The sequence below is a fragment of the Thalassoglobus sp. genome (assembly GCF_048270125.1).
Classification (GTDB): domain Bacteria; phylum Planctomycetota; class Planctomycetia; order Planctomycetales; family Planctomycetaceae; genus Thalassoglobus.
This window is the reverse complement of the sequence record NZ_JBLWTN010000002.1, coordinates 57672-173014: the sequence shown is the minus strand read 5'-3', so window position 1 is coordinate 173014 and position 115343 is coordinate 57672. Positions and strand designations below refer to the sequence as shown.

At 50.6% G+C, this 115343-nt stretch carries 91 protein-coding genes and 1 tRNA gene (1 of these 92 only partly in view); 34 read left to right on the top strand and 58 right to left on the bottom strand.

Annotation, left to right across the window (positions count from 1 at the left end; translation table 11 throughout):
- Positions 1-635, top strand: the 3' portion of a protein-coding gene (locus ACN0YR_RS03020; protein WP_417847719.1) for a DUF1559 domain-containing protein. Its footprint begins 451 nt before the window's first position; 635 of the gene's 1086 nt are visible here — the last part of the coding sequence; its start codon lies off the left edge, out of view; the stop codon is at positions 633-635.
- A gap of 188 nt (positions 636-823) precedes the next feature.
- Positions 824-1312 carry a hypothetical protein gene (locus ACN0YR_RS03015; RefSeq protein ID WP_417847718.1) on the top strand — a complete coding sequence of 163 codons (489 nt, stop codon included), beginning with the start codon at positions 824-826 and terminating at the stop codon, positions 1310-1312.
- A 61-nt stretch (positions 1313-1373) separates the two neighbouring features.
- Here ACN0YR_RS03015 and ACN0YR_RS03010 read toward each other — a convergent pair whose 3' ends face one another.
- Both ACN0YR_RS03010 and ACN0YR_RS03005 read right to left on the bottom strand, forming a co-directional pair.
- Entirely contained in the window at positions 1374-2927 is a 1554-nt protein-coding gene (locus ACN0YR_RS03010; protein ID WP_417847717.1) for a sulfatase-like hydrolase/transferase, read from the bottom strand.
- Between the two features lie 408 nt (positions 2928-3335).
- Positions 3336-4004, bottom strand: a complete 669-nt coding sequence (locus ACN0YR_RS03005; RefSeq protein ID WP_417847716.1) for a hypothetical protein — start codon at positions 4002-4004, stop codon at positions 3336-3338.
- Positions 4005-4468: 464 nt separating this feature from the next.
- On the opposite strand from ACN0YR_RS03005, the gene ACN0YR_RS03000 reads away from it, so the two are divergent.
- Positions 4469-6058, top strand: coding sequence for an arylsulfatase (locus tag ACN0YR_RS03000; RefSeq protein ID WP_417847715.1), 1590 nt, complete (start codon positions 4469-4471; stop codon positions 6056-6058).
- 270 nt (positions 6059-6328) lie between these two features.
- Here ACN0YR_RS03000 and ACN0YR_RS02995 read toward each other — a convergent pair whose 3' ends face one another.
- The 8 genes from ACN0YR_RS02995 to ACN0YR_RS02960 all read right to left on the bottom strand — a co-directional run bounded on the left by ACN0YR_RS02995 (position 6329) and on the right by ACN0YR_RS02960 (position 15583).
- A complete protein-coding gene (locus ACN0YR_RS02995; protein ID WP_417847714.1) occupies positions 6329-7279 on the bottom strand; it encodes a glucosamine-6-phosphate isomerase in 951 nt (316 codons plus the stop codon).
- A gap of 87 nt (positions 7280-7366) precedes the next feature.
- A complete protein-coding gene (locus ACN0YR_RS02990) occupies positions 7367-8113 on the bottom strand; it encodes an arginyltransferase (protein WP_417847713.1) in 747 nt (248 codons plus the stop codon).
- A gap of 130 nt (positions 8114-8243) precedes the next feature.
- Positions 8244-9716: an aminomethyl-transferring glycine dehydrogenase subunit GcvPB gene (gene gcvPB, locus ACN0YR_RS02985; RefSeq protein ID WP_417847712.1), complete on the bottom strand. Its 1473-nt coding sequence runs from the start codon at positions 9714-9716 to the stop codon at positions 8244-8246.
- 72 nt (positions 9717-9788) lie between these two features.
- On the bottom strand, positions 9789-11126 hold the full coding sequence (gene gcvPA, locus ACN0YR_RS02980; protein ID WP_417847711.1) for an aminomethyl-transferring glycine dehydrogenase subunit GcvPA: 1338 nt from the start codon (positions 11124-11126) through the stop codon (positions 9789-9791).
- 616 nt (positions 11127-11742) lie between these two features.
- On the bottom strand, positions 11743-12123 hold the full coding sequence (gene gcvH / locus ACN0YR_RS02975; RefSeq protein ID WP_417847710.1) for a glycine cleavage system protein GcvH: 381 nt from the start codon (positions 12121-12123) through the stop codon (positions 11743-11745).
- Between the two features lie 180 nt (positions 12124-12303).
- Positions 12304-12798: a ribose 5-phosphate isomerase B gene (gene rpiB, locus ACN0YR_RS02970; RefSeq protein ID WP_417847709.1), complete on the bottom strand. Its 495-nt coding sequence runs from the start codon at positions 12796-12798 to the stop codon at positions 12304-12306.
- A gap of 11 nt (positions 12799-12809) precedes the next feature.
- Positions 12810-13904 carry a hypothetical protein gene (locus tag ACN0YR_RS02965; RefSeq protein WP_417847708.1) on the bottom strand — a complete coding sequence of 365 codons (1095 nt, stop codon included), beginning with the start codon at positions 13902-13904 and terminating at the stop codon, positions 12810-12812.
- A gap of 632 nt (positions 13905-14536) precedes the next feature.
- On the bottom strand, positions 14537-15583 hold the full coding sequence (locus ACN0YR_RS02960) for a linear amide C-N hydrolase (RefSeq protein WP_417847707.1): 1047 nt from the start codon (positions 15581-15583) through the stop codon (positions 14537-14539).
- A 678-nt stretch (positions 15584-16261) separates the two neighbouring features.
- Between ACN0YR_RS02960 and ACN0YR_RS02955 the strand changes: the two genes are divergently transcribed.
- From ACN0YR_RS02955 to ACN0YR_RS02945, 3 genes are all read left to right on the top strand, one after another.
- Positions 16262-17605: a DUF1501 domain-containing protein gene (locus ACN0YR_RS02955; RefSeq protein WP_417847706.1), complete on the top strand. Its 1344-nt coding sequence runs from the start codon at positions 16262-16264 to the stop codon at positions 17603-17605.
- Positions 17602-17820: a hypothetical protein gene (locus ACN0YR_RS02950; RefSeq protein WP_417847705.1), complete on the top strand. Its 219-nt coding sequence runs from the start codon at positions 17602-17604 to the stop codon at positions 17818-17820. Before ACN0YR_RS02955 ends, ACN0YR_RS02950 begins: the two co-directional genes overlap by 4 nt.
- Positions 17821-18007: 187 nt before the next feature.
- Complete coding sequence (locus tag ACN0YR_RS02945; protein WP_417847704.1) at positions 18008-19195, top strand: exo-alpha-sialidase; 1188 nt, start codon at positions 18008-18010, stop codon at positions 19193-19195.
- Positions 19196-19345: 150 nt separating this feature from the next.
- Here the strand turns inward: ACN0YR_RS02945 and yidC are convergent, their stop codons facing one another.
- From yidC to priA, 3 genes are all read right to left on the bottom strand, one after another.
- Positions 19346-21433 carry a membrane protein insertase YidC gene (yidC, locus tag ACN0YR_RS02940; protein ID WP_417847703.1) on the bottom strand — a complete coding sequence of 696 codons (2088 nt, stop codon included), beginning with the start codon at positions 21431-21433 and terminating at the stop codon, positions 19346-19348.
- 490 nt (positions 21434-21923) lie between these two features.
- Entirely contained in the window at positions 21924-22673 is a 750-nt protein-coding gene (locus ACN0YR_RS02935; RefSeq protein ID WP_145202631.1) for a metallophosphoesterase family protein, read from the bottom strand.
- A gap of 130 nt (positions 22674-22803) precedes the next feature.
- The gene (gene priA, locus ACN0YR_RS02930) at positions 22804-25089 is read right to left on the bottom strand and encodes a replication restart helicase PriA (protein ID WP_417847702.1); all 2286 of its coding nucleotides are present in this window, start codon (positions 25087-25089) and stop codon (positions 22804-22806) included.
- A 226-nt stretch (positions 25090-25315) separates the two neighbouring features.
- Between priA and ACN0YR_RS02925 the strand changes: the two genes are divergently transcribed.
- The 3 genes from ACN0YR_RS02925 (at position 25316) to ACN0YR_RS02915 (ending at position 28954) form a co-directional block, all read left to right on the top strand.
- The gene (locus tag ACN0YR_RS02925; protein WP_417847701.1) at positions 25316-26935 is read left to right on the top strand and encodes a hypothetical protein; all 1620 of its coding nucleotides are present in this window, start codon (positions 25316-25318) and stop codon (positions 26933-26935) included.
- A 330-nt stretch (positions 26936-27265) separates the two neighbouring features.
- Positions 27266-28504: an aminotransferase class I/II-fold pyridoxal phosphate-dependent enzyme gene (locus ACN0YR_RS02920; RefSeq protein WP_417847700.1), complete on the top strand. Its 1239-nt coding sequence runs from the start codon at positions 27266-27268 to the stop codon at positions 28502-28504.
- Positions 28505-28564: 60 nt separating this feature from the next.
- Positions 28565-28954 carry a DUF5658 family protein gene (locus ACN0YR_RS02915; RefSeq protein WP_417847699.1) on the top strand — a complete coding sequence of 130 codons (390 nt, stop codon included), beginning with the start codon at positions 28565-28567 and terminating at the stop codon, positions 28952-28954.
- A gap of 168 nt (positions 28955-29122) precedes the next feature.
- Here the strand turns inward: ACN0YR_RS02915 and ACN0YR_RS02910 are convergent, their stop codons facing one another.
- On the bottom strand, positions 29123-30190 hold the full coding sequence (locus ACN0YR_RS02910; RefSeq protein ID WP_417847698.1) for an Ldh family oxidoreductase: 1068 nt from the start codon (positions 30188-30190) through the stop codon (positions 29123-29125).
- A gap of 168 nt (positions 30191-30358) precedes the next feature.
- Between ACN0YR_RS02910 and ACN0YR_RS02905 the strand changes: the two genes are divergently transcribed.
- Positions 30359-31756: a sulfatase gene (locus ACN0YR_RS02905; RefSeq protein ID WP_417847697.1), complete on the top strand. Its 1398-nt coding sequence runs from the start codon at positions 30359-30361 to the stop codon at positions 31754-31756.
- 30 nt (positions 31757-31786) lie between these two features.
- On the opposite strand, the gene ACN0YR_RS02900 is transcribed toward ACN0YR_RS02905, so the two are convergent.
- Both ACN0YR_RS02900 and ACN0YR_RS02895 read right to left on the bottom strand, forming a co-directional pair.
- Positions 31787-33544, bottom strand: a complete 1758-nt coding sequence (locus tag ACN0YR_RS02900; RefSeq protein ID WP_417847696.1) for a serine/threonine-protein kinase — start codon at positions 33542-33544, stop codon at positions 31787-31789.
- The gene (locus tag ACN0YR_RS02895; RefSeq protein WP_417847695.1) at positions 33519-34115 is read right to left on the bottom strand and encodes an RNA polymerase sigma factor; all 597 of its coding nucleotides are present in this window, start codon (positions 34113-34115) and stop codon (positions 33519-33521) included. Before ACN0YR_RS02895 ends, ACN0YR_RS02900 begins: the two co-directional genes overlap by 26 nt.
- Before the next feature lie 1060 nt (positions 34116-35175).
- On the opposite strand from ACN0YR_RS02895, the gene ACN0YR_RS02890 reads away from it, so the two are divergent.
- The gene (locus tag ACN0YR_RS02890; protein ID WP_417847694.1) at positions 35176-36459 is read left to right on the top strand and encodes a PQQ-binding-like beta-propeller repeat protein; all 1284 of its coding nucleotides are present in this window, start codon (positions 35176-35178) and stop codon (positions 36457-36459) included.
- A gap of 429 nt (positions 36460-36888) precedes the next feature.
- On the opposite strand, the gene ACN0YR_RS02885 is transcribed toward ACN0YR_RS02890, so the two are convergent.
- Positions 36889-39297 (bottom strand): hypothetical protein, encoded by a 2409-nt coding sequence (locus ACN0YR_RS02885; RefSeq protein ID WP_417847693.1) that lies wholly within the window; start codon positions 39295-39297, stop codon positions 36889-36891.
- A gap of 341 nt (positions 39298-39638) precedes the next feature.
- On the opposite strand from ACN0YR_RS02885, the gene sppA reads away from it, so the two are divergent.
- The 5 genes from sppA to ACN0YR_RS02860 all read left to right on the top strand — a co-directional run bounded on the left by sppA (position 39639) and on the right by ACN0YR_RS02860 (position 45440).
- Positions 39639-40670: a signal peptide peptidase SppA gene (gene sppA, locus ACN0YR_RS02880; protein ID WP_417847692.1), complete on the top strand. Its 1032-nt coding sequence runs from the start codon at positions 39639-39641 to the stop codon at positions 40668-40670.
- Positions 40671-40978: 308 nt separating this feature from the next.
- The gene (gene truB, locus ACN0YR_RS02875) at positions 40979-41890 is read left to right on the top strand and encodes a tRNA pseudouridine(55) synthase TruB (RefSeq protein ID WP_417847691.1); all 912 of its coding nucleotides are present in this window, start codon (positions 40979-40981) and stop codon (positions 41888-41890) included.
- 36 nt (positions 41891-41926) lie between these two features.
- The gene (gene dprA / locus ACN0YR_RS02870; protein ID WP_417847690.1) at positions 41927-43048 is read left to right on the top strand and encodes a DNA-processing protein DprA; all 1122 of its coding nucleotides are present in this window, start codon (positions 41927-41929) and stop codon (positions 43046-43048) included.
- Between the two features lie 296 nt (positions 43049-43344).
- Positions 43345-45165, top strand: a complete 1821-nt coding sequence (locus ACN0YR_RS02865) for a PQQ-binding-like beta-propeller repeat protein (protein WP_417847689.1) — start codon at positions 43345-43347, stop codon at positions 45163-45165.
- Between the two features lie 68 nt (positions 45166-45233).
- Positions 45234-45440 carry a LapA family protein gene (locus tag ACN0YR_RS02860; protein ID WP_417847688.1) on the top strand — a complete coding sequence of 69 codons (207 nt, stop codon included), beginning with the start codon at positions 45234-45236 and terminating at the stop codon, positions 45438-45440.
- Positions 45441-45850: 410 nt separating this feature from the next.
- On the opposite strand, the gene ACN0YR_RS02855 is transcribed toward ACN0YR_RS02860, so the two are convergent.
- The 6 genes from ACN0YR_RS02855 to ACN0YR_RS02830 all read right to left on the bottom strand — a co-directional run bounded on the left by ACN0YR_RS02855 (position 45851) and on the right by ACN0YR_RS02830 (position 49967).
- The gene (locus ACN0YR_RS02855) at positions 45851-46552 is read right to left on the bottom strand and encodes a bL17 family ribosomal protein (protein ID WP_417847687.1); all 702 of its coding nucleotides are present in this window, start codon (positions 46550-46552) and stop codon (positions 45851-45853) included.
- 126 nt (positions 46553-46678) lie between these two features.
- Entirely contained in the window at positions 46679-47689 is a 1011-nt protein-coding gene (locus tag ACN0YR_RS02850; RefSeq protein ID WP_145202684.1) for a DNA-directed RNA polymerase subunit alpha, read from the bottom strand.
- A gap of 98 nt (positions 47690-47787) precedes the next feature.
- On the bottom strand, positions 47788-48171 hold the full coding sequence (gene rpsK, locus ACN0YR_RS02845) for a 30S ribosomal protein S11 (RefSeq protein WP_145202687.1): 384 nt from the start codon (positions 48169-48171) through the stop codon (positions 47788-47790).
- 151 nt (positions 48172-48322) lie between these two features.
- Positions 48323-48709 (bottom strand): 30S ribosomal protein S13, encoded by a 387-nt coding sequence (gene rpsM / locus ACN0YR_RS02840; RefSeq protein ID WP_417847686.1) that lies wholly within the window; start codon positions 48707-48709, stop codon positions 48323-48325.
- Positions 48710-48873: 164 nt separating this feature from the next.
- On the bottom strand, positions 48874-48990 hold the full coding sequence (rpmJ, locus tag ACN0YR_RS02835; RefSeq protein WP_145202693.1) for a 50S ribosomal protein L36: 117 nt from the start codon (positions 48988-48990) through the stop codon (positions 48874-48876).
- Positions 48991-49508: 518 nt separating this feature from the next.
- Entirely contained in the window at positions 49509-49967 is a 459-nt protein-coding gene (locus ACN0YR_RS02830; RefSeq protein ID WP_417847685.1) for a response regulator, read from the bottom strand.
- A gap of 262 nt (positions 49968-50229) precedes the next feature.
- On the opposite strand from ACN0YR_RS02830, the gene ACN0YR_RS02825 reads away from it, so the two are divergent.
- From ACN0YR_RS02825 to ACN0YR_RS02810, 4 genes are all read left to right on the top strand, one after another.
- Positions 50230-51438 carry a hypothetical protein gene (locus ACN0YR_RS02825; RefSeq protein ID WP_417847684.1) on the top strand — a complete coding sequence of 403 codons (1209 nt, stop codon included), beginning with the start codon at positions 50230-50232 and terminating at the stop codon, positions 51436-51438.
- A 461-nt stretch (positions 51439-51899) separates the two neighbouring features.
- Entirely contained in the window at positions 51900-52565 is a 666-nt protein-coding gene (locus ACN0YR_RS02820; protein WP_417847683.1) for an RraA family protein, read from the top strand.
- 68 nt (positions 52566-52633) lie between these two features.
- Positions 52634-53713 (top strand): lactonase family protein, encoded by a 1080-nt coding sequence (locus ACN0YR_RS02815; RefSeq protein ID WP_417847682.1) that lies wholly within the window; start codon positions 52634-52636, stop codon positions 53711-53713.
- An 84-nt stretch (positions 53714-53797) separates the two neighbouring features.
- A complete protein-coding gene (locus tag ACN0YR_RS02810) occupies positions 53798-54580 on the top strand; it encodes an SDR family NAD(P)-dependent oxidoreductase (protein ID WP_417847681.1) in 783 nt (260 codons plus the stop codon).
- A gap of 247 nt (positions 54581-54827) precedes the next feature.
- On the opposite strand, the gene ACN0YR_RS02805 is transcribed toward ACN0YR_RS02810, so the two are convergent.
- Positions 54828-55922 carry a formylglycine-generating enzyme family protein gene (locus ACN0YR_RS02805; protein ID WP_417847680.1) on the bottom strand — a complete coding sequence of 365 codons (1095 nt, stop codon included), beginning with the start codon at positions 55920-55922 and terminating at the stop codon, positions 54828-54830.
- Between the two features lie 47 nt (positions 55923-55969).
- Here ACN0YR_RS02805 and ACN0YR_RS02800 point away from each other — a divergent pair, with 47 nt between their 5' ends.
- Positions 55970-57034, top strand: coding sequence for an FAD:protein FMN transferase (locus tag ACN0YR_RS02800; protein ID WP_417847679.1), 1065 nt, complete (start codon positions 55970-55972; stop codon positions 57032-57034).
- Positions 57035-57154: 120 nt separating this feature from the next.
- Here ACN0YR_RS02800 and ACN0YR_RS02795 read toward each other — a convergent pair whose 3' ends face one another.
- Positions 57155-58591 (bottom strand): tetratricopeptide repeat protein, encoded by a 1437-nt coding sequence (locus ACN0YR_RS02795; protein WP_417847678.1) that lies wholly within the window; start codon positions 58589-58591, stop codon positions 57155-57157.
- A gap of 256 nt (positions 58592-58847) precedes the next feature.
- On the opposite strand from ACN0YR_RS02795, the gene ACN0YR_RS02790 reads away from it, so the two are divergent.
- Complete coding sequence (locus tag ACN0YR_RS02790; protein WP_417847677.1) at positions 58848-59693, top strand: amidohydrolase family protein; 846 nt, start codon at positions 58848-58850, stop codon at positions 59691-59693.
- A gap of 127 nt (positions 59694-59820) precedes the next feature.
- On the top strand, positions 59821-61257 hold the full coding sequence (locus tag ACN0YR_RS02785; protein ID WP_417847676.1) for a type I 3-dehydroquinate dehydratase: 1437 nt from the start codon (positions 59821-59823) through the stop codon (positions 61255-61257).
- Between the two features lie 51 nt (positions 61258-61308).
- Here ACN0YR_RS02785 and ACN0YR_RS02780 read toward each other — a convergent pair whose 3' ends face one another.
- Together ACN0YR_RS02780 and ACN0YR_RS02775 are read right to left on the bottom strand one after the other, a co-directional pair.
- On the bottom strand, positions 61309-61884 hold the full coding sequence (locus ACN0YR_RS02780; protein ID WP_417847675.1) for a peroxiredoxin family protein: 576 nt from the start codon (positions 61882-61884) through the stop codon (positions 61309-61311).
- 728 nt (positions 61885-62612) lie between these two features.
- On the bottom strand, positions 62613-62750 hold the full coding sequence (locus tag ACN0YR_RS02775; RefSeq protein ID WP_417847674.1) for a hypothetical protein: 138 nt from the start codon (positions 62748-62750) through the stop codon (positions 62613-62615).
- Positions 62751-62979: 229 nt separating this feature from the next.
- On the opposite strand from ACN0YR_RS02775, the gene ACN0YR_RS02770 reads away from it, so the two are divergent.
- Positions 62980-64086, top strand: coding sequence for a DUF1559 domain-containing protein (locus tag ACN0YR_RS02770; RefSeq protein ID WP_417847673.1), 1107 nt, complete (start codon positions 62980-62982; stop codon positions 64084-64086).
- Positions 64087-64298: 212 nt separating this feature from the next.
- Positions 64299-65318 (top strand): hypothetical protein, encoded by a 1020-nt coding sequence (locus ACN0YR_RS02765; protein ID WP_417847672.1) that lies wholly within the window; start codon positions 64299-64301, stop codon positions 65316-65318.
- Between the two features lie 492 nt (positions 65319-65810).
- Here the strand turns inward: ACN0YR_RS02765 and ACN0YR_RS02760 are convergent, their stop codons facing one another.
- The 4 genes from ACN0YR_RS02760 to ACN0YR_RS02745 form a co-directional block, all read right to left on the bottom strand.
- On the bottom strand, positions 65811-66719 hold the full coding sequence (locus ACN0YR_RS02760; RefSeq protein WP_417847671.1) for a menaquinone biosynthesis family protein: 909 nt from the start codon (positions 66717-66719) through the stop codon (positions 65811-65813).
- Positions 66720-66878: 159 nt separating this feature from the next.
- Positions 66879-67685: an enoyl-ACP reductase FabI gene (locus ACN0YR_RS02755; RefSeq protein ID WP_417847670.1), complete on the bottom strand. Its 807-nt coding sequence runs from the start codon at positions 67683-67685 to the stop codon at positions 66879-66881.
- A gap of 55 nt (positions 67686-67740) precedes the next feature.
- A complete protein-coding gene (gene proB, locus ACN0YR_RS02750; protein WP_417847669.1) occupies positions 67741-68874 on the bottom strand; it encodes a glutamate 5-kinase in 1134 nt (377 codons plus the stop codon).
- Between the two features lie 251 nt (positions 68875-69125).
- Positions 69126-69653: a hypothetical protein gene (locus ACN0YR_RS02745; RefSeq protein ID WP_417847668.1), complete on the bottom strand. Its 528-nt coding sequence runs from the start codon at positions 69651-69653 to the stop codon at positions 69126-69128.
- A gap of 224 nt (positions 69654-69877) precedes the next feature.
- Between ACN0YR_RS02745 and ACN0YR_RS02740 the strand changes: the two genes are divergently transcribed.
- Positions 69878-70342 (top strand): hypothetical protein, encoded by a 465-nt coding sequence (locus tag ACN0YR_RS02740; protein ID WP_417847667.1) that lies wholly within the window; start codon positions 69878-69880, stop codon positions 70340-70342.
- A gap of 188 nt (positions 70343-70530) precedes the next feature.
- Here the strand turns inward: ACN0YR_RS02740 and ACN0YR_RS02735 are convergent, their stop codons facing one another.
- The 3 genes from ACN0YR_RS02735 to ACN0YR_RS02725 all read right to left on the bottom strand — a co-directional run bounded on the left by ACN0YR_RS02735 (position 70531) and on the right by ACN0YR_RS02725 (position 71549).
- Positions 70531-70731 (bottom strand): carbon storage regulator, encoded by a 201-nt coding sequence (locus ACN0YR_RS02735; protein WP_145202746.1) that lies wholly within the window; start codon positions 70729-70731, stop codon positions 70531-70533.
- 200 nt (positions 70732-70931) lie between these two features.
- On the bottom strand, positions 70932-71192 hold the full coding sequence (locus ACN0YR_RS02730; protein ID WP_417847666.1) for a hypothetical protein: 261 nt from the start codon (positions 71190-71192) through the stop codon (positions 70932-70934).
- A 284-nt stretch (positions 71193-71476) separates the two neighbouring features.
- Positions 71477-71549, bottom strand: a tRNA-Glu gene (locus tag ACN0YR_RS02725).
- Between the two features lie 123 nt (positions 71550-71672).
- On the opposite strand from ACN0YR_RS02725, the gene ACN0YR_RS02720 reads away from it, so the two are divergent.
- Together ACN0YR_RS02720 and ACN0YR_RS02715 are read left to right on the top strand one after the other, a co-directional pair.
- The gene (locus ACN0YR_RS02720; protein ID WP_417847665.1) at positions 71673-73301 is read left to right on the top strand and encodes a serine/threonine-protein kinase; all 1629 of its coding nucleotides are present in this window, start codon (positions 71673-71675) and stop codon (positions 73299-73301) included.
- A 264-nt stretch (positions 73302-73565) separates the two neighbouring features.
- A complete protein-coding gene (locus tag ACN0YR_RS02715) occupies positions 73566-75383 on the top strand; it encodes a hypothetical protein (RefSeq protein ID WP_417847664.1) in 1818 nt (605 codons plus the stop codon).
- A 222-nt stretch (positions 75384-75605) separates the two neighbouring features.
- Here ACN0YR_RS02715 and ACN0YR_RS02710 read toward each other — a convergent pair whose 3' ends face one another.
- From ACN0YR_RS02710 to ACN0YR_RS02690, 5 genes are all read right to left on the bottom strand, one after another.
- The gene (locus tag ACN0YR_RS02710) at positions 75606-76985 is read right to left on the bottom strand and encodes a carbon-nitrogen hydrolase family protein (RefSeq protein ID WP_417847663.1); all 1380 of its coding nucleotides are present in this window, start codon (positions 76983-76985) and stop codon (positions 75606-75608) included.
- Between the two features lie 184 nt (positions 76986-77169).
- Positions 77170-77793, bottom strand: a complete 624-nt coding sequence (locus tag ACN0YR_RS02705; protein WP_417847662.1) for a hypothetical protein — start codon at positions 77791-77793, stop codon at positions 77170-77172.
- Between the two features lie 44 nt (positions 77794-77837).
- Positions 77838-79271: a hypothetical protein gene (locus ACN0YR_RS02700; RefSeq protein WP_417847661.1), complete on the bottom strand. Its 1434-nt coding sequence runs from the start codon at positions 79269-79271 to the stop codon at positions 77838-77840.
- A 63-nt stretch (positions 79272-79334) separates the two neighbouring features.
- Complete coding sequence (locus tag ACN0YR_RS02695) at positions 79335-79994, bottom strand: acyltransferase (RefSeq protein WP_417847660.1); 660 nt, start codon at positions 79992-79994, stop codon at positions 79335-79337.
- Positions 79994-81496, bottom strand: a complete 1503-nt coding sequence (locus ACN0YR_RS02690; protein WP_417847659.1) for a hypothetical protein — start codon at positions 81494-81496, stop codon at positions 79994-79996. The genes ACN0YR_RS02695 and ACN0YR_RS02690 overlap by 1 nt, the downstream gene beginning before the upstream one ends.
- 291 nt (positions 81497-81787) lie before the next feature.
- Here ACN0YR_RS02690 and ACN0YR_RS02685 point away from each other — a divergent pair, with 291 nt between their 5' ends.
- Positions 81788-82582 (top strand): IclR family transcriptional regulator, encoded by a 795-nt coding sequence (locus ACN0YR_RS02685; protein WP_417847658.1) that lies wholly within the window; start codon positions 81788-81790, stop codon positions 82580-82582.
- A 25-nt stretch (positions 82583-82607) separates the two neighbouring features.
- Complete coding sequence (locus ACN0YR_RS02680; RefSeq protein ID WP_417847657.1) at positions 82608-84275, top strand: hypothetical protein; 1668 nt, start codon at positions 82608-82610, stop codon at positions 84273-84275.
- A 257-nt stretch (positions 84276-84532) separates the two neighbouring features.
- Here ACN0YR_RS02680 and ACN0YR_RS02675 read toward each other — a convergent pair whose 3' ends face one another.
- From ACN0YR_RS02675 to ACN0YR_RS02655, 5 genes are all read right to left on the bottom strand, one after another.
- The gene (locus ACN0YR_RS02675; protein ID WP_417847656.1) at positions 84533-85108 is read right to left on the bottom strand and encodes a c-type heme family protein; all 576 of its coding nucleotides are present in this window, start codon (positions 85106-85108) and stop codon (positions 84533-84535) included.
- A 606-nt stretch (positions 85109-85714) separates the two neighbouring features.
- Positions 85715-85894, bottom strand: a complete 180-nt coding sequence (locus ACN0YR_RS02670; protein WP_417847655.1) for a hypothetical protein — start codon at positions 85892-85894, stop codon at positions 85715-85717.
- Positions 85895-86521: 627 nt separating this feature from the next.
- Positions 86522-87007 (bottom strand): hypothetical protein, encoded by a 486-nt coding sequence (locus tag ACN0YR_RS02665; protein WP_417847654.1) that lies wholly within the window; start codon positions 87005-87007, stop codon positions 86522-86524.
- A gap of 79 nt (positions 87008-87086) precedes the next feature.
- Positions 87087-88052 (bottom strand): DUF1559 domain-containing protein, encoded by a 966-nt coding sequence (locus ACN0YR_RS02660; RefSeq protein WP_417847653.1) that lies wholly within the window; start codon positions 88050-88052, stop codon positions 87087-87089.
- Positions 88053-88334: 282 nt separating this feature from the next.
- Positions 88335-89000: a 3-keto-disaccharide hydrolase gene (locus ACN0YR_RS02655; protein WP_417847652.1), complete on the bottom strand. Its 666-nt coding sequence runs from the start codon at positions 88998-89000 to the stop codon at positions 88335-88337.
- Positions 89001-89286: 286 nt separating this feature from the next.
- Between ACN0YR_RS02655 and ACN0YR_RS02650 the strand changes: the two genes are divergently transcribed.
- On the top strand, positions 89287-90954 hold the full coding sequence (locus ACN0YR_RS02650) for a cyanophycinase (protein WP_417847651.1): 1668 nt from the start codon (positions 89287-89289) through the stop codon (positions 90952-90954).
- A 24-nt stretch (positions 90955-90978) separates the two neighbouring features.
- Here the strand turns inward: ACN0YR_RS02650 and ACN0YR_RS02645 are convergent, their stop codons facing one another.
- From ACN0YR_RS02645 to ACN0YR_RS02625, 5 genes are all read right to left on the bottom strand, one after another.
- Positions 90979-92397, bottom strand: coding sequence for a sulfatase (locus ACN0YR_RS02645; protein WP_417847650.1), 1419 nt, complete (start codon positions 92395-92397; stop codon positions 90979-90981).
- Between the two features lie 263 nt (positions 92398-92660).
- Positions 92661-93617, bottom strand: coding sequence for a glycerophosphodiester phosphodiesterase (gene glpQ, locus ACN0YR_RS02640; RefSeq protein ID WP_417847649.1), 957 nt, complete (start codon positions 93615-93617; stop codon positions 92661-92663).
- Between the two features lie 141 nt (positions 93618-93758).
- On the bottom strand, positions 93759-94115 hold the full coding sequence (locus ACN0YR_RS02635) for a PEGA domain-containing protein (protein WP_231739689.1): 357 nt from the start codon (positions 94113-94115) through the stop codon (positions 93759-93761).
- Between the two features lie 251 nt (positions 94116-94366).
- Complete coding sequence (locus ACN0YR_RS02630; protein WP_417847648.1) at positions 94367-96151, bottom strand: FMN-binding protein; 1785 nt, start codon at positions 96149-96151, stop codon at positions 94367-94369.
- 200 nt (positions 96152-96351) lie between these two features.
- Entirely contained in the window at positions 96352-97638 is a 1287-nt protein-coding gene (locus ACN0YR_RS02625) for a HEAT repeat domain-containing protein (RefSeq protein WP_417847647.1), read from the bottom strand.
- A gap of 466 nt (positions 97639-98104) precedes the next feature.
- Here ACN0YR_RS02625 and ACN0YR_RS02620 point away from each other — a divergent pair, with 466 nt between their 5' ends.
- Positions 98105-98614 carry a hypothetical protein gene (locus tag ACN0YR_RS02620; protein WP_417847646.1) on the top strand — a complete coding sequence of 170 codons (510 nt, stop codon included), beginning with the start codon at positions 98105-98107 and terminating at the stop codon, positions 98612-98614.
- Between the two features lie 126 nt (positions 98615-98740).
- Here ACN0YR_RS02620 and rpoN read toward each other — a convergent pair whose 3' ends face one another.
- The 5 genes from rpoN to ACN0YR_RS02595 all read right to left on the bottom strand — a co-directional run bounded on the left by rpoN (position 98741) and on the right by ACN0YR_RS02595 (position 103745).
- Entirely contained in the window at positions 98741-100186 is a 1446-nt protein-coding gene (gene rpoN, locus ACN0YR_RS02615) for an RNA polymerase factor sigma-54 (protein ID WP_417848005.1), read from the bottom strand.
- 128 nt (positions 100187-100314) lie between these two features.
- Positions 100315-100941, bottom strand: coding sequence for a recombination mediator RecR (gene recR, locus ACN0YR_RS02610; RefSeq protein WP_417847645.1), 627 nt, complete (start codon positions 100939-100941; stop codon positions 100315-100317).
- A 117-nt stretch (positions 100942-101058) separates the two neighbouring features.
- A complete protein-coding gene (locus ACN0YR_RS02605; protein ID WP_417847644.1) occupies positions 101059-101421 on the bottom strand; it encodes a YbaB/EbfC family nucleoid-associated protein in 363 nt (120 codons plus the stop codon).
- Between the two features lie 6 nt (positions 101422-101427).
- Positions 101428-103194 carry a DNA polymerase III subunit gamma/tau gene (gene dnaX / locus ACN0YR_RS02600; protein WP_417847643.1) on the bottom strand — a complete coding sequence of 589 codons (1767 nt, stop codon included), beginning with the start codon at positions 103192-103194 and terminating at the stop codon, positions 101428-101430.
- Between the two features lie 89 nt (positions 103195-103283).
- Positions 103284-103745, bottom strand: a complete 462-nt coding sequence (locus tag ACN0YR_RS02595) for a RidA family protein (protein ID WP_145202827.1) — start codon at positions 103743-103745, stop codon at positions 103284-103286.
- Between the two features lie 325 nt (positions 103746-104070).
- Here ACN0YR_RS02595 and ACN0YR_RS02590 point away from each other — a divergent pair, with 325 nt between their 5' ends.
- Together ACN0YR_RS02590 and ACN0YR_RS02585 are read left to right on the top strand one after the other, a co-directional pair.
- Positions 104071-105231, top strand: a complete 1161-nt coding sequence (locus tag ACN0YR_RS02590; protein ID WP_417847642.1) for an ATP-grasp domain-containing protein — start codon at positions 104071-104073, stop codon at positions 105229-105231.
- A gap of 144 nt (positions 105232-105375) precedes the next feature.
- Positions 105376-106647 (top strand): Gfo/Idh/MocA family protein, encoded by a 1272-nt coding sequence (locus ACN0YR_RS02585; RefSeq protein ID WP_417847641.1) that lies wholly within the window; start codon positions 105376-105378, stop codon positions 106645-106647.
- A gap of 333 nt (positions 106648-106980) precedes the next feature.
- Here the strand turns inward: ACN0YR_RS02585 and ACN0YR_RS02580 are convergent, their stop codons facing one another.
- The 4 genes from ACN0YR_RS02580 to rpoC all read right to left on the bottom strand — a co-directional run bounded on the left by ACN0YR_RS02580 (position 106981) and on the right by rpoC (position 115305).
- Positions 106981-108393, bottom strand: coding sequence for a hypothetical protein (locus ACN0YR_RS02580; RefSeq protein WP_417847640.1), 1413 nt, complete (start codon positions 108391-108393; stop codon positions 106981-106983).
- 156 nt (positions 108394-108549) lie between these two features.
- Positions 108550-109428, bottom strand: coding sequence for a methylenetetrahydrofolate reductase [NAD(P)H] (gene metF, locus ACN0YR_RS02575; RefSeq protein ID WP_417847639.1), 879 nt, complete (start codon positions 109426-109428; stop codon positions 108550-108552).
- A 51-nt stretch (positions 109429-109479) separates the two neighbouring features.
- Complete coding sequence (gene mqnC, locus ACN0YR_RS02570) at positions 109480-110637, bottom strand: cyclic dehypoxanthinyl futalosine synthase (protein ID WP_417847638.1); 1158 nt, start codon at positions 110635-110637, stop codon at positions 109480-109482.
- Positions 110638-110958: 321 nt separating this feature from the next.
- A complete protein-coding gene (rpoC, locus tag ACN0YR_RS02565) occupies positions 110959-115305 on the bottom strand; it encodes a DNA-directed RNA polymerase subunit beta' (RefSeq protein WP_417847637.1) in 4347 nt (1448 codons plus the stop codon).
- Positions 115306-115343: the final 38 nt, after the last annotated feature.

Genomic DNA, 115343 nt, shown 5'->3' with positions numbered 1-115343 from the left:
CATCACGCGGAACCTCAAGTTACGCTTTCTCAATGGGTGATTATGTTGGGGCAGCGAACCGCGACGCGACGAACGTCAACGGCCTCTTTGCGTTCCGCACAACTTACGGAATGCAACATATTACTGACGGAACAAGCAACACCGTCGCCCTGAGCGAACGTGTTCAGGCGAGTTTCGGAATCAACGGAAATCCGAACCCGACAATTAAAGAAGGAATCTTAACCAACGTGGCAGCCATTAGCTCAAACCCTGGAGCCTGTTTAGCTGCCGCTGCCGCAGTTTCAAATGGAGACCGCTACCAGTCAGGTGCAGGCGTGAAAGGACGATTCAGCCATGCCTGGCAAGACGGTCAGCCAGAAAACGTCGCATTCACAACAATCATCGCACCAAATGGTCCATCTTGCATCGACAACGCAGACCCCAACGCTGACGGACCTATCAACCTGATGACCGCAAGTAGCCACCACACCGGAGGCGTTCAGGTTCTGATGGCTGACGGAGCGGTTCGTTTCATCAGCGACAGCATCGACACAGGAAATCTTGGAGTTTCAACAACACTTGGAGCTCCAAGCCCGTACGGTGTGTGGGGAGCTCTCGGAACGAAAAGTGGCGGCGAAGTCGTTGGAGAATTCTAGAATATTTTCGTGCTTCTTGTGTCCGTGAAGAGTGCTTTTCATCTTATGAATCACTCTCCACGGGCAGAAGACTCACACAAGCGTTAGATCATATTAAGACTTTTCAGCGTCACGTCTTGTCGTCTGCACTGAGGTTGTCACAGTCGCTTCTTTGTACCAAATCGCTGCTTTCGGCAGGAACTTGAAAAATGAAATCGATACTCACCATCATCCTCAGCTTTGCGATCGTTCCTCTTGTCGCAGGGTGTGGTTCGAAAAGCAAATCTAACCAAGTAGAAGTCTTCCCCGTTTCTGGGCAACTTACCTGGAAGGGGGAACCAGTTGCTGGCGCTGATCTTGTCTTCTTTAATGCGGATTCAGAAAAGAGTGCCTTCGGTCGAACAGACGATCAGGGGAGATATCAGTTGACCACCTTCAGTGCAAATGATGGCGCAGTCGCAGGTCAGCAAGTTATCACTGTGACTAAAACAAAAGCTACTGCAGAACCGGTTGCCGTAGCAGAGACCGACTCTACTGATTACGTTCCCCCAGGCCTCATTCACCCGGGTCGAAACCAGAGAGTTGCAAAACCGAAACCGATCTTGCCTGAAAAATTCAGCTCACAAAGTACCTCGACACTCACCGCAGTTGTCGAAGAAAACAATAAAAACGTGATCGACCTGACTCTGGACGATTAGAGCAGATTCAAATTCGGTGGACTCCTTGGACTGACTCAATTCAAGATGAGGTTTAAACAAGTCAGTCTGCTTGAAGATAGTGTTTGAACCACGCCGACTCCTGGTCGTTCACTTCGTGGCGAGGAAGGCCGGGCGGGCGGAGTTCTTCGGACCACTTCTTCAATTGTGTGGCAAGATCTGCGGCAACATCAGGGTGCTCTTTTAGAACGTTTTTCCGTTCGTGTTCTTGGGAATCCAGGTCAAAGAGATACTCCTCACTTTGCCCTGCTTTCAGGTACTTCCATTTTCCTGACCGAACAGCTGACTGATTCCAAAACCTCCAAAATAAAGACTGATGTGGAGGTGTCTTCTTCTCCCCTGTCAGGTAAGGAAGTAAATCGACCCCATCCAGAGAGTTGTCGATAGCTTGCCCGGCAGCTGCGATGGCAGTCGCTGCGATATCGAGAGTGGAAACTGGCTGTTCATAAACCGTGTCGGCGGGGAGAACATTCTTCCATTGCAGAATGAACGGAACACGAATTCCTCCTTCGGAGAGCATTCCCTTTTCACCAATCCAGGGAGTGTTCAGAGAACCATCCCAGATCGGTCCACCGCGTCCAATCGGGTCATCCTCCATATTCAATTTGAGAGGAGCGCCGTTGTCGCTGGTAAAAACGATGAGTGTATTCTCTTCGATTTCATGTTTGCGCAACGCTGAGAGAATCTGACCGACGCCATCATCGATCGCTGACAGCATTGCTAATCCGTAGCGTCGCCGTTCTTTCATTTCCCCCGGAAATCGCTTGAGATATTCAGGAGTTGCCTGAAGCGGAACATGCGGACCAAAGTAACAGAGGTACAGAAAGAATGGCTGATCAGCATTGCGATCAATAAAATTTGTCGCAGCCGTCGTTTGCAAATCGATACGGTAACCGCGATCACTTCTCCATTTTCCCGTCGAGAGTAATTCGTTTTTTCCGGGATCAAAATTCGCAAAATACTGCTGCACTTCGCCAGCATAGTATTCATCGAAGCCTTGCGCGTGAGGAAAATACTCGACAGTTTTTCCAAGCGGGATATTCACCCGACCGTTTGTATTCAATCTTAAATTCGGAAGATTTTTTTTGGCCCATCGCACAGAAACGGCATTGGGCGAAAGATGCCATTTCCCCACCATCCCTGTTCGATATCCCGCAGCCTTCAGTCTCTCCGCCAAAGTCACTTCCTCCAGTGGAAGTGGACATCGCGAAATTTCATCGAGGCCGAATCGCTGTTGATAGCGACCGGTGATCACAGCTGCCCGAGAAGGACTACACTGCGGAGCGGTGACATATCCGGCAGTCATGCGAACGCCATTCGCAGCGAGCGAATCGACATGAGGAGTCCTGACATCAGACACTTCATTCTGACAGGACAGATCAGCATATCCGTGATCATCTGTCAGGATCAGAACGATGTTTGGACGGGCGGATGACTCAGCATGAAGAACCGTTCCCAAAACGGGTTGTGCAAAGATGACTGCAAGAATGGAAACTGCGAGAGAAGTGAATTCGTGTCGCAAGTGACAGGAGACAGTCCTGCGGCATCTGAGCCCTCCTGAGCCAACAGACAGCATCCTGGCAAAGAACTTGAACATGTTGAATCTCCTTCTTTGGACAGAGGACGCTTCGATCATTGCCCCAAAGCGTTCGTCACGATCTCGTGGCACCGTGTCTTATAGAGCATCTTTCGAATTGGTTTGCAGGTTCTGCCTCGTGGCGAACAGTATTTTTACTAGAGAAGTGCGTTCTTCACGGGCATACGGTAGAGCAAACTGCTCTAGAATCATGCAGTTTGACTGACCGAGATAAATAAATACAAGGGATCGCGGGAATCAACAGTTTGATTGATCTTTTGACAGCAGGAAATCGAGACTCGCGTGACCAAGTCACTTCAGCCTTGGCTGGTCAACGTAACCTTCTTCAGATTTTTCTGGAAAGCGAAGGCCATCTGGAGTCGTTGCTCTCATGCTTGTCAAAGTTTCGATGAGCGAAACCAGCATCACTCAGGCAGCGTCTTTCCTCGATTCATCAGGAAGCCCCATCGTTGAGCGTAAGTCCAGGAAGAGTTGATCGAGGCAATTTCGGCTCTTCCCCCAATCGAACCATTGTCCGGGAATGTTCGTCAGGGCAGTGACACGCGTTGGACCTTGTTGCCGCGTGATCGTGATTCGGATTTCCCCCTTGAGTGCCAGAATTGACGACGGAAGCTCTGCGATCAACGTGCAGGCATCCTCTGCCTGTTCGACGGTTTCAAACGTCTGACCATGCTTGGCCAGCGAGCATAGAGCGCGGGCAATCACTACTCCCACCGGAGCGGAGATCTGTCCTGCACGCTCCTTTCCTGTGCGGACTCCACGAGCTGCGTAAAACGGCTGAACAAGTGTCGCAAGCTTTGCCAGCGGAACAGGTGACGAAACGATGCTGTCATAGATCGATAGACATTCCTCACCGCTCAGTCCCTTCGACGCCCGCCTGGCATGCCCGGCAATGACCGACCGGACTGCCTCCACCTGAATAATTTTCTCGCACTGAACTTCATTTCGCCAATCGACATGCGGAGCCACCGGAGCGACAGCCTTCCCGGTCTCTCCCGATTCCACACCATGCAATCGGTTTCCACAATTGAAGCAAAACTTCCCACTCGCTTCGACGCCACATTCCGAACAGAACATCCATGTCCCCTTGCTGAACGACCGCTTTTCTCAAATAACCCGTTCTCATTGATCATGTCTGAGTTAATACATTCTGAAAAATGTCGCCATTTCTGTCGACGGCAAATTTTTGCGACCCAACTTGCGATCTGTTGAATATCCTGAAAGGACCAGCTCTCCGTCCAGACGGCAGCTGGAACTCAAAGGTAAAAAACTTTCGCGTTTCTTATGTCCTCGGGGAGTGTGATGCATATGGAAAATTGGACATCACATATACTTGAACCAGTAGATGCAGTCAAAATCGGCCCTCGTTGAAACGGTTTTCAGAGAATGACATCGCCAGTTCCGCAGGTCCACACAGGGTCTCGAAGAACCCGCTCTGGTTGGGCAGAATCTCGAATCTTATACTGCCTTTCAGTGAGACGAGTTTGAATGAACAGAATCAGGTTTCAGAACCTGCTCTAAAATGAAATGGCGAAAACCTCATGAACAAAAACCTCTTGGTTGTCTTGTTTTTGCTTGCTATTCCGCTCCCATTATTTGGGGCCGAAACTACAGCGGGACGCCAGCCTAATATCATTCTTGTCATGGCAGATGACCTCGGCTGGTCGGATATCGGTTGTTACGGAGGCGAAATTGAGACGCCACACATTGACTCACTCGCCCGAGAAGGCTTGCGATTCACGCAGTTCTATAACAATGCAATTTGCGGACCGACCCGCGCTTCGTTGCTCACAGGATTGTACTCCCAGCAAGTTGGCCATCGTGGTGACCGCTGGAATGAACCAAAAGACTTTAACAAGTGCGTCACTCTCGGCGAGGTGCTTCAGCAAGCCGGATACAACACCGCGATGGTCGGAAAATGGCAGGGGCGAGATTCCGCTTTGGATCGCGGATTTGATCATTTTTTTGGGCCAATGTGTCAGGCCAAGATCAGTTACTTTCACGAAGTGAAAGGCAATCCCTATTTCATGGACCGTGAACGGGTCGAGTTGCCGGATGATTTCTATCTAACTGATGCTCTCAATGACCATGCCTTACGTTTCCTGAAATCGAACGTCAACAAAAAGAAACCGTTCTTCTTGTATGTTGCACACATTGCTCCACACTGGCCGCTTCATGCACGAGAAGCAGACGTAGTACGCTATCGGGAAACGTATCGAGAGCAGGGATGGGATGAGATTCGACGGCGGCGTTTTGAAAGCCAGCGACAGTCTGGGCTGATTCCGACCGAATGGAAACTTGCAGCACGTTCGCCAGGAGTTCGAGACTGGGAGACTGACAAGTTCAAAAACTGGCAAGCTGAGAGGATGGCAGTCTATGCTGCACAAGTCGCAGCAATTGATCGTGGTCTGGGTCAACTTCTTAAGACTCTTGAGGAGGCGGGCGAAGTCGATAACACGCTCGTCATGTTTCTTTCCGATAACGGTGCTGCTCCGGATGGCGGGCTGTCTCCGGGAAAAAGCGGCTTTGGATTTAGTCCGAGTGGCAACAACACCACTTGGAGAAAAGATGGTCAGCCGATTCGACCAGGGAGCGGTCCCGAGAATCTTCCCGGACCTCACGACACATTTGCCGCTTACGGACCCGCCTGGGCCAATGCGAGCAATACCCCGTTTCGTGGAACGAAAATGGAAGGGTACGAAGGGGGAATTCGAACACCACTGGTCGTTCGTTGGCCTGCAGTGATCCGCAAGGGTGATCAAATCACCAGACAACCTGGGCATGCCATTGACTTCATGGCAACTTTTGTGGATGTCGCGAATGCCGAATACCCGACCGAATTCAATGGTCGACGACCGTTACCAGTGGAGGGCAAAAGCCTGTTACCGATCTTTCAAAACAAACAGCGAGAAGAACATAAACAGCTTTGCTGGATGGTGCCTCAGCATCACGCAATTCGTGTTGGTAACTGGAAAGCTGTGAGAGCTCACAAAGGTGGAACGTGGCAACTCTTCAACCTTGAGGCTGACGGGACTGAAACCAATGACCTTGCCAGCCAAGAACCAGCACGTCTGGAGCAACTCACACGCCAATTTGAAGCATGGCAAAAACGCGTTGGAACAGTCGAGTGAATTCTCTCTCCCGTTGCCACGCAGAGAATGTTTTTTATTTTCACTACCCCATTGAGCCCTGGGGGGAGGTCAATGACCACTCAAGATGCAGCGATTTATCGCACGCCAACTGTGAAGATGCTCTACCCCGCACGCTCATGACCCTGAAACGATCTTTGAGGGACCTATCAAAATTGTTGCTCGTATTCGCAAATGCGAACACGAGCAACGTGTGATTGATCAACCTTGGATCAGTCCACTCAAGTTGTGAACTTCAGTCTGAATCGAGTGTTAATTGCATTCGGCAAGTAGCGGACCTGCGAGTTCTTCCAGGAAGAAGAGACGGCCTGATTGCGTCGGCATGTAAGTTGATGGAATCCAGGAAGTCGGTTCGTGTCGCAATGTCATCCACAAGCTAAGTCCTTGCCACATCATCCCGCGTGAAAGAACTCCGTCCGCTCCTCCAATAATGTGATCGGCCTGAAGAAAGAGCCCCGGTCCAACGGTGTTCGCGTAAGCAGGCACATGTGTGGTCCGACTCTTGAAACTCGTGATCGCATTTTGCTCAATGGTGAGCGGATGCAGTTTCGCAGCGATGCGGTGTGTGGCCTTTTTCCAATCAGCTTCTGATTCATACTCGGCAGCGAAATGTGGTTCCCAGAAAGCAATATGACAGACTCGACCAATCCCGAAAGCCACTGCCAGTTCACCGCCACCATCTTTGATCGCAGCAATCTTTTCTGCGTATGTCGGCAAGTTGTCCTTCGTTGCGAAGTTACGTTGGTTTTCAGGAACCGTAAGGTCGCCTAATGGGCCGTAGAAGGCCTGCTCCATAGCGTATTGAAACGCACCTGTATTATCACTCGGAAGTGTATTTCCTTCAGAGTCACTCCACTCATCCATGTTGAAGCCATGGACATGCTTGCAATCGACACCCCATTCATTGAGGAAGTAGACCGCCCAGCGATACATCCCCATCGGTCCGACTGGAAGGATGAAAGCGAGTTGCTTGCCTTCCTCGCCGGTCCGACGAATCGTCTTCGCGATTTCGTGCCCCATCAGAGTGTCGAAATCTGCGACCGACTGGCACGGAATCGGCTCGAAATCAGGATGCCACCACGATTGCCGATCAGTGATTGTCGATGGATCATCATCGACACAAGCATCGATTTTGGCGAGATCCCAACCCGCAGGATAAAAGTTTTCCATCAAGGAACCGCTCAACGTCGACAGCAAATCCATGGTCTCTCCAAACTCTTTCAAAGTCACATACACAAACAAGAATTGTCAGGAAGTGACAGTATCCTCCAACTGCAACGAGACGGCAACTCAATCCGCATACGGTTTCCAGATTGGACGCTTCTCGTCAGCTGGATACCCAACTAACGTCTCCGATGGGTAAAAGCGATTTTTGTATTCCATCGATGGGCACTCATCGATCCAGTATCCCAGGTACAAGTGCTTTAAACCTAATCGCTGAGCAAATTCGATCTCGCAAACCATCGAGAAAGTTCCCGGGCTGAGCGATCGCCAGTCGGGGTCATGATAAAAATACGCACTGGAAATCGAATGCGGCAGCAAATCGATCAGACCAACACCGACAAGCAATTCACCATCGAAATATCGAAGCTCATGCAAGCTTGGAAAATCCCCCGAGAGAAACCCTTCTGCATAATTCTGCGGAGAGGATTGCTGCAACTTCCAGCCACGCCGGTCGGTCATGTCGACATGCCAACGGTTGTACAAGTCGAGATGCTGCTGAGTGAGCCCCGGTTCATGTAGCGAAACTGTGATGTGCTCGTTTCGGCGTTTCGCTCTTCGCTGGCTCTTCGTCGGCTGGAAATTCTCAACATCGACCCGAATCGGAACGCACTGAGAACAATTTTCGCAAGCTGGCCGAAAGAGGTGACTGCCGAAACGCCGCCAGCCACGTTCTAAAAGGAACTCGACCTCGCTCGGCTTAAGAGAGTGAAAGAGTCGATACTCGAGCGATGCAGTTTCGGACGGGATGTAAGAACATGGACGGGGAGACTCCGTGATTCTCAAAGCTTCTTCAGGGAGTTTCTGTCGTTCCATGATCTCATCAATATTGAACCCGTTGCCCTGAAGGATTTTCGAAAATCGGTTTCGCGATCTGCCTGATGGCGGAAAACATTTTCACTGGTAAAACGCGTCCTTCACGGGCACGGCAAGCATTGAAAATGCTCTAATCCTTCACGCATGCCTGCCAGTTCAAGAGCGGATTCCTGGCAGCGGAAACTTCATCGGGCCGCCGAATGATTGTACTGTGCGGTGCATCATGAAGGAAACTTGCATCCTCTTTCACGATCGTCTGAATCGCTTCTACGAAGGCGTCCAGAGTTTCTTTGGACTCCGTTTCCGTAGGTTCAATCATCATTGCTTCTGCAACAACGAGCGGGAAGTAAACAGTCGGAGCGTGGAATCCGAAATCGAGTAGACGCTTGGCGATATCCATCGCGGTAATCCCTTGTGCATCCTTGAGCTGCCGTGCCGATGCGACAAATTCATGCATACAGAATTCTCCACGTGGGACTGGAAGAATATCGCTGAGACGGGCTTTTAGGTAGTTGGCATTCAACACAGCGTGTTCTGAAACATCCCGCAAGCCTTGAGCGCCGAGAGTGCGTAAGTAGAAATATCCACGAAGGAGAATCCCAACATTCCCAAAGAACGAACGCATCCGGCCGATGCTTCTCGAAGGTGTCGTTAACTGATAAACATCGGTCCCATCCTCTTGTGATTTTGTCACAACCGGTCCCGGAAGAAAATCTGCCAGAAAATCGCGAACCGCAATCGGACCTGCTCCCGGACCTCCAGCACCGTGTGGTCCAGTGAAGGTTTTATGAACGTTGTAGTGCATCATGTCTCCGCCGAAATCGCCCGGGCGGGTGATGCCAAGAATGGCGTTCATATTTGCCCCATCGATGTAAACAAGACCGCCGACATCGTGCAGAATGCTGGAGATCTTCGCGATATCTTTTTCGAAAAGCCCAAGCGTATTGGGATTCGTAATCATGAAGACAGCTGTCTGCTCATCGACATGCTTCAACAGATCATCAGGGTCAACCAGTCCGCTCTCAGAGGGCTCGAGTTGGACACAATCGAAACCTGCTAACGCAGCACTGGCCGGATTGGTTCCGTGTGCACTACTTGGAAAGACGACCTTCGTTCGATTTTCGCCTTTGCTCTTAAAATAGGCCGAAGCAACATGCAACGCTGCGAGTTCCCCTTGGGCTCCAGCTGCCGGTTGCAAGGAAACTGCTGGCAGGCCGGCGATCTCACCGAGCATCTCCTGCAACTCATAAAGCAGGTGCAGCATCCCCTGCGAATCTTCCGGACGTGCATAAGGATGCAAATCCCCGAGCCCATGAGTTCGCGAGAGTCGCTCGTGTCGCTTGGGATTGTACTTCATCGTACAACTGCCGAGCGGGTAGAAATGCGTGTCAACGCACATGTTCATTGTCGAGAGATTCACAAAGTGTCGAACCACATCACCCTCAGCAAGTTCAGGCAGCGGAGCAGTTTTGTCTGCCAGTGATTTCGCTGGCAAAAGCGAGCTGAGTTCCTGCTCGGGAACATCACAGGCGGGCAGCATTGCGGCACGACGTCCCGGAAAGGAAAGTTCGAAAAGCGGTCGAGTTGAAATTGTGTTACGCATAAAAAAACCTGACGTCTCGCAACGTCTACTCTAATTATTGATTGAGAAAAGTCTGCGTTTCAGGACGTGTTATCACGCAAGAGCCGCGACAAGTGCGTCGATCTCTTCTTTTGTTCTTGATTCCGTCACCGCGACCAGCACACCATCTTGAACAGATTGTGGAGCTTGCGGGAATTGGCTCAATTCCGGTCCCAAATCAAATCCTGCCGCAGCCGCCCGCTTCAGGAACTTCTCAGCTCCCCCTTTCACGCGAAGAGTGAATTCTTTGAAGAAGGGGGTATCGAACATCAGATCGACGCCGTCAATCTTTGTGAGTTGGTCCGCTGCGTAGTGGGCTTTCTGACAGCAAAGCTCAGCTGCTTCACGCATTCCTTCCGGTCCCATCAGAGAGAGATAGAAAGTCGCACGGAGTGCTAACAGCCCCTGGTTTGTGCAAATGTTACTCGTCGCTTTGTCTCTGCGAATATGCTGTTCCCGAGTCTGTAATCCGAGAACATAGCATTGTTTGCCATTTCGGTCAGTCGTCATTGAAATCAACCGACCAGGCATTTTTCGGACATAGTCATTGCGACAAGCAAGAATCCCGAGATACGGTCCACCGTATTGCAAAGGGACTCCGAGTGACTGCCCTTCCGCGACAGCGACATCGGCACCGTAATCCGCGGGACGCTTCATCAGCCCTAGACTGATTGGATCAAACGAGACAACCGAAAGTGCACCATGCTCTTTGGCAATTTTGCAAAGCTCTTCACCATCCTCGACACATCCAAAAAAGTTTGGTTGCTGAAAGATCAGACATGCCGTCTGATCGTCAATCAACTCTTTCGCTTTGGCGAGGTCAGTCGTTCCATTGACCATTGGAATCGTGACCACTTCGGTCTCCAGATTCCGCACATAGGTTTCGAGAACGTGCCGGTACTCTGGATGAACTCCTTCAGAGATGAGAACTTTCCCATGCCGACGTGTGACGCGCATCGCCATGAAGGCAGCTTCACTGACTGCGGTTCCACCTTCGTACAGGCTGGCATTGGAGACGTCGAATCCGGTCAAGGCACAGATTAGTGACTGGTACTCAAAGAACGCCTGCAGTGTCCCCTGGCTCGCCTCAGCCTGGTACGGTGTGTAAGCAGTGTAGTATTCCCCACGGCTGGCGAGTTCGTCGATCACTGATGGGATGTAGTGATCGTACGCTCCTCCGCCGAGAAAACAAACGCGATCAACGTTGTTTTTGGCAGCCAGCTTCCCGACGTGCTGTTCGAGAGCCAGTTCCGTCATAGGAGCTGGAAGATCAAGTGGACGATCCAGCTGCAGTTCTTTCGGAACTTGTGTCAGAAGTTGCTCAATTGATTCGACACCTATCACATCTAGCATTTGCTGCTGTTGTTCTGGTGTATTGTAAAGATACGCCACGCTGAAGCTCCTGGAGTTTCGTCTTGATGAGTCCAGTTCAATCAAGATGAAATCGCTGGACTCAGCTCATCAACCGTGAGTGACCAACGTTGTTAACGACTGCAACATCCCTGGCAGCCTTTGAAATTGAGAATCAGCCCGGAAACCGATGCATCGATTGTTTCCCTCGGAGTCAGAAAGCCAATCCCGATGTTCAGGATCAATGCTCATCCGATCGCTGGTCTTCAACAGAGAATCGTATCGGGCTGGGATTCGATTACGAGTCCGTTTGAACAAATTGAGAATGTTTCTCAAACTGGGAAATCGCCCCACTTGGAATCACACGGATGCTTTCTATCGAGCAGCCACCCGCTACATAAAATCCAGAACACAAGCTTGTGAGTTGGGTTATCAAACGGAGTCGATTTTCATCTCAGTATGGAAGAGCCACAAAACTCAATCATTCTTCGAAATCGTACTCGCGATTGACTTCGTGGAGAGTCACCCTTCAATGGAATCAACTTTTGTGGAACCTGTGCAGTGAACACGAGTCAATCAGTACTGGCCAATTGATCAAAAATTGACGAAACCAGTTGCTCGCGGGCTGAACTGCGGGCAAACAATATCGGAAGTTGCCCTAATGGCTTTCACAACTTGCCTGATAGGCAGCATGATCCATTAACGCGTCTAACTCACTCGGATCGGACGCTTTGATCTTCACGATCCAACCGGCTTGGAACGGGTCATCTGAAAGTGGTCCGAGATCGGCTTCGAGTGAATCGTTGACTTCGACAATTTCACCACTCACAGGAGCGTAAAGATCACTGACAGCTTTCACGCTTTCGATCTCACCCATTTCCTCTCCGGCAGCGACGGTTTTTCCGACTGACGGAAGTTCAATGTGAACAACATCTGTCAATTCCTTGACGGCGAAGTCACTAATTCCAATGGTAGCAACGTCACCATCCAGGGCGACCCACTCATGCGTCTTTGCAAATTTCATGGAAGAGACATCCATGCGGTTTCTCCTGGGGATTTTTGAGCGACCTGTCAGCCGCAATCACTTGAACGGAAGTTGAGTCCAAGCTGTCTCGTCAAGAGGCGAGGGATCGGAGGCAAGCGGACAAATTTGCCTGACGCATCACACTCGGGTACAGCCTGAAGTTCGTTAAATTTTCTTGAATCTTGAAGCTGAACCTTAAGTCACGTCGCAGCTGGTCTTGCCTGTTTCAGTGGGGGTTTCACTGCAACAATATTTGTGTTCGATGTCCGAAATCTTGTCGATGCGACGCTGATGACGTCCCCCTTCGAATTCGGTCTTCAACCACAAATCGACAATTCGTCCGAGAAGCCGATCACCGAGCATGTCTGCGGAGAGGCACATGATGTTTGCATCGTTATGACGGCGCGAGTATTCCGCTGTCACATCGTCATGACAGGAGACAGCTCGCACTTTGGGGAATTTGTTGGCAGTAATGCACATCCCCATGCCGGTTCCACAGATCAGAATTCCACGATCCACTTCACCAGTCCCGACAGCTTCGGCAACCTTCCCTGCATAATCTGGATAGTCGACACTCGTGTCGTCGCCAGGGCCGAAATCGACACTTTCGTATCCCAGCTCGTCTAACTGAGCAAGAATCTGTCCTTTGACTCTGACGCCACGATGATCGCTTGCGATGGCAACTTTCATATGAGGGTTCCTTATGTTGACGACTGCTGGTCAAGTAGCAATCTTAAATAGCCTTCAATCTCATTTCGGCAAATCTCGTACTCCTCGACCCCAGCCCCGATCGGATCGGAAACATCTTTTCCGGAGTCCGAGAGGAGCCGTGTTTTCCCGGCGAGTTCCGGAAACGCATTCAAAATTGCATCACGGTGATTCTGAGTCATTGTGATAATGTGATCACTATGGAACAGTAATTCTTCAGTGACTGGTCGACTTTCATGAGAAGACATGTCGATGCCTTGCTCTTTCAAAAGGGCAACCGCTTCTGGACTCGCTGGCGATCCCGGATAGGCTGCAAGCCCCGCCGAGACGACAGTGTACCCTCTGTCCAAGAGTTCATCATCCGCACATTGCATTTGCTGTGCAAGCATGTTTCGAAAAAGTGCTTCCGCCATCGGGCTGCGACAGGTGTTGCCTGTACACACGAAAACGTACACTTCGCCTGTCAAACGAGAAAAACTCAGTTTTGTCACAGCGCCTGCTCGCTCTAGTTGGTAATTTTGCCCATCGACATCAACGACTGTTAATCCTTCCTCGTAAACTTCTTCGTTCGAGGAAAAAATCAGGTCAACCCAGCCCACATCCAAACGATCTACATCTGACTGTGGAATGACCAACCCCAAGGCTGGTGTCGAAAGTCGTTTTAATAGCGTATTTGAAAAATTTAATCTGGGAATAGCAAAAACTCGCCCGGAGGCATTCAATGCCCATTCCCGAGCGACACCACTCCAGTCCGCTGAAAACCCTTCGGGCTCTCCTCCACCGACTCGCAAAGCAACCGGCCCCGGCCAACATCGTCGAGAGAGCTTATAAACAAGTGTCGATAAGTTGTCAGCGTAATCATCAATCACGCTGCGATGTGCCAGCGCAACAACCGGAATCGCCTCGGTCGCAGCTTTGGCGATTTCGGCGAGTCGACTGGCGGCACCAAGCTGATTCGGTAAAGCCAGAACCAGCATCCCGACTTCAACCGGAACCGCAACGACCTTTCCAGCCTCAAGTTGCGACACAGCGACACGAAGAGCGTCGGTCTCGTCGTTGATCTCATCGAGGTTGATAGTCTGGGTCATGCGGGATAGATACTAATAAGCTCTAACAAAATCTGATTTCATGATCATCACCTCTGTGAATCACAATCTTGGTGAATCGCAGCGACAACTGGAAAGTGACAACTGAAACTGTAGCGTTTTAATAAGATGCCTCTCAGCGGAAGAACTCCGCAAATGCGTATCGTATCCCGAACGATACCTAGGATCAACTGGCGAACTTTCTTTGATCAATCAAAGAGCATTGTTGCCAGTACAGACATCAAATCGCTCAGCCGCTCATTTGCCCAAAGCGGGTCGAGACTCTCAGAAATCAGCCACGCATCAATGTGCCTGACCGTTCAACCACTAGAGCATCTTTCGGATTGGTTTGGAGGTTCTGCCTCGTGGCGAACAGCATTTTTACTAGAGAAATGCGTTCTTCACGGGCAAACGGTAGAGCAAATTGCTCTAAAAACAAAACTTCCAATCAACCCTGCTCTTCGCATCGGGTCGATTGGAAGCCCCTATTCCACGCAATCGTTATAACATGAAATCAAAGTAACATTTGCAGGAGTCCTCCGCCTCCGACACGTTCCGCGCCACAGGCGAAACTCGTCGATTCAGATTCGTCGCTGAATTCAGATTCGTCACTGAAATGTTTGGGAAGTTGCCGATTACTCTGGAGCAAGGAAATCGAACATCGGAGTCGGGACGAATTCGCCTGACACCTCTCCCGCAAGGTCGTAATTTTCGATCAGCGTGAGCTTGCGAACTGGCTGACCTGAGTCGAAGTTCACCTTCTTCGTGTCTACCCAGAACACCTGAGGACTGAAGACCGAATCGTAGTAAAGCACACCTTTGCTTAAATCGGTGACGGTTCGCCAGATCGTGGTCGAGACGTTCGGACGTTCCGGATCAGCGATTCCGAACGGGGCCGACACATTGCGCATAACACTCATCATGGCTGCGATGGCTTCTCGCTCAGATGTCGGCTTCGGTAGATGTTTCACATAATAGGCCCCGCGAACAAAACGGTCAGCAGGTTCATGCGTCCCCGGCAATCGCTTTTCACCCCCGAACCCACGGTATTGCTTCAGATTCTCGAGCTGTTTATCAAACGATGGCTGGTTCGTCATGACAGTATAACTGCGGTCGTGATAAAACTTGATTTTCCCATTGATACATTCGATCACCGCAGAGTCGCCACTGGAATCGTTCAATGCGATGTGCACAGTAACCGCCTTCCCGCTGGAAGGTTCGACAGCCATCTGCAATTGATAGGGATGCTCTTTGTAGGAATTAACTGCCTCTTCAACAGTCGCAAACTGGTCGAGGTAATACTGCACCCACATCGACATGCACAAACCCGGAAGAGATTCGTCGCGAGGTCCGACCGAAGTTTCCGGCAAGTACAACAGGTGACCAGCCAGCCCTTTCTCGTTAATTCCATCAGCAGTCCCAACATCGTAGCAAGAGACGATGACACTCCCGTACTTGCTGGTCCAGCGTAACGGGTTTGTCTCTGCCAGACCGTTTCGCTCCATTCCACGTGGAAGAATCCACATGTTGCTCCTGATATCCTCAAACCAGTCCATGTTCCGGCCGACAACTACCGATTGTCCGCTGTCATTCCATAGAACGCGGGAACAGGATTGTACGGGTGTCGCAATCAGCAAACCGCCTACAAGGGCTGTCATCGCGAAGAAGAAGTAACGACTCATAAATAACTCTCAATTCTCATTTTACGGCGACGTCCACAGTCACCCGCAACAAGCGGGACCCCAATCGCCAAATCTATTTTTCGTGAACCGCAACCGCGTTGGACTGTCCGTCCCAGCCGGTTACAAAGTCTTGATCAACAACGACCCTATCTCTCCAAACAGTGGGAGGCATTGCGTAATTCAGCTGCTCGTCGCCTCTACGCGAAACATTTTCAGAGCCCTCGCGTGATCGTTGAAATCATTGCAACCCGTCCAATCTTCGCCAAAACAGATCACAGAAACTCAGAATCGAGAATCGTTGATCCAAGAGGAACTCAGCGTCAGAAATTGACATTCCCCTTCGCATTCAACTATTCTGATGTATACTTCCAAATGATGACGATACTAGTATCTGTACATCCGATTTGATTTGACAAATGCTCGACACTCAGTAATCAGGCCAAGCCCCTGTGTGAGCTGACTGTTGCGACATCTCATTTCGGATCTGACGAGACACTCAAGCTTTTTCAAAAAGAGTACGCATTCTGTTTCGTGGAACTGAGATTTTCAGATGTCGAGCGATCTCCGCGGAGACAGGCAGCTAGAAAGTGTTTGAGAACGTGACCACCTGATTTTCCCCACACACATTGACCACCCCGCCAACATCTGATGGTCTTTTGACTTTTCCTGGAGTCTCTCATGCTCACTCTCCTTGGTAAACGTACTCCAATGTGCGATCGCTTGGATCGTCGCTCGTTTTTACGAATCGGTGGGCTGGCCATGGGCGGGCTGACTCTTCCGCAATTACTGCGAGCTGAACAGGCGGCGGGAGTGAACGGGAACGGAAAGGGAGTGATCATGATCTTCCTGCCCGGTGGACCTCCTCACCAGGATATGTGGGACATCAAATCAGACGCTCCCGCTGAAATTCGGGGAGAATTCAATCCAATCCAAACCAAAGTTCCCGGCATTGAAATCTGCGAACAGTTTCCGCAACTCGCTTCAATGGCGGACAAGCTGACGTTCATTCGTACAATGGTCGGAGCTGGTGGAGCACACTATGCCTTCCAATGTTTGACCGGTCAGCATGACCGAAATCAACCGCCCGGTGGCTGGCCCGCACTCGGTTCGGTTCTTTCTAAAGTCTATGGTCCAAAAGACTCAGCTGTGCCAGCGTACGTTGGGCTTTCACCGAAAACACGACACGCCCCCTGGGGAGACAACGGGCAGCCCGGATACCTTGGCGTCGCTCATGCTCCTTTTACTCCCAACGGAGATGGGGCCTCGGATCTGGTCCTGAATGGAATTTCCAGCGACCGTTTAGCAAGTCGAAAACAGGTCTTGAAAGCGTTTGATCGATTCCGAACTCAAATTGATGCATCGGGAATGATGGAAGGACAGGACTCTTTCAATCAACAGGCATTTGGGATTTTAACATCAAGCAAGCTTGCCGATGCTCTTGACCTGGAAAATGAGTCGCAGCAAATTCGTGATCGATATGGATATGGTGAAGACAAACTTCAATCGGACGGCAGTACACGGCTACTGACGAACTTTCTGAAAGCACGTCGGTTGATCGAAGCAGGTGTCCGCTGTGTTTCCCTTTCATTCAGTCGTTGGGACTGGCACGGAGGAAATTTCAATCGTGGTCGTCAGGACATGCCGATGCTCGACCAAGCTGTCAGCGCACTTATCGAAGACATGGAAAACCGAGGGATGCTCGACGATGTAACAGTTGTCGTCTGGGGAGAATTCGGACGAACTCCGAAGATCAACGCCAACGCCGGTCGCGATCACTGGCCACGTGTCTCATGTGCACTGCTTGCTGGTGGCGGAATGAAACATGGCCAGGTGATTGGAAAAACTAATCGTCTGGGTGAAGAAGCAATCGAACGCCCCGTCCACTTCCAGGAAGTTTTTGCGACACTTTACAAGTCCGTCGGTATCAACGTTGATCATGTCACTCTCGACGATCTTCAGGGCCGCCCACGATTCCTTGTCGACCAGAATCTGGCTCAACCGATCCCAGAACTATTTGGATGACACCCAAAAGCCTCACATTCAGCAGGCAACCATCGACGATCTGTTGCACGAAGACCAGTCTCCCCTGTAACGGTCAGTCCGGGACAATGGTCCCGGACTACGATGAGTTGAGCCCTCTGCTGTTTACAGACCCTCAGCGATGCAATCGCTTGAGTCCTCTTGACAATCATGGACGCGGGCTGCCTCGTGGACATGTGCGAGTTTCACACACATAAAGCACTCTCCACAAACACATAAAACACGAATGCGTTCGAGCGCAGTTTGCTTTATCGTGTCTCCGTGTCGAACCTGTTTCACCAATGCAGTTACGATTCGCCACGAGGCTGAACCTGAACACCGATTCAACAAACTGCTCTAAAAGACAATCTCAAGAATCGCAGACCACTTGAAGACATCGCAATTATGAACAGAATGAACCGACTCTTAAGAACGGGGCTACTACTTTTCGTTTCACTCGATATCCACTCAAGTCTGTTCGCGCAGTCAGACGAGATTCCAGACCGCCCGCTCCAGCTTTGGGATGCCTCACAAAAAATCCCCAAGACGGTTGAGATCAAGTCACTACCGCATGTGAAGTTTCATGTCATCAAAGAACATGAACCAACAGTGGATGGTGGATATGGCTTTCTGCATGGCGTTGCTCTCTGCTGGCACAAAGGGAAATTGTACGCCTCATGGGGACACAACAAAGGGATTGAAAATACCGCCAGCGAAGAGGCACGCGGACGTGTCAGTCAGGATGGCGGGAAGACTTGGGGCGAGACCTTCACTATCGATTCTGGCAGCGACGAAAATCTGGCTGTCAGCCATGGCGTCTTTCATTCAGACGGCGAAAAGCTGTGGGCGTTCATGGGAGCGTTTTACGGAAACCGCCAAGATGTTCATACGCGCGCATATGTACTGGATGAACAAAATGGAGTTTGGAAATTTCGAGGGCGCGTGATTGGTGATGGGTTCTGGCCGATGGAAGAACCAATACTGATGAGCAATGGCAACTGGATCATCGGCGGGCTGAAAGTTGGCGCAGGAAACCCGGCCGCTGTCGCCATCAGTCACGGCGACGACTTCACCAGATGGGATGTTGTGGTCATCTCGAAGCCGAAGTCGATCAAGATGTGGGGCGAGTCAACAACTCTTGTACGCGACAACCATATTCTGAATCTATCGCGCTGGGGTGGGCAGGCATTCGCACTGCTCGCGAAGAGCGAAGACTTCGGACAATCGTGGACGCCATCACACCCGACGAACCTCCCAATGGCTGGTTCGAAGCCATACGCCGGAACATTAAGCACCGGTGAGAGTTATCTGATCTGCACGACGACTTCCGACTCTGGTCACCGTCGCTCTCCTTTGACGATAGCATTGAGTGAGGCGGGAGCCGATTCGTTCAGCCGAATCTACACAATTCGCGATGCTGTTTTCCCCGGTGGTCCAGGGGAGTCACATCCAAAAGCGAAGCTCTCTTATCCTTATGCCATCGAACACAACGGATCATTGTATGTCGGCTATTCGAACAACGGAGGCCGATCAGGAATGAACATCAACAGCGCCGAAATGGCAATCATCCCGATTTCTGAACTTCGCAAGTAAAGCGCATCCTCAATCATCACCGGTGGTGAATTCAAGTCACTTACAGGTCTTCAGAGCGTCCCATTTAATCCTCGGTGAGACTCACTGGGGATTTAAACGACTGCCAAAGATGCAGCATTCTGCGTGCAGACTGATCGCGAATACTGCCCTCTACCGTTTTTTGTTTTTCTTGCTTTGCTTGGAGTACTTGCGGTCGCTGGACGAACTCTTTGACGCATTTTGTTGAGCCTGGTCGGCTGCTTCTCGGAGGCGTTCAATAAAACCGGGAGGCTTCTTCGGCTTCGGCGGTTCATCCTTCGCTTTGACTGCGGTTGTCGGTTCTTCGACCTCAACAACGCTTCCATCTGCGTTGACATTTTTCTTCAGGAGTGTCCGTTCGCAAATTCCCCACAAGCTGGAGGAGATGAAGTACAAACACAATCCAGCTGGCACACGATAAAACATGAAGCCAATGAAGATCATCATGTAGTTCATCATCTTGTATGTCATCGCCTGCTCATCCGATGTCGGAGGAGGCGTGAACATTTTTTGCTGAGCCACAAACAGAATCACTGTCAAAATTGGCAACAGATTGAATGTTGTGAAACCAACCCAGGGAATCGCAAACCCGAAATCAAACAGTGCATCCGGGGCAGCAAGATTGTCGACCCACAGGAATTTGGCCAGACGTAAATCAATCGCCTGATAAAGTGACGTATACAGCCCATAGAAAATGGGAAGCTGCAACAAAGCAGGCAGGCAACCGACCATCGGGTGGTAGTTGTATTTCTTCTGAAACGCACGATACGCCTTGGCGAATTCTTCGGGTTTGTCTTTATGCTTTTCCTGAATCTCTTTGAGCTTCGGTGCGAGAACCTTCATCTTCTCCGATTCAATCGCCTGCTTCTTCGAGATTGGGAACATCATTCCCCGTACAACGACAGTCAACAGGATGATCGCGAACGCATACGGCAAGCCGACCCAGTTGTGGAAGAAGTCCAAAACCGCCAGCATCGCTTTGGCGATCACTCCAAACCACCCCAGTCGCACAACATCGCCCGCATGAATCGGTTCGAGAAGCTGCTTTCTCTTGGGACCGAAATAAGTCTGGAACGAGTGAACAACTTCTGAATCTTTTTTGAGTGTCTGCTTTGTGGACTCAAGAAGAATTGAGAGATTACTTCGTTCCGGCTTCTCATCTTCCATCACAACTTGCGGAACGACCGATTCAAAAAGTTTCTCGGCAGGGGCATCTTCAGATCGATTTGGCAAAATCAGGGCAGTGAAGAACTGCACGTCGAGACCGGCATACTTGATCGGCTCTCGCCAGGAGACAACAGGTTTCCCACCATCCTTGGCCTTCTTCGTCTGTTTCACCAGATCGGCAGCAGTGAGGTGAATGGAAGTCGTCTTATCTGGGTAACGGGCATCTTCAATTGTCGCAACGTCGATTTCCCGATACGAACGTGTATTGTCCGCATTCTCCAGTTCCAAACCAACCGGCCCTTGCAACGTGTAAACCGTTTCGACCGTGTTCTCTGAGTGATTGACAATCTTAATGTCCATCTCCAGCAGATAGCCGGTCGGAGATTTATCACGTTTTTCCAGATCCGCTTGTTGAATGCGGTACGTCTTAAAGACTTCCAGGTCCTTTTTGGGAGCGAGATAGCTGAATGTGACAGAGTCCGCATCCTGCTGGCTGATCTTCCAATCAACTTCGGCGAGCGATGTCCCAAAATCTTTCAGCTGGCCATCGATTTGGGGGAGTTGCATTTCAAAAGTTTTGGGGACACGTCGATCACCTTTGACTGGAATCGGATTCCCGACCACTTTGAACTGCTGTTTGCGGTTGAGCGTTGTGTATCGCGGGTCGGTCAGTTCGACCCAATCGATAGCAGCTCCCTGAGTATTCAACTGTGCTTTGAGAAGATACTTGCCTGCAAACCCCGATTCTCCGAGCACGATCTGCTGAGCGGGAAACGTTTGCAGTTCAACCTTTGGCTCTTCTTCGGGGGCATCCCCTGCAGGAGCCGGCTTCACAGCATTCGGATCGGCGGACGCAGAGTTCGCTGCCTCCGGATTTTCGCCCTTCTTAGAGTTGAGCAGTGCCTCTTCATTGAAGTCCCCCTTTTCACCAGCCACAGGTTTGGGCTTTGGCTTTGGAAAGACTTCAGGAAAAAGTCCGGGAGCAATTTGCATCCAGAAAATAAAGAAGACCATCGTCAACAAGACGAAGAACATGTATCGACGCTGATCCATGGGTGACGTAGACGGTCTATATTTCAGACCGTTCCTTTCACAATCGAGTCTATCGCAGAACAAACTGTTCGCTGAGGCAGCTTCGAAATTAGTAATTCTTCAAGCCAACCGCGAAAATTCAGTTTGTATGGTGTCATAGGTATACAGCGATCCGGAAACGAGGGATCACTCAGAAACGGACATTATGAGGAACTCCGGCGAATTCACCAGCAGGTTCGCTGCAATTCCCGGTTTTTGAAGAGGTCAACCGTCCTGAAACCTGCACAGATGATCAAGTCGTGCTGATCCGTTTTGTTTCTCAGCTGCAGCATCATGTCGATCTGCCAATTGAATCAAGCAGTTTGCCACGAGGCAGAACCTGCAAACCGATTCGAAAGATGCTCTGAAAACCTTAAAATGACCACTCAAAGGCTGAGAAAGTCACATATTTCAAGTATTCCGATAGAGAAAGAATAGAGAGAAACTGTCGAGAAAATCACCCCAGAGAGTCCTATCGACCATCGCGAAGTCGATGTCCGAGGAAGTCATCAAGATCCGGGATGGGATAAATTTTGGCTGCTGTTTTCTCGAAATCGTAAGGAACACGCTTAAATGTGAGGGTTTTCTTCTCTTGATCCAAGATGACATAAGAAGAACGATTGTCGCTGTCTCTCGGCTGTCCGACCGATCCCACATTGACGAGAACCTTCGTATCTCCCAGCTCGATCTGAAAATCGACCTCGTCCGGAGAGAGAAAATTGTAGTCCTCAGTAAAGACACCCGGAATGTGGGTGTGTCCCTGAAAACAGTAGTTATCGACGAGTCCGAAGATCCGTTCCATTTTCCGCTGATTGTAGACATCTTCCGGGAAGACGTACTCATTCAGAGGGTTGCGGGCGGAACCGTGGACAAACAGATATTCGCCCTCCCGCTTCATTCGAGGGAGTTCACCAAGAAATTCCCAGCGTGCTTCATTGCCTGCCGGGTCACCCGCTTCCAGCTGTGAGCGTGTCCAGAAGATGGCACGTTCAGCCCCGGCATTGAACCCTTCAGGATCGAAGAGTGCAGCCTGATCGTGATTTCCCAGAATTGTGACCTGACAATTCTTCGTCACCAGATCGATACATTCACGAGGATTGGGGCCATATCCAATAATATCACCTAGACAGTAAATCTCGGAGATCTCCTGCCCGCGGATATCCTCTAGAACGGCTTCCAGTGCTTCCAGGTTGCCGTGAATGTCGCTGATGATGGCACGCAACCGAATTTCTCACTTGATGTTACGAGAAAAAAACTAGTGAATGCAGGTGTTGCAGAACAGTCCCGCAGTTTACGAGAGAGTGCGTTTGCAGGTCAACCGTTGACTATTCTTGCTTACTATTGCCTGTGTGTCAGCGTAAATCGACTGGATCGACGTCAATTGTCAGCTCAACATCTGTTGCAATCTTCAAATACGGAACAATCTCTCTCCAGAGATCCTGAATTGTTTGAATTTGATCGCTGGTCATTTGGAAATGATAACGAAAATATTTTCGCAATCGTGTAATAGGTGCCGGAGCAGGACCGAGGACTCGCACGGGAAGCTTCTTTTCAGAAATGTGTGAACGAATGAATTTCACGATTCTCTTGGCTTCCTCCGCCACGACCTCCTCATCAAGTGAGCGGAGAATGACACGGGCCATACTCCGATACGGAGGAGCCATCACCATCTTGCGTTGTTTCAGTTCATAGCTCGCGAACTTGTAGTAGTCGTGATGAGCTGCAAACTGAATGACCGGCTCATCCGGATTCATTGTTTGAACGAGAACTCTCCCCTCCTTTTCACCACGGCCTGTTCTTCCAGCCACCTGAGCGATGAGCTGAAAGGTTCGCTCAGCTGCCCGCAAATCGGGTTGATGCAACAGCGAGTCCGCATCGATCACGCCGACTAAGGTCACATTCGGAAAATCCAAACCCTTTGCAATCATTTGTGTTCCGAGAAGGATGTCGACTTCTCCCTCGCGAAAGGCCGTCAGTGCTTCATCGTGGCTTCCGGGCTTCCGCATCGAATCGCTGTCCATGCGGACAAGACGCATCCCCGGAAACTTGCTCTTAACTTCGTCTTCAAGTCGTTGCGTTCCAGCACCGAGGAATCTCATCCCCGGCTGACCACAGTTTGGACATCGCTCAGGTGGTGGGATTTCATATTCGCAACTGTGACACAGCAAACGTCCCCGGTCTTTGTGCCAAGTGAGAGTCACATCACAATCGGGGCAACGGATTCCAGTACACTTTGGACACCAGAGAACCGGTGAGAATCCACGCAGGTTCAAGAAAAGAATGACCTGCCCTCCACTGTTCAACGCCTGTTGCATCGCATTCGTCAGCGCTCGGCCGAGTGAATGTCGCCGCTGAATCAGAGGATCATGACGGACATCGACAATGGTAACCGGCGGCAGAGGTCGCTGTTCGACGCGATCTTTCATGACGATTAATTTGTCATGCCCCTCAATCGTGCGCACGAGCGATTCCAGAGTCGGTGTCGCAGTCCCCAAAATCAGTGGAATCCCCTCACGCCGCGCTCGCTCGCGGGCCACTTCACGAGCATGGTATCTGGGTGTCGAATGTTGCTTGAAAGTCGATTCGTGCTCTTCATCAATAATGATCAGCCCCAGGTGCGGGGTCGGTGCAAAGATCGCACTTCGCGCCCCAACGATCACCTGAACTTCGCCTTGTGCAATTTGTTGCCAGTGCCAGTGTCGATCGGCATCACTGAGATGGCTGTGCAAGACCGCCACGTTGTCGAAACGTGCACGAAAGCGACGAATCGTTTGTGGTGTCAGACTGATTTCCGGGACGAGAACAATTGCCTGTTGACCGTAGCTGACGATCTCGCGAATCGCCTGAATGTAAACTTCGGTCTTCCCGCTCCCGGTCACACCATGCAGCAAGATCGTCTCATATTCGGAAGCTCGGATCGTCTTGAGAATGGCATCGAGCGCGGACTGCTGTTCGCCGTTAAGCTTGAGGTCCTCCTGATGCTCAACATGCATCTCGGTGATGTTATTGACATTCATCCGACGGCGTTCTGGGACGATCAGTCTCTTTTTTCGAAGCGAATCAATCGGAGAGGTGCCGCACTCTGCAGCTTCGGCAAGAGCATCGACTCGCAGGGCCTCTTCGGATTCTGCCAAAATCTGCATCACAGCGTGTTGCTTCTTCGGTAACTTCAACGATTCAAGATCGGTGAGATCAGGAGCAATGCGATAGAAGACGACTTCTCTTGTCCCTGCTTGCCTTTTGACACCGGCTGGGACCACGCTCTCAAGAACTTGCCCCCAACTGCTCAAGTAGCGATCTGCAATCCATTGGGTGAGATCGAGCATCTGCTGAGACAGAAGCGGTTGACGATCCAGAACTTCCGTGATCGACTTCAGCCGCTTACTCGTCGAGATCTCACTCGTCAGCCCCACGCAATATCCCAGCGTCGGAGTATTCCCTCGACCAAAAGGGACTTTCACCCGTTGTCCGGGCTCGATCATTTCTCGCAGCGGCTCAGGAACCAGATAGTGATACACAGTATCTAAAGGACGGTTGAAGACAACTTGAGCAGCCAACAGGTCCGCGCCCGCAGCCAATTCCCACGGAGCTGGCTCGGGTTCTAATTGAAACAGTCCTTTTTGATGCTTTGGGCTCATGAATCCGAACGAAAAAACAACACTCTAGGAGCTTTAGAAAGAATGGAAAAGCAGGATTCTTGTGTATCCTGGACTGACATTCGGCAATTTTTTCCACTTTGAAAATCACCGGACCAACCCGAATTGTTTGATCTTGTTGCAGTCTAGCAGATGACATAGCGTCAGCGAGACGTGTCGAAATTGAAAGTTCCCTTCTTCCCCCCAAATCTTAGGCAAGGATGCCAAGATGACCTGGCAATTTGCCAAACTGGTCAGCATATTTGCGCTCGTTATTCTGACGGGCTGCGCATCCATTTCGTCTCCACCGAAGCTGAAATTCACCTCGCCATTCAAAAAGCTGCAACGCGATGTGTCTCGTGAGACAAAGAAAGATACTGAAGCTCTCGACCGCAAAGAGCAATCAGCTCCAAAGCGACAACCTCTGATAGCACGCCAGTCCAAGAACGATGACATTCGTCAGCATGACGCCGCGACAGAGCGATTGATTGAAACAGAACTTCGTGATGCATCACCTGCAGAACGGGAAGAATGGATTCAGTATCTGGCAACGGTCGATGCAGCCAAGGTCTCACAGTTACTCCGAGCCAGACGCGCCGACCTGGGTGCTGAAAGACTTGCTCAAGCAGCCAGTCGCAGTGAGCAAAACAGTTCTGACCAGTCCCCTGCTGATAAAAAAGTTGAAATTCGGGATATCAAAAGAGTCGGTCATACGTTGCAGCCCGCACTTCCTTCACGCGAGACTACCGAGGCCCCAGAGACTGGCCAACTCACTCAAGCTGACCATTCCAAAGAGAGCCAAGGTTTGACAGTCCGGGAAGATTCGAAAACAGAGGCTGATGAACCAACGACTCGCAAATGGTCAGGCCAGTTGAAATCGCTCACTGAATGGGAGAAAAACCCACTCAACTTTAGTCGAGACGAACACTCCGATTCCCCAGAGTCCAAACGAGACCGTCGATCAAAGCCTCTTCCACAAATCATCTCGATCCCTTTCCGTAACGGCGGGGAGACCGAGAAAGAATCAGAGGAACAGACCTCACGAGCGAAAACGGTCCTCTTCGAAAAAGATCCAAAGGTCACAGCAACCGCACCAACCGATTCGCTACGAATTGCACCCGGTGCAAAGCTGTGGGAAGAAGAACTTCATAAGCTCGTTTCACTGATGGAAGCAGAGGCCTCCGCGTCAGGTTCAGCCGGGTCAGGCTCACTGACTCGAAACGAACTTCGTCAGCAGGTCGCTCTGCGGATGCTTTACCTCGTCAACGATCAGAAGCAACTTGCCATGCAGCCCATTCCCGGACTGCAACCGGCGGACCAGGAGTTCTGGACTTCCATCTTCTGGGGACTTTCAAACTATCTGAACGAGGAGGGAATCAACCCCTCTCAACGCTCAACAATGACAATTGAACAACTTCGTTCGGCCACTCATTACCTGCAAATTTCAGCGAAACTTCAATTGCGAAACGTCAGCTTCTGCTCTCGTATCAACGGGTTCGGGAATTTTGAACCGATTGACGCCACACAACTGACACCTGGGGAACCGGTCCTCATTTACTGCGATGTCCGAAACTTTCAAAGCGAGTCCTCTGACCAAAACGATTTCATCACCAAACTTCGCTCATCGGTTGAAATTTATCAGGGAGACCTGAACGGCCAACTGGTCGACCGCAGTAGCTTCCCAGCTACCGAAGATCGCTGCCAGAGCATCCGCACAGACTACTACAACAGCTATCGGATTGATCTGCCTGCTCATCTGAGTTCCGGACAACATGTCCTGAAATTAACCGTCTACGATGAGTTCAGCGGGAAATCTGCCACAGAGACCATCAGTTTCACCGTCCGTTAACACGACCGAAATACCAGTTTGAACTCTCAGAGTCGAAGTCGAAACTGAGAAACTTTCAGCAGATCACCCACTTTCTCAAGAACTCAATCTCGCCCTTGTTTGTCCGAACGGGTAGAATCACCCTACGCGGGTCCATGCGGTCCGATCAGCCTGTCAAAAGCACTGGGAATGCGATGAGAAACGTTCTCAGTATTTGAAAGGCCAAGTTCGAGCTTACGGATCAGTTCTGAAAACGCCGACAATATTGCTGAAATCACAATCGCATGTTCACATGCAAGTGTTCAGATATTGTTAGAGTTCGTTAACCCCATCAGCACCAGACTCACAGCTATGCGAAGCGAATCCGAAGTTCCGATTCCTGACAATCCTTATTCCATCCCTGTTGCTGATCGCCTCAAGCGACTGCCACCCTATTTGTTCGGGAAGATCAATAAGGTCAAATACGAAAAGCGGGTCGCGGGTATTGATGTCATTGACCTGGGCATGGGGAATCCGACCGATCCTCCAGATCCGCTGATTCAGGAGAAGATGACGCAGGCGTTGCAAGACCCGAAGAATCACCGCTATTCCGTTTCAAACGGAATCGGAAATCTCCGTGCTGAAGTCTCTAAACGGTACTGGAAGCGGTACGGCGTCCGACTGAATCCTGATGACGAAGTGATTGCCTGCATCGGTTCCAAAGAAGGTTATTCTCACATGTGCCTGGGGTTAATGGGTCCTGGTGACACAGCCATTGTCCCCTCGCCCACATTCCCGATTCACATGTATTCGGTCATGCTTGCAGCTGGCAACGTCATCGCACTCGATGTCCGCGAGCCAGAAAAGTTTCTGCAAAATGTCGCCTACACATGCGACCACCTTTACCCGAAGCCAAAGGTGGTCGTTGTCAACTTCCCGCATAACCCCTCTTCAACAGTTATCGAAGCGGACTTCTATGTTGAGTTGGTCAAGCTGGCAAAAAAATATGACTTCATGGTGATCAGCGATTTTGCCTACGCCGACATTTGCTTCGACGGATATGTTGCCCCCAGCTTCCTTGCGACACCTGGAGCGATTGATGTCGGTGTCGAACTGACTTCAATGAGCAAAAGCTACAGCATGGCCGGTTGGCGGATCGGTTTCTGTGCTGGCAATAAAGAGATGGTCCGCGCACTCGCAACGATCAAAGGGTACTACGACTACGGAATTTTCCAGGCGATCCAAATCGCTGCTATTGTCGCCATGCGTCACTGCGATGCTTCAATTGAGACCTTGGCACAGAAATACCAAAATCGACGAGACACTTTGTGTGATGGTCTGGAGCGACTCGGTTGGGAAATCGAACGCCCGAAGGCTGGAATGTTCGTCTGGGCAAAAATCCCCGATCAATACGCCGCCATGGGTTCAATCGACTTCTCGATGAAACTTCTCGAAGAAGGTGGTGTCGCCGTCAGTCCGGGTCGTGGCTTTGGCGAAGATGGCGAAGGCTACCTTCGGTTGGCCATTGTGGAAAACACTCAGCGACTCCGACAAGCGGTTCGCGAGATCGGCAAGTGCGCCCCCGTTGCCACTGCAGAAGCATCGCATTAACTTGAAAAAGCGGTTTCACAGCAAGCTTCAAACTTGCTGTGAAACAGTGACTACGACTCAATGACAAATCAGTCTGAAGAAGATCGCAAACAAGCCTCACCCGGAAACCTGAAGCGTTTACTGCTCAGACAGTTGCCACTTGAAGCAGAAACGTCGATGTTCATCTTGGTGAACATGATCGACTTCTTTATGACGTACTGGCTCTTACAGGCAGACCTTGTTCGGGAGTCGAACCCGATCGCCAATTACTTTCTGGCGCATTGGGGCCCCATCAAGGGAATGCTCTACTTCAAGCTCGGTTTAGTCGTTGTCGTTTGTCTCATCGTTCAAGTCGTCGCATTAAAAGACTTGAAAAAAGCTGCCTGGGTACTGAACTTCGGAACCGTCGTTGTTTCCGGTGTCGTGATCTACAGTTTAATCCTCTATCTCCGAGCATCCGGAATCGTTTAGAGCATCTTTCGAATTGGTTTGCAGGTTCTGCCTCGTGGCGAACAGCATTTTTAATAGAGAAATGCGTTCTTCACGGGTACACGGTAGAGCAAACTGCTCTAGACCAGTCTTAATACAAGGTCAAGCAGCCCTGCCTCGTGGAGATGTGTGGTTCGTCTCATGGTTGTTTTACCATTCGACAACAACGCCCAACTGCTCTGCGCGGGCTCGAATTTCGTCGATTGTTGATCGATGAAACGGGATCCCATTTTGAGAATAATTCTGGAAGCACTGCTGGCTTCGATCCCCAGGAATGCGCACTGGCTCTCCAGGATATTCTGAAGGGAGTTCCCGAATTTCATCGAGCCCCGCGTTGAGTTGCTTCTGGAATCGTTCTGGATCTTGAAAGCTGGAGATATCAAAGACGATGAAAAAGTGTTGAGAGTCTTCCGCCGAGTCAGAGCGAGTTTTCTTGATCGGCATTCGACCGACCGACAGTGGACCAGCCAGGATGGAGCAAAGGAGCGACAGACCATAGCCTAATTCTTTACCGCCAGACTGGAGCACTTTGGCAGCTTCAAAGGTTGTCGCCTCTTCTCCCTGCTCATCGAATGCAATCCCTGCAGGGATCGGAAGCCCGTACTGTTCAAGCAATCGCAACTTTCCCCAAGACGATGCTCCGCAAGCTGAATCAAAAATCACCGGAGCACCATTTTGAATGGGGACTCCATATGAAAATGCCGCATTCCCGACCGCTCCAGATTTTGTCCCTGGAGCTGCGACCGTCGCACCGCCTGTGCTACTCATGCAAATTGCGATCAGCCCTTGCTCAACTGCAAGTCGTACATAAACCGAAGCCGCCCCCAAAGTTTGACTGTTACTCAGTGCGGCAACACCCACTCCGGAAGATTTTGCTTTTGCCGAAGCAGACTCGATCGCCTTCGTGGCAGCCACATGTCCAATGGACCGACTTCCGTCCATCATCGTCATCACATCATTTTCGTGTAGCACCAGCACGCGCGCTCTGGGGTCGATGTCCCCCAGGTCGATCGCATCGATGTATTCGCAAATACGACCAACTCCATGAGATGGGATTCCGTACAAGTCCGCTTCAAGCATTCGCTTCACTGCGACAGACGCGTCAAACTGGAACATGCTCTTTTTTACGAACATCGCTTCCAACACAGGAGTCAGTTGCTCAGGAGTGAGTCGGACTTCTTGTGCAGGATCGTTAGGGAATGGAATCGACTGTGTCATCGTTCTTCAGGTTGGCAAAATGGCTGATCTGAGACTGAAAGAAAACTCAGAATAACCGACTCAATCACCAATCAACAACTCGCAGAAGAGCCGTTCTCAATTGAATTCGCTAAGATCAGTCATCCAATTTCGATCTGATCGTCCAACAATCTATTGGAATTCTCCACCATGACACGCCTCTTCTGCATCGCGTTTCTGTTGTTTTCCGGGAGTCTTTCACCTTGCGAAGCAGCCGAGAAACCCAACATTGTCTTTTTCTATATTGATGATTTGGGGTGGGCCGACGTTGGCTTTATGGGGAGCGAATTCTACGAGACACCGAACATTGACCAGCTCGCTGCCGAGTCCATGGTCTTTACGGATGCTTATGCCAACGCTCCCAATTGTGCTCCCAGCCGAGCATGCCTGATGTCCGGGAAGTATCCCCCACGACACGGAATCTACACCGTCGGAGATCCTCGGCGAGGAAATCACAAACACCGCAAACTGGAACCAATTGAGAATGAAACAGTGCTTGCCGAAGAGTTCATCACCTTCGCTGAAGCGTTGAAAACAAATGGCTACACGACCGCCACAATGGGAAAGTGGCATCTCGGGAAAGATCCAACTACTCAAGGTTTTGATATCAACATCGCTGGTCGGGAGTGGGGCAGTCCCAGTGGCGGGGGATATCACAGCCCTTATCAGTACCCGAATTTGTCCCAGAAAAAAGCAGGGGAATATCTCACAAATCGGCTGACTGACGAAGCATGTCGCTTCATCGAGTCGAGCAAGGAAAAGCCCTTCTTCCTGTACCTGACTCACTATGCCGTCCACACCCCGATTCAGGCAGAAGAGAAACTAATAAAAAAGTACGATCAAAAAAAACCGGGGAAACATCAGAAAAACTCGAAGTACGCAGCCATGGTCGAGAGCGTCGACAACAGTGTCGGAGAAGTCATGAAGAAACTGAATGAGCTCTCGCTGACAAAAAACACGATTGTGATTTTCTACTCTGATAACGGCGGGCATGAAGGAGCAACATCGAATCATCCACTCAGAGGAGCCAAAGGCATGCTCTACGAGGGTGGAATCCGAGAGCCGTTTCTCTGTCGCTGGGATGGTGTCACAAAACCTGGATCACGTTGTGATGAACCGATCATCGGAATCGATTTGTATCCAACATTCCTGGAGATGACAGGGACCGCAAAACCGAACGACTACGAACTGGACGGAAGAAGCATCGTCCCGTTGCTCAAAGACCCTCAATCATCCCTGAATCGAGAAGCCATTTTCTGGCACTTCCCTTGCTACCTGCAAGGAAAAGGCGATCCACAGAGGGGACCATTTCGCACAACTCCAGCGGGGGCAATTCGCAAAGGTGACTGGAAGTTGATTGAATGGTTTGAAACGGGTCATCGCGAGCTCTACAACCTTCGCGAAGACCTCGGCGAGACCCGGAACCTGATGGAGTCGCGTCCAGAAATCGCCAACGATCTCTATCAGTCCCTGCTCGCTTGGCGTGAAGAGGTACACGCTCCAATCCCGAGAACTCCTAACCCAAAATACAGGCCATCCAGAAACTAAGCTTTTCGGATTCCCAGAACATGCTCGACTTCACTGGGATCGAATTTTGCAGATCGCCGGTTCGTACATGTTGAAGGACAACTGGATGTCGTAGTGCATTGGAGTTTTTGCCTTCTCGAGTGCGTGTACAATCACTCCGCTGATGGGCGGGGAATTCGCCGACAATGTTCGATGAGAAATTGGCCTGATCTGGTGCCCGGTCGAGACATTCCCCTCAGTCAGGATCACTCCGGAGCGATCCCATTGATTTTCCTGACTGGAAATCTTCTTCAGCTTACGACTCAGATCGAATGAGAGCGCCGCATCTCCATTCCCACCTTGATATTGAGAATCAACTGCCAGGACTGCGAAGAGTTCGTTGCTGGATTGAAGTTCAATTCCGTGAAGTGATCCTTTGAGCTGATGCTCTTTTCCGCTATCCCCAGAGACACGGAACGCCGGAAAGAAACGCACGCCGGTCCGCTCCGACCACAAACAGAATTGAACCGATTCATTCGGAGCATCTCTTACGCTAACTCTGACGTATTTCGCAACGGACCTGTCACCGGAATCGACAGGTGCAGCAGCGACCCGCGAACTCGATGATTGCGACTTCAGAGGAAGAAACGCTCCCGAACTGTAAAGCAGAGACAAGGCTCCGATGAGACAACAGATCATCCCAGCAGAAACCAAATAGGGGGCCTTGCGACGATTCGCCAGCAACGCCAAGGCTTGCAGAAAAGCAGCTGCACTCGGGTATCGTTGCCTCGGATTGGGGCGCAGTGCCTTCAAGCAAATCCGCCTCAAATCTTTATCAACTTTGAATGCGCGATCACCTGAAGGACTCCCGATTCCAAGCGATTCAGAACACTCGGAACTCTCACGATCAACTCCGGGGGGATAACCGTAAAGAAATGCAAACAAGACCGCTCCCAGTCCGAAGACATCGGTCCGTTCACTGATCTCTGAAACGGTTCTCGTAAGCTGTTCCGGAGCCATGTAAGCAAGCGTCCCCCCAACGATTCTTTCTGCGTTCGTTGAAGAACGAGGGTGAAACCAGGCTGCGCCGAGATCGATGAGCTTACATCGCTCATCGTTGGTTACCATGATGTTCTCAGGCTTGATATCCAGATGCAGAATCCCATGAGCGTGGATCGTTTTCACCGCAACGGCAACATCGAGAATCATCTTGTGAATCTGTCGCGATGAGAGCGGATGATCTCGAAGATAATCTTTGAGCGTACACCCTTCGACATATTCCATCACAAGATAAGGGCGTCCCGCATGAACACCGCAATCATAGATTTGTGCCACCCGTGGGTGGTTCACTTTCGCAAGAAGCTCACCTTCGCTGATGACTGTGTCAGCAGAGACGATATTTTCATCAATTGAAAAGCGAGCGACCTTAATAGCAACTTTTCGGTTCAGCTGAAAATCTTGTGCGAGATACACATGGCCTTGCCCACCAGCGTTGAGCAGGCGAACAACTCGATACTTGGAAATCAAAACCTGACCGGCAAGGAGCGGAGCTTGAACCGTCTCGCATTCATGTTCGACCTGACATTCCGTTTCAACACAGAGCGAGAAGACTTCATCGGTTCTCTTTTCGAAGTTGTTCTCGCTTTCGACAAATTGATCGACGTCAACGAGTTGGTAGATCTCATCAATAGAACCCCTCAGACGCTCAAACCGACTCCGACAATCTACGCAATCTCCGAGATGGTCAAAATTCTCGCCGTCCTCTTCTCCAGCTGACGTGGTGACACAACTCCACAACGCTTCTTCACTTAGGCAGCACAGGCTGGGCACAATCTGCTTCTTTCTTCAGGAAATGAGCGGCTTCACGGACGCGAGCTGTGATTCGGGAACAGTTGACGAACACCGCGTTCTCCGTGATCTTCAATTCTTGCGCAACCAATGCAGCACTCCGTTTCAACAAGACGTGCTGATGAAAACAGTTCCAGGTTGTTTCGCGCGACTGCCCGCGAACTCGAAGCAATGCCGATGCCATCACCTGCCGATTCAGTTCTTCCTCAAACATCTCTGTCGTTTCAGCTTCATCAGGAATCAATGCCGGGTTTTCAATATTTCCGGATTGTCGCGATGACTTCCTCCACCTGTCTCTGATTTTATTCGCAGTGATCTGTGCCAGATAATTTCGGAAGCGACCTTTACGAGCATCTTTCGAAAACCGTTGAATCGTCGCCATCATCTGCACAAAAACTTCCTGGCGAATGTCGTCGACATCCTCTGGCTGAACGCCAAATCGCAGAGCTGTTTTCGTAATCACGGGTGAATAGATCGCAACAAATTCCGACCAGCTTTCGGAATCAGAAAGGTCTCGAATTTGGACGAGTAACGAAATACGTGTCTGCGGCATCACAGCCTCTGGAGATTTCTTTTTTTTTGGGGGGGGCTTACAGATCAATCAGTACGTCAGTAGTGCGCGCACTTGCAAACGGGGCGGGCATTAGTCTTTGGGGAAGGGGGCGAGGCATTCAATTTGAAGTTCGGATTCAAAAAAGATTTACGACTGTCCCTCAAATTTCGGGCCAGTCTACTTTCGAAATATCCGGCCTCTCTGAAGATCGTGTTCCACGACATCAATCGCTGAGTCCAACAGGACGGAACACTCCTTTCTTCTTTCTCACGGTTCTCGTCCCGCGCCGAATTAGGATTACTTTTGGCTGTGGGCTCACAGGCCGCAGCAGGAGTTTCCATAGCAGGACACTGTGTGTACTCACGAGTTTTGAATTTCTTTCAGCTTTCTTTTCAAGATTGTTTCCAGACTCAACAACAGACCGCTTCGAGCCCCGAACAAATCCCCGAAGCTCCCTAGATTACATTCACGATCGACTTCCCCATGGAGGGCACTTTCACGACTCCATAGACTGCTCGACACGAGGCACGACGCGAAGATCGATCCTGAAATTTGTATAGAATTAAAGTGCGCCCTGAATTTGCGGAAAGCAAACGGTTCCTGCAGGATTAGGCAGAGATTTACGGTCCCGCTGTGGGCCGTTTGCGTTACGAAATCCTGAGTGACTCCACTCGTCGTGACGACCAGGCAATTGATACGAGATAAGCTGCTCGCAGCCTTCACCAAGCTTTCCAGCACAGTTCCACTTGCCTAACCCGAAGTGCCGTTTCAACGTGTACCACAAACAGAGTCCTCCGCTTCAGCGAGACCTTCGCGGAAGAAATCCAACTCTCTCTCACAGAGCGGAACTTCCCGAAAGAGAGCTCCGAACAGGCGTAGCTTTCACGATCAGAGAAAACCACCGCAGAGCCTGAGAATGAAAATTTCTGCCGGTCATCACGAACGATCCATTGACGTTCTTCGCTGAGAATCCGAAACTCTCTAGAACTGATCCTCACTCGAAACGCAGTATAGTTGTCTGCGTTGCCCTGCCACTTCCAGCGATCCTATAGGCGAACTGATGTTGCGTTATCTCCAATTACTCTTCACCTGCATTCTCACAGTGACATGTGTACAAGTCACATTCGCTGCAAAACCGGAAGGAGACTGGCCCACCTTTCGCGGTCCCGCACGGACAGCGGTTTCTCCCGACCAGGACTTACTGACAAGCTGGCCAGCGACAGGTCCGAAACTCTTATGGGAAACCGATGGCCTCGGTCGAGGATATTCGAGTCTTGCAATCGCTGATGGTCGAATCTATACGATGGGCGACACCATTCCCGGTGAGCGAAATGATGATGAATTCCTGTTTTGCTTCGACCAGCAAACCGGGGAGCAACTCTGGAAGTTGAGAACCGGCCCCGCCTGGACAGACGGAAAAGAGTCGTGGCAAAGTTCACGCAGTACACCGACTGTTGATAAGGATCGCGTTTACGTGCTCACCGCACATGGCAAGCTGATCTGTGCAACCGTCGAAGGCAAAAAAGTCTGGAACAAGGATCTCAAAAAAGAGTTCAACGGAAAGAAGGCAGATAGCTGGGGTTACAGCGAATCAGTATTGATCGACGGAGACACACTGGTCGTGACGCCCGGTGGCACGAAGAATACGATGGTCGCTTTGAACAAGATGAACGGAAGAGTCATTTGGACAACCGTCCGTGACGGAGATCGTGGAGCTGGCCATGCCTCAACATTGATCACAAATATCGGTGGAACAAAAGTCTATGTGACGACCACCGGCAGCGGAGCGATGGGCGTGCGTGCCGAGGATGGCAAACTCCTCTGGAGTTATGAAATCGATAAAACAACCGCTGTCATTCCGACTCCAATTGTCCGTGATGATCTTGTCTTCTTTACAGCCGGGTACAACCGAGGAGGAGCCCTCTTACGACAGGTCCCTGGCAAAGAGGGTGAAGTTACGGTCGAGGAGATTTATCCCATCACTCCGCATCTTGCCAACAAGCATGGTGGAGTCATTCTCGTCGGAGACTCACTCTATGGCGATTCTGACGACAAAGGGATTCCATTCTGTGCGGATTTGATGACTGGAGAGATTCGCTGGAAAGCACGCGGCTCGGGAAGAAACTCAGCCTCCATGGCTGCTGCTGATGGACACATCTACATTCGATACACCGACGGCACAATGACACTCGCCAAGGCATCACCGGAGAAGTTCGAAGAAGTTGGCAGTTTCGAAGTCCCCGGAAGCGGAAGCCGTCCGAGTTGGTCACACCCCGTCATCACCGGCGGCAAACTCTACCTTCGCGAAGGCAACAAACTACTCAGCTACGACCTGCGTGACTGATTCACGAATTGAGAACATCAGGGTCCGCTTTGCTGACCCTGTTGTATCGTTCTCCAAAACTTCTGATGCCATTTTAAATAAACAAATCCTGGTCTTCACCTCTCCAACACATCGGGATCGCGGTATTTACAAACGGAAGCAATCTCAATTCGGCCCGCACAGCGGACCCAACCGAGTTTGACTAATGAAGAATCCGGGTTATCGCGAATCAATAAAAAACCCCTGTTCGAGAATTCTCGAACAGGGGCGGCGTCTACTTTGAGTGGCGTCTCAATTCAACGCACCACAGGTGAGGCAAAGCCTCGTCAGCTTACAGACTGCATTATTCTAGAGCATCTTTCGAATTGGTTTGCAGGTTCTGCCTCGTGGCGAACAGTATTTTTACTAGAGAAATGCGTTCTTCACGGGCACACGGTAGAGCAAACTGCTCTAAAGAGCAGTCAAGTGGCTGCTTGGAGCTGCCACGAAAGTTTCCATCGTCTCCACACTCGTGAATAAGTAGAGACGACCTTTGTACCAGACGGCATGGTCGAGCGAACCTTCTTGCTCTTCACCGGTCAAGCTCAGGTGAATCACGTCGCTGCCATGAATCGCCGGGGCGTATTTCTCTGGGTTTGCAATGAATGCTTGTAAGGCTTCATTTGATGAGAAGCGATATTCTTTATCGTTGAATGTGGCTGAGAATTCATCATTCACATCAACGAGGTCACGAGAATCTCGCAGCTTCACCGGGCAGAAACCTTTCAAACCGGTCATCCCTTTGCGAGAGGCAATCAGTTCCATCTTCGATTGACGTCCACTCGCCTTTGGCTTTTCGGGTGACTGAGCCACTTTCGTTTCCGAAGCTTGTGGTGCTTCCAACTTCGGTGCTTGAAGTTGTGGAGACTCTTTCGATTGAGTCAGTTTTGGCTCAGGGAATTTTGGAGCCCGAAGCTTCGTTTCGACAGCAACTTTTGGTTCTGTTGAATTCCCTGCTGCCTTCTCCATGCTTTTCGCGAACGGATTAGATTCAACCGGAGCTTTTGCAGTGACTTCGGTTTCTTTCATTTCGTCCTTCTTCGTCTTGGAGAGATCACTGATCTCGCCAGGTGCAGGAAGCAAAGGAAGTTCTGGCATTGCCGGGGCGAGTGCTAACTGACTTTTGGTTTCCGGCTCTGAAGCTGGCAAGTCGGGGAGCATCGGAAGCTCTTCAGTACTTGGCTCGGCGGGTGCAGGGACTTTGGTCTTCAGGAACAAATCTCCCTCAAGTGCCAACCCTGTATAAGGAGTTTCTGTTGACTGACTCTCACCTTCGCTTGGGGAAGTGGGAGGTGCGACCTGCTCCATTCCTGTCGTTGGCGAATCGTTCGACTGAGCAAGCTCGACAGTCTCTTCATCAGAATTGACTTTTTGCTTCACGTCATCCGGGAAAGGATTAGCAAGTGGATCGACCGATTGAAGCGGTTCGGTCGTTGAAGGTGCAGGCTTCGGAGTTTCCACGAGTGCTGGGATTTCTAACACCTCAGGAACCGGAACCTCTAGTATCGTGGCTGGTGGCACCATAGGAATTTCTTTGGTCCCAGAAGCTTTCTTCTCAACTTGAGGAGTCGGCTGGACTGCCATTCCAAGTTTCGGAAGTTTGGCTTCGGACTTCGGAGCCTGCAAGGATCGAGAGGTCGTGTCTGATTGTTTCTTTTCGGTAATCTGAATCGTAATTGGTGATTCTTCAGGAACAATCTTCACGACGCTTTTCTCTGCAGGAACCTCTACTTGCGGCCCTTCCATGATCGCTTTCAGCTCAGGAAAATTCTGGGCTGCTGGTGCTAAAGCAGCAGTTTGCGGCCTGACCGGTTGCTTCGGAACCGAGACAATTTCATCTCCCGATCCTGGCATTGGAGGGATGAAGCTCGAAGTCGGAACCGCTGCTGAACTGGAAGCAGCTTGATTCGAGTTTGCCAGCGGATGATCAACCGGACTGGCTGATTCACTGGAAGGGAAGAGTCGCGGCTTTGGAGCGTTTGCTGTCTTGGGAGCAATAAATGTATTCGCTGCCGACTCTGTGGAGGCGACACCAGGAACCGGCGGCGGAACAAATGCCTTCCTCTCGGTTGGTACACTCACAATTGGAGCACTCTCACTCACGCCTGGGACCGGTGGCGGGACGAACTTCCCAGGTTGCTGAGTCAGTTGTGGAGTTTGAACCGGTGCCAGTCGCTGCGGTGGCTGACTGGGAGCTTTTGAAACAGGCGTATATCGCATACCCGGATCTTGCGGTGGCCCCTCAGGAATATTGTGATCCCCCTTGAGTTTCCCGACAAACCGATCAAAGAAGGACCGCTTATTCGAACGTGTCGCTGCTGTTTGCGTCACCACAGGCTGTTGCTGCGGAGCTTGAACTGCCGCCGGTTGCTGTTGAACAGCTTGTGCATACTTCTGCTGAGCTTGTGGCTTCACACCGTATTGTTGCGAGATGTATTGAGCACCCTGCTGCTGCTGTGGCACACTTTGCAGTTGCGGAACCGGAGCGATTTGAATCGGCTGCGTGGTCGTTTGCGACTGCCCGCCATACAGACTTTTCGCCCGCTCGCTCGCTGATGATGTCGACTGCTGGTACTGGGTTTGTACCGTTTGGCCAGTTGCAGGGTAGGCACTACTTACCGTCGAAATCGAACGGACGTCCGAATTCGAAATTTGCAATCGAGCAGGCTCGACCTTCTGTTGAACGGCAGCCTGACGGGGTCGAGAAAACACCGAATCAAACGCCTCACTGGGAAGGTGAGATGCAAAGAGGGTGATTCCTGATGCGGAGGCAATCAGTAAGAAACGGGCGTCCTTGAACAGGTTCCGGGAAAGACTCATAGTGTCCTCTGCTTCCGATTCGTCAAAATCATGAAAGCCGATGACCACGCTTGGATTGTTGTTTTGAGTTGGTTTCAGATACTCTCACACAACGGAGACAAGTTCGACTTCCCGGTTGTGTCTCAAACTCGCAACAAACAATAACGTGGACGCTCAACTGATACGGATAAACGACACAGTAGTCACAGTCGTGACAACTGGTCGCTGAGGAAGGTATCGTCCGAGACTGCACCACGGTTTGACCGCACTCACAACAATCTCATTCGTTTCGACTGGAACAACGACACAAAGTGATACAAGTCGAACGATTACTACATTCACCCTAAACTGCGTGTTTTAACATGAACCAAACAGTCCTCCACAAAGGCGAACAAGGCACACCAACGATCATCATTCAACAACCGGGGCGTCGTTTGCTGTTGATGTTCCTTCTCTTTGCACTCGCTTTTTCTCTGATGCTCAACCTTGGATTACTTGCCAGCGTGGGGGATTTGACGAGCGATACGAACACTCCGAATGAAAAGTTCCATTCCGGTGATTCCCTTGCCGATGCGAAAATCGCTCGGATCGAGGCGAATTTCATGATCATGAATCCGTATACGGATCGGATCATCAAGGCGATTAAGAAGGCAGCGAAAGACGATGAGGTCAAAGGGGTGCTGTTGGTGATCGACAGTCCGGGGGGGCTTGTTTCGGATAGCCATGAGATCTATCACCAAATCAAGATACTTTCCGAAAAGAAGCCTGTGTTCGTCCAAATGAAAGGGATTGCTGCTTCGGGAGGCTATTACATCGCGATGGGTGCCGGACCGGATGCCCCCGTTTATGTAGAGCCGACAACATGGACAGGATCGATCGGCGTGATTGTTCCACGCTACAACGCGACAGAACTGGCCGACAAAATCGGAGTGAAGGCCGACTCACTGGCAACAGGACCGCTCAAAGACACACTCAACCCACTGAAGGAAATGTCCCCACGCGAACGACAAGTTTGGGATGCGATCATCCAGGACTCCTTCGATCGTTTTCTTTCTGTGATTGCTGAAAATCGCCCGAACCTGAATCTTGAACAGGTCCGCGAACTGGCAACAGGTCAAGTTTACACCGCCAATCAAGCCATCAAAAACGGCCTGGCTGATGAAATTTCGTTCGAAGAAGATTCGCTCACCAAGCTCAAGGAAAAGCTCGGCCTCAAAACTGTCAAGGTCATCAATTACACATACCCACTTTCCCTGACTGAAAGCTTGCTCAGCGTGACCGCTCGGCAACCGGAAATCAATATTGATCCCTTCAGCAAAATCCTGGAAGCAAGCACTCCACGAGCGATGTATCTGTTCGGATCCCAACACGGCTTGAAGTCCGACTCTTATTAAGACTGAGCCTCCAAGAGATTCCGCGAAAGAGTCCCGCACCTGGCAAGACTTCTGGAATCGTTCTCATTGAACAAGGATTCAGTCCTCTTGTTCAGTTTTATTATTGCTAGAACCAGTCTGAAAACTTGTGGAACAGTCACCTCTCAATCTTTGAGAGAGCGAATTCAGGTTTCAGGATCAGTTCTGGAATAAATCCAATACTGGCCTTGCGCTCTGCCTCGTGGCGAGCAGCCCACGAAGTCATAAAAGTGAACTTCACGGACACGGCACGTATTGAAATGCTCTAATCAGTTGAAGAATTCAGGTTGATGTTTGGAATTTTAAATCTCAATAAGCCAGCGGGATGGACATCGAGAGATGTCGTCAATCGTGTGAGTCGGATCGTCGGACGCAAAGTGAAATGTGGTCATGCGGGAACTCTCGACCCGTTGGCAACGGGCGTTTTACTGGTTTGCATCGGCAAGGCGACCAAGCTCGTCCCGTACATTCATGAGTTCCCAAAGTCGTATGATGGAGGCTTTCTCTTCGGAAAGAAAAGTGAAACGGACGATCTCGAAGGAACCCTCGAGTCAGTCCCGATTCCGGCAGACCTTACTGAAGAGACAATCCAGAACTTGCTCCCTGAGTTTCTTGGGGAAATTGAACAGGTCCCCCCCGTCTATTCCGCAGTTTGGGTCAAAGGGGAACGAGCGTACGACCTTGCCCGTCGAGGAGAAACCGTTGAGCTCTCAGCACGGAAAGTGAACATCGACCGCCTCGAGCTCTCTCAGTTTGACAACCAATCGATGACGCTCTCCATGACTTGTGGAACCGGAACTTATGTCCGCTCACTTGGACGCGACATCGCCCGCAGGGCTGGAACGGAAGCTGTGATGTCGAGTTTAACACGGACATCGATCGGCCCCTTTACTCTCGAAGATTCCATCTCAGTCGATGAACTGGATCAAGAGCGAATTCAGCAAAAACTACAGTCTCCACTGATCCTCTTTGAGCGGTTCCCGAAATACACCGCGAACGCTGAAGAGATTCAACTGATTCGCCACGGCCGGGAAGTCTCAATCCGATCTCAAGGTTTCAGTGGGAACGCTGGTGCTGGTGCTCATGGTGGCGCCGATGCTGAGAAGGTGATCGTGATTGATGAACAGGGGCAACTCGTCGCCATCACCGAAAACCGAAAACTGCTGCTGGCCCCACAAATGGTTTTCCCCTCGCCTGAATAACTACTCCATTATTGGACCTCAACAAACAGTGAGATCATGTCGGTCATCATGGATCCTGAAACTCTCGCCGCTGTCCAGTTGAACCTGACTCCAGGACTTGGACCAAGATTACAAACATTATTGCTTGACCGATTCGGATCAGCTCAAGCCATCTTCGCCGCCTCTGGACAAGATTTACTCGCTGTTCAAGGAATCGGTCCAAAAGTCTCTGCCGCGATTTCTTCTCGACGAAACTTTGAAGAAGCTCAACTGGAATGCGCGAAAGCTGACGAGCATGGCATCTCGATTCTCCCGAAAAGTTCGCCACGCTACCCTCGGATGCTTACTGAAACATGCGACACTCCACCAGTGCTGTATGTGAACGGCACGCTCATCGAATCCGACACTCTCGCCGTGGCGATTGTCGGTTCACGGCACTGCACGCACTACGGCCGAACTCAAGCGACAATACTCGCGGGGGCTCTCGCTCGTGCGGGTATTGTCGTTGTGAGCGGCCTGGCACGAGGGATCGACGCCGCAGCCCATCGCGGAGCCTTAGACGCCGGAGGAAGAACAATCGCAGTCTGTGCTCCCGGACTTCTGAGAATGTACCCACCAGAACACAAAGACTTAGCACGCGAGATCATCAATCAAGGGGCACTCGTTTCGGAATCTCCTCTCGAACGAGGACCGCAGAAAGGATTGTTTCCTCAGCGAAATCGTATCATCGCAGGGTTGTCGCTAGGAACCATCATTGTAGAAGCGGGGCTGCGCAGTGGATCGCTGCATACGGCGAGACATTCCATCGAACAGGGTCGAGAAGTCTTCGCAGTCCCCGGTCGCATCGACAGCGCAGCTAGCGAAGGAACACACAACCTGATCCGCGACGGAGCCCACCTGATCCGAAACGCCAGCGATGTCATCGAAGCACTTGGCCCACTCGTCGAACCAGTACAATCAACTCCAGAGACGACAGTTCATACTCCGCGAGAACTGAACCTCAACGAACAGGAACGGTTGGTCCTGAACTTAATCGACGCCTCTCCCACCCCAATTGATCAGGTCCTCGTGAACGCAGAGATGCCGCCATCACGTGTTCTTTCCACATTAACCGTTCTGGAAATGAAACGTCTTGTTCGCCGCCTCCCGGGAAGCTGTGTCGAAAGAATCCATGGGTAACGCACCACAATTCCACCGGACACTTCACCCCGAAAGCATTCTTCGCGTTGATGTTCAGGTACCGCCCTTGTGGCGAACAGCAAATTGATAAGTGAAACGGATTCTCCACAGGCACGACAAGCATTAGAAAATGCTACAGACAAGCCTGAGAGTGGAACACAACAGAGATGCCAATTCATTCGATCGAATGCGACGGGAATTCCCCGTACTCCTTGACGTTCACTCGCCTGAATCCGATGCTTCCCTTAGAAAGCTACCAAAAGCAACAAATTGGCTGACATCGCCAGAGACTCAACATGACCCACGACTCCATTGATCCAACTGCCGAGACTCATCATGCAACCCCCGATGGTCCTTCTCGGGGGAGAAGCCGATTCGGCACTTTCCTGAAATGGATCCTTATCGCCTTCCTGGTGATGCAATTGGGAATGCGACTTTTCTGGGACCCTGCTGTCGGTGTCGCGGTCGTAAACCTCATCACTTACTCACAAATTGCACTGTCGGGTCTGCTGATCATTCTCTGGTGGTTCTGCTTTTCGCCTCTTAGCCGCAAAGTCACTTTGCCCATCGGCTTACCACTGCTCATTGGCCTTATCATCTGGCTTGCATCGATCCGAAGCCCCGACTTTGACGGCGACATGGTTCTTAGCTTTAAGTATCGCTGGGAAAAATCACCACAGGAAATACTGCAAGAGTACCAACAAACTTCCGAAGTAGCCTCAACAGAAAAAATTGAACAGGTCGCACAATTTTCCCCAGAAGATGTCCCTGCCTATCGAGGGATCCACCGAGACGGAGTGGTGATCGGTCCCGAGCTGCGAACAGACTGGGAATCTAACCCGCCGACTGAACTCTGGAGACATCCCATCGGTGGAGGCTACTCTTCGTTTTCAATCGTTGACCCCATTGTCATTACGATGGAACAACGAGGTAAGCACGAAGCTGTCGTCTCTTATGATATCGAGACAGGGAACGAGTTTTGGGAACATCGCTATCCAGCGTACTTCAACGCCCTTGGTGGACCGGGGCCACGCTCAACACCAACGATTCACCAGCACGCCGTGTATTCATTTGGATGCTACGGTGACCTCTACTGCCTGGACTTAAAGACAGGCAAACCTAAATGGCATGTGAATGTGTTGCAGCAATTTCAATTGCCAACCACGACCTGGGGAATGACATCCTCTCCGCTGATCCACAACGATCATGTGATCGTCAACATTGGAGGATTAAAACACCCGACCAAGGCTGCACTCGAGCAACAAGGCAACGGTCTTGTCGCATACAAACTTGAGACAGGAACGTTCAGCTGGAAAAGCGATGGGTTACCAGACCCAAACCTCGAGCTGAAAGAGTTCAAAACGGGTGTCGATGCGGTTGAAGGAATTCAAGGCGTCACCATCCCGGGCTATTCCTCTCCGATGCTCGCAAAAATCTCCGGGCAGGAAGTCATCCTCAACTTTGATGGAGCCGGCTTCCGCGGAAACGATCCGAACAACGGGAAGGAACTCTGGTCTCGACCGTTTGTTGCAGGAGACTATATCAATGTTGCCCAACCGTTCGTACTGGATGACAATCGCGTGATGTTTTCTGCGGGCTACGCTGCTGGCAGTGTGCTGCTAGAACTCAAATACGCAGACAACAAATGGACGCAAAACGAACTTTGGGCGTCAACCCAACTACGCAGCAAGTTTTCAAACCCTGTCTATTACAACGGCTACGTCTATGGCCTAGATGAGGGAATCATGGTTTGCCTGGATCCCAAAACCGGAAAACGAACATGGAAGGGGGGACGAACAGAACTTCGAGGCCGGTACGGACATGGACAAATGCTGCTGTGCGACGACCACATCGTTCTCCTGACAGAAAAAGGAGACTTGGTCCTGATAGAGCCAAACCCTGAAAGACTGATCGAAGTGAGTGTCCTGAAAGTGCTCTCAGAAGACGCCAAAACGTGGAATCCGCTTGCAATCGCATACGGCAAAGCCTTGGTTCGGAACGCAACCGAAATCGCCTGCTACGATCTGCGAGCAAATCCAAATGAACCATCGCAGACGTCAGAAAATGAAGTCGTCAGTGCAGAAAAGAGTGAGACTGCCAGCCAATCAGAAGAGTGACTTGTTTCGCATTGTGATAGACCGATAGAGTTGCAAACCGCAGCCAACGCAACAAACTCGGAGATGAAATGAAGAAAGCCAAAATTATCGGCAGTGTGATCGCCGCTCTACTCGTCCTGATTGTCGTGCTTCAGAACACAGCAGTCGTGGAGACAAAAGTTCTCTTCACCACGATCTCCATGCCACGAGCGACCCTACTATTCATCACTTTAGTAGTAGGATTCTTATTAGGGCTCGTCGTTGCAGGACGGTGGAATTCACGCAAGAAGAAGTGAACAAGAAATAACAGACTACCTCAAAGGGCTCTCACCGTACGTCGAGAACTAACATTCCAGCACTCACAATGATGAGATCCTGAAACAGTTTGCAAGCCCCTTCGTGCAATCAGCCTCGTGAAAAGCAGCTATCCCCCTGGTGAGAGGAATCCCGCTCGGCCTCACGGAAGCGAAGAAGAACTCGACTTACATAGAGCACAGAACGTCCCGAAGAGATCGATTTGCGATCGGGCACAGAAAACAGGGCAGCCTGCAGCCAGAGCTTAAGCATACGCTGAACAGCCAGGTGGAAATGCAGGTGGAAATTATTGAAGAAGGCGACCGCATCACAGAGCAACAACGAAGCAGTCAGGCAAATAAAAAAGGCCGCGAACCCTCGCGGCCTTCATATCTCTGAGAAAGAAAGTTGTTTACTCTTCTTTCTTCTCTTCTTCTGAACTTGCTTCGACTTCAGGAGTTTCATCAGAAGCTTCTGCTTCTGGCGAGTCTGCTTCCTCAGCAGCTTCTGAGTCGCTTTCTACGGATGAAGCTTCATTCGTTGGCTCTTCGTCGTCAACGACAACTGGAGCAGTGTGCGTTGTTTTTACGCGGTCACGAATGCCGACAAATTCAATCAGAGCTTGCTCACCAGCATCTCCGAGTCGAACTTTGGCAAGGCGAACAATACGAGTGTAGCCACCGTTTCGGTCTTCGAATCTCTCACCGAGTTCCGAGAACAGAATGTCGACAGCGTCTTTATCACGAAGGAGTGCAAAAGCACGTCGACGATAATCGATCGCAGGAGCAATGGCTTGATTCCATTGATTCCACTGATCAGATCCACGCCACGTTTTCCACTCAGAAGTGTTACGTTCTGCAGTTGTCGCGTACTCTTCAGCCTGTGCTTCGTGCTTCTGAGCTTTCTTAGCGAGAGTGACGAGTTTTTCAACATAAGGGCGAAGTTCTTTTGCTTTCGCAACAGTGGTCACAATTCGACCTGGAACTTTAGCTGCCCCTTCGTCGCCCTCTACGGCTCGGACGGTTTTAATCAGGCTGGCTGCCATGTTGCGAAACATGGCTTTCCGATGGCTTGCATTCCGGCCGAGTTTACGGCCACTCATTCTATGTCGCATGGGTCATCATCCAGTCGATCACTCTGTTAAGAGTGAAATTCGCTACCGTACGGCAGCAACGATCTCTGTTTCAATAAATTAGGCAGGTTGCCTGTAATCAGATTATGAATCTCAGCAGCTGACTTTTTACAGTCGGCTTCGTTCAGGAACTCTCATTCCTAACCGGAGTCCAAGTTCGGTCAGTTGCTCACGAACTTCAGTGAGAGTGGTCTCTCCAAAGTTGCGAACCGTCAACAAGGCATCTTCAGTGCGTGAGACAAGATCACGGACTGTATTGATTCCTTCTGACTCCAAACAGTTTGTCGCACGGACAGAGAGATTCAACTCTGCCAAGCTGCGGTTGAGTTTCTCTTCCAATTCGAGATCGATTGGAGAGTACCCGGTCTGTTCGAGCATTCCTTTGAGACCTGCTTCCGGTGGAAGTTCCGGTCCAGGTTCCTGGTAGTTGATGAACGGGTTAAGGTGCTTACGAAGAATTTTCGAAGCTTCAACCAGTGCCATCTCTGGATTGACTGTTCCGTCTGTCCAGATTTCCAGTGTCAGTTTGTCGTAGTTGGTTCGTTGACCAACACGAGTATCTTCAACTTTGTATCGCACGCGGGTGACAGGCGAGAACGCTGCATCGAGTGGAATAATTCCCAACTCAGGGCTGTTCTCGTAAGCCTCTTTCGCAGAGACATAACCACGACCGTTTTCGACAGTCAGTTCCATGCTGAGTGGAACGTCGTCTGTCATTGTCGCAATGATCAAATCTTTGTTGATCACTTCAACCTGATCATCGGTAATAACATCCGCACCCGTGACAACTCCTCGTTCGTGTTTTTCGATTCGAAGAGTTTTATTGGTGCTGCTATGATTTTTGACAACCAGAGACTTCAGGTTCAAGCAAATATCAGTGATGTCTTCAACCACACCTGGAATAGTGGTGAATTCATGCTGAACACTTGCGATCTTCACTCTGCTGACGGCACTTCCTTCAAGACTTGAAAGTAGAATACGCCGCAAGCTGTTCGCGAGTGTGTGACCGAACCCACGCTCAAATGGCTCTGCAGTAAAGCAGCCATACATGTTCGTATAGGTGTCGCGATCAGCAACAACACGACTTGGAAGCTCGAGATTTCTCCAACGGATTCGCACCGTGCAGTCTCCTGTTCAAAGATTAAGCCAGTAAACGAAACGACAACTTGACATCGATATTGATTCACCGGCAATCTTCCGGCGAGATCAACACTTCGTCAAACGCGTCGACGCTTACGAGGTCGGCAACCGTTATGGGGAAGTGGGGTCACGTCTTCAATCGCCTTGATTGAAATTCCGCCGACCTGTAGCCCGGTGATCGCACTTTCGCGACCTGAACCAGGGCCTTTCACTTTGACTTCAAGTTCACGAATCCCATACTTACGAGCACGGTCCGCACAAGTTTCAGCAGCTCGTTGAGCAGCGAAAGGAGTGCTCTTTCGAGAGCCTTTGAATCCAACTGTCCCAGCTGACGCCCAACACAACACATCCCCGTTCGTATCCGAAATGGAGATCAGGGTGTTGTTGAATGTCGCTTTGACATGTGCAATTCCGCGATTGACGTTGCGTCGCGTACGCTTTTTCTGTTTGGCCTTGGCCACGGACAGAACTCCCCAAGCAAAAGTGATGGAAATTTGGGCAATGAAATGATTGAGTTGACTAATTCACTCAACCTTGCACTTCGATAACGGGACTAAACTCCTGAGCGACTCAAGCAGCGAGTTCGTACTCAGAATCAGCCACGACACAATCTTAGTGACGCATATCTTTCACACCCTTCTTACCCGCGACAGTTTTCTTGCCACCTTTGCGGGTACGGGCGTTTGTTTGTGTGTTTTGGCCACGCACAGGAAGCCCACGGCGGTGACGAACACCACGATAGCACTGCACAGAACGCAAACGAGCAATGTTCTCGCCTGTTTGACGTCGCAACTGACCTTCCACCACGAAGTCGGTATCGAGGAGGTTGTTGATTCGCTGGATATCGTCTTCGCTTAGTTCACGAGCACGACGTCGCGTATCCAACCCCAACTTCCGGCAAATATCAATGGCAGATTTCTCGCCAATCCCATGCAGGTATTGCAATGAGATATACGTTGGCTTTTCGTTGGGAATATCTACCCCCAAAACACGAGGCATGATCGTACTTCCTGATTATGATTCTGTTCGCAATTATTAGTCGAAACGTCTTTGTATCGCTGAACTTACGTAATCAGCAACTGCCCAGAACTTAAGAGTACCAGGCAATCAATGATATACAAAGTGATCGGTCGATACAGACCTTTCACCCTTTGAGCGCGAAATTAGCCTTGGCGTTGTTTATGCCGAGGATTCGCTGCACAAATTACGAAGTTCTTCCCTTTACGGCGAACGACTTTACACTGGTCACAAATGCGTTTGACGCTTGAACGGACCTTCATTATTCCAATACTCCGCGATGTTACTCGTCGGAAGATACCGCGAGCGCTGCTGAATTTCAAAGCAGGGCAGTATAAGCAAGCAACTACCGTTTGAGCAAGTTATGGCCTCGAAATTCAAAAACTGGCATCTCTGTGCTGTAAAGTCTTCTCCGCAAATAAGATATTGCTTCTGACGGCAACATTTCAAAAAGAAATTTGAATTTTCTGAAAAATATTTCCAAATCCCAATTTCGCTCACAAAACATTGCAAATACGGAACTTACGTTGTCTGAGCTCTCTGCACTGGCAAATCGTCCTTAGCATTTCCTCCTGCTGGCTGAAGAACGATACACCTCAAACTCACTGCTTCAAATACTCTTCGACAATTACTTTGACTCGATTAACACTTCAATAATGTGAGAAATCTTGTACCTCTGAGTCCATTTTTCCTCTCGAAGTGCTGTTCAGTAGCAATTCAGAGTAACAGTTCAACAGCCAACAGGCTCATCTCTCTGCATGTTCTTGACCTTTTAAGTTGACTATTTGGGAGAAGCTGACGAGTCGACTTCCGCCAAGTACGCAAGTAGTCGGTCTCGCTCGTTGCTCAAATGCCGAACTCTCAACAGGGACCGGACACGTGTTTTCAGTTCCAGTCGATGCACGGGCTTCGTGAGAAAATCGTCCGCTCCGGCAGCTACAGCTTTTTCAATGTCACCCATTTCTTTGAGTGCGGTGACCATGAGCACTGGAATTTTCGCCGTCGATTCGTCAGCCCGCAACTTCTGACAGACCTCATAACCGCTCATTTTGGGCATCATAATATCGAGCAATATGAGATCGGGCTGTTTTTCACGCGCCACTGCGACCGTCTCTTGACCATCGGCAGCCATTAAAATCTCGTGCGGTTCATCACTCAAATATGCTTCGAGCAGTTCCCGGTTTTGTTCGTTGTCGTCCGCAATCAATATACGACCAACTGGATTCTCAGTTTGACTCATCGCAACTTCGCCATTTCTTTCAATGAACAGTGCTGTACAGCTTCACACCTTATCCGATTTTGAACAATCATGAGGAATAAACCAAGCAACAGACGCTAATTAAATTGCTGATTCCAATCTCGGGAGGCCGGCAGCAGAGGTCATCCCCTTTTCGAGAGGTACAGAATCATCAACGGAGACATCCAGCAAGGCCCCCATACTTGAGGTCCGCTTAGGCAATCTGTCATCGCTTCTGCATGTCCTGCTGACCACAACATTCAAGTTGAGTTTTATCATTGGCGAAAGCTCTCTCGTTGCAGCACCTTCAACGACTCTCGACTACAAAAACAAGGAATTCCCCATCGCAAAAGGGAGTTCAGTCAAGCAGCCCCTCGCAGGAGTGATAGGTTTGAGTGTGCAATTTTTGCACAGAAGCTGGGTTCCAATCTGGATCTCAACTTTAGAACTGATTCGAAAACAGAGGCTGATCTCTCAACGGCTGAACCAGCTTGGCTCGGCTTTCGAATCGGGACGAAATGTCTCAGCGGAGATGAGTACGATGTTTGGACTGAAAACATTTTTGGCAGGCCTGTTTCTCGGGAGTGTTCTTTCACTGCTTGCGATGCAAGTGCATGTGATCAACACCAATGACGGTTTAATCGTGCTCCCCAGATCGAATCGACCTCCAATCCGCAGTACCTACGTCGATGTCAGAAAGTGGAGCCTCTCCATGTGGCGGCAGCACCCTGAAGTTGCTGAAGCCGCAGTCAAAGGCGGACGCCCTGACTTGCTCGCCGATGGTGCATTAAACTCAATCTTTCCCAAGCAAACCGAAGTCCAGTCAACTCCAACACCGGGATCGGCTGCCGAAAAGGCAAAGCTGGCTATGGAATCACTCGTTCCGATTAAATTCACTTCGCCAAACGGTGAATCGAAGATCATCGACCAGAACGTCCTGGAGCAAAAATTCGAAGTGCAGCCCGCACAGGACAAACCTGTCCCCGATCCAGTCTTCCCTCTTAAAGATTTCGAAATCGACACACCAAAGCTGCAGGTAGAAAAAACAACGCCTCCCAGTGCGACACCAAATAAACCTGAAAAGGGACTGAAAGAAAGTCTCTCGAGCGTTGTCGATCAAATTTTCCCGAAGGACTTCACGTTTCAAGCGCCCAACCCGAAAGGGCTTCCCAAACTTCAAAGCCCGATCCCAATTTTTGAGGGCGAAGATCTTTCAACCCAGAAAAACTCGAACCTTCAACGTAAGCAACCAGTGATACAAAAGAAGGAGGACCTCTTCACCGACGTTCTACGAGCACTGATCCCGCAAGATGAGCAAGCCTCTGTCCAAACTCCGCCACCGCATAGTGCCGCACATCCAGTATTCGGAATCGAGGCTCCAGCTCCCAGCGCCCCTAGCGAGAACCGCAAACCACAAGCTCCCAACTGGCAACTCAACAGGCAAAATCCCATTCCATTCGTAAAACCATTTTAGAACTGATCCTGACATCTAGAGCAGTTTGCTCTACCGTGTGCCCGTGAAGAACGCATATCTCTCGTAAAAATGCTGTTCGCCACGTGGCAGCAATTCTATTGGCGAAACCGGTTTTACTCAGCCACAGGTGTAGAGCAAACCGAGACCAGAGAGCTCGCAGTTCTCGTTCACTCTGCCGCCTCCGGTTAATGTGACTCTTTCGGACTTCTATTCCGATGGAGTGCGACCTCTCAATCCGCACCCTCCTGGCTTCTTTACTGCAACTTCTCGACCAGAGTATCTCTGCAAGACTTTTATCGCAGAATAGTGAGCAGGTTGCTTCAAGTATCTTCGTTGCTTCGAAACCACAATCCATCGAACAGACCGGATAAGCAGGTCACCGAGTTCAATTTGTTGTCGTTGTTCGCTAAGTTCTTTATTGTTAGCAAGTTAGCAGAGTGTTTTTTCACAAGAAGAGGACCATGACGACACCTACTGAAAACATCACATTGGACCAGATTCGCGAGCACCTTTACGGTGCAGTCATTTGCGATTCACTGGATGCAGTCGGCTACCCCAATCAGAGTCCGCGAATTCCGCTCAAACAGATCACAACAACCGAGATGATTGTGGGACGCTGCCGCACGACTTTGTGGGCAGATATGTTCCACGAAGATCCTCAACCGTACGAGCTTGAGCTTCTTTCAGTCGACAGCTGCCAACCGGACGATGTCCTGATCGCAGCTGCTGGAGGCTCGATGCGATCCGGAATCTGGGGAGAATTGTTAACAACAGCTGTCAAGAACGGTGGCTGCGTTGGAGCGATCATCGACGGAGCAGTTCGCGACGTCAGCAAAATGCGAGCAATGAATTTCCCCGTTATCGCACGAGGAGCCAGCCCGTACGATAGCCAAAACCGTCAGCGAGTCATCGATAGGGATGTGCCCGTCGTAATTGATGGCGTGACGTTCGCCCCGGGGGATCTTGTTGTCGCTGACGAAGATGGAATTGTTGTTGTCCCACAAGCTGTCGAGGCACAAGTTCTTCAACTTGCCTGGGAAAAAGTTTACGCTGAAAACGAAGTTCGTGATGCGATTCGTGATGGCATGAAAGCCATTGCTGCTTATGAAAAATATGGAGTCCTGTAATCATGTGTCGACGAGCCCGAATCCTGCTTCCAGTCCTATTGGTGCTTTCTTTTTTTGGAAGATCAAAATTGCTGCAATCTGCTGAGCCAACTCTGTTTGTCTCCTCGTTCGTAGCGGGTGATGAAGGAGCGATTCGTGCTTATGAGTTCAACACAAAGGCTGGAACACTGAAGCTGCGTCATGAGACGACTGAAGTTTCCAGCCCGTTTTTTCTTGCGGTTTCCAAAGATGGAAAGTTCCTGTACTCGATCGATGCCGAAAAATTCGGTGGACCAGATGATGAAGAGGTCGCCGCTTTTCGCATCGACAAAGAGACCGGAAAACTGCAACGATTGAATCAGCAAACCGCGCGAGGGACAGCCTCTTGCTATCTGGACGTTGATTCAAAAGGGAAGTGCGTCGTCGTTGCAAACTACTCATCAGGAAGTGTCGCGGCGTTTCCAATCTCAAGCGAGGGGAGCATCGAACCGAGTGCGTCGTTTGTTCAGCATCATGGTTCAAGCGTCGACCCCAAACGTCAGAAAGGGCCCAATGCTCACTCCATCGAAATCAGTCCGGACGATCGATTTGCACTGGCTGCCGACTTAGGAATCGACAAGATTTTGATCTATCAACTCGATGCGGAATCGGCCACGTTGACGCCAAATGAGTCGCAGCCGTTTGTTCGCTTACCACCCGGTTCTGGCCCACGACATGTGACGTTTCACCCGAACGGAAAACAGGTCTACGTAATCAACGAACTCAAGAACAGTGTCACTCACTTTGATTACGAACCTGAATCAGGGCGACTGACCGAACGAAAAACGATCTCGACTTTGCCGGACGATTTTACAGAGGCCAGCTACTGTGCTGATCTAAAAATTACTCCCAACGGGAAGTTTCTTTACGGAACCAATCGCGGTCACGACAGCATCGCCATGTACAGCATCGACGAGAATGGCGCACTATCCCTGCTTGGAATTGAACCCAGCCTGGGAAAAGGCCCGCAAAACTTACTCATTTCTCCTGACGGGAAATGGTTACTCTGCGCGAACATGCCTGGAAACAATATCGTCATTTTCCAGATCGACCAGGAGACCGGAAAACTGACGGCTCATGGTGATCAGGTTGAAGTAAAAATGCCTTCGTGCCTTCGGTTATTGCAGTAAGCGATCATGACTGCCGACGATTAAGCCTGTCAGCATCGAGCAACGATTGCTTGAGCTCCCCTGCTCCTTCCAGTGATTGACCACATGAGCATCTTTGACAGATTCCGCCTGAATGGAAAACGCCTGTTGATCACCGGTGGAAGCCGAGGGCTTGGCCGTGAGATGGCTCTGGCAATTGCAGACGCCGGAGCCGATGTCATTCTCACAGGGCGTGACCAGGAGAGCCTCGATCAAACGGCGAAGGAAATTCGCAATCTTGGACGAGAAGCATGGACGATTCAAGCTGATATGGGGAACCCGGCAGCTTCCGAAGCGGCGTGCACGCAAGCTCTTTCCGAGATCGGCCCGATTGACATTCTCATCAACAATGTCGGTGGACGTCGTGAAAATATTCCTACTGAAGAGATGCCGCTGACGACGTGGCAGGAGTTGATCGATCTAAATCTGACCTCCGTTTTTGTTTGTACGAAGATCATTGGCGGAGCGATGATCGAAGCGGGTCGCGGAGGTCGCATCATCAACATTTCGTCCATCAATGCCTTGGTCGCTGGTCGAAACATTCATGGACGACATTACGAAACCGCGAAGGCGGCTGTTGTCCAATTCACCAAGGCGATTGCAGTTGATTGGGCTGCACATAAAATCACAGCCAATGCGATTTGCCCCGGTGGATTCATGACGGCTCCCAATGTACGTTGGTCGAAAGAGAATCCGGAAATGATTGACGACTTCAGAAAACAGATTCCACTCGGAGACTTTGGTCCCCCGGAAGATCTCGGCCCACTTGCCGTTTACCTTGCGAGCGACGCTTCCCGCTACATGACCGGCGCCACCCTCGTCATCGACGGTGGCTACACACTGGTCTGAACTCATCCCCTCCCGAGCGAGACTGAGATCGCCGGCACTCGTGAAGCACCCTGAGCTTCACAGGAGAATCCAAAAAAAGAAGCTGGTCTCGACAATTCGAGACCAGCTTCTTTTGTAATGAATTTGCTTGACTGTGTGCTCGTGTTGCACTTGTTCCGCAGTAAAATTTTAGTCGCACGAGCCTGAACGCGAACACCAATTCGCAAAATGTGATTACGAATAGTATTCAGCAGCGTCCAGCTCGAACTTAATCCTTACGCAACTCTTCCGGAATATCCGGATACATCACGAGCCGTTTGATATCTTCGGCTGAGGGTTGGACCAGTGGGCGGATGACTCGGAAGCCGACGAAGTCGGCGTCGGTGTGGTACCACATACTTTGAGGAAGCTGTGGATCCTGCACTTTCCAGTCTTCGCTGGAAGGGATGCGTTTTGCACTTCGCAGCCATTCCGGATCATCGAACCAGGAGCCACCACGAGCAACTCGCGGGTAGAGCGATTTCGGAGGAGCATACGGAAAGATTGCCGCAACCATTGGATTGAACTGGTTGTAGAAATCAGCGTGGTATTGATCGAGGCACCACTCTGCGACGTTGCCGTGCATGTCGTACAGGCCCCAGGGATTCGGTTTCTTCTTACCAACTTTGTGATAAGTCTCGCCTGAGTTCTCATAATACCATCCGTATTCATCGAGCTTCTCAGGATCATCCCCGAATGAGTAAGCCGTTGTCGTTCCAGCTCGACAGGCGTATTCCCATTCTGCTTCAGTCGGCAGACGGTAGTATTGGCCGGTCTTTTCTGTGAGCCATGCACAGTACATTTTGGCGGCGAGTTGAGTCATGCAGATCGCAGGGAATCCGTCATGCCCCATACCAAAAGTCATGTCGGTATACTCTTTGGTCGGACGGGTGACTCCGTCAGCTTTTTTATCAACTTCGTCAGGGGTGATGCCGCTCAGATCGCGTCGTTGAATATCGAGATTCAAACGCCATGTATCGTATTCATTCCAGGTAACTTCATACTTCCCCATCCAGAATGGGTCAATCTTGACTTTGTGTTGTGGCCCTTCATCGTCTTCCCGATTTTCTTCGTCTGCTGGACTTCCCATGACGAACTCTCCGCCGGGAATGGGAACCATGTCGAATTTGATCTCGGTATAACGAATCTGTTGCGAATACGGTTTCATCTCCGACTCTTTAGTCGCGAGGCTGTCCGGGTTACGCAGGTAAGGATCTTTCGTATCCGGTTCTGCCCCTTGAACAGGTAAGGCAAAACAGATCAAACCTAGAAACAGGCAAGATGCCCCTTGCCATTTCCTCAGATGAGGGCGTAATGTCAACATAAAAAACCTTTCAGAAATCATTTGAAACCAGCAATAAGGGGCTATTGATGCGAGATCCATTTCGAGGCAACAGATCGCGATGCTGGTTATGGTGGGTCGGCTTAGGAACGTCATTGTGCCTGTTCATAGGAACACCTGCCTCCGGAAGCGAGCAACTCAAGCGATACGAGTTTCTGCAAATCCGCATGGGAATTCCCGTTAATATTACATTGTATGCACCGACTGAACTGATCGCAAATCAAGCATCCAAGGCTGCATTTGACAGATTTCGGGAACTTGACCGCGTTATGAGCGATTATGACCCCGACAGCGAACTGATGAAACTCTGCAAAACAGCCCCACCAGGTGAGCCTAGGCCTGTCACCTCAGATCTTTTTCAGGTTCTTCACGCTTCCCAGAGACTTTCAGAAGAGACGAATGGAGCGTTCGATGTCACAGTCGGTCCGGTCGTCAAACTCTGGAGGATCGCCCGTCGACGAAAGAAACTACCTGACGAGGATCGATTGCTTACCGCTCTGGAAAAAGTGGGCTATCAGTCGATCCAGCTCGATACTTCGAACAACACAGTCACACTCCTCAAACCAGAGATGCAAATCGACTTGGGGAGCATCGCCAAAGGCTTTGCAGCTGACGAAGCTTTGAAAGCGATGAAGGAACTTGGCGTGACACAAGTCCTGATTGATGCCGGTGGCGATATCGTCGTCGGTGATCCTCCGCCTCATCGGGACTACTGGAGAATCGAAATCGAAAAACTCCGTCGGAAGGAGACTCCAAACGCTTCCGCTCCAATTGTCAAACTCAATAACGCAGCCATCGCGACATCAGGAAGTGTCTATCAGCACCTGGAAATCGATGGCATCCGATACTCTCATATCGTCAATCCCAAGACCGGGATCGGGCTGACCACGCCGAGCACTGTGACCGTCATTGCCCCCAACGGAATGCAAGCAGACGGCCTCGCCTCTGCAATCAGCGTGCTGGGGCCGACAGAAGGAATGAAGCTAATCTGCAACGCCAAGAACGTTGAGGCATTCATTGTGACTTCAACAGCAGACGGCAAGCTTACCGAGGTCTCCACTCCGAAGTTTGAGTCGTACTTAATTGCTGAATGAATCAACGTGACGCAAGAAATCATTTGCCGGAGACTTGAAGCGTCCGGCATAGCACTTCACAAAAAAACGCTGTCGGATCAAAATCCGACAGCGTTTTAATTTTCGAATTGTCTGGCAAAGCTAATTCACTGCTGGCTTTTCCGCAGCAACTTCTTTCTCGAAGTTGACCGGTACGAATGCTCGTGGAGCGACAGGGTTTTCTTCTGCCGTCGATTGGCTGGAGAGTTGCTGTTCGAGTTTTGTCGCGTGGTCGCTGTCAACCTTGGCTAGTTCTGTTTTCCCGGCAGCGGCATGTTGTTCAGCTCGCTTGCGGTAGGCTTCAACAACGAGTGAATCGAAGCGTCGACAGGCTTCGTAGTCAGCGATTGCTTCGTCGAGTTTGCCTGCTTGCAGATAGGCATTTCCTCGCAAAGAGCGAATTTCAGTCGTGTCGTTCTTTTCGAGTGCCTTCGTGCAGAGGTCAGCACCTGCTGTAAATTGCCCCTGGCTGAAGTGCAACTTCACTCTGTCAGTTAACGCGATGACATTTTTGCCATCGAGAGCGATTGCATTATCGAACGATCTTTCAGCGGACTCAATACGATCATTGAGCAGCATGTGCCGTCCTCGTGCAATCCACAGCTCAATGTTCTTGGGGTTGTTCGCAATGCGGCGGTTGATCTCGTTCAAACGCTGAGTCCAGACAACATGCTGCAGGTCTTTCTTGGAAAGTTCTTCATTTCCAGCAGCTTTGTAAGCTTCGCTGCGATGGAGATAATACTGGTCGTTTTCAGGCTGAATCTCGATCGCTGTGGTGAAGTCTGCAATCGCAGCGTCAAACTGCTCAAGCTTTAAATACGCGCGACCCCGGTTGCTGAGAGCATTCAGATACTTCGAGTCAATTTCCAGAACTTTGGTGAATGTTTCGATTGCTTTTGGATAGTCAGGATTTTCCATTTGCAAATAAACAAACCCCAGATTGTTGTAGGCGTCGACGTACTCTGGATTCAGCTTGATCGCCATCTGAAAATCGTTCAGGGCCTTGATGTGTTGATCCTGTCCGATAAAGACAAGTCCGCGATTGTTGTAGACCTGTGGGTATTCCCGATCGAGATCAATCGCTTTGTTGAAATCTTTCTCTGCCGCATCGTACTCTTTCAGCAAGAGTAAAAAGTAACCACGAGTGTTTCGCAACTTCGGGTTTTCGGTATCGATAGCAATGGCGGAGTTCATGTCACCAATCGCTTTTTTGAACAACTTGGCGTCAGCCAAAATCGCAGCTCGCTTCACGTAAGCGGTCGATTCATTCGGCTTGGCCTGAATCGCTTTGGTCAGCAGAATCAGAGCGTTCTTGGCATCACGCTTTTTGAGCAACTCATCGGAAGCCTTCAGGATTTGACTGTAGGTCACTCTTTTCGGGCTCTTCGCTGTTGAGGGCGAATCAGAGGCTTGGCTTTGCGAATTTGCTTTTGTCGCTGCCGGCTTTTCCTGAGGAGAATTGACCTGTTTCGGCGCGTCTGAGCCTCCACAGCCAACAATGAGTGATGTCAAAACAAATAGCGAGATGGTTCGCTTCATGGCTCGTTCCAGTCCGTTGGTTCGAGAGCAATTTCAAATGGTTGAGACCGCAAACATTCCCCGCGCCCGGCGTGAGAAACGGTTCATCCGTTAGTGATACGTGCTGCTTGTAGCTCGAATCCCTCGCATGGGTCAATCCCGATTTCGTCGTTTTTGAATTCTGAATCTCTGAAAACTAAAGACGGAAACTCTTCTCTGGTTTCATCTTCCGTCGTTTAGGTTTATCATCATCTGAAATCTGGTTTGGAGACGAAAAATGATTATCGACGCCCATCAACATTTCTGGCAAAAATACTTGTCGTTCGATTATGGCTGGCTGGACGCTCCACAGCACAAGGCGATCAACAAAGATTTCCTCCCCGCTGACCTTCTAAAAAACATCTCGCAGGTCGGTGTCGAGAAAACGGTTTTCGTACAGACACAACATAATGTCGAAGAAAATCGCTGGGCATTAGGGCTGGCAGATCAGCATGATTTCATTGCTGGTGTTGTTGGCTGGGTGGACCTTGCCAGCCCGAAGTGTGAAGAACAACTTCTCGAATTCAAAGACAATCCGAAGTTTGTGGGGATCAGACACACCACTCAGGATGAGCCGGATGATGATTTCATTATCCGGGACGATGTCCGCCGAGGACTGAAGGTTCTTGAAAAGCATGGAGTCCCGTTTGACCTTTTGTTCTACGTCAAGCACCTGAAGCACGCTGCTCTCCTTGCCAAAGAGTTTCCAAACCTTCCGATGGTGATTGATCATCTGGCAAAGCCTCGCATCAAAGAGCAGGTCACGGAAGACTGGGTCAACAACTTCCGCGAAGCTGCGAAGCAGCCAAACGTCTACTGCAAGCTCTCTGGGATGGTCACCGAAGCTGATTGGGAAAACTGGAAACCAGCTGATCTGAAACCCTATGTTGAGACGGCACTCGAGGCGTTCACTCCGCAGCGCTGTATGTATGGCTCGGACTGGCCAGTCTGCGAACTCGCTGCGAGCTACAAGGATGTCTTCAACGCTTTGAAAGAGATTGTCGGCCCACTCACCGAATCCGAACATGCGGCAATCTTCGGAAAGACCGCCAATGAATTTTACGGACTGAATTTAATTCCTTAGCGAGAGCCAAAGGAGTCGCAACATCACGGGACAAGCGCCACTTCAACCGTTACTATTTTCCAGAGACTGATCCTTCGAGATTCCTTCGAAACGCTCGCAGAGAGGCATCAACGTGATTTGCATTACCGTGACACCGACTTCCCGAACGCTTGCAAAAGTCGACATGTTGAATGCTGCCAGAAATGGCGACATCGTAGAACTCTGCCTCGACCATTTCTCCAAAGAACCAGATGTGAAGGACCTCATCACCTGCATCGACAAGCCTGTGATTGTTTCATGTCGACGCCAGCAGGATGGAGGACAATGGCAAGGGACAGAAGAAGAACGGCTGCTTCTGCTCCGACAAGCGATTGTCGCAGGCCCGGCGTACATCGAACTCGATCTCGACATCGCCAATAATGTTCCAAGATTCGGTGAGACCAAGCGGGTCATCAGCTTCACGCGATTGGATCGACCAGAAACCAACATCGACCGAATTTTTGATGAAGCCTCCAGCGCCAAGGCAGATGTTGTCAAATTCACCTGGCCAACCCCCACACTCGGAGCCGCATGGCCGTTGCTCGCAGCCGTCAGCCAGAAGCGGATTCTCCCTGTGGTCGGTATGGGGCTTGGTCGTGCAGAATTAACGTTCTCGCTGCTCGGTCGCAAATACGGCTCACCGTGGATCTACGCTGCTCTCGAAAGAGGCATGGAAGCACACGAAGGACAGGCGACTGTTTTTGAGTTGAACGAAACTTATTACTGCAACGATATCAACAAAAAAACAGCCTTCGTAGCCGTCTCAGGATTTGGCCCAGCCCAAACGATTACGACGCGCATCCTGAACGCCGCCTTTCGGGAATTGAACCTCAATGTTCGCTGCCTGCCGATTGAAATTGAAGATGTCGGCGAGTTAAAGAAAATGCTCGACATCTTGAAGATTCGTGCCATTATCGTCGGCAGCAAGCATGGGCAAGCACTGCTCAATCTGGCAGACCAGGTCGATCAGCATGACGCAGAAAGCGAATACATTAACCTCTTGCTCAAACGCGATTCTGGATGGCATGGCTACAACACGCTATGGCGAAGTGGCCTGCAAGCCCTCGAAGCAACTTTGAAGGATGGAAAGCGTTCGCTCGACAAGTTGAACATTCTCATTGTCGGAAACGGCGGTATTGCGAATTCGATGGTCTATGCCATGACACAGAGAAAAGGACTGGTCAGCATTTGCGGTCCGGATGATAAGGAAGCGACTCGCACGGCAGTGAAGCATGGTTGCCGATTTGTCCCGTACCACAATCTGTACGACACACTTGCAGATGTGCTGATCGTCGCTGACCCGAATATTGAAATCGGTTCGAAGACGGGTCAAATCAATCCGACTGTGATTCAATCCAGCATGACTGTTCTCGACCTGAGCGATTTACCGCTGGAGACCGAGATGATGTCCGAAGCGAGAGAACGTGGAGCACATGCACTGAACTCCGCAGAAATTTACACAAAACAGGTGAGCGCACAATTCAAGGCCATCACCGGGAAAGATCTCCCGGCAATGGCCTTTGCTAAAGGGCTCTTGGAGGAATAAGAACAGATCGCCGCAGAAATGTGTTCCACCCCGTCCAGAGAAACAGTTTCGTTATGATTCTTTCAGAGCCTTAACGATCTCTTTCGGATTCGTTCGGTTCCCGTGTGTTTTGCTGGTGTGGACGTGTTTGACTTTCCCTTCTTTTCCAACCACAAACGTGGATGGGTAAGCTGTCTCATTGGGTGCATCCCAACGCAAATTGTATTTGTTTGTGAAACCGTAATCGGGATCAGTCACAACGATGAACCCTTTGGGAAGCTTGTGCTTCTCGAAGAATTCTCTCGCACGCTGTTCGAGATCTTTCCCCAGTCCGGGATACACCATTACGACCTGAGCCCCTGCTGCTGAGATTGCGTCTGCATTTTGAAGAAGGCCACCGACTTGTTGTGTACAGGCCGGACACTGCTTTCCTGGGAAGCCGCGCAGGACCACCAGCACAACAGGCCCTTCCTCCAACTTGTCTTTCAGAGAAACAGCCTCCCCTGAATACAACTCATTGAGCTCAAAATCAGGCACTGTCTCTCCTTTCTTTGGGGGAGACTTAGCGTCAGCTGCAAAAGTCGATGTTGCCATCGCTCCAATCAAGCAAAGCATGGCAATCAAGAAAGGGTTGCGCACAGTTTTCATTTCTGAACTTTCGTAAGGGTCAGTTGAATTTCGTAGGAGAGTCTAGTGTTCCATTGAAGCCGAAATCGACAATCTGCGACGCTGCACAAGCAGGCCAACGGGTCAGCGAGAGACTTCAAAACAGGACTGACTTCAGACCCCATAGGTCAATCCTGATCAGTCATGACAAACAATAGACTCGCGTGAATGAAAGATTCTATTAATCGCTCTTCAGTGAAAACCGTAAGCGATTTCACAAGATGGTAACATTACCCTGAATTGATTTCGAAACTTTTCGCCTGTTTCCGTGTTTCATGGGGACTGCAATTTTCGAGGCAGTTTACGTTTATTCGTTCGAAGAGACTTGTTAAAACATGATCAAAATTGCGAGGCTCAACCATCCCAGCGCGAGAGATTTTCAGAACTGAGCCTGAAACCTGACTTTACTCTCTCAAACACTGAGAAAATTGACCATTTCACAAGTTTCCGGACTGGTTCCCGAAATCGATCCGGTCACCTCTGCAATGAAGAATTTACTCTCTGTTTGAAATCAGAGACAGAGATTCGGCCCAGTTAATTTAGAGGGAATCCTGGAGGAAGACGGAAAGGAAAACCCTGTCTCCTCTTGTCAAATCGAGTTCTCGTTCCCACCACTGGTTTAGCTTGTGTGAACATTGAACAGAATTCGACGGAAGTTGAGATTTCGTGAGATTGGTCTCTCAAGTTGTCACTGAAAAGCGTACAACTTGTTATCCATCTCCAACAAGAATGTCATTCGAATTCGAGCCGATGGCGTGCCAGCGAGCGTGCCAGACTGCTTCAATTTCGTGGTATTCACGACTCGACAGAGCACGCGAGTCGAAGATGAAGACAATTTTTTCAGGCAAAAACGTCTGCCTTGAAGAAGCAGTTTTTGCTCCCCCGGACTTGACACCAAGTTTCTACGGGCAGCATGATGTAAACAGTTTAATAGCACAATGAGCGCAACTCGATCAAAAATCAGCGGTTATGCTCTTCTGGAAATCGCCATGTCGGCTTCAGGAGACTGACAGATCACTCTCTGTGCTTTGGCGCCTTTTGCCTTTTGATCGACACTTGCATTTTGGGAAAATCACCATGAAACGACGTCAAAAAGGGTTCACGCTCATCGAGTTGTTGGTCGTGATCGCCATTGTCGCGATCCTCGTCGCGTTGCTCCTACCAGCCGTACAGCAGGCTCGGGCTGCTGCTTACCGAACAGAATGCTTGAGCAATCTCAAACAGCTGGGACTTGCCCTGCATAATTACCACGATCAACATCAAGTCTTTCCGCCTGGTCAAATTGCCTCATACTTTGCGACCGACAATGTCGGTCGATACGCCTTGCCCGGAGAAGCCCGCGAGTTCAATGCGAGCAACAACACTCAAGTACGGCAAGGTGCTCATGGCACCAGCTGGATGCTGCACATCCTTCCGATGCTCGATCAAGCGACGATCTACAACTCCTGGGCCTTCAACGCGAATGTTCGCCAGAATGGAGAAGATCCACCACTCGTTCTGGACCCGGATGGCCGTCCGATTTACCCAGCCAAGCGCAACATTAAAATCTTCTATTGCCCATCGCGTCGAAAACAGATGGACGCCGTTGGAAAATACGCAAACACGATCCGCGTCGACCAATCCTGGACATCTGGCGGAAACGATTACGCTGGCTGCGCCGGCTCAGGAATCACTTTCAAAGATGATGTGAATGGTGACCAGCAAACTTACCATCTCACTCCAGCCCAGCTCGCAAATACAGTCGTCATAGGTCCAATCAATTCAAGTTCTCCCTTCTCGCAAGATCAGACGAACATTGGGGTTTTTGGCGTGAACAGCCAAACGACCATATCATCGATCTCTGATGGAACTTCGAACGTCATCATGATTGCAGAGCGGCAAATCTTCCTGAACCCTCGTCCAAATCGTCCTGAAGAACGAAGTAGCGACGGCTGGGCATTCGGCGGACCGGCAACCATGTTCTCAACACAGTTCGCACCGAACGACTCCGCATCAGTGACAGGGAACCTCAACAATCAAAACTCCATCCCCAGACACTTCAGTGAAGCCGGGAGTTCTCATAGCCAAGCTGTGAACGTCCTTCTGTCAGATGGAAGTGCTCGCCCAATCGGCGTGAACATCGACCTGAGAACTTGGAACAACCTGGGCAACATGTCGCAGGGATCACCAGTTGATCTCCCATAACGGAAAAGTCGACACCCAAGCCTCCTCTGTTGCTTTTGCAAATTCCTCCTAAGGGATGCCCACGCGGCACGCGAACAACGAACCGTAGACATGCCAAAACGCCAGGGGTGGTCGACTTCGACCACCCCTTTCTCTTATGATTAAAGACATCAGAATACTTCGGAATTTGGGGAAGAGATAACGCTCCTCCCCTTGGAAAAGGTTTGGCGAGAATGACGATTCGCTATCAATGCCCGGAATGTGACTCAGTCTTGAAGATCAAAGACGAACTCGCTGGAACCGACGGCAAATGTCCGAAATGTAAATCGAAATTCGTGGTCCCCGATCCGCCCCAAGCTGAGGAATCTCCGAAGGAAAAATCACCACCCAAAGCGGCTGCACCGGCTCAAAAGAAAGCAAAACCTGCAGGCAAAAAAACAGCCAAGTCAGACGACGACGATTTCGACGCAGCTGCATTCTTGATGGAAGATGGACCGGGACCGAAAGCTAGCGCCGGGTTGACTGAAAAACCCGCAGCTCCAGCCGGACCTGCCACCGACAAACAGGGTCGTCGCCTGATCTCTGGAGGTGGTGGAGCCCGAGCCAAAGCCTCCTCTCATTCACCTGCTGCAGTCGCTGCCGATGCTGAAATTAATGCGTCAGCGAATGCCCGAGATCTGCTTTCTAAAACAGCTGGTGACAGCCGGGTCAAAGCTTCATCGATGCCGATGGAAGAGAAGCAACCCAGGTTTGACTTCGCCGGAATGAGAAAGGAACTCATTCGGTATCTTCCACACCTTGCAGGTGGAATCGCAGGGATCTTTCTTCTCTACTGGCTTTCCAGCAGTATGATGAGTCAGTCATTGAAGCTCCCGCCACTCTCAAATGTCTCCGGAAAAGTCACCGTCAACGGAGAACCGCTCTCCGGTGTTCAAGTCACATTTTCTCCAATTGAAGATAAAAAAAGTGGCGATTCTGGCCCCGACAGAATTCGGAGCGCTTCCGGAAGAACAAACGACAATGGTGAATTCACCTTGTACTACATCGACGGTGTCAAAGGGGCTCCACGTGGTAAAGGTCGACTCTCAGTGACTGTTCACTCAGCTCAGGACTTGATGCGTCTTCCCAAGAACTGGGCTCGCACAGGGACCAAGCAAGTCGAAGTCAAAGAGGTCAACAGAGAAGGCGACTTTGATATCAACATCGCCGCCGATGAGCCTGCAGCTGATGACAAGAAACCGAAAAAGAATTGATCGCCTCGGGCTGATCAATCTGGGTGATTGTTTTTCGAATTGGCATTCACGTTTCGCCTCGCGCGATTCACCCGGATGAAAAACATTCTCCATGGGTAAAAGGAACTCAAAAGCGTTCCCATCAACTCTCACAGATACACTCTCGACTCCAACACGAAGCGGGACGTCGAGATTGAGACCGACTTTCTTAAGAGCATCTTTCGAATTGGTGTTCAGCTTCTGCCTCGTGGCGAACAGCATTTTCATTAGAGAAATGCGTTCTTCAAGGGCACACGGTAAAACAGACTGCTCTAAGGTCAGAACAAAAAAAGGCCACCGGAGCGGGTCAGAACCGGTGGCCAGAAGTTAGTGCAGCTAAGTAAGGGCAGACTCAGCTGCACACGGTAATAATACGCAGGCGGGCCTGTTAATCAACTGGTGTCCTACAAAGATTCCACTTCCTTCAGGAAAGTTTCACTCTAGGTAAGTCAGGCAGTGTGGAACGAGTTCAAATTAGCCTGAGATAAACTCAAGCTCTACAGGTTCAGGAATAATCCCTGCTTCATGCCCTGCCTGCAGCAGCTTGGCGACAGCTTCTCGTCCTCGGTCACCAAAATCGACGGTCCAGTCGTTGACGTACATCCCGACGAATTCGTCCGCTTTGGCGTGGTCCAGATTTCGTCCGTACTGCAAAGCATGCTCCAAGGCTTCCGGTCGGTTGTCGAGACCGAACTGGATGCTTTCTCTGAGCAGTTTCGTCACTTCGTTCATCTGCTCAGCGCCCATGTCTTTACGAATCGCATTGCCCCCCAGCGGGAATGGCAAACCGGTTTCTTCCATCCACCATTTGCCAAGGTCGACGACGAGATGCAAGCCCTGATCGCCGTAAGTCAACTGACCTTCATGAATAATCAATCCGGCGTCGGCTTCACCACGTTCCACGACATTCAAGATTTCGTCGAACTCATAGACTTCATAAGTGAATGTCCCGCAATCACCAGTGGTGTGCTCTTCTTTGGCAGGTGTTTTAGGAACTCCCCCCAAGCAGAGGTTCAAACCTAGAAACGCCGTTGTGAGCGTTCCAGGAATGGCGATCTTCTTTCCTTTGAGGTCTTCAATCCCCATTGGCTCGCGGGTCACGACCATCGGTCCGTAGTCATCGCCCATACTCGCCCCACATGCACACAACGCATACTTGTCGGTCAGGTAGGCATAGCCATGCAGACTCACGGCAGTCAATTCGAGCTCTCCAGAGAACGCTCTGCGATTGAGAGTTTCGATATCCTGAAGCTCATGATGGAACTGATAATTGCCAGTCTCGATTTTGTCGTTGGCCAATGCGTGAAACATGAACGCATCATCCGGGTCCGGGCTGTGCCCGACATGGATTTGAATTTTATTTTCTGTTGCTGTGTTACTCATCGTATTGTCCATTCAACAAGAGAATCTGCACGACAGATTCAATCAAAAGTGGAAAACATGCCGGCATGATTTCAGACCAGATTCGAACCTCGAATCTGCATTAGAGCCAGCATCCTTAGGAGACAACCGTGATTGCTGGAGAAGATTCACCAAATTCAATCATTGGTTATCAATCGCCTGTTGTACCAGTTGTTTGTCAAAGTAGTTTGTTTCCATGCCCGCATCAATGACCAACCCCTGAGCATTGATGCCGGAAGAGCGCGGACTCAGCAAAAACGCCACAGAATTCGCCACTTCCGCGGTTTGCACCGCCTGCTTTCTCAACGTCGCCTGCTCGGCGAACAGATAAGAATCGACATATCCGGGGATTCCGGCCGAAGCCGACGTTTTCAGTAATCCGGGACAAACAGCATTGAATCGGACCTTTGAGAACCCCGAAAACGACTTTGCCAGGAAGCAGATTGAAGAATCAAGAGCCGCCTTCACAGGGGCCATATACCCATAATTCTCCGCTGCCATGCGAGTTGTCGAAATCGAGACCGTAACGACACTTCCCTGCTCAGAATCGAGAAGATCACGAAACGCGTTGCAAGTCGCTGTCAGCGAAAAGCAGGAAACATCGACTGCTTGAAGAAATGCTGAGCGAGGAGTTTGATGAAACGGCAACCAGCCCGCGGAGTAGTCTGCAAAAGCAATGGAATGAACGAGACCGTGAATCGACTCGCGATCGTTCGCCACAGCATCCCGCAGCCCATCAATCTGATCCTGATGCTCAACATCGCAAACATAAATCGGAGCATCTCCAACAAGCTTACGCAGTTGCTCTTTCCGCGCCTGACTTCGAACCGACCACAACACATCGGCTCCAGCTTCTGTGAGAAGCTTCCCAACATGGTAGGCAACGCTCTTACGATTCGCGGCTCCCATCACCAGAATCGACTTCCCGGTGAGCTGTAAAAAATCCATGAATACTTCCGTCCAAGAATATCGGTTAATGTCGATCAGAATCACCACCAGAGGCTCAACGGACAACACACAGATTGTCACGATGAATCACTTCGGTGTAGGAGACTTCTCCAAGAATGTTTTCGAGTTCGTCCGTTCTCTTTCGCACGATTTTTGAAACCGAACTGGCGTCGTAGTTCGTCAGCCCGCGAGCAAACTCTTTTCCATCGACGTCACAAATCGACACCAGCTCCCCACGCTGAAAGCTCCCCTGCACACTGGCAATGCCGATCGGCAACAGAGACTTCCCATTATGCTCGACTGCTCGAACAGCTCCAGCATCGAGTTGCAGCGACCCTCTCGGCTTCACGGTAAATCCTATCCAGCGTTTCCAGGCCGGGATCAATTGCCCCTTGGCAGTGAACAATGTTCCGACATCTTCACCCGCAAGAACGCGATCCAGGACCTGCGAATCGGTTCCGTTTGCGATGACGACACACTCTCCAACAGCCGTCGCCATTCTGACAGACTGCAACTTGGACAACATCCCACCCGTCCCGCGCGAAGAACGAATATTCAGAGCGTAAGACATCATTGATTCGTCGCAATGATCGATCAACGAGAATCGCTTGCTTGCCGGATCACGAGGGTCTCCATCAAAGAGACCATCCACGACTGAAAGTATTACGAGTAGAGGACGCTCCAGAAGATTACTCACCATCACTGCAAGCTGGTCGTTATCTCCGAATTTCACCTCTTTAACGCTGACTGTGTCGTTCTCGTTAATGATCGGGACGACTCCGTACTCGAAAAGCGTGTTCAACGTATTGCGAACATTGAGGTAGCGGTCCCGATTGCGAAAATCGTTGGCGGTCAGAAGCATCTGTGCAGCCTGATAACCGTGCCGCTTTAGCGCATCATCATAGCTGCGAATGAGGCTTGCCTGCCCCGTAGCCGCTGCAGCCTGCAAGTGCGGAAGATCTTTCGGGCGTTCTGACAACCCAAGAAGCCCAAGCCCCGCCCCCACTGCTCCACTGGAAACAACGACAACCCGACGACCGGTTTCGCGAATTCGATGAATCTGATCCGCCAGCGCTGAAATCCGCTCAACGTCCAAATGGTCATCCTCGCGAGAGAGGACGTTCGTGCCAACTTTAACGACGATCGTACGTGCCTGAGCAACGACTTCCTGTCGGACAAGATCTTTCATGAGAGAGTGCTGACCAATCCTTCGTGGTGCTACTTACAATTCAATACTTTGCAATACATTGCATTTTGCGATCACCTTGAGAAGGGACAAGATTCACGCAGCCTGGCGGAACTTCACGAAACCGCTAAACGAAACTTCGAGCCTCAGCCCCAAAACAGCGTTTGTGAACTTGCCAGGTTCACAGAGATGGCCCCCCTCTTACTCCTCGACCAGCAACGCAATCTCTCTTCGAGCTTCTTAAAAGCGACTCATCATTCCTCGTACTTGAGGCCTTGTTCTTCGTACAACTTCTTTTTGAGTTCCCGGTCTTCCAGGATTGTCACTTTTCCCGTCGACTCATCATAGGCATAGACTTGCCACGGCTTCAGCCCCTTGACGTTGTTACTATTCATCTTGGCGGAAGCGTTAAACTCTTCAAATGTCGGGGGCTTGGGGTCCTCTGCTCCGTCTGCATTCAGGTTGGCCTGAAGGCGTGCGTTGTACTCCATCTGCATTTTGTTAATACGTGACGTTGCAGAAAAATACGTTTGCGAAATCGCAGAGAGTGGATCGCTGGCGTTGGTGTCGTTGACAACCTCGACCAGTTTCGGATTCTCCGCCATCGCTTTGTTTCGGTCTACAATTTTCCATTCCAGTTCATTGAACGCGGGAGCTTTCGGCTGTGCGTCCGCAACAGCGGGTTGCTCTTCATCTTGAGCCGCTTTGGAGTCGTCGCCGGTTTTCTGTCCGCACCCCACAAGCGTGAGTGCTAAGAGCAGAGCATAAATCGATCTGGGCATTGCGGAACTCCGTGGAAATAATTGAACTGAATCCAGATTCCTCAAGGAATCGAACCCGAACTGAAATCATTCCTCAATTTACGTAATTTTCACTAAAATCTCACCCCCGATCGTCTCTCCGGATTGATCTTTCTTTCAGATCGACAGGAGGGCATCAAATTCAAATTGCCCGAATCAAGAGACCAATTGTAGAATCCAACTGACAATCCCGTATCATATTTCGTATGAGATTAAGTCGAGTTCTCGACTTTCGATACCTTCCCTTTAACAACAAGCTGACCATGCCTGGGGACTTCCGACCTTCAAACAGTAAATTTGCCGGGTCCATTCTGGCCGCTTGTATTGTCGGCCTGTTTGGCGCATTGGGAATCGCGTTTGTCTCTGCTGCGAGCGGCGGCGACCCGGTCATCACCTTGAGTGTCATCCTGGGAGGGGCCTGCGGCTTATTCCTGGTAATCTGGCTCCTCAACACCACCTCGAATGCGAGCCCAAGAGCCTGCTACAACTGGGTTTTCAGCAAGAATGCTCGCCCCAAAGCAGATTACGAACCACGCCGAAAACGGACAAAAAAAGAAGACTACGGAACGCAAACGCCGGCGTCAGCTGAAGAAGTCAAAGACCTGAAAGATGGCCTGAGAAACTGGGTCCCCTCGAACACGCGAGAAGGACGTTCACAGCTGAAGGAGTAAATTCTGCAACTTCGATGCGAACTCAAGAACGCACATTCGAGAACTCTACGCAAGAATTCTACATTATTTTACAGCCGAGGCCACACTGGGTCGTCGCGGCACAGAGCAGCCTCTTCACGCACCCGGCATTTCTGGAACCCGGGCACATAAAGCCTGCTACGCAGGTGATTGGCTAACGACGTAGAAACTTACTGTGCAGAAGCTTTGCCGTTGTTCTCAACGGGTAATTCAACTTCGACTGTCTGACAAAGTTCGTCGCGAACAATGTTCATGTCGCGAGGTGCATCAATCCCAATACGAACCGTGTTGGGACCAATCCGAACGACTGTCACTGCGATCTCTTCACCGATGAGAATTCTTTCTCCCGGCTTTCGTGAGAGGACCAGCATGATCTTCCTTCCTGTGGGTTGCCACGTCTGAGCCAAGGCATCTTGCCTGAACACGCGCCATCAAAACGAGTATGACATCAGAACGATAGCATCCCATAACCGAGAGATCTACCCACCCAGAAAAATCGACCGTTCCCTCACAACGCCACCGCTGCCTAAAAAGAGGGCAGTGGCAACATGCTCAAAAAACAGGCAGCAGCTTATTGAAACCCGAGCTTGGCGATCGCCGTGAATTCTCCCACGTCAGTCATCTTCACTGCCGATATGGCAGAGAACGCAACAATCACTTTCCTGGCCCCAGCCGAGTCGGGACGATCCCGCTCAAGTGCGAGCAATCCATCAGTGGTCAAAAAATCGGTAAAGCCAATACTCTCCTGGAAATTTGTGGTTACGATTCCAACCTTCGGAACATCCTTAGGCCAGTTTTCGAAGATCTGCTGCCAAGCAAACGAAGCATCCATAACGATTCTTCTTGTTAGAGTCTTCCTGATGCTGGCAGCGTCTACGAACGACACCTCAGCAGAAAAGCTGAGTTGGTCGCCACGTAGAAATAAAGACGAATCCGAAACTCACTCCAGTCACCGTCGAAAGCATCGGTGAAAACAGCCAGAGGTGTGAGTAAATTCCCGTAGCAAACGAGAAGGAAGAAAAAAGAAAGGCGGCAACGATGAATCATCGTTGCCGCCTGACTAACCTGTTTGAATCTAACCCAAAACAGCCGAAGCTGTGAGTTAGAAGTCAAAACTGACCCCAACGGGATTTGAACCCGTGTTACCGGACTGAAAATCCGGTGTCCTAGGCCACTAGACGATGGGGCCGACGAGACATACGGTATCGGCTCATTCGACAATGTCAAGCAGACTTGTCGAGCAAAATTCTCCAATTTTCTAAATCTCAAAGCTCAAGATCTTTCCTGACGGGACATAGATTACAATCCGTTGATGCCACACGAACAAGACGAACAAATTGTAAAGATCCTGGAAGAGCTCCTTGAGGAGGCTCACGCAGGGAAAAAACTCAGTCTTGACGAAAAACTGAGGGGCCATCCAGAAATTGAAAATGAAGTCCGTCAGCTATGGGCAACGATGGCACTTGTCGAAAATCTGAACCTCTCCTCATTTTCCGCAGAACCGGAAGACGCTGTTCGTACAACCTCAGCCGGCACGCCAACCATCCCCGGCTACGAAATATTCGAAGAAGTCGGTCGCGGGGGAATGGGAGTTGTCTTTCGAGCCCGGCAACTATCACTGAATCGAATCGTTGCCATCAAAATGCTCTTAAGTGAAACCCACGCCACTCCCATCAACCAGATCCGATTTCAAAGTGAGGCGGAATCGGCCGGGGGAATGGATCACCCACACATTGTTTCAGTCTTCGAGATCGGAGACTCGTCACAGAGACCATTTTTCAGCATGCCCTACATCGAGGGGACAACTCTCGCCAAGCGGATTGCTCAAAGGCCACTCACAAACATCGAAGCTGCGAAGCTGATGATCCCGGTCTGCAGAGCGGTGGCCTACGCGCACCGTAAGGGAGTTCTACATCGAGACCTGAAGCCATCTAACATACTGATCGATCGGACAAACCACCCTTTTGTCTCTGATTTCGGCTTAGCCAAACGTGTCGCCTCCACAGGAAGCCCAGAGTCATCATTGACAGAAAGTGGAGCGATTCTGGGAACCCCCGGATACATGGCTCCTGAGCAAGCTGCTGGCAAGCGAGGCGAGGTGACTCAAAACACTGACGTCTACAGCCTGGGAGCGATCTTGTACGCCTGCATGACCGGGCGACCTCCATTCCAAGCGGCCTCCCCGGTCGACACTCTGATGATGATCCTCGAACAGGAACCTCCGCCACCCCGTCTGCTGAATCCGCAAATTGACTCGGACCTGGAGATGATCATTCTCAAGGCGATGCAGAAACCGGCAGATTTACGATACATCAGCGCCGACGCATTGGCTGACGATCTCGAGGCCTATCTAAATCACGAACCTGTCGCAGCCCGGTCATCACAGTTCACTCAAGTCCTGAGCCGGGTATTTCGCCCCACACATCACATCAACGTTCTCGAAAACTGGGGACTGCTCTGGATGTGGCATGCATTCGTACTTCTGATTCTGTGCGTGACGACGGACACTCTTAAACACCAAGGTGTCACATCTCGGCTTCCTTATGTGGGACTGTGGACAGTTGGCCTTGGAACATGGGCATTAATTTTCTGGAACCTCCGCCGTCGATCCGGCCCGGTCACATTTGTGGAACGGCAAATTGCACACGTTTGGGCAGCGAGCATGACCTGCTCAACAGGACTGTTTGCTGTCGAAGCATTGTTAAACCTTCCAGTTCTGACCCTTTCACCCGTCCTTGCACTCATTGCTGCTGCCGTCTTTGTGGTGAAAGCAGGAATCCTCTCAGGAGAATTTTACGTCTACGCAATCATCCTCTTCCTGACAGCGATCCCCATGTCGCTCTTCCCTGAGTATTCGCTGAGAATCTTCGGAACCGTCTCCGCAGCGACATTTTTCATTCCGGGCCTGAAATTTCACCTCATCAAAAAATCGAACTCGTAACTTTGCAAGGCAAGCTCAGTCCCGAACTGCAAGACAATCCTCGCGCCAGGTCGCACAAAGCTTCGCCTCCGCCATTTTTGCCTTGAAGCGACTTTGCTTACTGTGACAGGTTCGTTCACAAAAATGATTGCAACCCCAACCGAGGCATTCGACTGCTCCAGCCTGCATCATCGGCAATTTTGTACAAATCGTCTCATGCAGTCTTCTCCTCAATGCCGATAGAAGAGATGCTTTCTTAGCACATCACAAACAAGGGGGAACGTGATGCGCACTTATCAAACCCGCTGGCAGCGTAGCGCGATGTGTATCGCCGTCGCTGCTGCTTGTGCGTCCAGCTTATCGACGACAATTGGTTGCGCTCGCGGCTCAGCTCGTGAGGTCAGTACAGACCTTTCCAAGCAGGCTTCGGAGTCTGCCATTCGCGCTGAAAGATCTATCGCAGCGCGAAATCAAACGCCAAAAGATGTTAACGAACGAGAATCTCAGGAACCCGCGGGGAAGGTCTTCCTTCCGGGAACCAGTCCGCTTGCGCGGCAGAATCCGCTCGCCAAACTTCTAAAAGAAAATGCAGGACAGTTTCCGTCTGAGGACCCGTTCTTGCAATTAAAAAGAAACCAGGAAGCTGAAGTCGCAGAGAACGACTCGGATGAGAAAATTGTGCTCACAAGGCACTCAAACAATCCCGAGGCACAATCGTCTCTAGAAAGAGAGTCTGTGCAAGACTCTTCTCCCGTCGCAAAACCATTCCCGGCGAAAGCCCAAATCACGCCGGAAAATCAGAGCGTCACGAACCCGTTTGCAGCCCACAGACCAGCTCCAGCCGCTACAGCAGAACCCAAACCAGCCTTGGCATCACCCAAAACGGAAAACGGGCGAATTGCGAAGTCTCTTCCGATGCTTGTTGCGTCTGGCCCAGCATATTCCTCAACCGAACAAAGAGCAGAGTTTCCTCCATCTGGAACAACTGCCACTTTCGGGCAATGGAAAAGCCTGGACGAAAAGCGGACTCCAAGCCAGACTGAGAAATCCAGGATCGCTCAACCTTCCGAACAAGTGCAAGCTCTCGAACAACCACAGGAAGTCCCGCAAGATGAAAATGTGGAGCAGATTAAGCGGATGAAGTCGCTCATTCTGCAAGCAAAGGATCAGCATGCTCGTGGTGAATTGCATGCTGCATACCGAAGCGCTCTGCTTGCCCAGAACATTGTGACCCAAAACGGATTAAAGCTTGGACCGAATGAGGCCAACCCCGATACAATTGCGCAAGAAATTGCCGCAATGATCTGGGGAGCGAACACGCAGAGCTCTCCAAACCAGAAGCCTCGCAAAGAAGCTGAGCTCCCAATCATTCAACCACGGCAGCAACGACAGCCGGTTCGTCATGACCAGGCTTTCACGACTTCGCCAGCCTATCTGAACTGGCAACCTTCCCCACAAATGGAAACCAAGAAAACAGCAGAGAGTTCACCTGCACCACCAACGCAAATGGACTCTACAGACAACAAAGTTGTCTCTGCTCATCACGACAACCAAAGCTCTTCCTCGCAACAACTTGTCCAACAGCTCGTTGGGACGAAAGTCCAGACTGACCAACAAGAGCTTAAGTCCTTGCCAGAGACAGAGCCGAACGCAAGCGCCCTTGCCACATCCACTGGCACTGGAACTTCCTCTGCCACAGCGACAGTGACCACAGCGACAGTGGCCTCACGACCGATGCCGCAGCAGGTTCAAAGCGTCACAAGCGAGACTAAACACTTTGTCGAAACACAAAGCAGGCAGCGTGTCAGTACGGAAAACATCGCTGCTACATCGGCGGCAACGATTGATCTCGAAAACCCTTTCGACGTCGAGTTCAAAGCCCCTGCCTCAGTTTCTCCAATCAGTTCAACAAAGAAAGAGGTTGTCAGCTCACCAGTTAAGAACCTCAAATGGGGAGCGATCGCATTTATCCTCGCGACTCTCTCAACCTTGATTGGTTTGAAAATGAGTAAACCACCGAAGCAGGCAGCTTCAGAGGCGACAGAAGAAACCGACCAAGAGAATGAGGATCGACCTCAACTGAAAATCTCAAAGGCGGCCTGACACGCAGTGGAGTACAAAGCATCGCCAATGATGTTTGACGCAACCGCAAACATCGCTTTCACGATCTTTGAGCCTGCTCGCAGCCATTCAATTTGTGCAACAGCGCACCTTCACTGGTGCGTAACGCACTCTCACTCTGACAGTCAGCCCCATAGCAAGACCTACTGTCACTGAAAACGAGAGAGCTCAAAGTGCGGAGATCAACGGTTCATGCGAACCAGATCACTTTTCACTCTTGACGATTTCTCCGGGAAGTTCAGGACGGTGGCGCTGAATCTGAGCTTTGAAGTCTCCCAGACTTTGCCAGTAGAGCGGCTTGTTGAGATCAACTTCGGTGACAGCTACGGTTCCCCATTCTTTGGCTTGGGCAAGCGGTTTGCCGTCGTGCCCATAAACTGCTGAAATCATCCAGTCTGAAGAAGTGTCGGTGTAGGTGCTGCTGATCACATAAGTGTGATTTTCACAGGCACGAGCACTGCCGAGCATGGGATTGCATCCCCACACAGGCCAGGCAATCACTTCAGCTCCACGATTGCTAAGTTCTCGAGCGACTTCCGGAAAGAAACCGTCGTAGCAGATCATCATCCCAACCTTGCCAAATCGCGTATCGAAAACGGGGTACTCATTCCCCGGCATAATGCCGCCTTCGATTTCTCCTCGTGGCAGAGTCACCTTGCGATACTTTCCGGCGATCTCTCCATCGGGACCGAGAAGGACAGCGACGTTGTACACCAAGTGTTCGTCTCGTTCGAGAAGTCCAGCGACAATGTACATATCGTGCTTTTTCGCCAGCTGCCCAAAGTATTCACTCGATGGCCCCGGAATTGTTTCCGCACACTCAGCGTACGTCTTTCCTGATCCGTAAACTGTGAGTGTCTCTGGAAGGACAACCAGATCCGCCTTCTGCTTCGCAGCATCTTCAATCAAGGGAGCAAACTGCTCTCGCTTCTCTTTGGCAGTTGTCCCGGCACGAGGCCGGTAGTGGACCGTTGCCAATCGAACTTTACGTGGTGCGGGAGGCTCAGTCGGCGCAAGCTTTACGCTACTCCAGGTCACTTTCGAATTCGGTGTGCCCCAACGGTATTGAAGTTCCACAACAGCCTGAGTTGCTTCAGACGGGACACGATAAACAGCAGCGACTTCAGTCCAACCATCCTTGGTGATCCCATCCGCAGGGAACTCCGGCTCCGCGCGCGGTCTTTCACCAGGTCGATACGATGCAAAAGATGGATCGTCTCGAACCACTCGCTGACCGTTTTCTTTCAGCCAATTGATCCGCACAATCACAGCACGGCGTTCAAGATCAACACCGGTGGTCTTCTTCCAGACAGAAAAACGATAGTGCTTGCCACCTTCCACTGGAAACGACTTCTCCCAATGCCCCATCAAGCCCTTGCGGTCATCTGCGGAAACCGACAGGCCAAACTCTCCATTCCGACCGGCTGCTTCCTCATAAGAAAATTCCGGACGAATTTCATCACGCGGTGAAACTGCTTTCCAGCCAGCGGTGTCAACCTCACCCCCAGTCTCACCTGCATGGGTAAATGCCCCAGCGAGAACGATCAAGGCAAAAGAGAGATTCAACGTAAGTTGCAAACGCATGGCAGACCACCATTCAGATAAAGATAATGTTTGTGATGTTTGATCATCCAGCTACAAAACTATGACATTTCCACAGAGAAATGGAAACCGTAATCCCACGAAGGGTTCTTCATCGGAGCCTGAGAAGAACACAAAACTCATACTACATTGTGTCGTCGAGAGTGCAGTCGAGAACCTGGACAGTTCAACGCGTCGAAGCATCACGAGCGAAGATGGCAATCAGGAACGCTGCAAGCAAACTTCCCACAAGATTCGAGACAAGATCCCAACCGGTGTTGATGTACCCGCCAACGTTTGTCTCTGGGACAGTCAGCGTAGCGACAAATTCAATTACCTCATTCAACGCACCGAACCCCATCCCCGCTGCGACACACAACGTCAACAAACCAAACGTCGGGCGAATGTTGGCCCCGTTGGCGTGAAAGGTCCAATGCAATGCCTGCCAGCAGATCCAGGTTGTCAAACCAAACCCGTATGCGTGGACAGCCTGATCAAACTTGAATCTCTCAGGAATGATCCACCAATTGTAAAGAACACGGGAATCCCCAGCTGTCGGCCAGCTGGACGGGACTTCCACCAAGCCGCCGCACATGTGAGCCAGTCCCCACAGAGAAAGCCCCCACAACGCAGCCGGATGCAGTGAAACTCGACGATGCAAAATCAAAACGGGAACAAGGAGAATTCCCATCACCGCCACGTACATCACAAATTCCATCTTCCCGCCAGACAACGATGTCCAGAGAGCCGGCGCGATATACAGAGCGGTAAAGCCGAGGACAGTCTTTTCGTTTTTCAGAAATTGCGACATGGCATTTTAACCGCACACTTCAGGTGTCGGGCGGAGCGTCGTCATTACTCGAACCGGAATGAATACAAGTCACATTCTACGAGCTCAAACTTCAATCGAACAGGCTTGCCAGCCAGCTTTGAGAGATCGGCATCTTTTCGCCACTTCACCTTGAGGTCTATTGAATCCCCGAAAACCGGCTGGCAATCATCGAGGGTGAAACCCTCAAACGGTCTCCCATCGAGGTCTTGAACCTCGACGCGAACTCCTCCGACAGCACTTGTGCTCAGGTTCAAACCAAGCTCTTCACCTTGAAACTGAATCGGCTTGGTCAGAAGCAACCCTTTCTTCGACGTTGCATTCACCGAGACAAATCCATCGGTCCGCAATGTGTAGCGATCACCACTACGATGATAGATCGACATTTCAGTCGGGCTGGTGGGAACCACATTGAGTGCAACATAGTTTGACCGGTTCCGCCAACGAGCAGGGTCCAGCCCCGGTCGAATAAATGCGTGAGTAAACAGCCGATTGTATCTGTCTGTGCCTGCACGAGACGACATAAACAGAATGTCAGTCGCGTTGACATCTTTGGTGTCGTATCCGGGAGCGTCTCCGCGCCCCGGAACAAATCGCGTTGGGAAAGCAACATAGATGTGAGGGGCGCGAAAATACGCTTGCGTTCCGTTTGTATAGAGGTGTTCACCGGGAAGATTCGGAGCCATCTCGACCGGCTTGCTCCAGGTTTCAAAATCGGACGACACCGTTCTGCCAATGCTTCTGAGCCGCTCGGGATTGGTCCAGGTTCTGAAATAGCAGACGTACTTCTGTTCAGCTTCTGACCAGAAGGAGACGTTCGGAGAATCGAAGGCATGTCGCCATTCGGGTTGATAGGGAATCACTTCCGATTTCTTTGTCCAGTGAATCCCATCTGCAGAGACCCACGCAAACAGACCTCGCCCCGGTTTTGTCGTCCCCATTTTGTTTCCCGGTCCGGGATAGCCTGCCAGTGCCTTGAATCGCTCGTCCGGACCGACTCCCTTTCGAGAATCGAGGAAGGGCATAAAGTTCGTCAAGAAAGGTGGCTGTCGAACAAGTATCGCGTTGTTCTCTTTTGAACCGTCAAACTCGCAAAGCCCAAGATTCGGAAACGTCCATTCGTGACCGTCGCGACTTTCCGCATAGTGAACAGTTTCGCCCGGATGTCCGGTATGGAATTCACCTTTATAACTGGGATCGGAACTCCGATAGTATGCCCGCAACAGGTCTCCATCCTTGATGATGGTCACCATGTGACGCTCCGGGAGTGGCGACTTGGGACGAGGCGTTTTGACAGGATGATGCAATTTCAGTTCGGACCCGTCCAGCTTTTCAATCAAGAATCGATCGACAAACAATTCGCGCCGCGAGCCAATCTCTATCACTTCCTCAGCCTTGCAGGGGAGGACTGTTTGAAAATGCAAGCTAAGTAAAGCCCCTAGAATTAAGAATCGATTCATGCCGAGTCCGCCTCATTCAAGAAAGTAAGTTTTGCGATTCGCTACAAAATATGTCCCAACAGTTCACAACTCTTCACCCCGCCATGTGTCGTCACTTTGGGCTCCCCACAAATCGGTCTGCGGAAGCAGAAGCTCCGGAAGATTCCCGTGCGAAATTTCTTCTGGTAATGGGTAGTGACGGGCTGGAACTCCGTAAGCGAGTCTGTCAGGAGGAACATCCTTATTGACAACTGAGCCAGCACCAATCACCGAGTTGCGTCCGATTGTGACACCGGGGCAAACGGTCACTCCACCGCCGATGCTCACATGATCTTCGATCGTCGGCCCTTCCACAGGTGCCGCTCTTCGCATCGGATATTTGTCGTTCATGAATGACGTCCCCGGTCCGATGAACACCATGTTCCCGATGGTCGTCGTGCTTGGCAAATAGACATGTGCCATGATCTTGACACCATTTCCAATCCGCAGGCGACCTTCCAAAGTACACTTGTGATGCACAACACAACGATCACCAATCGTGACCTCAGCCCGGATTAACACTTGATGCCCACATTGAAAACGATTCCCGATCACCGAGCTTGTATAGAGGATACTCCCTGAGCGAATCACCGCATCATCGCCGATCCTTAGCGGAGCGAAGTCTCCCGGGTATCGATATCCCAATGTCACATCCGGGTCGACTTGAGCGTTGCTCCCGATCTCAAAGTAAGCCTCCTCAGACATTATTTCACCTCGACAAATTGGTTCAGAATCTGAATCGCCTCCTGCGCCAAAACATCGCCAGCAGGTTTCTCAAGGGGAGGGCGAAATCGTGTATAGCGATGATGTGAACTCATATACTCCTGACCTCCAATGTTTTCCGAATCGGGAATGTAGCCATGCGAAACGTTCATGTAGCCACACGGAATCGTCAGCGGTAACGGAGAGTTCTCGCGTATCTGTGTTCCCACTCCGTGAAACGGTTCGCACGGCATCCCCACGATCCCGACATCACCAATACGGAGCACAGCGATCTCCATCTCCAGATTCTTTTCAACAGTCTCCGTTGAACCAGTCTCATGGAGAACGATCCCCCAAATGTTCCATGGCCGAACCAGCTCGACCATCTTTGCCCGAAACGCTGGCGACAATGCTTCAGGGAAATTGAGCCCCACACAATTCAGCATCTCTTCGTCTCCAGCTTTTGCTCGCGAGATAAAATCATCCATCTCTGCGAGTTCTGCCTCAAGCAACTTTCGTGCTGGGACCGGAGCGAGTGGAACCTTCACAGTCTTTACTTGAAACGCAAGTTCTGAACTCTTCGAACGACGCAGGCTTTTCATCGCATCAAGGTAGCTCTCCGCCAGCATTTCACCAAATTCAGTCGACCGCTCCACACCGCCAAAGAACATCTCCTTCGAGTTGATGTCTCCGGCACAACCTTGCAGAAAACCGACCGGGACTGCGTTCGGGATTGAGGAACGTTCGCTTCGCAATTTGGCTGCAAGAATATCACAAGCGACCTGAGGCCACTCACCGAAGATGATTGTCTTTTCAGGATTATAGGCCGTGACCGGATGGCCGGTGAATTGGGCAAACGCAGCGACCGGCTCATCCTGATGATTCTTCAAGACAATCAACGGAGCGCATGTCTCAATCTCTCCTGAAAAGTCATCCCCGAGAAGTTCTCTTTCTTTCTCTCGAATGAAGTATGAGGAGCCATCTTCACGAAGACCTTTACGATTATATGTGATGCGGTCCTCGCGACCTTCCCCCCACCAGATACTCACTTCTTCAAGCATCTCTGGAAGTCGCTTTGCATGCTCCCGCATCGACTTGAGAAACTCTTTTCCGACGGGAAGCAACTCCGCGGGCGGGGGGCTTTCGCTGTACGCGTTGTACATCAATACACCGTTCTCAGCGAAAGAAACGCTGCAATGATTGTGAGATGTCATCAACAGCACTTGCGAAACGGGAAGCCCCAAGTCTTTAGCAATGGTTTCCCGGAAGAGATCACTCACATTGACCGGAGTACTCGGCCCAAAATGTGTGGTGATCAGGCAGACCCTGATCGCATCTGATTCAAGTAGCAACAGAGTTGTCTTCAGCGGTCCAACAACTTCAACGGCCTTCTCTTTCGTGCGATGATCGGTCATCGCTCCCAAATCAGGAGTGATTTCGAACTCGGAAGCGGCAGCTCGTAGCCCGAAGCTTTGCCCATTCTGATTTGATGCTTCACTTTGCATTGGAGAATACTTCTTTAGAGCATCTTTCGAATTGGTTTGCAGGTTCTGCCTCGTGGCGAACAGTATTTTTACTAAAGAAATGCTTTCTTCACGGGCACACGGTAGAGCAAACTGCTCTAGAGGGCTGTCTCGTCCATATTCCTGGGATCACAAAATGTCCTCTTTCAGCACACTTACTGAAAGCTCCTCTCAAGCACCCGATGAGTCAATCTGGCTTTTCGTGCACTTGTCATGCTGTTGCACAGTTTGATACTGTTGTTGCGATATATTCATCTTAGGAGAGCGAAATCGATGTCGCAACCCGTTGGAACATTAGTCAAAGCTATGGACGTCCTCGATCTTCTGGGCGAGGCGGCCCCCATCGGTGTCAATGAGATCAGTCGCAAACTCGGAATGGACAAAAGTACCGTCTCGCGACTCCTCTCAACGCTGAGGTCTCGAGACTATGTTCGACTGTCACCGGATCAGACAGGCTACGACATTGGGCTTCGCATCTTCGAATTAGGCAAGTCGATGCAGGAGCGGATGCCGGTCCGGGAAACTCTCATCCCGCATGTCGATGCTCTGGCCGAGAAAACCGGTGAGACCGTTTTTGCGCTACACTACAGCAAAGGGCTCGTCGCTTACCTGTACGATTGTGTCTCATCTCAAGACATTCGACTTGGAGAGCGGACTGGCCTACGCGTGGCACCTTGGAATCACCCTGCCGGTAAAACGATTTTGGCATTCCGTGGTCGTGATGAAGTCATGGACAAGTTCGCAAGTCGCAGGCGAAGCTCCCGCGCAGGATTACCGACGATCAAAGAGTTTCTCAAAGAGATGGATCGCATTTCACATCAAGGGTACGACGAACAACGCGACGAAGAAAAATGTCTCATCAGCGTTCCGATCCTCAACGAAACCGGCAATGTCAATGCAGCGTTGATGGTCGGAGGACCAATCTTTCGCATGGACCAGAAAAGAACTCAACCGTTGGTTTCACTTCTCAAGAAACATGCAGCGGAAGTCTCTCGCTCCCTCGGTTGGATGAAACAGAAAAAGTCCGATCGCCTTGCAGGAGTGCTTCAAGCTGATTCGAGCACCTGAATTCCATACATATCTGGAGAACCCCATGACACGAAAGATGCCTTCACTCTCCTCCGATTTCGCAGGAAGCGTGTCAGCCGCGATCGGTTCGCTGCTTCTTATGGGCGGTCTCATTTCCTCTCAACTATTCGCACAGGAAGCAAAATCGAGCGACGACTATTTCGACGAAACGAAAGTGGTCACGCTGTTTTCTTTCGACGACGTCTCAATACCGTTCACTCAGAATCTCAAGTTGCAAATGCGGTCCGCCAAACGACACGCAGCGAACCCGGTGGTTCAACGCGGTGAAGATGGATCGACTGATTCATGGGCAGTTCAATTTTATGGTTCCGTCATTCGGGTCGATGACAAGTACAAAATGTGGTACGTGTCGGTGGGTGACGAACGATACGACAAGACGCTTCCCCGATCCGAGCCATGGAAGGTCGCCTATGCAGAGAGTGACGATGGCGTTCACTGGACAAAACCGAACCTCGGACTGGTCGAGATCCAAGGAGACAGCAACAACAATCTGGTTTTGATGAAGCCGCACCTCGGAACTCTCAACGTTAAAGTGCTGTACGAACCAGATGAACCGAACCCGGATCGTCGATACAAAATGGGAGCCCACGTCTGGTTTCCGAAGAATGACGTACGGCTGGGGGCATTTGCTCCGTATGTCAGCCCAGATGGAATCAACTGGAAACTGCTCCCACAAACAACACCCGTCAATGCGGAGTTCCCGGAGAAAGATCTTGTCTTACCCGCGCTGCATATCGAGCCGGTTGGGGGAATGTTCAAATGGGACGGCCTGTACCGTATTTCTGGACAGAACGCTATCGCCGCTGCGCGTCCTTATCATGGTCGAGTTTCAAGAGAATTTATCTCGGGCGACTTCGAGAACTGGAGTCAAGCAAGCGCCATTTCGATGGTTCGAACTCCGCAACATACATTGCTCGGGCCGGGACGTAGCCGCGAAGGAGAACAAACTCACGAAGGAATCAGCGTCTGGAATCGCAACAATGTGTTACTCGGCATTTCGGGTCTCTGGCACGGCACAGCTGAGTGGAAAGGTGTCACTATTGATCTCGGCTTTGTCGTCAGCAACGACGGCGTCAACTTTCGCGAGCCGCTTCATGACTGGACATTCTTAAAGCGGGGCAAAGATGGAGCCTGGGATCAAGGTGGATTGCTGCAAGGGCAAGGATTCGAAAATATCGGTGAGCAAACGTTCGTTTACTATGGTGCCTGGGACCCGCGCGGCTGGGAGAAATCCCCCAAGCGTGGCGGTGTCGGAATCGCGACTGTGCCGCGAGATCGATTCGCTGATTTGAGCGTCGATACCACGACGACCGGCTCAGGAAATTACCAAATGCCCAAAACTGTCAGCGAATTCCTGACGAAGTCTATCGACATCGCGTCGGACACATCTTCCAGGTTCTACCTCAATGCTGACGGCCTCGGTGATCAGGCGGTTCTAAAGATTGAACTCTTAGATCACAAACTCGTCCCGCTTCCGAAATACTCAGGCAAGCACGCCGCAATCGTCAGAACAAACGGATTCCAAACTCCGATCACCTGGGGAGAAGAAACCAGCCTCAGTAATCTCCCCAACCGAGTCCGCTTCAAAGTCACCTTCGAAGGTCAAAAGAAAACCGACATCCGCTTCAACGCTCTTTATATCAGAAGCGAAACTCAGAAGGTCGAACACTAGAGCAGTTTGCCAAGACGATTTAGAGCAGTTTGCTCTACCGCTTGCCCGTGAAGAACGCATTTCTCTAGTAAAAATGCTGTTCGCCACGAGGCAGAACCTGCAAACCAATCCGAAAGATGCTCTAGCGAAGCCGATTGGCCTCTCCGAAATTGCGCCATGCTCACCGCGCGAAGCACGATGAGCATGAATGGCAACCAAAGCGACAAGTCTTCATAGCTCTTGAAAGGAAGGCAGAAGACTCCGCCAAAAACAGCTGGTTATTTAATCGGTAACTCGTAGCTGACAGCGCCGATTGCTTCACCTTTTTTAGCGTCAGCATAATGAGCGTGGCACATGATGCATCTTTCCATGACAACTGGAACAGCTGTCATGGCTTGGAGATATGGCTTTCCGTCCTTGTATGTCACTTCTTCAACATAAGTTTTTCCAGACTTGATCGCCTTGGCAGCTTTTTTCTCGAAGTCGTTTTTTGCAACGTTCTCAGGTTCGTATGGGTCGCCAGTGAGGTCGATCAGACGGACATCATGAAAACCTGTTTTACTGACTCGTCGAAAGAGTTCGACAGCAGCACTTCCTGCAGCGAAGTCATCCTCATCATGAACGTACTTATCCGTCACAAGAACGATTGTCTGTTTGTAGATATCGTCCAGCATCTTGACTGTATCGCGGGTTCGCTTCACGGCAGCTTGTGGAACTTTTCCCTCACCTGAGTCTGACTTTGTCGTCGCCGTTTTTTTGTCGGACTTGTCACTCTTTTTCTCGTCAGCAACTCCAACCGCAACAACTGCGATTCCAAGCGCCAGGATACCACCGGAAATGAGCGAATACTTCATGATCTTTACTCCACAATACGATGTGAAAACAAATAGATGGCTGTCTAAGCCGTTAGGGCACTCGATTCAAAGTACGGCATTTCGGTGCAACGTTCCCACCACGTGATGCACTAAGACTTCGAACAATAAGAGGTTTGAGTACCTCTCAGCATCATTCAGAGCGAAGGTTTTCTCATCGCCTGAAAGAGCACTTCAGTTTTCGAATTCAGCTCTTAGCCAGCACCACCCGGCCTGCTCAAAACTCAACACCTCACCCAGCAGATGACCAGATGACTAAGCGCCCACAAGGATCACTCCTTGAGAGGCATTACCGAATTGAGCCGCAACTGCGTGCCTGGTCATTCACCAAAAACAAGCAGAAGAGATATCGCGTTTTTAAATTAGACATGCGAGTCCGATTTGTCAACTGAACCAAAGAAACCAATCGACCTGATGGCATAGATCACCTCAATTCCGCTCAGATAAGCAACGAATTGACTCGGCTGACAGAAAGTCTCCGGCGGTCGTAAACCTTCTGCAGACCGAGTTTTCCACTCAACAACGTCCAACGATTTCGCACAGTGGCGATCGGGCCAGCGGCAAAGATCGTGGACACATTTCCAGATGTTACTTGTTCACTTCAACTTCGACATCACCATTGGTGCGATCTCGTTCAACTTCGATCTCACCTCCCGGAGTTTCGATGTCGAGGACCTTTTCTTTCGTGTCGCATCCGGATAGGAAACCGACACTCGTCGCCAAACAAGCAGCCGCGAAAAAGGCTGAACATTTCTTATAAAACCGCATGATGATCTCCTGTTAGTTTTTAATTTTTCCTGGATACCAAGCCCCACATTCGCAGGAGGCTTCGCCGCTCTTTCACAATGAATCACGACGTCTATCCAGATCTGCCAACTCATAGACTCTTGAAAGAACAGTCTCGCAACTGGTGTTCCAATCGAAACTGCAAAACAAAACTGACAGGCGATTCCAACCGCACGGTGAGTCTGCTTCACTCACAGGCTGCGACCTGTCACGAGGTTTTTCACCAGAGGATTTCCAACTCTCTGCTAAGGCACAGCGGACAACATCTGTATGAATTACGCGTGAAATAGCATCAGTCGAACTGGTGTTGCGCTGTATCTCGTGGCGAACAGAATTTATACTGGAGAAACGCGTTCTTCACGGGCACACGGTAGAGCAAACTGCTCTAGTAAAAGCGTTTGAACAGAAGATTACCAACTGGTCGAAAATAACCAGTTTGATCGCTCAACGAGCACGCGACTGTTTATTCGCCACCCCTCTCACACATCACTCAGCGAGTTCGCATCGAAGCGATTTCGATCCTGTTTGCGTTGTCCACCATATGTTTTTGCACGTGATGAACCATTCACCGCAACGACACAGAACGGGAACATCTTTCTCAGAAATCCTTTACGACCCCGGGCGACGTTTCTTCTTACGCTTTCGTTGAGGCGAGTCCCGTTGGCTGCTGCTCTGAGTGTTCCCCTTCTCTGACTTTCGCTTAGCCCGATGCCTGGCATAAGGATCGTCAAGATGGCCTTCCATCGACTTAAGACCGAACCCAAAGAAAAGAGCAGCCCCCTCTAAGGCGATAATCGTACTCAGTAACCAAATTCGATTCCCGAGATGCCAGCCGATGACGGAAAAGAGATTGGGAAGTTGCTGTACCGCCGTGACTACGAACTGAATTAACGCGCTGATCAAAATTCCAATCGCAGAAATTCGAGTCATCCGCGGGGGGCGGGAAGACTCATCGAATGAGAAAACCGTATGCGCCTCGACATAAGAGGAAGCCATCGCCCCCCAGCCCATCACGGCAATCACGATCATGATCCCAATCACAACGTGAGTGATCGAGACGCCGTCCGGATCGTTCTGCTTTTTCTTTTTGCTCAACTGAAACGCCTCATCAACTCACCAGTCGTAGACAGAAGCGCCAGAATAGCATTTGGAAATTCAAGCTGATAGCGAACACTTACTCTAACACTTCCGCAATGGCTTCTCGACCATTTCGTGTACAGAGTGCACGAATCACTTGACCATCCACATTCTTGGCAATCGGACGAACTGAACCATCGGCGTACGACATGTTGACCGTTTCGTGAAAGCTGCCGAAGCTGTAGAAAACCAGTATCGTATGCGGTTCTACCAGGCCCTGTCCCTGCAAGTCGAGATAGTTAGGGAAATTATCAAGATCCATCAGGTAGAAGCGATCAAATGGGGGGTCTCCAGATTCGTCACGTATCCTGGCCACTTGATGAGAATCCGACCAATACATCCCGTACTGTGTCTCGCCGAACAGAATCGTTTGGCTGAGACCGTCCACGACATCCCGGTCATCAAGGCTGCTGTTGGAATAAAACATCCCGTTGAAAGTTGGAGCGTTGCTATCAGGCCAGTACCCGGCATTCCCACGATAACTGTTGTATCCTGGTGTTCCGGAGGGTCTTCCGGGAAGCGGTGCTGTCGGACAGATCAACGTTGAAATCGGCGTTTGAATCAGCGTGCGATTATGAAACGGAGCATGCTTTTCAGGACGATCAAAATCAATCGCACTGTTCCCCTGTTCAATATAGGAGAGCATCAGTGCAGGCCACGACCACCATTGTCGCATCAGCAAGGTACCACAGACTGTCTTCCCAACAATGTCGGGAGAATCGAGAATAAGCGGTTCTGGAATGCTCACCAGGTAACGACGTGTCTCAACAGGGCCTTCCACCCAACCCGACGGAAATGACCTGTGTGCATCCAGATAATTCAGTGCTGCCAATGAGATTTGACGAAGATTGTTCGCGCAGGATGTCCGCCGGGACGCTTCGCGAGATCGCTGAACCGCTGGAAGCAACATGGCAACCAATAGCCCGATGATCGCAATAACAACCAATAGTTCGACGAGAGTGAACCCAGATAGACGCCGTGAAGAAACCTGAGACCTGACCATGAGAATTGGCTCCGTATGTGATAATGATTGACCATACACATAAACGAAGACAATTGCCACTTTAAACCGGCATTTAGAAGAAACACGAAAATTTCTAAAACAAATCCAACACTAAGTCTTTGCGCTCTGCCTCGCAGAAGTATGCAATTCATTACAAAAAACAGACTTCGCGAAGACAGAAAACACAAAAACGTTTTTGAGCCGATCTAAAGCCTAACTCTTTCCTCTAAAACACTTTAAGCATAAAGGAAAGTGACCGGTCCACAACTTTCCGTACTGGTTCTACTCAAGCTCTTTAATTCGAATGTTACGCCAGCGGACATCATACGGGCCTGTCCCTTCTTTGATGCTATGGACCTGCAGGCCGATGAAACCTTTGGGATGAGTTTCAAAGATCGCCTCATCAGTGAGATCCGCGATCGGCTGACCATTGATGAAGGTTTGAATTCGCGGTCCATTCGCGATGACTCGAAATTTATTCCACTCGCCACTTTTCATGGTATCGTGTGGCTTCAGTTCTTCCTTCGGCGTTAACCAACCGCGACCGGTCGCTTCACCGTAGATGTATCCCGCCTCAGCGACGCCAGCTTCGATTTCCACCTGCGGTCCGTAAACTCGACCAACCTCGATTCCCTTTCTTTGCTCAGCCGGGACTTCCTTTGTCTTCGACCGAATCTGAACGCCAGAGTTCAGAGCGTCGTGAACTTTGACCTCGAACTCCAATTCAAAGTTGCCGTACTTTTTCAGCGAGCACAAGAATGAATTCGCTCTGCCGTTAGATGTGCGTCCCACAATCGCACCATCTTCCACAGCGTAACTGGCCGTGCCGTTCTTCTGTGTCCAACCTTCAAGAGACTCCCCATTAAACAGCGAGACCCAGCCATCCTCCGCAGCGGCAAAACTGGATGAAACACAAAATAAAGTCAAAGAGAGAAGAACTGTTCGCATAGTCATGCTGTCCCGAAAAAGTCTGGATGAGATTGTCACGCCCCATAACTTAGTCGATCCAATCAAACCTAAAAAGGGATGGTGTCATGATCATTTATTTAGAACCAACCCGAAACCCTCTGAAAAAGTCACTCTTCTCCATGATTTTCATATGATCCCCAATCACTTAAGCAGAGATTCGCCTCCGTCTTGACTCTAGACATTCTCGGACAGTCACTTTCATTCCAAGTCGAAAGATGTTCGAATTTCTTTGTCAGTATCAACGTCGCTTTCTCTGGAGTGATTGATGGATCATTTTTTTCGTAGGCTCAACTCTTGGATTCAAAAATCACAAGGGCAGACGATCGCAATCATTTTCCTATTGAGTTGTACTCAGCTACTGGCTGAAGATTTCCCCGCCCCTTCCCTGGAAACTCTCGACCATAAAGGGGTCAATGGATCACTGGTCATTTGCGGAGGCGGGAAACTTCCAGATCAGATTTTTGAAACGTTTCGACAGCTTGCCGGTGGGGAGAAAGCTCGGCTGGTCGTTATTCCAACAGCTTCCGCCCGAGCAGAATCTGAGTCGGAGGAATCACTCATTTCTCCATGGAAAGAACGTGGCTTTTCTCGCGTTGACGTCCTCCATACACGAGATCGCGAAGTCGCAAACTCGACGGAGTTTGTTGCACCACTCAAGCAGGCAACCGCTGTTTGGATCGTCGGTGGTCAGCAGTCGAGATTGGGGGAAGTCTATTCCGGGACCAAAGTTGAAGAAGAGTTGCAAGCGGTCTTAAAAAGAGATGGCGTCATCGGTGGGACATCTGCCGGCGCAGCGATTCAATCTCGATTGATGATTGCTTCGGGGAACCCTGTCGCCAATTTGCAGCGAGGCCTGGACCTACTTCCGGGAGCGGTCATCGATCAGCATTTCAAAGCGAGAAAGCGATTACCGCGCCTGACCGGAACTCTCAAACAGCATCCCGGATATTTTGGAATCGGAGTCGATGAAGGGACGGCACTCGTTGTTCAGGGTCGTGCAATGAAGGCCATTGGAGCATCCACGGTGACCATTTGTCTCGCTGCATCAAAGCTCCGTGAGGCAAGACAGTATGAGCTTTCTGCAGGAGAGATCGCAGACCTGACGGCGTTGCGTCGAGCCGCCATTGCCAGAGCCTCTCATCAATTCCCACTGGCTAAGCTTCGCGCACCGATTGTCGAGAATGGTTCGCTGATGATCATTGGTGGTGGAAAGATGACTCCAGAATTGTGGAAAGAGTTCGTCGAACTGGCAGGGGGAACCGATGCCAAAATCGTGATCGTCCCTGCAGCTTCTGGGTCCGGTTCTCCTGAACGACGAAGCGAGTTCAAGATCCTTCGCGATCTGGGCGTGCAGCATGTCGTTGCTCTTCATACTTCTGATCGCGACGAAGCCAACACGGAGGAATTTCTTAAACCACTCAAGGAGGCCACAGGAGTCTGGTTCACAGGTGGCCGACAATGGAAGATCGTCGATGCATACGCGGGGACCGAAACCGAGAAAGCATTTCACGAAGTCTTAAAACGTGGAGGTGTGATCGCTGGGAGTTCTGCCGGAGCAACGATTCAAGGCGAATACCTTGTGCGTGGAAATCCACTCGGAAACCGGGACATGATGGCTGAAGGCTACGAACGTGGGTTCGGTTATCTTCCAGGATCTGCGATTGATCAACACTTCACACAACGGGATCGCCATCCAGACTTGGAAGGTGTCAAGAAAACATTTCCTCAGCTCTTGTGCATCGGAATTGATGAATCAACCGCGATTGTCGTTCAGAAATCAACGGCGCGAGTGCTGGGAGAGAATGATGTCTACTTTTTTGATGCAGCCAACGATGCCGAGGACCAAACCACAAAGACAAAGGTCTCACCTGGTGAAGTTTATCATTTACAAGATCGAAAGACCGTAGAAGATCCTTCGACAACCAAAGAGTGATGCAGCGAATTTCAAGCGTGCGACTCACTTGATTGCACTGCTGAGCATTTGACTCAGTTCTTCGAGCTGAGTTTGATAACGATCACTTGCAACAACGTTGTGCATTTCATGAGGATCGCGACGATGATCGTAGAGTTCTTTCGCAATCACATCGCCCGTTTCCCAATTTCTCCATTCCGTGTACCGCAGGTTTTCCGTCCGCATGGAATACCCCATCACTTCTGGCTTTCCTTTGTAATAAGCAGGGCGCGGGTGTTGTGTGATGGCATAGTTTTTGACCGTCTCTGTCTGATCCTGAAGGATTGAGGTTAAACTTTTGCCGTCGGACTCCGGTGCGGCGAGACCACACAAGCCAGCGAGCGTCGGAGAGAGGTCGACCAATTCGACGAGAGCATCAGATACCTGCCCCTTCTTGAATCCGGGAGCAGAAATGATCAGCGGGACTCGTGCATCAAGCTCGAAGCAGGATGTCTTGCACCACAGCGAATGTTGACCGAGATGAAACCCATGATCGGACCAGAACACCACCACTGTCGTTTTGTCGAGCCCTGTCTCTTTGAGCGTCTCTAAGAGTTTCCCAACTTGAGCATCCATGTAGCTGATGCTGGCGTAATATCCATGCCAGAGTTCTCTTCGCTCCGCTTCGCTGAGATTTTGTGGATCTGGCCCATAACTTTTCAGCTCTCGTGAATCGTGCAGAGAAATCTCCGGGACCGAAGCAGGAGGAGCGAATTCATCAGGAAGGTGGAGCTCGTCCCGCTCATACAAATCCCAGTATTTCTTCGGAGCAAGAAACGGCAAGTGCGGTCGCCAAAATCCGACAGCGAGAAAGAATGGCTGATCGCCGATTTCTCGGAGTTGATCGCAAGCCAAATCGGCGATTTTCCCATCACGATAAGTCTCATCCGGAAGATCAGCTCGTTCGAAGGCTCCTCGCTTGGTTCCCGGTTTCAAACCTGGTTTCGTGAGGGCGTACGTGTCGGAATGTCGGCCAGCGTTAAGCATTGAAGGGACTGACCACGAGGGCTCATCATCCAGATTTCCCATGTTGTGAAACATTTTTCCAATGCAGCGAGTGTAGTACCCATGGCGTTTAAAATGCTGAGGTAGCGTCACTGCATCCGGGACGGCATCACGAAAATCAGTCCGTAAATCCCAAACGCGAATCTTGTCCGGACGCAAGCCCGTCAACAACGAAGCTCGAGACGGATTGCAGACTGCCTGCTGACAGTATGCCTTCTTGAAAAGAGTCCCCTGCTTTGCCAGCCGATCCAAATTCGGAGTTCGAACGTCCTCATTTCCGTAGCACCCCAAGCTGCAATTGAGATCATCAGCAGCCACAAACAAAACGTTCAGCTTCTCACCGGCATCAACAAAAGAGCTCCCCCCGCCGGAAAGCAGCATGAGAGCAAGAAGCAACGGACGAGCAATAAAAGGAGACATGTTTGGCCTGAATAAATTTGTTCAAGATCCACCGAAAAAACGATACCACAGGCTTAAGCCCTATCGATAGTCGGCGATCCACAAAATTTCTAGCAGAGCATGTCTAAGATTGGCCTCAGCGTTCCGCCTCGCATGAAGCAGTCCCGAACCCGTAAATGCGAATTTCACAGAGAGTGAATCCGAAGAAAGACGTTTTCACATTTTCACTCGCCAGTTTAAACAAGGCAATGAAGAACAAGCCGGCAGGCGGACTACCCTGACTCTCAACTTTTTGTTGACACTTTCAGGAGCTCGACGCTTTTATCGGGAAAGTCTGAGAAGATTGCATCGATGCCTGCAAGCACAGTCGCTTCGTGCATCTGCTCGAAAGTATCAAAATTTTTCGCGACAGAATCAATGCGATAGGTCCATGGATGCACGACCAGCCCATGCTGATGAGCATTGACTGTGAGCTCTGTGGGGATGGGTGGCCCGCCCATCGGGTCTTTGCGAAACACTGAGTCGACAACCGGCCCAATACCCTCTGCGTAGGTGGCGATCTCTTTCAATTGGCGGTTTCGTTCATCTTTCAATTTCGACTGACTCATCCAGTCTTTGTTCGAGAGGAGCTGAACCGTTTTGAGTTTACAGTTGAACTCTGCTTTCAGCCGTTTCGTTTCCGCTTCCTCGAAACACTGGACAAAACAGGGATCACTTTTTTTCGTGTAACCAAACTTTGCCAAAGTATCGAGGACAACTTTCGCGAGATCTTTTCCCTCGGAATGATGAAACTTCGGATGCTTCAGTTCCGGATAGATCCCGACGTTCTTACCCGTGCTTTTGTTCAAACCTTGAATCAGCTCGAGTTCTTCAGCGAGCGACGGAATCTTGAAGTTCCCACTGCGAACGGGGAACCGCTTCGGATAGTAAGCTTCACCCGTTTTCGCGTTGAACCGCTCGGAAGCCTGAAGTTGTTGGATTTCATTGAATGTAAAATCGATCGCGTAGTAGCGACCATCTTCACGATTTCGGCCTGGAAATTTCGTAGCAACATCTGAAATCGTATCGAGGTGAATATCGTGCATCACCACCGCGACATCATCCTGAGTGAGCACCACATCTTGCTCCAGATAGTCTGCCCCCATCGCATACGCCATCGCTTTTGCTTCGAGAGTATGTTCGGGAAGATATCCTGAAGCGCCACGATGCGCGATCACTTGAACCTGACGAACTCCTTGCACGGTCACTCTCCGGTGGTCAATTTGAATACGGTTTATTGAATACGGTTTACTGAAAACGGCCCATTTGGAAACAGGAGTCCGAAGTCAGTCGCTGACAGGTCTCTCTTGAACCGTGCTGAAGAAACAACAACTCGTTGAGAATTATTGCTGGGGTTGAATGACTCCACCAACCTCAGCTTGTGAGCGGAAGTTTCTGGCGCGATTAATCAGGTCCGACTCTTCATCAACAGGCATACCTCGTTGCACCAGATTGTACGTGAAGTCGTGACGGTCGGTCACTTTCCGTGGCATGAAGTGGTTCGTGAAGAAATCGATAGGGAAACGTTGCCCAGGAGGAGCTGGCACCGGTTGCAGGAGCGTCATTGTTTCGTAACCGGGCGCGGAAAGTGAAATTTCACGCGTTCCGTAGTATGTGAAATCCATAGATACGGGGGTGAGTCCGATCCGTTCGCCATCGACTTCGACAAGTGCTCCCGGTGGATTCGAGCGAATCGTCATTCGCCGACTCACGCATCCCACGGAATTCATACATAGAAATCCGCACAATAAGCCCAAAATCCAGAGTCGGTTTGGACACGGAAATATCGAGGAGACAAATTGTCTGCAGGAATTCAACATGGATCAGCCAAGAATCCGGACGGACTCCAGGAACAGGAAGGGACGAAATCTGAGCTGCGGAGTCTAAACCGGCCCTGCCGATTTCACCAATAGCGATTTCCAGAGTTCGCAAAACGTTACCGACAAACAGTTTACGCCCAAAGGAAGAAATCCTCGGGAGCCCAATAAAGAAGCTGGGCTAGAAGAAGCAAGCCAACGGCAATTCCATCGGCCGGAGAAAGTCGGTCGCTGCGACGGGTTCTTCGCAAATATTCCAGCGTCGCCCCGGTAGGACAGCCGAAGCGGCAATAGGCCATCGGGACGAAGAGCGAGACGATGATACCGCCCACAGCAATTGAAATCGCTGACCAACCGGCAATTCGAAACAGGTAGGCGTCGAAGGCTTCAATATCGACTAAACTGAAAGTCAGCCCGAGCATGGAAACGATAATCACCCATGCCAGCAAGCCGACGGGCACAAGTGACAGGAACCGCTTGAGATTCTTTCTGGGATGAAATTGATAGCGGACACGCTTGCGAACCAGTTGCTGCACTGCCCCATGTGCACATAAATGCGAACAGTAAATGTTTCGCTTCGTCATGACAGGAAAAACAAATGCGATCCCGGCAAGCACCGCAAATCGAAAAGCACTTCGCCAGGGAACACCATTTTGCGCCCAGCCGACGAACATTGCCTGTGAGAGAAGATCACCATTTAGAAAACCAACGTAGCCGATCAAAATCATCTGATACAAAATGCGCAGCCATGCAATACCGCGTAGATGTGTCATTGCGATGATGATACCAGCGATAATCACCGTAAGTGTTCCGAGATCGGCACGTGAAGGCTTCCAGGCTTTCGGACTTTTGGGTTGAGCCCTCGTTTCCGGTAAAGGATTAAGATTCTTCTGAGCAGATTGAATCACACCTCTTGCAGCTGCCATGCTTGTGAACGTTGCACCGGAAACGCCTTCGATGCCTTGCTCCGCCAGATCGTATAGAGAGACTTCTTCGAGCGTGAGTCCCTGGAACAGCTCGGGCCATGCCCAATCTTCATCGAGGTAGCTGACATACGGTTGGTTATCGTAGCTATTGCGAGTGTATGTTCGCTTGACCTTCCCATCAGTGTCGATTGCGATGAGAGTCTCAGTTGGCCCCTGATATCCGACAACATTGTCAGCAGATGGCGAGGTACTCAGAACAGTCCCCAGCAACTGCTTCTGTTCATCGAAAACATCCCACGCATTATCGAAACGACGAGCTTGCTGGATCGAACTCGCTTCATCAAACAAGACCTGTACATCGCTGAGCGTCACTGGATCAGGAAACTTCAGCGAAGGTACTTCACCACCGAGCCTATTGATGATCGATTCGCCAATAGCGAGGCTCGTCAAAGTCGCTCCCGAAACAGCATCGACCTTTTGCTTATGTGACAGTTCTTCCCAGGAAGCTCCGAGAAACTGATTCCAATAGTTGGAGCTGTCGAGAACTTCTTTTAAGTGCTCTCGCGTGTCACGGCTCCAGACAACTTCAAGCTGCTGAACTTCCAGATCTGGATCCAACAGAATCGCCACGTTCGTTGGTCCGGAGAAGCCAATGATGTGATCGGACTCAGGAGAGGTTGTGAGCAAATAGCCGATTTCGCTTCCGGCATATCGAATCGGAACCAAACCGGTTTCTGAATCTTTCGCCCCGACCTCGATTCCGTTGGGCAGCTCATCAAACGTTTCCAACAACAGCTGCTTTGTGAATTCCTCAGTGGGAGCGTCTCGCCGAGACCTTGCTTCAAGATGGATCGTCAAAACGATTCCTGCAAACAACAGCACGCGCAGCGAATGAATTGCCCAAATTCGCCAAGGGCTCACTTTCTGAACTGTCAGCTTGAGATCCTTCAACAGCAACGCCCCATGTTGACTCTTTGCCGGGAGCAGCTCCAAAATCGACTTGGAGTTCCTGCCTTTCAGCGAGCAGTCTAAGCATTTGTGAAGCGATTTTCACAGGGACGAAAAGCATTGAAAAGGCATTCCCGTATATTCAACACGAAGAATGCCTTCAGGTTCGTGCTCGACAGACTTTTCTCTCTTGAGAAGCCTTCTCTACTGGCACAAGTTAACCGGCACAAGAAACTCGGAGTCTCCTATGTTTTGTAAACCGACCACCACAAATGCCAGTCTCGTTCGTTGAAGCCGAGGTTCTTGTCGGTGATCTTTTCGAGAGCGGTCAACACAGCATGATTTTTAATATCGACCCTGAGGGTGACCGTTTTCATGTTTTTCGGAACGTTGTGAAACGGAATGACTTGTGCCCCATGGGGGAGCTGTCCCAGTCTCGCCAAAGCTTGTAATTCATTCGCGGTGGTTCCTGAAACTTGTCCGGGATTCATCATCCCTACTCGACCACCCGCTGTGCTTCCAAATGAGATCGGCTGAGAATCTGGAACCTGAATTTTATATTTGTGAGTCGTCACTAACGAACTGATCAACGCCGGGACAGCTTCTTCACTCCCCATTTCACCCAACGCAGCTGCGGCTCGTTGCACGACGTCGTTTGAATCATTTCTCAGTGCTGAAATGAGTTGAGGAATTGCTGTTGGTTCCTGATCGGAATCAATGCTCGCCAGTGCCTGCCTCCAGACCGCCTCACTATTGTCAAACAAATAGCGATCCAGCAACGCCTTGACCGGTCGTTGTCCAGGCATGTTTCCGAGAACCCGGATGTAAAGAATGCGAACCGACAAGTTCTCATGTGTTGCCATCAGTTTTGCCAAGGCGGGGATTGCATCCACATCCTGTAACGATTCGAAAGCTTTGCTTCCTTCGTTTCTTCGGTAAGCATCATTTCCAGTAATCCACCCCAGCCAGACACGAACTTTCGGATACCAGACCAGTTCAGCTTCTCGCTGTTGAGTGTTCTTCTCGATCAGCGCCAGTTCTTGCGTCGTGATCCACTTGTTTTTGTGTTTGACGTATCCCCGCTGAGCCATCATCTCTTCGCGAGGCATCCACTCTCCGTGATGCTGAACATGACCAAGCCCGCGCCGGGCTTCCTTATGATCGGAGTCCAATTCCAGCACGAGCTCCAATTGTTCCAGACGCTGTTCTTTCAAGCGGCGGGTGCGGCACCACTCAGCGAGAGCCCAGTGCCCCTCAACAGTTCGATCGACGGCACGAGATTGAGAGACGTACTCTTCGAGAACCTGGTTACGTCGTTGAACGTAGTCAATCTCGCTGCGTTCAACCTCGACCAAAGCTCCCGAGAGCGTTCGCATGAGAACAGGGGCATCTTCCGCTTTTGCGATTCCTTCAAGCTGACCTCGCAGCTCACCCCCATTTTTTAAGCGAATTACGTCCGCAACAACCCCATCCCCGTTCATCATGAAACATGAGAACAGAAAGAATGCCGGCAGTGAAGTACTCAATCGCATGGGTTACCTTCAAGTCAGTCCTCGATTCTACGAGAGCAGCGAAAGTGATCTCAAACATAAAATGCGAAAATCTCGCTATCTTTCCGTATCGTCAATTGCTTCAGACCGTTTCGGCGGGAACGCTGAACATCAACGAGTTCCCGAACTGGATTTGGAATTCGGTTTCGTTACGAAACCTGCGTGAAGAGTCCGGCCTGTAACGTTTATTTCGGTCGCTCTGATTCTAATTCGACGTATCAGCTGCAGCAGTATGAACTTCTGACGAATCCCTCCTGTCGAGTCGGCAAAAATTGCCCATCGAACTTAATGGAGAGACGTATAATCCAACAGAAACGTGAACTGGCAAATCTTGGACTTGGCATCAAACGAAGTTGATGTTAACGAGTCGGTTGCAACTTTGACGAACGACAACGAACGGAGCACCGCCACAGGAGATTTCACAGCGTTTTTCAAAAGGAGACGGCAGATGTCACGTGTTTTGACTGGAAAAGATCAGCTGCACAAGCTCTTCTCAGCGATGACCGAACAGACATTTCAGGTCGACTTCGGTGTCGCGGACCCTCCCTTAATTGATTATCTCTCGGACCTTCTAGTCCGCTTCACTCGTCTGGACGTCATCTTCAAGGTTCGGAACATCGTCGGACAGCGACTCGAAGAAGTCGCAGAGATGATCATGGAGGCCGAGCACTGCCACAATAACCCCAAAGCTGAAATTCATCGACACATCGGCGACTTCACTCTTTTCTGGACCGGTGTTTATCCGGAAGCACTCAAGCGACTCAAAGGCTTTGACCGCAAAGACGCCATGATCGACTACCAACGGCAGGGAAAGCGGTCCTATTTCCTCGCCAGCCAACTCACCGGCAAGACGACCGATCACTCATCGCTGCTCTTGCGCCTCAGCGATGAATTCGAACTCTGCTCCGCCGGCCTCAGAAAAGTCCGCGCCGAATGGGAACAGACTCCTGCAAAGTGACTGCTGCCCTCAATAGGCAAGACGGGACAATGGTCCCGTCTTGCTGAGAGTACTTTCTGAGCCCCACTGAAGCGATTGTGATTCACTTGACTCGTGATTCACTCAACTTGCGATCGCTGAAGCGAATCAATACTCGCGACGCTGGCGAGAGGAGGGAATGCTCATGGCTTTGCGGTACTTTGTCACCGTACGGCGGGCGAGTTGGTAGCCATGCTTGGCGAGTTCAGTGACGAGTGCATCGTCGCTAAGAGGACTCGACTTGTCTTCGTCGTCCACGATTTCTTTGAGCTTCAAACGGATGTTTTCCCAGGCGACATCTTCACCATCCGACGTTTTTGTACCACCACCGAAGAACCGTTTGAGAGGAAAAATTCCGCGAGGTGTCGCGACGTATTTATCGTCGACAGCTCGCGAGACCGTCGTCACGTGAACTCCGACAACGTCAGCAACATCCTGCATCTTCAGTGGTTTAATATGTTCCGGGCCGTACTCCAGGAATTCGATTTGCTGGTCGACAATCGTTTGGGCGACTTTACGGAGCGTGTTGTACCGTTGCTCGATCGCATCGATCAGCCATTTGGCGGACTCCACTTTCCTTTTAATGAACTCCTTTGTCGCTTCATCGGGATTTGCTTCCAGCATGCGAATGTACCGCCGATTGATTCGCAATTCGGGGATGTACTCATCGATGAGTTCGATGACGTATTTTCCATCATCATCTTTGACCACTCGCAAATCGGGAGTCACCGCTTGAACGTCTGGATTGTCGAACCCTTGCCCCGGGAAAGGATTGAGCGTCCGCATCTGCTCCATGGCAGATTTGATCGCATCCATGGAATAACCGGTTTTACGCTCAATCAATGGGAGTCGATTTTGAAGCATGTCATCGAAGTGGTCAGCGATGACAGTAATCATGATATCCCGCAATGGCGTTGTCGGAGTTATCTGAAGTAGCAGGCACTCCTTCAAGTCTCGTGCACCAACTCCAGACGGGTCCAGCTTCTGAATAATTCCAAGGGTCTGCTCAGCATCTTCGAGCGAAATTTGTGTCCCGTAAACCTGCACAAGCTCGGGCAGCGAACTCTGAAGCCGACCATTCGCATCCAGATTATGAATCAGATAATCACCAAAGTCCTTGAGGTGATTCGGAGTGTCGCAATGGAATTGCTCCAGAAGATGCTCTTGAAGAGTTTGTGGTCGGCTGATGGCATTCGCCATGACATCGTGCTGACGATCCATGTCGTCCTGAACACGGTTGCTCGACGGCTTTGAGCCGGACGTGTAGTTGTCGTCTGGCCATTCCTGAGAGATCTCAACAAGACGCTCAAAGTCTGAAGCGTTGTTGCTGTCGTCATCACCCAGTTCGCGTTTTTCAATCTCCTGTTTCGGTTCATCGAATTCTTCTGAACTCGAAGAGTCGACTCGCTCATCTTTTTTTGTCAGTTGCTCGAGAACAACATTCTCGGAGAGTTCCTGATCGATCCGTTCCTGAAGCGCTGCTAATGGAAGTTGCAATATTTCCATCGACTGAATCATGCGCGGAGCCAGCTTCATTTGCTGGCTCATTTTCATCTGTTGTGAAACGTTTAGATGCATGATGTTTATTATCGGGGACCGAATTTAGTCCGAAAACCTCAGTGGTAAAGACTCTTCTCAAAGTTTGAGGGAACCCCTCATTGAATCGTCTTGGGGAGAGGAACTCAAAACTGTTGCCGGCCGCGTAATGCGTCCGCCAGCATTTCTTTGTTTGCAAACTCTAGCACACTCCCGGTCGCAATCCCTCGAGCAAGTCTTGTTATTCCTACGGGGTACTCTTCCAACAGGTTCGTAATAAATAAAGCTGTTCCATCTCCTTCAAGCGTTGGATTTGTCGCCATGATTAACTCTTTGACTCCATCTTTTTTGACACGTTGAACCAGCTTCCCAATGGTCAGGTTCTCGGGACCAATGCCTTCGAGTGGCGCAATTCGCCCGCCCAGCACATGATAGGTTCCGTGGAAAGCGGCAGCCGCTTCTAAAGCACTCACATCTTTTGGCTGCTCAACGACACAAACGACCGTACGATCCCGGCGAGTGTCGCTGCAAATCGGACACAACTCCTGATCGGTAAGGTTATAGCAGAGAGTACAACGTCGAATCGTTTCCTTCACAGTACGAATTGCATCTGCCAATGCATAGGCTTCAGCTTCTTTGCAGCTGAGGATGTGGTTCGCCAGCCGCTCTGCCGACTTTCGACCAATACCAGGTAACGATGCAAACTGGTCAACCAGTCGACCAACTGCTGCCCCAAAAGGGTGCTGCTCTGCATCAATTTGACGTGACGCCATTCGTATTCTCTACCCTGTTCAACGATTCAAAACTCTGTACTGACAACAATCATAAGCTCAGCACAATTAATACACAGAAGATTCCGGTCAAACGCAGATGCTCCGGCTCTCACGAACTCATATTGGTGAGTCGTTCATTCCAAATTTTGAAATGGCATCTTCGAGCCCCGGAATTCCCAGGCCACCTGCGAGTTCGGACATTTCGCTCGCTGCCGCCTTTTTTGCTAAATCGAGTGCCTGATTAGTTGCGGCAAGAATCAGATCTTCAAGCATCTCTTTATCGTTGGAAACAAGCAGCGTTTCTTCGATGGTGATAGAAAGAATTCGATGATCGCCTGATGCATCAACCTTCACCATGCCACCGCCGGAACTTCCTTCGACACGAACCGCAGCAATGCGGTCTTTGATCTCGGCAGCCTTTGCCTTCAATTCTCCTGCGTTTGCCATAAGACTGGCGAGGTTTGAAAGCCCTTTGAACATAATAGATCACCCTTCGGGGTCTTCGTCTTCTGTTGATTTAATGTTTGAGTAAACCGGTCGAACTTCAACGACTTGTCCACCAAAAATAGCGACCGCTTCCTGTACAAAATCGTCTTTATCAACGCTCGATGGACTTCTACGTTCGACAACAGGTGCAACTGGAGTAGAAGGCTTCGGAAGTTTCACCTGAGTCGTTTCATCGAGTCCGAATCGACACTCAATCGTTTTGCCAGCCAACTGTGTCGCAAGTTCTTCAAGTTGCTTCAGCGGAACAGGTCGCTCGCAGTAACTTTTACTGAAAAGATAGCTCTTAGGGAACACGATTTCCAGTAGATTTGGTCCAGAAATTGCTTGCCGAACGGTATTCTTCAGATGCACACTTAACGTATCTGGAGTCATAGACTTAAGTTGCGTCCAAAACTCCCCCAAAGTCGACTCTGTGAATTCAATCGTTTGAACCGGTGAAGCTGCGGGAATTTCTGCCGAAATTGCGGGAGAATGCGTCTTGCTAGGCGTCACTTCGTTTTTTTTTACTTGCGACACCGGTCGATTCGGAGTCGAAGCTGGTAGCGAAGCAGAAGCCTGTACCGGAGCGGAACGAGGAGCTGCAACCGCAACCGCTTGCCCACTTGCGACCGCCTGAGCCAGATTCGAAATTTGGCTCAAATCTTCAAGAAGCGAAATCCGCACGACTGCCAATTCGACCAGCGCACGACCGTAATTGACTCGCTGCATCTTTGATTTCGTCTCGGCAAGGATTTGCATCGCTGACGAAATCGTCTGAATGCCCCATTGCTCCGCCTGACGTTTCAGGCTCTCCCGACTCGAGTCAGAAACTGCCGAGAGCGGAACCGTTTCTGCTCCCGCAGCTGTGATCAACAGGTCCCGAAAGTACGCCAGCAACTGATCACTAAAACTTCCCAGCTGCACTCCTCTGAGAAGTGCTTCATCAATGGATTTTAATGCGGCAGATGGATTTCGGGCGATCATCAATTCAACGACTTCAATCAGCCGGTCATCCGAAGCGGTTCCCAACAGCTGATGAACGTCTCCGCTTGTAATCCGATCTCCACCGAATGCAAGGAGTTGATCAAACAGCGATTGACTATCACGCATCGACCCCGCAGCCCGCCGAGCCACTAACTCAATCGCCTCGTCGTCAACTTCTCGCTTCTCGGCGACCGCAATCTGTTTCAGTCGTTCAGCGATACTGCTCTGCGCTATTGTCCCGAAATCAAATCGTTGACATCGTGAGAGAATGGTATCGGGAACCTTGTTGGGTTCTGTGGTGCAAAAGACGAATTTGACATTTGCAGGTGGTTCTTCGAGCGTCTTCAGCAACGCATTGAAGGCCTCTTTGGTCAGCATGTGAACTTCATCGATGATGTACACCTTGTATGGTGACCGCATCGAACGAACATTCACATTCGCCCGTAACTGGCGAATATCGTCAATACCGCGGTTCGAGGCTCCATCGATCTCCAGGACATCGACATCCTTCCCTTCTCCGATGCTCGCACAGATTTCACAATCATTGCATGGGACGCCATCTTTGAGGTTCGGGCAGTTCAAAGCCTTAGCGAAAATTCTCGCAGTGGAAGTTTTCCCGACTCCCCTTGCCCCTGTGAAGAGGTACGCATGCGCAACCCGTCCACTACGAATTGCATTTCGAATTGCCTGACCAACGTGCCCCTGACCGACGACATCTTCAAATGACTGCGGTCGGAAACGACGTGCGAGAACGGTGTATTGAGTGGTCGATTCAGAAACCATAGGAGTCTCTCGTTTTCAGAATCTGCGTTTGGCAACGCACTCGAAGGTGCGTTGCCAAACCTGTATCGCGTCGATTTTTTCAATAAAAACTAATCGCGAATTTCAAAAATCACTTCGATTTCAACGGCAATCTGGCCGGGCAGCGATCCCATCCCGACGGCACTTCGAGCACCGACACCATCTTCCCCAAAGACTTCGCGAAACAGTTCGCTGCAACCGTTAATGACTGCGGGGTGGGTCTCAAAATCAGGAGTCGCGTTGACCATGCCCAGCATTTTGATTGTCCGCACAACTCGATCAAGACTCCCGAGATAGTTTTTCAAAGTTGCGAGGATGGCAACTCCTGTTACGCGGGCAGCATGATTGGCTTCCTCTTCTGTCATCGTGTCGCCAACTTTCCCCTTGATCAGAGTTTTGTCCGGCAGCAGAGGACCATGCCCGGAGACATACACGATGTTCCCCACTTGAACGACAGGCTTATAGATGCCACCCGGCTTAGGAATGGGTGGAAATTCAAGTTTGAGTTCTTCGATACGTGCTTCAGCAGACATGTTCTTCCTTTCAAATGTGATTGTCACTCTGGTAGTCGCTCTGATTGTCACCGACAAAAGCAGAAGTCGTCCTCCACGGTTCTCGGGTCAGCCTGCCTGGTTCACTCTCGGCAGAGAGATGATGGATGGCCAGACATTTTCCACCGTGGAGACTATAATCATCCGACTGAAATGTTAGCAGTCGTCGCTTTGGAATGCTTGTAACTACACAATTTCAGAAAAAGACTCAAACATCAATCTTTCAGAATGTGAATCTACCCAGAGACGAACTAACTTGATACGGGATGAATCGAAATAACATGACTGTATTCTTCAGGCGAGTGTTTTGAGTAATTCTGGACCCAATTTGTTAATCATCGGTGCAAGTACACGAAGTGCGGGATTTTCAGCTCTTCGCGCAGGTTTCAAACCGATCTGCCTTGATATGTTCGCCGACGCCGACTTACAGGCAAACGCCGTCGTTCGACAGGTGGAGAACTACCCATCCGGGCTCATCGATGCATTGCAAGCACTTCCACGGCTTCCCCTCTTGTACGTCGGCGGACTTGAGAATCACCCGGAGATCCTGAACGTCGCAGAAGAGTTCCATGACCTCATGGGAAACGGTGCAAAGCAGGTCGAAGCAGCCCGGTCTGCGGACTTGCTCGCTGAGGCGATGCGGATCTCACAAGTCGAAACACCTGAGTGGAAGAGTTCATCTGAGCCTCCTGAAACGGACGGAACCTGGCTTCTCCGTCCAATTTTCGGCTGCGGAGGGCGAGGCATCACGCGCTGGACTGAAGAAGCGAAGACCTCCCCCACCCTGAACGAACCACACATCTTCCAGAAACACATCAGCGGCACTGTCTATTCAGGGGTCTACATCGCCCAGGAAGTTGGCGACGTCCGCTTTGTTGGCCTCACACAACAACTGATTGGCAGCAAAGAAAGCAATGCAGCGGAATTCCAGTGGTCAGGGAATTTCGGGCCAGTCGCCCTCCCCATTGAGATCGAACACAAAATGCGGCGGGCTGGCAACGTTTTAAAATGGAAAGCAGGCTTGAAAGGTCTCTTTGGCATCGACTTCATTGTGACCGAAGAGAACCGCATCTTCGTCACTGAAGTCAACCCGCGATACCCCGCTTCGCTGGAATTGCTCGAGTTCGCCACTGGGCAGCCCCTGCTCCCAAGCCACATCGAGTGTTTTGCAGAATTAAACACCGAGAACACATGGACGCCTGACACCGATGGCCCGCTCTTTGGGAAAGCGATTCTCTATTCGCCGCGAAATTTCCAATTAACAATTGACCTGACGCCTGAAATCAAAGCTTTCAGCAAATTCCCGGACCTCGCAGATATCCCTCAAGCGGGGACTCAGTTCAAAACAGGCGAGCCAATTTGCACGATATTTGCCACAGGCCAGTCAGCTCAGGATTGCCGTGAAAAACTGACTCAGCAACTCCAGGAACTGCAGAGTCGAATCATTCCTGCGTCCAACGCCGAATAAGGGTTGAATTCGTCGCGATGCACTTGCAAATCTCTGTCGGAAAGAAGAGGTTATGCGAAGAAGGCCGCTCACCAAATTTCTCTGGTGAAAACTCCCATCTGATCGATCATTCAAACTAACGTAAAGCGTCTCGAAGGTAATTTCATGAGTGACAAACAACTCCGCGGTGGCATGGTTGGTATCGGGATGATCTTCGATGAAACCTATCGCCCATTTTTCGAATCGGCACACCACAACGGAATGTTTGATCGTCGATTCGGAGATGTCGATGTCCAACTCGCTGCGGTCGGTTCGCGAACCGGGAAACGGGCAGAAGCATACCGATCGGTTGCCCCCGATGGAATGAAAAACTTCTTCAGTGCAACAGGTGAAAACGCTGTTCAAGAAATGGTCGCTCAACAAGATCTGGACTTCGTCTGTGTCGCAACTCCAGATGACCGACACTTCGAAGTCGCGAGAGAAGTTCTCAAAGCGGGCAAACACCTGCTCGTCGAAAAGCCATCCGTCCTCGACCTCCATCAAGTTGACGAACTGACAAAGCTGGCTGAAGAAAACAATGTGCTGGCAAAAGTGGTCTACCATAAATTGCTCGATCCAGACCACAAAAAAATGCGGACTCTCGTCCACGACGGTGTCCTCCAACACGTGAACACCGGGTACTGCACTCTGCTGGAACCCAAGCTCATTTCCGGCAGCCAATTTTCAGAATGGATCACCGGTCGTAATCCCGGAACCTACGTCGCAGTCCATTACATCAAACTCATTGATTTCTCCTTTGGTGGAAAACTCAAAACGATCACCGCGACCGGACAACGCGGATTGGTCGGTGATAAAGATGGCACGACCTGGGATAGCGTGCAACAACGTCTGATCTACGAATACGACGATGGTCGCGAAGCAGCTTTTGACATTCATACATCTTGGGTCACTCCGGACAACTTCCCTGGCTACGTCGAACAGGAAGTTCAGTTCCGTTTCGACAACGGCGTCTGGAACGGTCATTCACGGAAACGTGGAGTCGAGTTGACAGTCGAAGGGAAAACGCCGATCGAAATGAAGCAGTCGATCAACAACCACTACAACGGAACTTTCGTCGAGCCTTGGGGAACACGTTCTCAGCGAGGTTACGGCATCGAAGTAATCGAATGCTTTGCACGCGAACTGGCCTACCTGAAATTTGGCGGGGATGCGAACGACGAAGCCAACCGACTTCAGGAACTCCGCAGCCTGGACTACAACGACCTCTCTGCAGACCGCCAAGTTGTAGCCGCGGTTCATGCACTGGAAGTGATTCTCGACAGGGCAGCCCATGGAGAACCCGACGGTGTTGTTCGCGTCAATGATGACAACGGCGGACTGGTTCTCTATCTCCCCGGAAAAGCAGAGCCAGAAGTCCTGTATGCTCCTGAAGTCTAAAGCACCTTTCGAATTGGTTTGCAGGTTCAGCCTCGTGGCGAACAGCATTTTACTAGAGCTGGTCCTGAAACTTGAAATTGCTCTCTCAAACGTTGAGGAAAGCGGCGATTCCAGAGGTTTTCGGACCGGTTCTAGAGAAATTCGTTCTTCACGGGCACACGGTAGGGCAAACTGCTCTAAAGCGAGTTTCATTCAGAACTTCAATAAGCCATTTACAAACCGGGGAGTCACCGGGGGGAATCGCTGCAAACCAGCCATGAACATGCTCTGACAACTGATGCGTAACAAAAAGCGTCACGCGTCTGGGCAATTCAGACACTGCATGAGAATCCGTCATTCTTCACGCGAGTCAGTCTTTTCACGAACGACAATAGCAAACGGCTTGAGTTCGATTTCCAGACCTTGCGACGAAGCCAGTTCTTCAAAGAGTCCCTTAAGAGTGGTCTCTTCGGCAACAAGTGTCGACTCTCGATCCAATATCGCCTCATCTAAAGCTGAGAGATCCATCGGCACCCCGGAGATTTCTTGCAACTCGTTAAGAATCACTCGCAGTGGTTTCGGTTGTTCGAGCCTGTATGAGCGAATTTTTTGAGACAGCGACTCTTCAATATCGAACGGCGGAGGGTCTTCAGCCAACATCGGTTCAATCGGAAGATCCACTTCCGGGTCTTTCTTCTCAGGCGGGACTGGAGCGACCGCAACCGCACTCTTCATCGTGAGTGGATCCCCCTCCATTTCCAATGACAATGTTAACCCGTCTGCCATCGCTGCCATTCGACGAGCAATGACGGGTGAAGTCTTCTGCGAAAGCGTCCGCACACTGCCGTCCGCCATTAGAACCTGCATCGAATCGGGCTGACCAGTCCCCATGCCATCAGGACCGTTGATGTACGGCTCCGCTGTAAAGGCTCGGAGCGTCGCAGACCCGGGCCTTGCCCAGGAACCGTAGTCCGCCTGTACCCCAACCAGCATAATTGTATTTGCTGTCCCATCGAGAACATCGGCGATCGTCGTCTCACGGTACGGACTGAAGATCCCCGCTCGAGGATGCCGCAAAGGGAGCTTCTCAGAATCAGCCCCCACGCCAGTCACACCCGCAAAGTGAGTCGTGGGATATCGATCCTCCCCAGCAAGCTGATTGATCTCGGGGTTTTGAAATTTCTCCAGTCGCCTGCGCACAAACGCATCATTAACGGGATCATCCCAAGCACGTCGCTGCGCCATTAAAGATCCTTCCCGCTCAGCGGTCCGCATCACTTCAGCCACCCAGCTGAACCGAGCAGGTTCGCCATCAACTTCAAGCATCTTCCCGTTCGGGTAAACGCCATTTTGCTGACGATACTCTTGAACAAGTCCATGAATCACTATTAGCCGCTGCGTAATCGAGAGTTCCTCTTCCGCGGGAGAAACATCTTCGTCCGTCGCTGGTGATGCCTGCCCATTTGTGTCTAGAGGATTCTCATCAAGCTCACTTCTCTCGGTCACTTCACCCGGTTGATCTGACTCAGAAAGAACCGGGGCCGACTTGGTACTCGTGGCGAAGTAAATCAAAACTGCAGCAACGAGAGTGCCTAAAATTCCGAACAGAAGTCGGAAGCTCGCAGGGGACTGAACAGATGTCGGAAGCGGAAGTGCCTCAGTTTCCAGAGAAACATTCAGCAATTGCCCCCCCTCTATGTGAAGGTGAATCTTCGCTGCACAGTTCGGACAAGGAATCGTTCGATCCCGAGGACCAAGATCCTTCATTCGCAACGGAGAAGAGCATTGAGGGCAATGAAAAGAGATCACAAACGCTGCCTTCTTGAGCAAATCTAATATTGGTCTTTACGTTCTGCCTCGTGACGAACAGTCTATGAAACCATGAAAGTAACCTTCACGGGTACGATAAACGTTGTAAATGCTCTACACCGTCTGGGGAAGCTGGAGAGAATCTAAGATTCGCTCGCAAGCTTCGGACTTATTCAAGACATAGAAGTGAATGCCTCGGACGCCCGAATCGACCAATTCCTGACACTGCTGAATCGCAAATTCAACGCCGATTTCAAACTGAGCTTCCTGATCATCCTGAACCGCTTCCAGCTTCGCCGCAAGGTCATCTGGAATGACGGCACCGCACATACTGGTGATTCTTTTGATCCGAGCAAATTCCGTAATGGGCATGATCCCTGCGACGAGAGGGATGGAAACATTTCGTTTTTCAATCTCGTCACGAAAGCGAAAGAAATTCGCATTGGTGAAAAAGAGTTGCGTGAAAATCGCGTCCGCTCCAGCGTCAACTTTTCGGACGAGATTGACGAGATCTGTCTCGGCATCGGGCGCTTCGGGGTGTTTCTCAGGGTAGCCAGCCACACCAATTCCCATTTCCGGGTGATGCTCACGGATGAGAGTGACAAGCTCATTCGCATAGCGCAGCCCACCTTCCACAGCTTCGAAGGAGTCCGCCCCAGCAGGAGCATCTCCCCGCAACGCCATGATGTTTTGAATCCCTCGCGAGTTCGCCTTGGTCAACCAGTTTTTGAGTTGCTCTTGTGTTGAGCCGACGCAGGTGAAATGTGCTGTTGCGGGCAGGTTAAATTTCGACTGAATCATCTCGCACAATTCAATCGTACGATCCTGAGTCGTTCCCCCAGCTCCATAGGTGCACGAAATAAAATCGGGAGAGCGCGTTGCCAATCGAGAGAGATGGTCAATCAGTAATTGATCTCCCTTCTCCGTTTTTGGAGGGAAAATTTCAAATGAAAGGCCGAAAGACTTGGCAGCGTAGATCTCTTTGATCCGCATAGAATTCACTAAAGGGTCGAGGTTCAAAATGAAGGGGATGAATCGCCGGGGCTATGAAACGATGGAGTCAGCCGGTGCTTCGTCGAGATAGTCGTAGAACACGTTCCGCTGACGCGGGATGTATCCCGAATCAGAAATGCAACGGCGAATTGTTTCGAGTGAAAGTTGAAACACGGTTCCAGCCTGTGCAACGACATTCTCTTCTATCATCAAACTTCCCATGTCGTTCGCACCAAAGAAGAGTGCGAGTTGACCGACCTTTTCTCCCTGAGTAACCCAGCTTGATTGGATATTCGGAATGTTGTCCAGATACAAACGTGCTACTGCCTGGGTTTTCAAATACTCAAAGGCTCCAGCAGATGGAACATTTGACATATCAACTCCGCCGCTGCGCCCCTGCTCTGCATCGCGCCCAAACCAGGGTGCTTCATCCGGTGCTTGATGTGTCCAGCAAATGAATGCGGTAAAACCGTTCGTCTCATCCTGCAACTGGCGCAAACGCTCAAGATGTTCGATTCGCTCTTCCAAAGTTTCCACATGCCCGAACATCATGGTGCAGGTACTCTTCCCACCGAGCTGATGCCAGACACGGTTTACTTCCAACCAACCATCGCTGAGCACTTTCCCGCGAGTAATCTGCTTCCTGACTCTGTCCACCAAAATCTCGCCTCCGCCACCGGGAAGACTGCCAAGGCCTGCGTCCATCAACCGCTGCAGAACTGTCTCGAGTGGCAACTTGCTGATCTTATGAAAATGCCACAGCTCCGGAGGACTGAATCCATGAATGTTGACCTGCGGAAACTTCTCTTTCATTCCCCGCAAAAGATCCTCGTACCATTCGAGTGAAAGCTGAGGATGCAGCCCACCTTGCAGGAGAATTTGATCTCCACCAAGGTCAACTGTTTCCTGAATTTTGTCGTAGAGAACCTCTTCAGTGAGCACATAAGCCTCACTATGCCCAACTGGTCGATAGAACGCACAAAAATCACAGACTGCCGCACAGACGTTCGAATAGTTGATATTGCGGTCAATGTTGTACGTCCGAAACGGCTCTGGGTGGAGTCTCCTCGTGACAGCATCGGCAGCTTGTCCGATCGCCGCAAGGTCGTGAGACTTCAGCAAAGCCACTCCTTCTTCTGTCGTCAAGCGTTCGCCAGCGACGGCTTTGTCCAGAATCGTCGAAATGTCGTTTTCAATGGCGGTGATCATTGGTCGTAGATTTCCGTGTTCGATCAAATTCGCAATGAGACTCAAGCAGTGTGGCTCCGATGGCAAAGAACAACGCAAATTGCTGCCATCATTAGAACCGAAGTTACATCATCAATTTAACTCAAACCGATTAACAAACAAGGCGTCTACCCACTTAGGGAGACGCCTTGGTGAAATTTCTTAAGAACTCGAAAGAAGCTGATTCGTCTCTTCCTGGAAGTGCTGTGACAGCAGGTCCTGGAACAATCAGGTGCTGGAAACTTCAAACACCGTGATGTCCGCTGACAAGAACTTGAGTCACAAGTACCTTCCTCCGTTTCATTAATCGTCTGGTGACAGATCAGTGAATGAAGGAATATCTCCTAACGCTGGAGGCGGAGGCTGAGGAGCCTCTCTTCCCGGATGCATGCCACCGAGTTCTTCGTTCTCGCTGAGCATTTCTCGACGTGCTGCAAGGACACGAGCATGTTCTTCTCGCAATTCCTGCTGAGCTTCGGGACGAATTCGTACTTCCGCTTCCTGGTGCAATTTGAACCCGGTTCCCGCTGGAATCAGGTGACCAAGAATCACGTTTTCTTTCAGACCAACAAGTTGGTCCGACTTCCCTGCCAAGGCAGCTTCGGTAAGCACTTTGGTCGTTTCCTGGAAACTTGCAGCTGAGATAAAGCTTTCGCTCTGAACGGCTGCTTTCGTAATTCCCAACAACTGAGTACTGGCACTTGCCGGACGAGGTCTGGTGTACTCGATCACATCTTCGCCATCGGCTTCGAGTTGATCGTTCACCTCTTCGACAGTTTCCAGTGGAACCACGTCTCCTACGACAAACTCGGTCGCTCCCGAATTGGTAATTCGAACACAGTTCATCAACTCACGGTTAACGCGTCGGAATTCCCATTTATCGACAATCACACCTGGGAGCAGATCGGTATCTCCCACATCATCGATTCGGACCTTGCGGAGCATCTGTGAAACGACAAGCTCAATATGCTTATCGTCGATTCCCACACGCTGAGCTCGGTACACATTCTGAATTTCATGGAGCAAGTATTGGTGAACTGCCTCTTCACCACTCACTCGTAGAATATCGTGCGGAACCAACGGCCCACGAACCAGTGCGTCACCAGCAGCCACGAGATCACCAGAGTGAACCAGCAAAGCCTTACCATGCGGGATGGAATGCTCGGCATCTGTTCCGTCCTGCCCGTGGACCACGATAACTCGCTTACCACGTTTGCGTTCAGGAACAAGTTCAATTTCACCGTCGATCTCTGCAACAACCGCAGGATCCTTCGGCTTCCGTGCTTCGAACAACTCGGTCACACGTGGCAGACCACCTGTAATGTCCTGAGTTCCAGAAGCTTCACGAGGCTGTTTCGCAAGTACAGCTCCAGCTGAAACTTGTCCACCCTCTTTAACTTCAATGTTTGCACGTTCAGGCAGGTAGTAGTAGTCGAGGATTTTCCCGGTACTATCTTCAAGAACGATTTGTGGATGCAGATCACCTTTGTGCTCGATCACAGTCGATCGCACAAAACCGCTGGCATCTTTTTCCGAACGGGTCGAACGTCCTTCGATCAAATCCTCAAAGCGAACACGGCCGCCCACTTCTGCAAGAATCGGCACCGAGTGCGGATCCCATTCACAGAGTACTTGATCGACTTTGACTTCTTCGTCTTCTTTGACCCGCAACATCGAACCGGCAGGCACGTTGTACCGTTCAAGTTCACGATTTTTCGGGTCGATGATGACGATCTCACCCTGTCGGGCAAGCACAATGGCCTGACCTTCAGTGTTGATCACGCTGCGGATTCGTGCAAATTTCACACGACCAGCTTTGCGTGTCTTCATGTCACTTTCTTCGACATCTCCCTGTGCCACACCACCGATGTGGAACGTCCGCATGGTCAACTGAGTTCCCGGTTCCCCGATACTCTGAGCTGCGATAATTCCGACCGCCAGCCCCTCTTCGACCAGCCGACCGGTTGAGAGGTCCATTCCGTAACATTTTTGGCACAGTCCAAGTTCCGCTTCGCATGCCATTGGGCTACGGACCTGAATACGCTCCAGCCCCATATCTTCAATGCGTCGCGAAATGTCGACTGTGATCAACTCACCTTCACGAACAATCACTTCGTCCGTAATTGGATCGACAATGTTTGTTCGACTGGTTCGTCCACGAATCGCATCAGCCAGGCTGACTTCGACTTTTTCTCCGCGGTAAAGAATTCCACGGGTCACGCCGTTGGTTGTCTGGCAATCGTTCATGGTGATAACAAGGTTCTGACAAACATCTGCCAGTTTCCGTGTCAAGTAACCAGAGTCCGCAGTTTTCAAAGCGGTATCAGCCAGACCTTTACGAGCACCGTGAGTCGACGAGAAGTATTCGAGTACCGTCAACCCCTCACGGAAGTTCGACTTAATAGGCGTTTCGATGATCTCACCACTCGGCTTGGCCATCAAACCACGCATACCGGAAAGCTGACGAATCTGTTCGACACCACCACGAGCACCAGACTCTGCCATCAAGTGAATCGGATTCACATAGGCACCATCTTCGCGAACGTCGTTCTCGAGTTCTTTCTTCATCACCTCGGTGATTTCTTCACGAGCGTGAGTCCAAATATCAATCACCTTGTTGTAGCGTTCAGCTCCGGTGATGACACCACGATCGTACAGCTTCTGTTGCTTCAGAACTTCTGTTTCACCCTTGAGAATCACCTGTTCTTTATTCGGTGCAACAACAAGGTCTGTTGTTCCGAACGAAAGTCCTGAACGGGTCGATTCTGTGAAACCGATGTTCTTCATCAAGTCGAGAAGCTCAATCGTTTCCCGACGTCCAACTTCCAAGTGGCAGTCAGAAATGACGTTGGAAAGGTCTTTGCTACTGAGCGTCTTGTTATAGAACGCCATGTTTCTGGGAAGAATGTCATTAAACAACACTCGACCAGGAGATGTCTCCACAAGTCCGCCGGACTTAAAGGTCTCTGCTCCTTCGCCTTTGACACGCTTGTCTTTAGGAAGACGCACTTTCACAGCAGCATGTCGCTCGACGACACCCTGTTGATACGCAGTCAGACACTCATCCGGAGAGGAGAAGACGAGACCTTCGCCACGACGACCAGGACGACGCATGGTGCAGTAATAGCAACCCATCACGATATCCTGTGACGGCGAAATAATCGGGTCACCGTTTGCCGGACTGAAGACGTTGTTCGTCGACATCATCAGGGTTGTCGCTTCAACTTGTGCTTCAATAGAAAGCGGCAAGTGGACAGCCATCTGATCGCCGTCGAAGTCGGCATTGAACCCTTTACAGACAAGTGGATGGACTCGAATCGCATGACCTTCCACGAGAACCGGCTCAAATGCCTGAATTCCCATACGGTGCAACGTTGGTGCACGGTTCAGAAGGACCGGATGGTTGGTAATCACCTCATCGAGGATATCCCAAACCTCTTCATCACGACGCTCAAGCATCCGCTTGGCAGACTTGATCGTATCGGCATGGCCCAGTTCCTTCAGCCGTCGAATAATGAACGGTTGGAACAGTTCCAGAGCGATCTTCTTAGGCAAACCACATTGGTGCAGTTGAAGTTCCGGTCCGACCACGATCACGGAACGTGCGGAATAATCGACACGTTTTCCGAGCAGGTTCTCGCGGAAACGACCCTGCTTACCTTTGATCATGTCCGTAAGCGATTTCAACGGACGGTTCGATGATCCCAGAACGGGACGTTTACAACGTCCGTTATCGAAGAGTGCATCAACCGACTGTTGCAACATTCGTTTTTCGTTGCGAACAATCACTTCAGGAGCATTGAGGTCAACAAGTTTCTTCAACCGGTTGTTCCGGTTAATGATTCGACGATACAAGTCGTTCAAATCGCTTGTCGCAAAGTTGCCCGACTCAAGCATCACCAATGGACGCAAATCGGGTGGAATCACAGGGACACAGTGCAGCACCATCCACTCAGGACGGTTATCACTGTCTCGCAATGCTTCGATGACCTTCAGTCGCTTAATCAGGTCTTTAGTTTTTTGCTGTGATCCAGTTTCACGAAGTTCCTGACGAAGTGTGACAGACTCTTCAACGAGGTTGATGTTCGTCAGCAGCGAGAAAATCGCTTCCGCACCCATCTCGATTTTGAATTCACCAGCGCCATACTTTTCACGGGCTTCTTTCGCTTCGTCTTCAGTCAGCAACTGACATTTACGAAGCGGAGTATCCCCAGGATCGGTCACAACGTATTCCTGGAAGTAGACGACCTTTTCCAGGCTGGTCGTTTTCATCGCGAGCATTGCACCCAGACGACTGGGCATACTCTTGAAGAACCAGATATGCACAACCGGCGCAGCCAGTTCGATGTGGCCCATTCGTTTACGACGAACACGAGAGTGAGTCACTTTGACGCCGCAGCGGTCGCAGATCATCCCCTTGTATTTCATTCCACGATATTTCCCGCAAGCACATTCCCAATCCTTTTCAGGACCGAAAATACGTTCACAGAATAAACCATCGCGTTCAGGTCGATAGGTCCGATAGTTGATTGTTTCCGGCTTTTTGACTTCACCGAACGACCAGCTACGAATATCGTGCGGACTCGCGAGACTAATCTTCACGGCACCATAGTCGTTAACGCGATCGTAAGCACCTTCTCCGACGCTCACAGGACACTCCTATTCTGGAATGGGGAAATCTTCAATTT

Excerpts from the sequence above, each read along its gene's own strand:
- ACN0YR_RS03015 (WP_417847718.1), top strand. The coding sequence starts at position 824 with ATGAAATCGATACTCACCATCATCCTCAGCTTTGCGATCGTTCCTCTT.
- ACN0YR_RS03010 (WP_417847717.1), bottom strand. The coding sequence starts at position 2,927 with ATGTTCAAGTTCTTTGCCAGGATGCTGTCTGTTGGCTCAGGAGGGCTC.
- ACN0YR_RS03005 (WP_417847716.1), bottom strand. The coding sequence starts at position 4,004 with ATGTTCTGTTCGGAATGTGGCGTCGAAGCGAGTGGGAAGTTTTGCTTC.
- ACN0YR_RS03000 (WP_417847715.1), top strand. The coding sequence starts at position 4,469 with ATGAACAAAAACCTCTTGGTTGTCTTGTTTTTGCTTGCTATTCCGCTC.
- ACN0YR_RS02995 (WP_417847714.1), bottom strand. The coding sequence starts at position 7,279 with ATGGATTTGCTGTCGACGTTGAGCGGTTCCTTGATGGAAAACTTTTAT.
- ACN0YR_RS02990 (WP_417847713.1), bottom strand. The coding sequence starts at position 8,113 with ATGGAACGACAGAAACTCCCTGAAGAAGCTTTGAGAATCACGGAGTCT.
- gcvPB (WP_417847712.1), bottom strand. The coding sequence starts at position 9,716 with ATGCGTAACACAATTTCAACTCGACCGCTTTTCGAACTTTCCTTTCCG.
- gcvH (WP_417847710.1), bottom strand. The coding sequence starts at position 12,123 with ATGGATGTCTCTTCCATGAAATTTGCAAAGACGCATGAGTGGGTCGCC.
- rpiB (WP_417847709.1), bottom strand. The coding sequence starts at position 12,798 with ATGAAAGTTGCCATCGCAAGCGATCATCGTGGCGTCAGAGTCAAAGGA.
- ACN0YR_RS02965 (WP_417847708.1), bottom strand. The coding sequence starts at position 13,904 with ATGACCCAGACTATCAACCTCGATGAGATCAACGACGAGACCGACGCT.
- ACN0YR_RS02960 (WP_417847707.1), bottom strand. The coding sequence starts at position 15,583 with ATGAGTCGTTACTTCTTCTTCGCGATGACAGCCCTTGTAGGCGGTTTG.
- ACN0YR_RS02955 (WP_417847706.1), top strand. The coding sequence starts at position 16,262 with ATGCTCACTCTCCTTGGTAAACGTACTCCAATGTGCGATCGCTTGGAT.
- ACN0YR_RS02950 (WP_417847705.1), top strand. The coding sequence starts at position 17,602 with ATGACACCCAAAAGCCTCACATTCAGCAGGCAACCATCGACGATCTGT.
- ACN0YR_RS02945 (WP_417847704.1), top strand. The coding sequence starts at position 18,008 with ATGAACAGAATGAACCGACTCTTAAGAACGGGGCTACTACTTTTCGTT.
- yidC (WP_417847703.1), bottom strand. The coding sequence starts at position 21,433 with ATGGATCAGCGTCGATACATGTTCTTCGTCTTGTTGACGATGGTCTTC.
- priA (WP_417847702.1), bottom strand. The coding sequence starts at position 25,089 with ATGAGCCCAAAGCATCAAAAAGGACTGTTTCAATTAGAACCCGAGCCA.
- ACN0YR_RS02925 (WP_417847701.1), top strand. The coding sequence starts at position 25,316 with ATGACCTGGCAATTTGCCAAACTGGTCAGCATATTTGCGCTCGTTATT.
- ACN0YR_RS02920 (WP_417847700.1), top strand. The coding sequence starts at position 27,266 with ATGCGAAGCGAATCCGAAGTTCCGATTCCTGACAATCCTTATTCCATC.
- ACN0YR_RS02915 (WP_417847699.1), top strand. The coding sequence starts at position 28,565 with ATGACAAATCAGTCTGAAGAAGATCGCAAACAAGCCTCACCCGGAAAC.
- ACN0YR_RS02910 (WP_417847698.1), bottom strand. The coding sequence starts at position 30,190 with ATGACACAGTCGATTCCATTCCCTAACGATCCTGCACAAGAAGTCCGA.
- ACN0YR_RS02905 (WP_417847697.1), top strand. The coding sequence starts at position 30,359 with ATGACACGCCTCTTCTGCATCGCGTTTCTGTTGTTTTCCGGGAGTCTT.
- ACN0YR_RS02895 (WP_417847695.1), bottom strand. The coding sequence starts at position 34,115 with ATGCCGCAGACACGTATTTCGTTACTCGTCCAAATTCGAGACCTTTCT.
- ACN0YR_RS02890 (WP_417847694.1), top strand. The coding sequence starts at position 35,176 with ATGTTGCGTTATCTCCAATTACTCTTCACCTGCATTCTCACAGTGACA.
- ACN0YR_RS02885 (WP_417847693.1), bottom strand. The coding sequence starts at position 39,297 with ATGAGTCTTTCCCGGAACCTGTTCAAGGACGCCCGTTTCTTACTGATT.
- sppA (WP_417847692.1), top strand. The coding sequence starts at position 39,639 with ATGAACCAAACAGTCCTCCACAAAGGCGAACAAGGCACACCAACGATC.
- truB (WP_417847691.1), top strand. The coding sequence starts at position 40,979 with ATGTTTGGAATTTTAAATCTCAATAAGCCAGCGGGATGGACATCGAGA.
- dprA (WP_417847690.1), top strand. The coding sequence starts at position 41,927 with ATGTCGGTCATCATGGATCCTGAAACTCTCGCCGCTGTCCAGTTGAAC.
- ACN0YR_RS02865 (WP_417847689.1), top strand. The coding sequence starts at position 43,345 with ATGACCCACGACTCCATTGATCCAACTGCCGAGACTCATCATGCAACC.
- ACN0YR_RS02860 (WP_417847688.1), top strand. The coding sequence starts at position 45,234 with ATGAAGAAAGCCAAAATTATCGGCAGTGTGATCGCCGCTCTACTCGTC.
- ACN0YR_RS02855 (WP_417847687.1), bottom strand. The coding sequence starts at position 46,552 with ATGCGACATAGAATGAGTGGCCGTAAACTCGGCCGGAATGCAAGCCAT.
- rpsM (WP_417847686.1), bottom strand. The coding sequence starts at position 48,709 with ATGCCTCGTGTTTTGGGGGTAGATATTCCCAACGAAAAGCCAACGTAT.
- rpmJ (WP_145202693.1), bottom strand. The coding sequence starts at position 48,990 with ATGAAGGTCCGTTCAAGCGTCAAACGCATTTGTGACCAGTGTAAAGTC.
- ACN0YR_RS02830 (WP_417847685.1), bottom strand. The coding sequence starts at position 49,967 with ATGAGTCAAACTGAGAATCCAGTTGGTCGTATATTGATTGCGGACGAC.
- ACN0YR_RS02820 (WP_417847683.1), top strand. The coding sequence starts at position 51,900 with ATGACGACACCTACTGAAAACATCACATTGGACCAGATTCGCGAGCAC.
- ACN0YR_RS02810 (WP_417847681.1), top strand. The coding sequence starts at position 53,798 with ATGAGCATCTTTGACAGATTCCGCCTGAATGGAAAACGCCTGTTGATC.
- ACN0YR_RS02805 (WP_417847680.1), bottom strand. The coding sequence starts at position 55,922 with ATGTTGACATTACGCCCTCATCTGAGGAAATGGCAAGGGGCATCTTGC.
- ACN0YR_RS02800 (WP_417847679.1), top strand. The coding sequence starts at position 55,970 with ATGCGAGATCCATTTCGAGGCAACAGATCGCGATGCTGGTTATGGTGG.
- ACN0YR_RS02795 (WP_417847678.1), bottom strand. The coding sequence starts at position 58,591 with ATGAAGCGAACCATCTCGCTATTTGTTTTGACATCACTCATTGTTGGC.
- ACN0YR_RS02790 (WP_417847677.1), top strand. The coding sequence starts at position 58,848 with ATGATTATCGACGCCCATCAACATTTCTGGCAAAAATACTTGTCGTTC.
- ACN0YR_RS02780 (WP_417847675.1), bottom strand. The coding sequence starts at position 61,884 with ATGAAAACTGTGCGCAACCCTTTCTTGATTGCCATGCTTTGCTTGATT.
- ACN0YR_RS02770 (WP_417847673.1), top strand. The coding sequence starts at position 62,980 with ATGAAACGACGTCAAAAAGGGTTCACGCTCATCGAGTTGTTGGTCGTG.
- ACN0YR_RS02765 (WP_417847672.1), top strand. The coding sequence starts at position 64,299 with ATGACGATTCGCTATCAATGCCCGGAATGTGACTCAGTCTTGAAGATC.
- ACN0YR_RS02760 (WP_417847671.1), bottom strand. The coding sequence starts at position 66,719 with ATGAGTAACACAGCAACAGAAAATAAAATTCAAATCCATGTCGGGCAC.
- ACN0YR_RS02755 (WP_417847670.1), bottom strand. The coding sequence starts at position 67,685 with ATGGATTTTTTACAGCTCACCGGGAAGTCGATTCTGGTGATGGGAGCC.
- proB (WP_417847669.1), bottom strand. The coding sequence starts at position 68,874 with ATGAAAGATCTTGTCCGACAGGAAGTCGTTGCTCAGGCACGTACGATC.
- ACN0YR_RS02745 (WP_417847668.1), bottom strand. The coding sequence starts at position 69,653 with ATGCCCAGATCGATTTATGCTCTGCTCTTAGCACTCACGCTTGTGGGG.
- ACN0YR_RS02740 (WP_417847667.1), top strand. The coding sequence starts at position 69,878 with ATGAGATTAAGTCGAGTTCTCGACTTTCGATACCTTCCCTTTAACAAC.
- ACN0YR_RS02735 (WP_145202746.1), bottom strand. The coding sequence starts at position 70,731 with ATGCTGGTCCTCTCACGAAAGCCGGGAGAAAGAATTCTCATCGGTGAA.
- ACN0YR_RS02730 (WP_417847666.1), bottom strand. The coding sequence starts at position 71,192 with ATGGATGCTTCGTTTGCTTGGCAGCAGATCTTCGAAAACTGGCCTAAG.
- ACN0YR_RS02720 (WP_417847665.1), top strand. The coding sequence starts at position 71,673 with ATGCCACACGAACAAGACGAACAAATTGTAAAGATCCTGGAAGAGCTC.
- ACN0YR_RS02715 (WP_417847664.1), top strand. The coding sequence starts at position 73,566 with ATGCGCACTTATCAAACCCGCTGGCAGCGTAGCGCGATGTGTATCGCC.
- ACN0YR_RS02710 (WP_417847663.1), bottom strand. The coding sequence starts at position 76,985 with ATGCGTTTGCAACTTACGTTGAATCTCTCTTTTGCCTTGATCGTTCTC.
- ACN0YR_RS02705 (WP_417847662.1), bottom strand. The coding sequence starts at position 77,793 with ATGTCGCAATTTCTGAAAAACGAAAAGACTGTCCTCGGCTTTACCGCT.
- ACN0YR_RS02700 (WP_417847661.1), bottom strand. The coding sequence starts at position 79,271 with ATGAATCGATTCTTAATTCTAGGGGCTTTACTTAGCTTGCATTTTCAA.
- ACN0YR_RS02695 (WP_417847660.1), bottom strand. The coding sequence starts at position 79,994 with ATGTCTGAGGAGGCTTACTTTGAGATCGGGAGCAACGCTCAAGTCGAC.
- ACN0YR_RS02690 (WP_417847659.1), bottom strand. The coding sequence starts at position 81,496 with ATGCAAAGTGAAGCATCAAATCAGAATGGGCAAAGCTTCGGGCTACGA.
- ACN0YR_RS02685 (WP_417847658.1), top strand. The coding sequence starts at position 81,788 with ATGTCGCAACCCGTTGGAACATTAGTCAAAGCTATGGACGTCCTCGAT.
- ACN0YR_RS02680 (WP_417847657.1), top strand. The coding sequence starts at position 82,608 with ATGACACGAAAGATGCCTTCACTCTCCTCCGATTTCGCAGGAAGCGTG.
- ACN0YR_RS02675 (WP_417847656.1), bottom strand. The coding sequence starts at position 85,108 with ATGAAGTATTCGCTCATTTCCGGTGGTATCCTGGCGCTTGGAATCGCA.
- ACN0YR_RS02670 (WP_417847655.1), bottom strand. The coding sequence starts at position 85,894 with ATGCGGTTTTATAAGAAATGTTCAGCCTTTTTCGCGGCTGCTTGTTTG.
- ACN0YR_RS02660 (WP_417847653.1), bottom strand. The coding sequence starts at position 88,052 with ATGGTCAGGTCTCAGGTTTCTTCACGGCGTCTATCTGGGTTCACTCTC.
- ACN0YR_RS02655 (WP_417847652.1), bottom strand. The coding sequence starts at position 89,000 with ATGCGAACAGTTCTTCTCTCTTTGACTTTATTTTGTGTTTCATCCAGT.
- ACN0YR_RS02650 (WP_417847651.1), top strand. The coding sequence starts at position 89,287 with ATGGATCATTTTTTTCGTAGGCTCAACTCTTGGATTCAAAAATCACAA.
- ACN0YR_RS02645 (WP_417847650.1), bottom strand. The coding sequence starts at position 92,397 with ATGTCTCCTTTTATTGCTCGTCCGTTGCTTCTTGCTCTCATGCTGCTT.
- ACN0YR_RS02635 (WP_231739689.1), bottom strand. The coding sequence starts at position 94,115 with ATGACGATTCGCTCGAATCCACCGGGAGCACTTGTCGAAGTCGATGGC.
- ACN0YR_RS02625 (WP_417847647.1), bottom strand. The coding sequence starts at position 97,638 with ATGCGATTGAGTACTTCACTGCCGGCATTCTTTCTGTTCTCATGTTTC.
- ACN0YR_RS02620 (WP_417847646.1), top strand. The coding sequence starts at position 98,105 with ATGTCACGTGTTTTGACTGGAAAAGATCAGCTGCACAAGCTCTTCTCA.
- rpoN (WP_417848005.1), bottom strand. The coding sequence starts at position 100,186 with ATGAAAATGAGCCAGCAAATGAAGCTGGCTCCGCGCATGATTCAGTCG.
- recR (WP_417847645.1), bottom strand. The coding sequence starts at position 100,941 with ATGGCGTCACGTCAAATTGATGCAGAGCAGCACCCTTTTGGGGCAGCA.
- ACN0YR_RS02605 (WP_417847644.1), bottom strand. The coding sequence starts at position 101,421 with ATGTTCAAAGGGCTTTCAAACCTCGCCAGTCTTATGGCAAACGCAGGA.
- dnaX (WP_417847643.1), bottom strand. The coding sequence starts at position 103,194 with ATGGTTTCTGAATCGACCACTCAATACACCGTTCTCGCACGTCGTTTC.
- ACN0YR_RS02595 (WP_145202827.1), bottom strand. The coding sequence starts at position 103,745 with ATGTCTGCTGAAGCACGTATCGAAGAACTCAAACTTGAATTTCCACCC.
- ACN0YR_RS02585 (WP_417847641.1), top strand. The coding sequence starts at position 105,376 with ATGAGTGACAAACAACTCCGCGGTGGCATGGTTGGTATCGGGATGATC.
- ACN0YR_RS02580 (WP_417847640.1), bottom strand. The coding sequence starts at position 108,393 with ATGAAGGATCTTGGTCCTCGGGATCGAACGATTCCTTGTCCGAACTGT.
- metF (WP_417847639.1), bottom strand. The coding sequence starts at position 109,428 with ATGCGGATCAAAGAGATCTACGCTGCCAAGTCTTTCGGCCTTTCATTT.
- mqnC (WP_417847638.1), bottom strand. The coding sequence starts at position 110,637 with ATGATCACCGCCATTGAAAACGACATTTCGACGATTCTGGACAAAGCC.